Source organism: Tateyamaria sp. GN1-10 (genome assembly GCF_055693845.1).
This window is the reverse complement of record NZ_JBVFUR010000004.1, coordinates 3810725-3918675: the sequence shown is the minus strand read 5'-3', so window position 1 is coordinate 3918675 and position 107951 is coordinate 3810725. Positions and strand designations below refer to the sequence as shown.

Here is a 107951-nt window from a genome sequence, read left to right as displayed (position 1 = left end):
CCGTCATGGAGGCGGCCACGCCGGACACAAGGCCAAGGTGGTTGATGATCTGGGCCGAGGCGGCGTTCATCACGGCGATCTCTCCGCCCCCGCCTGCGAACGCGCCTGTGCGCAGGTCGATGACCAGAGGCCAGTTCGAGAACACCATGGGGTGGCCCGGTTTGATGGCGTGGACCATGACAAGGCTGGCCAGCGTTTCGGCGAGCGATTGGGCGAGGAAACCGGCAAGGGTCGCTGGCGCCGTGGCCCCGGCCTGCGCCGCAGTGATGCAGCTGAGCGGGATGTTGTGGTCAATGCAGGCATAGACCGTTTCGACCGCATCTGCCCCAAAGCGCATGGGCGATATGACGGGGCTGATATGCGCCTTGACGAAGGGCCGTTTTGCAAAGGCACCGTCGCCCCCGGCCAGCGTGTCGAACATGTGGACGATGGGGGCGACGTGCTCCGCCAGCGTAAAGGCCGTTGCAACGGGTTTGGTCGTGTTGCGCATCAGCGCGTAGGCGGTGTTGATATCCAGCAGCCATTCATCCGGCATGTCACCCGCGATGCAGCAGCGGGTGAACCAGCTGACATTGGTGAGCGTGTCTTGGAGCCGGGTGAAATCATGCAGGTCCTTGAGCGTCGAAGGTCGGTAGAGCCGGGTTTGCCGGTCGAGTGTTTGCACCGCAGCACCGCCGGTTCCGAAATGGACGGCGGTGCCGCCAACCTCGATGGTCCGGACGGGATCGCGGCCATGCAGGGGGAAGGTTTTGGGCGTCTGGTCAATCGCCTCTTCCACCAGTGTACGGGGCAGGGCGACACGCCCATTGTGCAGGGTCTGTGCCCCGGCCCGTTCCAGCGTATCGCGCAGGCGGTCCGGGACCTCTCCCATACCCAGATCGGTCAAAAGACGCAGGGCCGCGTCGTAGATGCGTTGTACATCTGTGTTCGACAGGGGGCGGTACTGGCCTCCGGCTTGCCCCGGCGGGGCCGGGTTTGTCGGTGGGCCTGCAGCCCGGGCTTTTTTCCGGGCCGAGCGTCCTTTGCGCATGGGTTTGGGATCGGACATGCGATCAGGGGTTGCGATGTTTGGCGCGCATGCAAGTCCTCCGCTTTGAATTTGATGACGGCAAATACATGTTTTCAGAACAATGAAGGTGAGGCGCTATGATTGACCGCGTGGGTATTGTTCCCATTGTTCCGGCACGTATACAGAACCGGAGCGTTGCCATGAAGACCCAGACCCGTGCCGTTGTGATTGGCGGCGGTATTGCCGGATGTTCGACCCTGTATCACCTCACGCAAGAGGGCTGGACCGATGTGGTGCTGGTGGAGCGGGACGAGCTGACCAGCGGCACCACGTGGCATTCCGCGGCGCAGGTGACGAACTTTGGCATGAACCAGACGATGGTGGGCCTCAAGACGCACTCCATCAACCTTTATCAGGAACTGCGCGACGACCCGGACTATCCGGTGCAGTACAATCACGGGGATGGCGGCATCCGGTTGGCCAACACCGAGGCGCAGATGGATGGGTATCGCCATTTCGCGTCCATGGCGCGGGGCATGGGGGTGGAGTTCGAGGTGATTGATGCGGAAGAATGCGCGCGCAGGCACCCGCTGATCTCGACCGACAATTTGCTGGGCGGGCTTTGGGACGGCAATGATGGCGATATTGACCCGGCTTCGCTTTGTCAGGCGCTGGCGCGACGGGCACGCAAGGCCGGGGCCGAGGTGTACCGCCAGACGAATGTGATTGGCCTGACCCAGCTCAAGGATGACAGTTGGATCGTCCATACAGATAAGGGCGATATCTCGTGCGAAGTGCTCGTGAACGCCTGCGGGTACCGGGTGAACGAGGTTGGCGCGATGATGGGTGTCCATCATCCCGTTGCGTCGATGGAGCATCAGTATTTCGTCACGGACGAGATCCCAGGCATTGTTGCCGCCGATCATCGCATGCCGCTGCTGCGCTGCCCGATTAGCGATTACTATTGCCGTCAGGAAAAGAACGGTTTGCTGCTGGGTTTCTACGAACAGGATTGCAAGACTTGGGGGATGGACGGGATTTCGCCCGACTTTTCCAATGACCTGTGCCCGGACGATCTGGACCGGATCACGGATGTGCTTGAGGGTGCTTTTGCCCGCATGCCCGCGCTGACTGAGGTGGGAATCAAGAACGTGGTCAACGGACCGATCACCTATACCATCGACGGCGCGCCCTTGGTTGGGCCGATCCCGGGCAAGCGGAATGCGTTTTGTATCATAGGCTTGCGCGCTGGGCTGGGTGAGGGGGGCGGTCATGGCTGGTTGCTGGCGCAGCAGATCGTGCATGGCGAAGCGTGCTATGACACGTGGTGCCTCGACCCTCGCCGGTTCACTGGGCATGGCAATGTGGAACTGACCGCACTGAAGGCGATAGAGGATTATCAGAACGAGTTTCGGTTCCATTTCCCGAATGAACATCGCCCCGCTGGGAGGCCCATGAAGACGACACCACTGACCCCTGTGCTGGCGGCCGCGGGGGCAGAGTTTACCGTTGTGAATGGGTGGGAGCGGGCGGAATACTTCAAGCCTGCGCCGGATTTTGAAGTGACGCATGGGTTTCAGTTTGACGAAGCCTTTGACGTCGTCGCGGAGGAAGTGAAGGCGGTGCAGGCCGGAGTTGGCCTGGCCGAAGTGAACGGGTTCAACCGGATCGAGATCACTGGGCCGGATGCGCATGACTTCCTTGATCATGTGATCTGTGGGCGGGTGACGCGGAAAGCGGGCAAGGTTGGCCTTGGCTATCTGCTGAATGAACATGGTTGCGTGAAGGGAGAGGCGACGATTGCCAACATCCCTGAGGGGCCTGTCTGGTATGGGTCGGCTGCTGCGGCCGAGTGGCATGACATGGACTGGCTGCGTGCACATGCGGATGGGTTTGACGTGTCGTTTCAGTCGCTTACGAATGAGTGGACGATCCTTGTTCTGGGGGGACCAAAGGCGCGGGACGTGCTGTCAGCCGCCTCTCGTGGCGACTGGTCTGCGGCCGTGTTTCCTTGGCTGTCCGTGCGCCGCGCCTTTGTCGGGACCGCGCCCGCTGTGGTGATGTCGGTTAGCTTCTCCGGGGAACTGGCCTATGAAATCCATGTACCGAACAACCAGCTTTATGCAGCCTATCTGGCACTCCGCGCGGCGGGCGAGGCGCATGGGCTGCGCCTGTTCGGGGCGCGGGCGGTCGAGTCCATGCGGATGGAGAAGGGGTATCTGCATTGGAAGGCCGACCTGATCACTGAGTTCGATCCGTTTGAGACCGGGCTGGACCGGTTCGTTAAGATGGACAAGGATTTCTTGGGCAAGGCGGCGCTTGAAGTCAGGCAAGCCAAGGGACCGGTGGCCAAGCTGGTGAGTTTGCAGATCGACAGCACCACCTCACATGCTCAACCAGGGGCATCTGTGATGCAGGATAACAGTGTCGTGGGGACTGTGACCTCGGGAGATTGGGGGCACCGGGTGGGGATGAACCTTGCCTACGCCTTTGTGCGCCCCGATCTGGCAGCGCAAGGCACTGAAATCACGGTGGATATGCTGGGTGAGACCGTGCGTTGCAGGGTCATTGCACCCGGTCCTTATGATCCCGAGACGACCCGTCCGCGTGCCTGACAGGCATCGGCCAAAAGCGGCGATATAGTTACAAAGGCGGGTGACAGATTTAGTTGCGTTGCATAACAATCTCTCTGGAAGAGCGAGTCAGGCCGCACGTGCCCGACCGGATAAGGGAGGAAATTCATGTCACTCACACGCAAATTGTTTCTGAACATGGTGGGCGCCGCGGCGTTCGCCATCGGGTCCGGCACTGCCGCGCTGGCGCAAGAGGTTACACTGAACCTGCACCAGTTCCTGCCCGCACAAGCCAACGTGCCCAAGCTGGTGCTAGATGTCTGGGCCGACAATGTTGAGGCCGCCTCGGACGGCCGCATCAAAGTGGATCGCTATCCGTCGATGCAGCTTGGAGGTCGTCCGCCAGAGCTGATGGACCAGGCCATTGATGGTGTGGCCGATATCGTCTGGACCGTGGTTGGTTACACCCCCGGACGCTACCCAAGCACCGAAGTGTTCGAGCTGCCCTTCATGATGACAGACGCCCGCGCGATGTCATCCGCCTACTGGCAAATGTTTGAAAAACATATGAAAGATACTGAGTTCAAGGACGTGCATATCCTGGGAACATGGGTGCACGGGCCGGGTATGATCCATGTGAACAAGGAAGTGAAAACGCCCGCAGACATGGCGGGTCTGAAGATCCGCGGCGGGTCGCGCACGGTAAACAGCCTGCTTGAAAAGATGGGCTCGACCCCAGTTGGCATGCCGGTGCCTGCGGTGCCTGAAGGGCTGAGCAAGGGTGTGATCGACGGCACGACCATTCCGTGGGAGGTGACTGCCGCGTTGAAGGTGCCGGAGCTGGTGGGAAATCACACCGAGTTCGAAGGTAACGCCCTGTATACGCTGACTTTTGTGCTGGCGATGAATAAGGATCGCTACGAGTCGCTGCCTGCCGATCTGCAGAAGGTCATTGATGACAACTCCGGTCTGGAGTTCAGCATCTTTGCTGGTGGGACGCAGGCGGATTCAGATGGTCCTGCCCGTCAGGCAGCGGTGGACAATGGCAATAGCATCGTGACCGTGTCTGGCGATGATCTGGAGGCATGGCGTGCCGCGGCCCAACCCATCTATGACGAGTGGGTGGCTGATATGGAAAGCAAAGGCATCGACGGTCAGGCCCTGATCGATGAAGCGCGCGCGCTGATGGATGCCTACGAAGGCTGATCCTTTTTAACCTTTGAAATCGGGCCGTGGCAGAGATGCTGCGGCCCGATTTTCCAATAAAATGAGGCGGATATGCACGAGGTGGTGAAATGGCTGTCGCGGATGTCGGCGGTGATCGGGGGGATCGTTCTGCTGGTTCTGATCCTGCTGACCACCCTGTCCATAATCGGGCGGGAGCTGTCCAAGCTGGGGCATTCCATGGCCGATGGTTGGATGGTGTCCCTTGGTGAGTGGCTGGTGGCGACCGGCGTGGACGAGATCAACGGCACCTACGAGCTGACCGAGGCTGGGGTCGCCTTTGCCATTTTTGCCTTCTTTCCCGTTTGCCAGTTCTATAGCAATCACGCGACGGTGGATGTGTTTACCTCTGCCATGCCCCGCCGCCCCTTGGGCTGGTTGCGCGCCTTTTGGGAGGTGGTGCTGGCCGCCGTCATCGTCTTTATCGCCTTGCGTTTGTACGAAGGCATGCTGCGCTATTTGGGCAATGGTGAGACGACGCTGTTCCTGCAATTCCCGGTCTGGTGGGCCTATGCCGCGAGCGTGGGCGCTGCGGCCATTGCGAGCCTGACGGCTGTTTACTGCGCCTGGGCGCGGCTGGTGGAAGCCGCGACGGGGCGCCACATCTTGCCAGAGGGTTAACGGGCCATGGACTGGATTCGCGAGATTGTCCAATTTCTGGGCCTAACCCGGCTGGAACTGGGGTTCTGGTCGTTCCCCATTCTGCTGGGCCTGATTTTTGTGCGGGCGCCGATTGGGCTGGCTATGTTCCTGATGGGCCTTTTGGGCTGGATATTCGCGATGAACGGCAACCCGACGCCGATCCTCGCCAAACTGAAATCCGAAACATACACCACATTCTCTAACTACTCGTTAACCATCATTCCGATGTTCCTGCTGATGGGGCAATTCGCGACCCTTTCCGGCATGTCGACCGCGCTGTTCAAGGCGGCAGAGAGCTTCCTGGGCCACCGCCGCGGTGGGGTTGCGATGGCATCCGTGGGGGCTTGCGCCGGCTTTGGTGCGATCTGCGGATCGTCACTGGCGACTGCGGCCACAATGAGCCGCGTGGCGTTGCCGGAGCTGAAAAGATACGGGTATTCAGGGGGTTTTTCGACCGCGACGCTGGCGGCTGGGGGTACGTTGGGTATCCTGATCCCGCCGTCCGTGATCCTGGTGATCTATGCGATCATCACGGAGCAGAACATTGCCAAGCTGTTCCTTGCCGCCTTTGTCCCCGGCATTCTGGCCGCCATTGGCTATGTCATCACCATCTCGATCTACGTGCGCCTCTATCCTGACAGTGCTGGCACGCGCGCGGCGGTGCCGATGGCGGAACGCTGGAAGGCGCTGGCCGAGACATGGCCGGTTCTGGCGATTTTCGCACTGGTTGTGGGCGGTATCTATGCCGGGTGGTTCACCCCGACGGAAGGCGCTGCGGTGGGTGCTGCGGGCACGGGGCTGGTTGCACTGATGAGCGGCAACCTGACCTGGCGCGTGTTGGGAGAGGCGCTGATCGGAACGGCGAAGACCACTGCCATGATCTTTTTCATCGTATTGGGCGCGTCGCTCTACAACAACTTCCTCGCCCTGTCCGGCGCACCGCAATGGCTGGCCGATTTCGTTTTGTCCCAAGGATTTACGCCCATTCTGGTGTTGAGCGTCATCCTTCTGTTCTACCTGATCTTTGGTTGCGTGATGGACAGCTTGTCGATGATCCTGCTGACGGTGCCGATCTTTTTCCCCGTCATCTCTGGCCTCGATTTCGGAATGACGCCCGAGCATGTGGCGATCTGGTTTGGCATTCTGGTGCTGATCGTTGTGGAGGTCGGATTGATCACGCCGCCGGTGGGGATGAACCTGTTCATCATCAACGCGATGGACCGTGAGACGCCGATGACCGAGACCTACAAGGCGGTCATGTTCTTTGTGGGCTCCGACATTTTCCGGGTGATTCTGCTGGTTGCTTTCCCGGCGATCACGCTGTTCCTGATCCCCTGATGCGCAACGTTCGGTGGTCTGTGTGGCGAATTCTGCGCGCCACCCGCGTTAACGCCATGAAAACAAGGGCGATGGGCCTGTCACCCCGTGTGCACCCCCTGTGCACCCCCCGTACACCGGTTTGGGCGGTTTCAGTGTGTCGCGCGGGGTTAAGGGCGCGTGCGGTACGTTAACGTTAATGGACCGTTAACGGCGAGCTTGCTTGAATCGGGTGAGCTGTGCTTGGATAGTTATGCAGCATAACTAAAGGGGCGCGCATGCCGGATTTACTGGTGGATGTTCAGGAGGCGATTGCTGTCCTGACGCTGAATCGCCCGGACAAGCGCAACGCCATGTCGGACGGGCTTCTGGCCGAGATTGATGCGTTCTTTTCCGCACCGCCTGATGGCGTTCGGGTGGCGGTCATCATCGGGGCAGGGAGCCACTACTGCTCCGGTCTGGACCTGTCGGAGCATGTGGCGCGCGATGCCGAGGGCACATTGCACCATTCGCGCGGGTGGCATGCGGTGATGGACAAAGTGCAGGGCAGCGGGCTGCCGGTTGTGTCGGCCATGACAGGCGCGGTGATCGGCGGGGGGCTTGAACTGGCCACGTCAACCCATGTGCGCATTGCCGAGCCTGATTGCATTTTCCAACTGCCTGAGGGGCGGCGCGGGATCTTTGTCGGGGGTGGGGCAACAGTGCGCGTTGGTCGCATCCTTGGGCCGGACCGGATGACCGAAATGATGCTGACAGGGCGCAAATACGGGACCGATGACGCTGTGGCCTTGGGGCTGGCGCATTATGCGGTTGGTCCGGGCGAGGCGCTGCCCCGGGCGATGGAGATTGCCGCGCAGATTGCCGGGAACGCGCGTCTATCGAATTACATGATGATCCAAGGGATTGCGCGGATCGCAGACATGTCGCGGCAGGACGGGTTGTTTGTCGAAAGCCTTGCCACGGCGTTGTCGCAGACCTCGCCCGATGCGGCGGAAGGTTTGGCGGCCTTTCTTGAAAAACGCAGCCCGAGGTTTCGGTGATGGAAAGGCCGAAGGAGAAGCCCGAGGTTGGCGTGTCGGACGCGGCGCTGCGTGATTTTGTCGGTTACAACATGAAGCGGGCGTTCAACGTTTTGCAGGCGGATCTGGCGCGGACGTTGGAGCCGTTTGGCCTGCGCATGCTGACCTTTTCCGCGCTGTCGATGATTGTTGAGAACCCGGGCCTGCGCCCCAGCCAGTTGGCCGAGGCGCTGTCGGTCGAGCGGGCAAACGTGGTGGTCTATGTGGATCAGCTGGAGGAAGCCGGGTGGGTTACGCGCGCGCCGAGCGAGACGGACCGCCGTGCTTATGCGTTGCAGTGTACGTTGGCAGGGCGGCAGGTCTATGACAAGGCGCGGGCGGCGGTGCGTGCGCATGATCGGCGTATGCTGGACGGGCTGCGCGAGGTCGAGATTGCGGGGGTGAAGAAAGCGCTGATGCGGATCGAGGGGCGGGGATGACGGATCATCTGGACCTGCGTCCGCACAAGGTCGTGCGGGAGGATCCGGCGGACGGAACGATCCTGTTGCGATCCGGATATGAGATGTCTGCCGTCGATCGCTCCACAGGGGTGTGGCTGGATCGGTGGGCGGCGCGGACACCGGGTGCGGTGTTTTTGGCCGAGCGGTCCGGAGAGGGTTGGCATACGGTATCGTATGCAGATGCGCATGCCCGCGTGCGTGATCTGTCTGCCGGACTGTTGGCGCGCGGTGTCGATGGGCCAATCCTGATCCTGTCCGGCAATTCGGTTGACCACGCGCTGCTGACATTGGCCGCGCAATATGTTGGGCTGGTGACTGTTCCCGTGGCGGCACAGTACAGTCTGATCCCGGCAGCCCGAGCGCGGTTGGAGTATGTGCGCGACCTTGTGAAGCCCGCGTTGGTCTATGCGGCCGATGATGACGCGCTTGGCCCAGCACTGGATGTGTTTGAGTGCCCCAAGCTTGTGTCGCGTGTGGTGTCCGGACGTGCGACTGCATTGGACGGTTTGACCGGGTCGGTGGATGTGGATGCGGCCCATGCCGGTGTTGGGCCCGAGACCGTGGCGAAGCTGCTTTTGACCTCCGGCTCGACGTCCGATCCAAAGGCCGTGGTGACGACCCACGGGATGATGACCACCAATCAGGCGCAGATCCGGGATGGGTTGCCCTTTGTCTCTGCCCGCCCGCCGGTGTTGGTGGATTGGCTGCCGTGGAACCATGTGTTTGGTGGCTCGCACAACTTCAATCTGGTGCTGGCGAATGGTGGCACGCTGTACATTGATGATGGCGCGCCGATCCCTGCGAAGTTTGCGCGTACGGTCGAGAATCTGGGGCTGGTGTCGGGCACGATCTCGTTCAATGTGCCGATTGGGTTTGCACAATTGGTGGCGGCGATGGAGCGGGATGCAGCGCTGTGTGAGACGTACTTTCGCAACCTCGAAATGATCTTTTATGCCGGTGCGTCGTTGCCTCAGGAGACCTGGAGCATACTTGAGCGTATGGCAATGGGCTCGGTGGGACGGATGCCGCTGATCACGTCGAGCTGGGGGCTGACAGAGACAGCGCCTGCCGCGCTGTTGCAGCATGTGCCTGCCAAGGGCGCTGGCATTGTCGGCGTGCCGATGACGGGCGTGACTGTGAAGTTGGTCGACGATGGGGCAGGGCGCATGGACGTGCGGGTGAAAGGGGGCAACGTGTTCTCGGGTTACCACGATGCCCCTGCGAAAACTGATGAAGCCTTTGATAATGAGGGTTTTTTCATCACCGGAGATGCGATGCGTTTTGTCGATCCGGACAATATGGGCAAGGGTTTGCGTTTTGATGGGCGGTTGTCCGAAGACTTCAAGCTGAGCACAGGAACATGGGTGCAGGCGGCGCAAATCCGGTTGGAGATGCTGGCGCTGCTTGGCCCTTTGGCGCAGGATGTGGTGATCTGTGGGGCTGGACGAGATGAGGTCGGGATGTTGGTGGTTCCAGGGCCCGATGCGATGGACGGAGTGGCTGTCAACGGTGCGCTATGCTGCGCAGTATCAGGTGACATACGCAAGCGTATGTTGGATCGATCTGAAACTGTCTCCGGCTCCGCCTGGCTGGTGGCGCGCGCCTTGGTTTTGTCGGAGCCGCCTGACATCGGCGCGGGTGAGGTAACGGCCAAGGGCAACCTCAATTTTGCCAAGCTGCTGGAGCGCCGGGCCCATCTGGTGGACCGGCTTTATGACGACAACGACCCTGCGAGTATTGTTCTATGATTGATCTGAAAAAGGTCCGCGCCATCGACATTCACACCCATGCGGAAGAGCCGTGCGGGTGCCATGCGGATGACGGTTACGACGACTTGCAGTCGACCATGGCGGAGTATTTCCGTGCCCCTTGGAAACATCCGCCGACCGTGCCCGAAACGGCGGCACATTACCGGGCGCAGAATATCGCCGCTGTGATCTTTCCCGTCGATGCAGAGCGGGAGACGGGCTATCGCCGATACGCCAATGAAGAGGTCGCCGAGATTGCAGCGGAGAACAGCGACATCCTGATCCCCTTTGCCAGTATCGACCCGTGGAAGGGCAAGATGGGAGTGCGCGAAGCCAAGCGGCTGATACGCGACTTTGGCATCAAGGGGTTTAAGTTTCACCCGACCATGCAGGGTTTTTTTGCCAATGATCGCATGGCCTATGACCTTTATCGGGTGATCGAGGATGAGGGTGGCATCGCGCTGTTTCATACCGGTCAGACTGGGGTTGGATCGGGCATGCGCGGTGGCAACGGGATGCGCCTGAAATATTCGAACCCGATGTATATGGATGATGTGGCTGTGGATTTCCCGGACCTTAAGATCATCCTGGCCCATCCGTCATTCCCTTGGCAGGAAGAGGCGTTGGCCGTCGCGCAGCACAAGCCGAATGTCTATATCGACCTGTCCGGCTGGTCGCCCAAGTATTTTCCGCCGATCCTTGTAAGGTACTGCAACTCGATCCTGCGCAAGAAGGTTTTGTTTGGGTCGGACTGGCCGATGATCGCGCCCGAGCGGTGGCTGAACGATTTTGATGGCATCGACATCAAAGACGACGTGCGGCCCGGCATCTTGAAGGATAATGCTGCGCGCCTGCTTGGGTTGCAGTAAATTGCGCACTGCCCGGCGGGCGGTTGCGGCAATTGGGCGCGGGATGCAGGATAAAGCATCTTCATGAGTCTTTGGGAGGGGACACATGGCAAACGCGGCATCGTATTTCGTGGATCGACATGTGGCCGAGGGACGGGGTGACAAGCTTGCCTTTCGTGAGGTCGGCACGGGACGCAGCCTGACCTATGGTGCGCTGGCTGATGCGTCGGCGCGCGCGGGGGCGGCGTTTCTAGCGGCAGATATCCGGCCCGAGGAGCGGGTGGCGATGCTGGTGTTGGATCAGATTGAGTTTCCGATCCTGTTCTGGGGTGCGCTCAAGGCCGGGGTTATTCCGGTGCCGCTGAACACGTTACTGGCGACCCCCGTTTATGACGCCATCCTGCGCGACAGTCGTGCCACGATGTTGGTCGTGTCGGAGGGGCTGTTGGAGGTCGTGGAGCCTGTACTGGCGGACAATCCCTTCCTGCGTCGGATTGTTGTGATCGGCGGTGCCCAGAATGGGGCCGAGACATATGACGACTTCATGGCAAGGGCTGACGCCCCGATTGAGCCGTTCGAGGCCAAGGATGACGAGACGGCTTTCTGGCTCTATTCCTCGGGCTCGACCGGGCAGCCCAAGGGTGTGTATCATATCCATTCGGCGTTGCAGGCCACTGCGGACACCTATGGTGCGCAGGTTTTGCAGGTGCGCGAAGACGATGTGGTGTTTTCGGCTGCCAAATTCTTTTTCGCCTATGGCTTGGGCAATGCGATGACCTTTCCCATGTCGGTTGGGGCGACGGTCGTGATCTTTGGCGGGCGGCCCACGCCGGATGTCATGGTGCAGGTGATTGCTGACGAACAGCCGACTGTGTTTTGCGGGGTGCCGACGCTTTATGCGGCCATGGTTGCGCATATGGAGGCGGAAGGGACGCCCGATGCGCCGTTGCGCAGGTGCATTTCTGCCGGAGAGGCGCTGCCGGAGGATATTGGCACCCGATGGGAAAAGCTGGCGGGTGTGCCGATCCTGGATGGGGTTGGATCGACGGAGATGCTGCATATCTTTCTGTCGAATGCACCGGGCGATGTTGTTTACGGCACTTCGGGCGTGCCCGTGCCGGGCTATGAGGTGCGGTTGGTGGATGAACATGGCGCAGATGTTGGCACGGGCGAAGTGGGCGAGTTGCTGGTCAACGGGGCCTCTGCCGCAGGTGGCTATTGGAATCAGCGCGACAAGACACGCGAAACGTTCGAGGGCGTATGGACGCGAACCGGTGACAAGTATGAGCGCCGCGCGGACGGGCGATATGTCTACTGCGGGCGGACGGATGACATGTTCAAGGTGTCCGGCATCTGGGTCAGCCCGTTCGAGGTGGAGCAGGCGATTACGTCTCATGCGTCCGTTTTGGAGTGCGCGGTGGTTGCGATGAAGGATGCAGACGGGTTGGACAAACCCAAGGCCTTTGTCGTGCCGCATGGGCAGCGCCCCGAGGGCTTGGAAGAGGTGCTGAGGGATCATGTGAAGGACCGCGTGGGCAAGTGGAAATACCCGCGTTGGGTCGAGTGTGTGGACAGCCTGCCCAAGACGGCGACGGGCAAGATCCAACGGTTCAAGCTGCGTGAGGATGTGTGATGGAGTGGTCGGCAGGTACGGTTTCGGTTGCGGGACAGGCGCTGGATTATGCGTGTTGGGGGCCTGCGCCCGGTGACGCGCCAACACTGGTAATGCTGCACGAGGGGCTTGGATCTGTCGGGCTGTGGCGGGACTGGCCTGCCGAGCTGGCCGCTGCGACAGGCATGGGCGTGCTGGCCTATTCCCGCGCGGGATATGGTCGGTCTTCGACCGTCTCTTTGCCGCGACCGCTGGACTATATGAGCCGCGAGGCAGTGGATGTTCTGGGCCCGCTCATGGATGCGGCCGAAGTTGAACATGCCGTGTTGCTGGGCCATTCGGACGGCGCGACAATTGCGGGCATCTATGCCGGGACGGTGTCGGATATGCGTGTGCGGGGACTGATCCTGATCGCGCCGCACTTCTTTACGGAGCCTGAGGGGTTGGAGGCCATTCGCGCTGCGAAGGTGGCCTATGAAACGGGCGACCTGAAAGACCGGTTGGCGCGCCATCACGATGATCCTGCGGTGGCCTTTTACGGCTGGCACGATGCCTGGACCGATCCGGGGTTCGCCGATTGGAATGTGGGTGATGCCATCGATCACTGGCGCATTCCGGCGCTGGTCGTGCAGGGGGCAGAGGATGCCTATGGCACGTTGGCACAGGTGCGCGAGGTCGAGGAACGGGCCTATTCCCCCGTTGAAGCACTGATCGTGGATGGTGCAGGGCACGCGCCGCATCAGGATGCGCCCGAGATCGTGACGCCCGCGGTGACTGGGTTCTGCGAGACATTGATCGCGTTAGAAGATGCCCTCTCGGAGGCGCATTAAAATGCACTAAAATACCTCATGAAGTGGCATATTGTGCATTCTCGCAGTTCTTTGATGTAGCATAGTGCCACTTTCGATCTTGCAAGGCGCATGTGATTCATGACCCAGACCATCGACTTTCGCACTGACCCGTCCCGCTATCGCCATTGGAGTGTGGAGTATGAGGGCCCGGTGGCGACCCTGTGGATGGATGTGGATGAAGATGGCGGATTGTTCGATGGGTATCAGTTGAAGCTGAATTCCTACGATCTGGGCGTCGACATCGAGTTGAATGATGTGGTGCAGCGGATGCGGTTTGAGCATCCGGAGGTGAAGGTGGTTGTGATGAAATCCGCCAAGGACCGGGTGTTTTGCGCAGGTGCGAACATCCGGATGCTGGGCGGTGCGGCGCATTCCCACAAGGTGAACTTCTGCAAGTTCACGAACGAGACGCGCAATGCCTATGAAGCGGCTGAGGCCGAGAGTGGGCAGAAATATGTGGCAGCGGTCAAAGGGGCTTGTGCCGGTGGGGGGTATGAGCTGGCGCTGGCGTGCAATCACATCATGCTGACAGATGATTCTGACCTCTTCGGTTGCGCTGCCCGAGGTGCCGCTGTTGGCGGTTTTGCCCGGTACTGGCGGGCTGACCCGCGTGACGGACAAGCGCATGGTGCGGCGGGATCGGGCGGATGTGTTCTGTTCGACCGAGGAAGGTGTGAAGGGCAAGCGGGCCGTGCAATGGAAGCTGGTGGATGAGGCTGTGCCCAATGCCCGCTTTGACGAAGTCGTGGCGGCGCGGGCGGCTGAGTTCGCCTCCGCCTCGGACAAGCCGGATGTGGCGCAGGGGATTACGCTTGGGCCATTGGAGCGGACGATTTCTGACGATGGGTCGGTGACTTATGGGCTGGTTGAGGTGACCGTGGATCGGGCTGCGCGCCGGGCAGAGATTTTGCTCAAAGGGCCGGAGGGTGATGCCCCTGCGGATGTGGATGCGTTGGTGGCGGAGGGTGATCAGTCCTACATCCTGAGACTGGCGCGGGAGTTGGAGGACGCGATCCTCCACCTGCGTCTGAACGAGATGGAGGCAGGGGTGTGGGTGTTCCGCTCTCAGGGTGATCCAGAGGCTGTTCTGACCCATGAAGCGTTGATTTTGGACAACCCGGACCACTGGCTGGCCAATGAAATCCGGCACTATTGGAAGCGGGTGTTGAAGCGCGTTGATGTGACGTCGCGCTCGCTCGTGGCATTGGTCGAACACGGCAGTTGTTTTGCGGGTGTGTTGGCCGAGCTGCTGTGGGCGGTTGATCGGTCTTACATGATGGAAGACGAGTTCGAGCGGGACAATCGGCCCCTTGCCACCATCACGCTAAGTGACGGGAATTTCGGCGCTTACCCGATGGGCAATGATCTGACCCGGTTGCAGACACGGTTTTATGGCTCGGACGATGCAGAGGGGTTGCGCGATCACATCGGTGCGCCGTCGGAGGCTGAAGAGGCTGATGAAGCGGGGCTTGTGACGGAAATCCTTGATGACATTGATTGGGAGGATGAGATCCGCATCTTCCTTGAGGAACGGGCGAGTTTTTCACCCGATGCCATGACGGGGATGGAGGCGAACCTGCGCTTTGCGGGCCCCGAGACGATGGAGACGCGCATCTTTGGCCGCCTCACCGCCTGGCAGAACTGGATTTTTAACCGCCCCAATGCGGTTGGTGAAGATGGTGCGTTGCAGCGGTACGGGACCGGTGTGCGCGGTGATTTCAACATGGAGCGGGTGTAACCCGCGCGGTTGGTGGGCAGATGGCCAACCACGGATGGAGGAGATGAAGACATGACTGTGATGAATGTCAGCTATGACACCCAAATCCCCAACAATGTGGGGTTGAGCCAGGATCGGAAGGTGCTGAAAGCCCTTGAGAAATGGCATCCCGGTTACATCAACTGGTGGAATGACCTGATCCCGCAGAATTTTCAGGAAAGCATGGTCTATCTGCGTACAGCCGTCAGCGTGGACCCCAAGGGGTGGGCCAAGTTCGACTATGTGAAGATGCCCGAATATCGCTGGGGTGTTCTGCTGGCCCCGGCGGTTGAGGACCGTCGCATTCCCATGGGGGAACATTATGGCGAACCTGCGTGGCAGGAAGTGCCGGGCGAGTATCGCAACATGCTCAAGCGTTTGATCGTCATTCAGGGCGATACCGAGCCGGGGTCGGTTGAACAGCAGCGTTTCCTGGGCCTGACGGCACCCAGCCTGTATGACATGCGGAACCTGTTTCAGGTGAATGTCGAGGAAGGCCGACACCTTTGGGCAATGGTCTATTTGCTCCAAAAATATTTTGGCAAGGATGGGCGTGAGGAAGCGGATGACATGCTGGTCCGGTCATCGGGCAACGAGGATGCACCGCGGATGCTGGGCGCCTTCAACGAAGAGACACCGGACTGGCTGTCCTTCTTCATGTTCACCTATTTCACCGACCGCGATGGCAAGATGCAGTTGGAAAGCCTTGCGCAGTCGGGGTTTGACCCGCTGTCACGTACCTGCCGCTTCATGTTGACCGAGGAAGCGCACCACATGTTCGTGGGCGAGACGGGCGTGACCCGGACTGTTCAGGCGACGCTTGAAGCGATGAAAGCCAACGGCATCGATGATCCCTATGACATCGACAAGATCCGCGATCTGGGTGTGATTGACCTGCCCACGATCCAGAAGAAGCTGAACCTGCACTATACCCTGTCTCTTGATCTGTTCGGGCAAGAGGTCAGTACGAACGCCGCCAATGCCTTTAATGCCGGTATCAAGGGCCGGTACATGGAGCAGCGGATCGAGGATGATCACAAGCTGACAGGTGACACCTACAAGGTGGCGAGCATCGTCGATGGTAAGATCGTAACGGAGGATGTGCCGGCACTGACGGCCATCAACATGCGACTGCGGGACGATTATGTGCGCGATGCTTCCGGTGGCTTGCGCCGTTGGAACAAGCAGATTTCGCGCACGGGCATCGAGTTTGAACTGAAGCTGCCCCATGAGGGGTTCCACCGGAAAATCGGTATCTTTGCGAACCAGCCGATCACGCCGGACGGCACCTTTGTCAGCCAGGAAGAATGGGACGCACGTGCGTCCGAGTGGCTGCCGACCAAGGAGGACGGAGCCTTCATCCAGTCCTTGATGAAGCCGTGCTATGAGCCCGGAAAATATGCCAGCTGGATTTCGCCACCCCGTGTGGGAATCGACAACAAACCAGGGGATTTCGAATATGTTAAGCTGCATATGGCCTGATGGAGGATGTTATGCAGATCGACAGAACCGCCCTGACAGACAATGCACCGGTCCGGCGCCCATTTTGCGCGCTGGAATGCGACGGATGCACCGGAATGTGCCTTGCGCTTTACATGATGCTGACGCGGGACGAGCAAGACGAAATGTGCCGCCGATACAAAGCCGCGGAACCCCAACGCGTGCATTAGGGAGCGTTGAATGAAAGTTGGAATTTACTATGGGTCCGAGACGGGCAATTCCGAAATGTTGTGCGAAGACATCGAGACGGAACTGGGCGAGGGGTTCGACTGCGATATCCAGAGCCTTGCTGACGTGGACCCGGCGGTGATGGAGAAGGACACGTTCTATATCATCGTGACCTCGACCTATGGCAATGGCGACCTGCCTTCGACCGCGCTGCCGTTTGAAGACGCGTTGACCGAAGGCAAGCCGGACCTGAAGGGTGTGCGTTTTGCCATTTTCGGCTTGGGCGACATGGTCTTTGCCGAAACGTTCAATCATGGGTCCATGAAATTGAGCGAGATGCTGAAATCGCAAGGTGCTGTTCAGGTTGGCGAACGCGGCCTGCACGATGCATCGGGCTTTGACATGCCCGAGGACGTGGCGCTGCCCTGGGTGCAGGGGATCATGGGCCTGATGGCAGCGGACAAGGCTGCTTGAGCGAAGCTTTCAAACATGAAATCCGGGTCACATGGGGCGATTGTGACCCAGCCAAGATTGCCTATACCGGCCGCCTGCCGTGGTTTGCATTGGATGCGATCAACGCGTGGTGGGAGGCGCATCTGGGCGGGGATGGGTGGTATCAGCTTGAACTGGACCGCAATATTGGCACGCCATTCGTCCATATGAGCATGGACTTTCGATCGCCCGTCACACCCCGTCACCGTCTGATTTGTTCTGTCTGGCCCAGCCGCCTGGGGGAGAAATCCGTGACTTTTCGGGTGGATGGGCATCAAAACGGGGTGCTTTGCTTTGAAGGCACGTTCACCTGTGTTTTTGTTATCGCAGACCAGTTCAAGAGCTGTTCGGCGCCGCCGGAGCTGCGCGCAGTGATTGCCCCCCACATATGCGACGTTTGAATAGTTGATCAGTTGGCAATGCGCCCTACAACATCCTGATAAGACCAAAAAAACGTGCGCATGACTTCACCAAGACCCATACCCGACGGAGCTGTTCCGATGATTGCACGCCTCGCCACCCGCGTTCGCGCGGCGCGCGAGGCGCTGGGACTGCCGCGACGTGCACTGTCCGAGCGGTCGGGCGTATCCCCCCGCTACCTCGCCCAGCTTGAGGCGGGGGAAGGCAATATTTCCGTTATTCTGTTGGAGCGCGTCGCGACTGCGCTGAATGTTCGGATCGAGGATCTGCTGTCCGAAACCGCCCCGATGGATGGAGACGTGGCGCGGGTGGCGCGTTTGTATCAGGCCGCCCCGGCGCAGGTGCAAGGGCGTGTGCGCGCCTTGCTGGCCCCACAGAACCCTATGGCCTTGCGCGCCCAGCGTATTTGCCTGGTTGGTTTGCGCGGGGCGGGGAAGTCGACTTTGGGCCGCTTGGCTGCGGACAAGTTGAAGATACCTTTCGTCGAGCTGAATCAAGAGATCGAGGCCAAGGCAGGTATGCCTTTGTCCGAAGTCATGAGCCTGTATGGGCAAGACGGATACCGCGCATTGGAGACCGAGGCGGTATCCCAGGTCGTGGCCCGTCATGACAAGCTGATCCTTGCCGTGGCTGGCGGCATTGTTGGCGACAAGGCGACCTATGACATGGTGCTGGAACGCTTCCACACCATTTGGGTGCGCACCAGCGCGGGCGAACATATGGCACGTGTGCGCGCGCAGGGCGATCTGCGGCCCATGGAAGGGAACCCGGCGGCCATGGAGCAACTGAAGGCGCTCTTGACCACACGGACCCCGGCATATGAACGGGCCTTGGCGCAGGTCGATACATCGTCCAAGCCCGTATCCATGTCGGTGAACGAGTTGCTGGCCATCATCGCCAAGCACCGTTTCCTGGAAGGCTTGGGGGCGTGAGCGCAGCAATTGCTCCGCTACAGGATGCCTTCTGGTGCGCTTGCGAGCGGCTGATGTACCGGCACACAACCCCTTGGGAACTTGACGAGGCGCTGGTGGCCTGGGGCTACGGACTTGGCCCGTGCGAAGCGCAGGATCTGATTGGTCTGGATGTGGTCCTACGTGTCCGCGATGGGGTTGATGTGACGCCGGTGTTGCCGCGCATGGTCGCCGAGGGGCGCATCGGTAAACGGTTCGGTTGGGGATACTATCGGTATCCCGGCGGCGGTGGTGCCGTTATCGACCCGTTGATCGAGGATTTGATCTGTGAAGAGGCGTGGTTTGCAAAGGTGTCGCGCACAGAACTGGCCGGGGACGTTTTGGTGACCCGCCTACACGAAGAGATGCGGGAGGAATTGCGCGCGGATATGGATTCAGCCGTGCGCCTTTTGCATTTCCCAGCGGATCGGTTGGCGGTGATCTGAGAGCGCTGGGCTGACGCTGTTTGGCTGCGCCAAATACGCCCCGCCCACCATCCCTTTTGTTCGGCTTTTTAGTAACAAAAAGGGCCGCGCAATGGCGGCCCCTTCCAATTCCGTGATCCCATGGATCAGGTCCAGGCGACCTGCGCCGGACGGAATTCATAGGTGATGTGGTGTTCGCCACCCACCAGACCTTCCTTGGTATGGTTGGTCAGCGACCGCCAGTAGGGCTGGATCGTAACGCCCGCGTCCTGGATCATCTTCTGGCCGATGGCCATCAGCTTGCGGCGTTCTTCCACATCCGCTGTTGCCAGCGCCTTTTTCAGGTTCTCGTCGAACTCGGGGTTGGACCAGCCAAACTCGTTCCACGCTTCGCCGGAGCGGTAGGCCAGCGCCCAGATCTGGACACCGAGCGGACGGTGGTTCCAGTTGGTCGAGCTGAACGGGTACTTTGCCCAGTCGTTCCAGAAGGTCGAGCCAGGCAGCACCGTCCGTTTGACGTTGATACCTGCGTCGCGCAGCTGGGCTGCGACCGCATCGGTGGTGTCCTTGCGATAGCCATCGTCGATCGAGATCAGCTCGTGCTCGAAATCGCCCATGCCGGCCTCGTCCATCAGGGCCTTGGCACCTGCGGGGTCCACCTCCATCGCGGGCAGTTCGGCATATTCCGGGTGGAACGGTGCGACGTGGTGGTTTTCGGCCACTTCGCCACGGCCACCAATGCCCAGTTCGAGCAGGATGTTGTTGTCGACGGCCATGGTGATGGCGCGGCGCACGCGTTCGTCTTCGTAGATGCGCTTGCCATCGACTTCGGCCAGCTGGTTCGGCCGGATCACCAGGGTGGCGGCGGTCACGATGTCGTTCTGCACCATGCCGTCGATGGACGCGATCAGGTCAACGAAATCGCCATCAACCGAGTAGTTCATGTCAACTTCATCGGCTTCCGATGCCGCCATCCAGGCTGCCGGGTCGGTGCCGTAGTCGATGTACTCGATGCGGTCCATGTAGGGGCCGCCGTTGACCTCAGTGCCCCACCAGGTGTGGTCGACGTTTTTTACCAGCACGCCTTTGACGCCCACTTCGAGCGATTCAGGCAGGTAGGGGCCGGTGCCGATGGGATTGCTGAGCGCGGTGTCGGCTGTGTACGAGCTGTGCACGATGGCCGCCGGGTAGTCCGCCATGCCCGCGATGAGCGAGATGTCGGAGGCGGGCAAGTTCAGCTTGACGGTGTGGCTATCAACCACTTCGATGGCGCCTTCAATGGCCTTGTTCGTGTCAGGGTCGATCAGTGTGTTGAAGCGACCGGCCATCGAGTTGCCTTCGAGGCCCTTCTCGCACCAGCCTGCGATGTTGCGGGCAACGTCTTCGGCCGTGAAATCTTCACCGTTGTTCCACTTGACGCCTTTACGGACGTTCAGGGTGTAGAGGGTGGCATCATCGTTGATTTCCCAGCTTTCCAGCAGCGAGGGCTGGAAGGTGCCGTCGTTTTCGTAAGTGACCAGGTATTCCAGCCAGCCACGCGAGAAGTTGGCAATCTGTGACCAGTCATAGGTGCGCGGGTCCTTGAGCGCGCGAACCTCGGTCTGGTAGCGGAGCGTGCCGCCTTCCTTGTGGCCTGCGGCCTGCGCGGCAGGGGCGCTCATGCCGAGCATGCCATAGGCAACGGTGGCTGTGGCGCCAAAGCTGCTGGCCGTGGCCAGAAACTCGCGGCGGTTGATCGGATCGGTGCCGACTTTGCCAGCCGAGATCCAAGATGGATTGCGGCAGCGGCTTGCCGGTACGTGTTACAAAGGTCATGTTCTTCCTCTCTGTTGGCGTCACGAACAGATGTTCGCGTCCTTATGTGGTCAGGGTGAGTGCCCGACCTTTTGGTGTTGCAGTTATCCTGCGTTTTTTCGCCACCCCTTCCCGGGAGACGCCCGGAGTTCAAACGATCGGGCGCATGGCGTCAACCCCATCGTCGGGGGCCGTGCACATAGAAATAGTCGACAAGATTCCGATGTTTTTGTGATTCTACGCCGTTCTCGGGCCCAAAACCGCCTTTTGACTGGATATGGGCACGTCATTGGTCATTTCGCCGGTTGAGTGCGGGGGATGGCTGTCAGGATCTGTTTTTGTTGTTACGAGCAGGTTTGCGCTTGTCCAATGAAGCCGGTCTGGCCCGCAATTGCGATCATATGAGCGTGTCAAGCGCTGGCCGCAGCGGCACACGACCAGATAGCAGATCGGCGGTGTGCGTGACGTCGCATGTCAGCATGTCGGTCAAGTGGGCACCATCAACTGTAACGGCCGCCCCTCCAAGGGCATGCGCCGCATCTGTCGTGATTGCGGGCAGCCAATCCCCCATCGGAGGGTCCAAATGTGCCGCGACGCAGGCAAGCGCCAATGCGGCACAGGGATCATGCGCACCAACGGGGCAGAAGGCATCTGCAACATTGTCGGAACCCACGACGATGGGCACGCCCGCGTCCCGCAGTTCTCTCAGCCGGGTGATCCCGCGCCGGTCTGGTGTGCCATCGGTCCGGCCCTGCAGGTAAAGATTGGTGATGGGCAGCGTGCACACCGTGATGCCTGCGCGCGCGAGTTTGTCCGCGATGCGATGTACGTCGTGTGAAGGTCTGTCCATCAGGCTTACGCAATGGCCGCACAGGATGGGGCGGTCAAAGTCGGTCTCCAGCGCCACATCGGCGATCTGCTCCAGACCGTTGAGGCCGCCTAATCCCTCGTCCACGTGGAAGTCCAGCATCAGGCCATATTGGGATGCCGTTGCAAACAGGACCTCCAACCCGGCGCGTGTCTTTTCGTGCCCGTGGACAAATGCCCCCAACACACCGTCCGTGAAGGACAATACCTTGCCGACCGTGTTGGAAAATTCCGGATACGTCCATTGTTCGATACTGGTCAGGGCCGAGAGTTGCAGACCTGGGTGATCCTCGGCCAATTCGACCAGAACGGACCACGAGAGTGGAGGTGCGGGTTCATCACCCCAATCCACGTGGCTTCTGATCAACCGGCAGCCGTTTTGATGCGCTTCCTTCACCCCCTTGGTCGCGCGCGCGCGAATGTCGTCTTCGTCCCAATGCACTTTGTCCGCACGCTGGCTGGCGAGGGCATGATGCAGGTTGCCGCCCACCTGGCCCAGCCGGCTGATGGTGTAACACTTATCGAGATGACAATGCGGTTCGACCAGTTTGGGCAGCACCGTGCGGGTTGCTGTGCCCGTTGGTGCATCAAGTGCCATCAACCGCCCGTCTTTCACAACTGGCGCGCCGTGCACGCAATCACCATGTGCCATCCCGCCAAAACGATGTGGATCCGCAATCATGGACCTGGGAACCAGAATGTCAGTCATGTAAACTCATCAAGGTCAAAAAAATATGCTGCCCCTGAACAAAAGGTGGAACCCGCCTGCAGCGCACCGTCTGATGGACGCCTGTTGATGCGTTGATCTGTTTGGTCTTGAGGATGTTGCCGTGGCGCGGGCGAGGAACCGCGTCTTCATGTCCTTCCCTTTCGTGGAAGTGGATTTCAGCGGCGTTTGAGCATTGAACCCGTGCCAGAGATACACCGTGACGGTTTCAAATTTCGATGTGCAGCGCAAGTATGCGTGTTTGAAATCCCGCGCTGCGTGCCTGATCGCCTGTATGGTTTGGCAATTCTTTTTGCTGGGCTGTGGGAGTGTTCGGATGGCGCCGGTCAGACGTCAACGCCATTTAGCGCCAGCGCTGCTGGATTTGTCCCCGCGGGGACAAATGCGCAAGACGTTCGGTCCGTTGCCAGTTTTGAAGCTGAAAACCCTTGTTTCTACTCCGACCACTCGCTGTGATCGTGCCGGATCAGCTTCCACAAGGTCCAGACCAAGGTACCGCCAAAAAACAGCGTGGCCAGACCAATGGCTTCCCACCCCGCTAGGCCTTGCGGGATGCCACGAAAGACCAAGGCACCGATCAGGAGGAAAAGCCCGCAAGCGAGAACCAGAATCGGGACAACAAATCACCCCGGGTCGGACAGTGTTTGTTCGTCATGGTCTTGTGCCTCCGCTGATATGGACAGTGACGCCGCCACGAACGCGACGTTTTGCCAGCCAAAAGACACACATCAGCGTTTGTACGGATCGTCCAGCGCTGTAAGGATCGTTCCAGCACATGTGCCGAAGCCGATACGGTATCCGTCGCCCCGCGCATGTCCTGCAAGTGTCAGCGTATCGCCGTCTTCCAGAAAGGTGCGTGTCTCTCCGGTATCGAGCGTCAGTGGCTCCTTCCCACCCCAGCTCAATTCCAGCAGGCTGCCGCGCTCTGGTTTCGTCGGGCCAGAGATGGTGCCAGAACCCAAAAGGTCGCCCACATTCATCGGGCAGCCCGATGTGCTGTGATGCGCCAGTTGCTGGGCCGAGGAATAATACATCTCGCGGTAGTTGGTTTGGGCGATGGTTGTGGCCTCTTTGCCCTCCGGGGCAAGCGTGACGCTCAGATCGATGTCATAAAGCATCGGGCCGGTGTCCTTGAGGTGGTCGAGCAACTCAAATTCGCGGTTGGGCGTGGACGTGCGGAAGGGCTCCAAGGCCGCCTTGGTTACAATCCATGGGCTGATTGAGGTGGCGGTTGCCTTGGCCTGAAACGGGCCGAGCGGCTGGTATTCCCACGCTTGGATGTCGCGCGCGGACCAGTCGTTCAGCAGCACATAGCCAAAGATGGCGGCATCGGCCTCGTCAACCGAGATGGGACCGTCCGAGGCCATGCCGACAATGGCACCCATTTCCAGCTCCAAGTCGAAGCGGCGCGACGGCAGGAAGGCAGGGGTGTCGTGATCTGGCGATTTCAACTGACCCCAAGGGCGGCGGATGTCGGTGCCCGAGACAACCACGGAAGAGGCGCGCCCATTGTACCCGATCGGGATATGCAGCCAGTTGGGCGGCAGTGCGTTTTCGGCACCGCGAAACATGGTTCCCACATTCGTGGCGTGATGTCGGCCCGCATAAAAGTCACTGAACTCCGACACGACAAGTGGCATATGCAGAACCGCATCGGCCATCGGCACCAAAATGGGTTCAACCAATGCCCGATCCTTCGACCCTTCCGCCAGCAAGTTCGTCAGCCGATTGCGCAGAGCGGTCCAGACGGCGGGACCTTGTTCCATCAGTTCGTTCCAGAACGGGACATCGAACAGCGGCTCGTCCGCGAGGTCGACAATCCCTTGTTCTTCGGCGGCATACATATCGATGATCATGTCACCGATCGCCACGCCACAGCGCGCATCAAGTGTATCGGTCGAAAAGACACCATAGGGCAGGTTGTTCAGGGGAAAATCGATGCCTGCATCATTGGCGCTGGTCACCCAGCTGGTCTTTAAGGTCATGTTTGCTGCCCGTTTGGTTCTGAGATTTGTGTGATCAAAGCGGCCTAGTCCGAGTGATCTGTCAGGCTGCCGCCTTCTTGTCGTCTTCCGGGCATGCTGCCGATGCTTCCTTCACGACGCCGAAATATCGCTGTGATCCAGCTCCAGATTGCGAAGCAGAACACGAAGGCAACGACAGCAATAACGATCAGCCCAGGATCAATCATTTCTTACCCGGTGTCCCGTCGAATTTCTTTTCAATGTCTGTCCAGCAGTCGATGTAATCGTCCTGAAGCGGAGCCTCTTGCGCCGCGAACTGGGTCAGGTGCTGGGGGAAACGGGTTTCGAACATGAAGGACATTGTATTGTCCAGTTTCTGCGGTTCAAGGTCGGCGTTGCTGGCCCCCTCGAACGCGTTTTTGTCCGGTCCGTGGGGTAGCATCATGTTGTGCAGGGACATGCCCCCTGGCACGAACCCTTTCGGCTTGGCGTCGTACTGGCCATAGATGTTGCCCATCAATTCCGACATGATGTTCTTGTGATACCATGGCGGACGGAATGTGTCTTCGGCCACCATCCAGCGTTCGCGGAACAGAACAAAGTCGATATTGGCGACGCCCGGTTGGCCGGAGGGCGCGGTCAGCACAGTAAAGATCGACGGGTCGGGGTGGTCGAACAGGATGGCACCAACCGGACAATAGGTTTTCAGGTCATATTTCAGTGGCGCATAGTTGCCGTGCCATGCCACCACATCCAGCGGGGAGTGTCCGATGTCCGTCTCGTGGAACTGGCCGCACCATTTGATGGTCAGGGTCGAGGGGACCTCGCGGTCCTCGAACGCAGCGACCGGGGCCTTGAAGTCACGCGGGTTCGCCATGCAGTTGGCACCAATGGGGCCGCGCCCGGGCAGCTCAAACTTCGCGCCATAGTTTTCGCAGACGAAGCCACGTGCGGGGCCTTCCAGCACCTCGACCCGGTACACAAGGCCACGCGGCAGGATTGCGATGTCCTGCGATGCAACGTCGATGATCCCCAATTCGGTGCAAAAGCGCAGCCGCCCTTCTTGTGGAACCACCAGCAGCTCGCTGTCGGCGGAGTAGAAGTAAGCGTCTTTCATCGACGCAGTGACCAGATAGATATGGCTCGCCATGCCCACCTGCGTGTTCACGTCACCCGCTGTCGTCATGGTGTGCATACCGGTCAGCCATGTCAGGTCCTGATCGGTGTGCGGCACGGGATCCCAGCGATACTGCCCCAAGCTGGTCACGTCTTCCGGGATGTGTGGTGCGGATTTCCAATAGGGCAGGTCAATGCGGTTGTACCGACCGGAGTGTTTTACGGAGGGGCGGATGCGGTAACACCACGTGCGCTCGGGCCGCACATCAGTAAAGGCGGTGCCGCTCAATTGCTCACCATAAAGCCCGTAATTGCATTTCTGGGGCGAGTTCATCCCTTCGGGCAGGGCACCCGGCAGTGCTTCGGTTTCGAAATCATTGCCGAAGCCCGGCATGTACCTTTCGGTGATACCTGCCCCGGATGGGGCCTGGATCATGGAATGCGGCGCGGATTGGCGGTTCATGGTGATCCCTCTTGCGGAATTGGTTGCCGATGTAATAGTTGTTTTTGTAACTAACAAGCGATGCCCCAATGAAATCAGCCAAAGACTTCGATGTCCGCCAGTTCCTGCCCTATTTGCTAAACCAGGCGGCCGAGGCGTCGAGCCTTGAGTTCCAGAAGGTCTATAAGGACAAGTATGGGATGCTGCGGAACGAGTGGCGGGTGCTGTTTCACCTGGGCATCTACGGTCGCATGACGGCCAGCGACATTGGTGCGCGTGCGCAGATGCACAAGACCAAGATCAGCCGCGCAGTGCAAAGGCTGGCGGAGCGCCGATACCTGACCCGCACGCGCGCAGATAAGGATCGACGCGTCGAATACTTGACCCTGACACCGGCCGGGCAGCAGGTCTATCGCGACTTGAAGGGCATCGCGCAGGACTACGATGCAGCCCTGACAGACAGTATTTCAACTGAAGAAGCGAACATGTTGCGTGGCTTGTTGTTGCGTCTGGCGCAGCGAGACTAGGATCAGAAGTCGACCTCGATCTCGGGCAGGTTCAGTGCCTTGATCAGGTCCCGTAACTCTTGTCGCGCCGCCACATTCGAGATGTTCAGTTGCTTCACCCCGATGTCCTTGAGATCGAGTAGGGTTAGCCCACGCGGGAACAGTTCACGGAAGATGACCCGTTCGGAAAAGCCGGGTGCGATGCGGAAGCCGATACGCTTGGCCAGCATCTTGATGGCGCGTTCCATCTTTTCCTTGTTGACCATGCGCTGGGCGCCCATGCGGTTGCGCAGAACGATCCAGTCGATGGGCTTCAGGCCCGCTTGCGCGCGCAACTGACGGGCGTTCCACACCATCTCGGAATAGACCGAGGGACCAAGAATCTTCTCACCCGTCGAGTCGATGCGCGCCAGCAGGTCGAAATCGACAAAGCTGTCATTCAGGGGTGTGATCAGCGTGTCGGCCAGCGAATGCGCGACCTGACTGAGCCGCGTGTGAGAGCCGGGGCAGTCGATCAGGATAAAGTCATTGTCGGGTTCGAGCGTCGCCACCGCCGCGCTGAGCCTATGATCATAGATATTCTCGCCGGGCTTGAGTTGCGACGCGTCGATCTCGGGCAGGTCGTGCACATCGGGTGACGGCAGGTCGAGGTCAGCCGACGCCAGAAACGTGCGGCGGTTTTCGACATAGCGTCCGAATGTCCGTTGCCTCAGGTCAAGATCGAGTGCGCTGACTTTCTTGCCAGCGCGCGCCAGTGCTGTGGCCACATGCATCGACACGGTGGACTTGCCAGCCCCGCCCTTTTCGTTGCCGACAACAATGATATGCGCCATAATTGTCCCCTTACCGCACATCCGCTTTGCGAATTTTGGGCCACTATATGTTGTGTTCACACCCTTTGAAAGCGGGCATGGAAACTTTCCTGCGGCACCGTGGCGCGGTGATTGCACAACGAAGCTGTTAGCGCTATCAGGCGCTCTGTGATAAGATGTGGCCAAACCGAGATGAGGAGATAGGAGAGCACGATGCCCCTGCACCCTACACTTGAGCGCGTGACTGAACGTGTGATCGAACGCAGCGCACCGACACGACGTCGGTATCTGGATCGAATGGCTACCGCCAAGTCCCAAGGTCCGGCCCGCGCGCACCTGTCCTGTAGCGGCCAGGCCCATGCGTTTGCCGCGGCTGGTCCTGACCAGTCCCGGCTGGCCGAAGCAAGCGTTGGCAATCTTGGGATTGTCACCGCCTACAACGATATGTTGTCGGCACATCAGCCGTTCGAGACCTACCCGACCTTAATCCGCGACGCGATCCGGGCGGAGGGCGGAACTGCGCAAGTGGCGGGCGGTGTGCCCGCCATGTGCGATGGTGTGACCCAAGGCGAGGCAGGCATGGAACTAAGCCTGTTTTCCCGTGATGTGATCGCGATGGCCACAGGCGTCGCCCTGTCACACAATGTCTTTGATGCCGCCGTCTTTCTGGGGGTCTGCGACAAGATCGTGCCGGGCCTGATCATTGCCGCCCAATCCTTTGGTCACATGCCGGCAGTGTTTCTGCCTGCGGGTCCGATGACCAGCGGCTTGTCCAATGATGAAAAGGCCAAGGTGCGCCAGAGGTTCGCAGCGGGCGAGGCCACACGCGAGGAACTGCTCGCGTCAGAGATGGCGGCCTATCACGGTCCGGGCACTTGTACCTTTTACGGCACGGCCAACACCAACCAGATGCTGATGGAGTTCATGGGGCTTCACCTGCCGGGTTCGTCTTTCGTCAACCCGAACACGCCGTTGCGTGACGCGCTTACGGTTGAAGGGGCCAAACGGGCGCTGTCTCTGTCGGCCTTGGGCAACAACTACACACCGGTTTGCAATATCTTGGACGAAAAGGCGTTTGTGAACGGGATTGTCGGCCTGAATGCAACCGGCGGATCCACCAACCTGCTGATCCACTTGATCGCCATGGCGCGGGCCGGGGGCATTGTGTTGGATTGGGAAGACTTCTGCGACTTGTCGGAAGTGACACCGCTGATCGCGCGCGTCTATCCCAATGGCTTGGCGGACGTGAACCACTTCCACGCGGCGGGTGGTCTTGGCTTCATGATTGGCGAGCTTTTGGGCGCAGGCTTGCTGCACGATGACACTCAGACAGTCGCGGGTGAGGGGTTGGAGAATTACACGCAGGAACCCAAGCTGATCGACGGTGCGCTGACTTGGCAAGCGGGCGCGGGTAAAAGCCTGAATGAAAAGATCGTGCGCCCTGCGGCTGATCCGTTTCAGGCAACCGGCGGGCTAAGCCGCCTTGCCGGTAACTTGGGAACAGGGGTCATGAAAATCTCGGCCGTGGCGCCGGAGCACCGGATCGTCGAAGCCCCGGCGCGCGTGTTCCATGAACAGGACGACGTGAAGGCCGCGTTCAAGGCCGGCGAATTCGGCGAGGGTGATTTTATTATCGTGGTGCGTTTCCAAGGCCCCAAAGCCAATGGGATGCCCGAACTGCACAGCCTGACGCCGATACTGGGTATTATGCAGGGCCGCGGACAGAAGGTGGCGTTGGTCACCGATGGCCGCATGTCTGGCGCATCGGGCAAGGTGCCGTCGGCCATCCATGTCTGCCCCGAGGCGCTGGATGGGGGCGTAATCGCGCAAGTGCGGGATGGCGACCTGATCCGTGTTGATGCCGAGGCCGGGCAGCTTGAAGTTCTGACTGAAGGTGTGCTTGACCGCTCTCATGCCACGGCTGATCTTTCGTGCAATCACTGGGGGGCGGGGCGCGACATGTTCCACGCCTTCCGTAATACCGTCGGGTCCGCCAATACTGGCGCAACCGTATTTGGAGACTTTTGAATGCTGACTGCCAAAGCCGCTGCCGTGCGTGCCCGTGAAATCTGTGACCTTGCGCCCATTGTGCCGGTGCTTGTGGTGGATGATGTCGCCCATGCCCAACCTCTGGCCGAAGCATTGGTGGCAGGTGGACTGCCCGCGCTTGAGGTGACCCTGCGGACGCCAGCCGCATTGGATGTCATCGCTGCGATGTCCAAGGTGTCAGGTGGGGTTGTTGGTGCCGGAACTTTGGTGACACCGGATGACGTGAAGGCGGCCAAGGAGGCTGGTGCGCAATTCGGGGTGTCGCCGGGTGCCACCGAGGCATTGATTGCCGCGTGTGAGGCGGAGGAGTTGCCCTTGCTGCCGGGTGCCGCCACTGCGTCTGAAGCGATGTGCTTGTTCGAGCGTGGATATGACATGCTCAAGTTTTTTCCGGCTGAGGCCTCGGGTGGCGCCCCTGCCTTGAAGGCCATTGGTGCGCCCTTGCCGCAGATATCGTTCTGCCCGACGGGTGGGGTGAGCATGGGCAATGCGAATAGCTATCTGAGCCTGCCAAATGTAGTCTGTGCCGGGGGGTCCTGGGTGGCTCCCAAGGATCTGGTCGCGGCCGGGGATTGGGCAGGGATCGAGGCCTTGGCGAAGGAGGCTGCGGCCCTGTCGCGGTAGGGGTGTCCCGGCGTGGGACATGTTCCAGCCTTTGAAATTTCAATGGGTTACAGCGGCGGATTAAGGACCTGTTAGGGTTTTCACCGCAGCAGCTGGCATTGGATGTGGGCTCGTCTGTTCCGGAGACAGGCGGGATCAGCGACGTGTCTTTGGTGCAAAATCTCCGCCTCTCCCAGCAGTCTGCAGACCATCCGATCGCGTTCCCGACGCGGACGGGCATTGGACGAATTGCGCTGGACCTTCTACTACTGAGGGATTGTGCAAGGAGAGGAGACCCGTGCCGATGCTAATACGCTGCCTTTTGACCGTTGCGATCAGCGTTTGGGCGTGCGCCACCTGGGCGGACACCACGACCGAAAACAGCGCCAGCGCCGCCGCGATATCCGAAGACCAAGTGATCGACGTGGACGCGGCGCAGGACATCTTTCGAAAATCGTGTCGTGCTTGCCATGGCAACAAGGCACAAGGCGCGTCAAGCTATCCTGCACTTGCTGACCTGGACCCTGCCTATATCGCCACGCAGCTTGAACGGTATCGCGCCGGTGAAAAGATCGGGCCCAATTCGATCCTGATGATCTCTCATGCTAAGCGGCTGTCGGACGAGGATATTGTCAATATTTCGGTCTACGTGGCGACGGCATTCGATTGACCGTTCGTATCCGTATGGATGCACCGGCGTAAAGTTGCCCTAGGGTAAACTAAACATTGACCAGCGTATGGCACCACCATACCGTGAAAGTCTGGCTTGTCCGGACATAAAAACAAAGAGCACCCTCCGGATGGCGAATGACACCATTTAAGGGAGGAAACTATGTCCGGTTATACCACGCATTCCAAACTATCGGTCATTGCATCACTGCTTGCGGCGACGGCTATTTCATCATCGCCGCTGCTGGCCCAGAGCGGCATGAACACCACCAGTCTGACGCACGAGGTTGTGCTTGATGGCCTCGAAAACCCTTGGGACATGGCGTTCCTCGACGATGGCACGATGCTGTTTACGGAAAAGTGCAAGGGGCTGTCCGTGCGGATGCCGGATGGAACTGTGACCGCGCTTTACGGCGTTGCCGACACGGCCGGATATGCGGCCAATGGCGCTGACCTGTTCTGTGAAGGGCAGGCGGGCATGATGGGCGTCGCCTTTGACCCCGACTTTGGCAACAACCGGCGCATCTATGTCTATTCCACATCGAACATGTCGGACCCGCACACCAACCGGCTGATGCGCTTCACGGTCAGCGATGATTTCACCAGCGTATCGGACCGGACGGACATCATCGACGATGTGCCTTACAAGATGGCGGCGTCCGATCACCCGTTTGGTGGCCCCGGTGCCCATAATGGCGGTCGCGTGCGGTTCAGCGCGGATGGCGCGTTGTGGCTGACAACGGGTGACACCCATAATGGCGAGGTGCCGCAGAGCCCGACGATGATGGGATCGAAAGTGATCCGGATCGATACTGACGGCAATGCCCATGCCGACAACAGCCCGCCCGAAGGCTTTGACGCGCGGACGTACACTTATGGGCACCGCAACGTGCAGGGGATCGCGTTCCACCCCGAGACGGGGCAGGCCATCACGGCAGAACACGGGCCATGGCATTCGGATGAAATCACCATTCTGGAAAACGGTGGCAATGCCGGGTGGGACCCGCGCCCGAACGTGGCTGGGCGTGGCGATTGCCCGGACAATTACTGTGGCTACAGCCCCAACCAGGAAGAGGGCATGAACCGGTACGAGCGTGCGGCGTTCATGCCGATGACCGATTTCGACACCTATCCTGATGCCATGCCACCGGTCTGGAACAACAACGGCTGGTCGCAGGGGATGTCCTCGGCCGCGTTCCTGGAGGGGGACGCCTGGGGCGAGTGGAACGGCGCGATGGTTGTCGGCATCATGGGGATCGGATTTGGCGGCACGCCCATTGGGCAACGCCTCGACGTGATCCAATTCAACGAAGATGTTGCGGATGTGGAGGACGTGACCGAGATGACCCTGCCGATGGAGTCGGGTCGGTTCCGGTCTGTGGTCATAGGGCCGGATGGCAGCCTGTACACGTCGATCGACGAAGGTACGATCTATAAGCTGACGCCCGGCGGCTAATCTGCAGTGACCAGCGTTTCGGGGATGTCGAAGCGCTGGTCATCCACCCGGATATGGTAGGTGCCATTGGTCAGCTGCCAGTCGGTATCCGTTCCGACCCCTGACATTGTCGCATTGCCGCGCAGGAATGCGCCGTCCGAGAATGTCAGCATGCGCGCAAAGCCGTTGGGGAAGGTCACAACCACCGCTGCCGATCCTGTCGTGCGGGCGACCGAGGCGTCACAGGCGCCAAGGGCCTGTCCGACCTCTTGTGCGCAGCGCACTTGGCCTTGTGCATCGAATTGACCGGACTTGGCGCGTTTGGTGGCAGTTTGGATGTCTGCCTGGGCCGCGGCTGGTGTGGCCGCGATCAAGAGTGCCAAGATGAGTGGTGCGGTGCGCATCGCCGTCCCCCAGATGGATCGGGATACTATCGCGACGGCGGGGCCGCGCGGCAAGATGCTTTGGCCCGGAACGAAAAAAGCCGCCCCCGTTGGAGCGGCTTTGTCTTTTACGTGGCGTGGATGCTTTAGAAGCCCAGACCGGCGTATTTGTTCTTGAACTTGGACACGCGGCCGCCGGTGTCCATCAGGCGGGACGAACCGCCGGTCCATGCGGGGTGCACGGAGGGGTCGATGTCGAGCGACAGCTGGTCGCCTTCCTTGCCCCATGTCGATTTCATTTGAACCACTGTGCCGTCCGTCATCTTGACGTCGATGATGTGGTAGTCGGGATGCGTATCGGCCTTCATGCCTCGGCTCCTTCGGACTTCTTGGGTTTGTAGTTGGAGACTTCCGCGATCCGGGCCGATTTGCCGCGGCGGGTGCGGAGGTAGTACAGTTTGGCGCGACGCACGCGACCGCGGCGGACCACGGTGATGCTGTCGATGTTGGTCGAAAACAGCGGGAACACACGTTCCACGCCTTCGCCAAACGAAATCTTGCGAACGGTGAACGAACCGGCGATGCCCGAGCCGTTGTTGCGGGCGATGCAGACGCCTTCGTAGTTCTGCACACGCGTGCGCGTGCCTTCGGTCACCTTGTAGCCGACGCGGATGGTGTCACCGGCTTTGAAGTCGGGGATGTCTTTCCCCAGGGCGGCAATCTGTTCCGCCTCTAGCTGTGCGATCAGGTCCATTGACCATCACTCCTATGATGCTCGTGGTTTTTCCACGAAGGTTTGTCGCGCCTCAGAGCTCTGTGTCTTCACCGGGTCCGCCATTGCGCCCGCCAGAGGTCAGGTCATCATTCCTTGTCTCACTTTGTTTGGCCTGCGTACGGGCACTGAAGAAAGTGCCACAAGCCAAACACCCGATCGGGAAGTCCCGAGTCGGAATGGGCGGTGTATAGGAGGGCAAAGCGCAGCAATCAAGGCTTTTGCACAGGTCCAACGGGCCATGTTTCAACAAGCACTGTTTCGCGCCGGGTTCTGTCCCACCATTGCGCCAGCGCTGGCTTGGCGCTCAGGGCATCGTACCCGGCCGGGGCAGCGTTGAAATAAGCCATCATCGGGGCGAGGTGACAGTCCGCGAGGCTGAGCGTTTCACCCGTCAGAACCAGCCCTTCTGCCGCAATATCCTCCAGAGCTGCGAGGGCGGTCGTGGCGGCGTCCAAGCCTGCCTTGATTACGTCCGAGTCGCTTGGTTCATTTGCCCAGGGGCGAAACACGCTGTGCGAAAACACCTGCCGGACCAGTGGGATGTAGGCATAGCTGTCGATGATGCCGATCACCTGGTTCATGCGCGCCCTGGCCCGCAGATCATGTGGTGTCAGGCGGCCCTGTCCAAACTGCGCGTCGATATAGCCGGTGATCGCTTGGGTTTCGTAGAGGCGGAAGCCATCGTGATCCAGCACGGGGACGCGTCCGAACGGGTGCGGCAGCTTTTGGTCTTCGGGTGCGGCAGCAAACGGGTTTACTTCGACATCGCGCCAGCCAACGCCGGTGGTTTGCAGCGTCATCCGTGCCGCCCACGTGTAGACGCTGTGGTAGTAGCCATACAGCGTCAATGCCTCAGTCATCGTCGCGATCCTTGTAACGTGTCCAGAGGTCGGGCCGCCGTTCGCGTGTCAGCTTCTCTGACATCTCCCGTCGCCATTCTGCCACCTTGCCGTGATGACCGGACATTAGGATATCGGGAATGTCGCGCCCTTCCCATGTGGCGGGGCGGGTGTATTGCGGGTGTTCCAGAAGGCCGTTTGAATGGCTTTCCTCGACTGCGCTTTCGGCGTTGCCCAGAACGCCGGGCAAGAGCCGCACGGTGGCGTCGAGCATGGCTTGCGCGGCGATCTCGCCTCCGGTCATGACGAAATCGCCGAGAGACACCTCGGTGATCCCCCAGTGTTCGAGCACCCGTTCGTCCACGCCTTCGAAGCGGCCGCACAGCATGGTGACACCGTCGCAGCGGGCCAGATCGCGGGCCATGGCCTGATCAAAGCGCTGTCCACGCGGGGAGAGATAAAGGATGGGCCAGCGTCCACGGGCATGCGCTTGCGCCTCCGTCAGCGCGGCGCTGACCACGTCGGCGCGCAGCACCATGCCGGCTCCGCCACCCGCCGGGGTGTCATCGACATTGCGGTGCTTGCCGATGCCATGGGCGCGCAGGTCGTGGGTGTGCAGTTGCCACTTGCCGTCCTGAAGCGCCTTGCCCGTCAGGGATGCGCCAAGCACGCCGGGGAAGGTCTCGGGGAACAGGGTGACAATCCGGGCCTGCCAGACACCGACAAGATCGGGGGCTTCGTCCATCAGGGACGACGGTTTTAGCGTTGGGCGGATGGCCTTGCGGCCATGGGATTTGGAAGGCGTGGACATAGACGTCTGTTAAGCGATCCGGGGGCCGAGGGAAATGCCCGGTATCAGAACAGCCCTTCGGGTGGGTCGACCACGATGCGGCCCGCAGCCAGATCCACGGTGGGGACGGCGGCCTTGGTAAAGGGCAGGAGAACCGTCGCCGTGGCCCCGGGCATGTGCACCTCAAGCAGGTCGCTGGCGCCGTGGTTCTGTACGGATTTCACGTGGCCAAGCGATGTGCCGCCGGTGTCGAACACCTCGAGCCCCACGAGATCCGTGTAGTAGAATTCATCATCGGGCAGGTGAGGCAGCTGATCGCGGCGGGCAAAAAGTTGCGTTCCCTTGAGCGCGTCGGCTTCTTCCTTGGTCGCAACCTCGGCGATGCGGGCGACGAAGCCGTTTTTCATGGGACGTATGAGCGCAAGGGAAAACGAACGCTTGCCGTCTTCGGTCGTGAGCGGGCTATAGGTTTCGATGTCCTCGGGCAGGGCGCAGAACGACTTTAACCGCACCTCGCCATGCACACCGTAGGCGCCGCTGATCACACCGACACAGATCACATCATCACTCATTCCAGCACACTCCGTCACGCATCACACCGCCTTGGTCCGTGCATGCCTCTGCCGCCTTGCTGCGCTCGAACATCAGGCCCGCCAGGAAGGCGATCAGGATCAGGATAGGCGTGCGGATCAATCCGAACATAGGGCTCACTCTCTGCAGGGCGCTGGGCCATCCGGGGCATTTGCGACACGTTACCGTGTTTTGTCCAGTCCGTGCTTGCTTTGGCGACGCTGGGGCGGCTAGGTGCAGGACATCCGCGCCCGGTGGTGCGGAAATGGAGATTTTATGTCGGTATAGACGGGCACATGCCCATGGCGTCGTGCAAACGATGCAAGCAGAAACAAATCCGTCGCTGTCGCGGCGCTGTTGGTGCGTGCCCAGCTTTTTGCGTTCACGTGATGTGAACCCTCTCAAATCGTTCAATTCTTGACGAAAGGATGGCTATGCCAGACCTCTTTCAGACGCGCGCTGCGCGTGACACCGACATCCCGTTTCTTGCCCCTATTGCCGAGGCCACGCTGTTTCCAGGTGACATGTTGCCCGACATGATGGCCCCCGGCTTGAGCGGCGACAGCGATGATCTTTGGCTTGTGGTCGAACAGGACGGCGTGCCGGTCGGCTTTGCCTTTGTGCAAAGCGAGGCACTGACGGACCGTACGTGGAACCTGCGCGCGATTGCGACATCCCCCGATCTGCATGGCGCGGGTGCGGGAACGGTGTTGATCCACGCCGTTGAAGCGGCCCTGGCCGATGCGCGTTTGCTGGTGATCGACACCACCCAGAAGCCAGATCAGGACCGTGCGCGCCGCTTCTACGGTGCGCGTGGATACGATCATGTGGCAACCATTCCGGCCTTCTTTGGGCCGGATGAGGACAAGGTCACATTTACCAAGATGCTGGCCTGACGGTTGGCATGGCGTGGGCGGCGCTGTCTGCCCATGCCAATTCACTTTTTCCCTTGCATCCCGAATGTGACGGTTTAGATTTTGGGACCAATCGGTTCCAAAATCAGGATTTTCAGAATGGCGTGGTTCTACCTTGGTCTGGCGGCCATTTTCGAAGTGACCTTTGCGATGAGCATGAAATACGCGGATGGGTTCACAAATGCCCGGGCCACTGTGGTGACTGTGGTGGCCGTGATCGCGGGGATCGGATTTCTGACGCTTGCCCTGCGCGATCTGCCCGTCAGCGTGGCCTATCCGATCTGGACCGCTGTTGGGACGCTTGGAACCGTCGCCTTGGGGTATACGTTTCTGGGAGAGGCGCTGACGCCGCTCAAAGTGATCTCTGCCCTTGCCATTGTGGCCGGGGTTGCGGGGCTGAAGATTTCGGCGGGTTAACGTGTTTCGATGATCAGGTCGTGCCGGTGTTCCCATCCGACGCGTTCGAGTTCGGGCGTGTCGGATTGGTCCTCGGGCCAGCCGACGCACATGTAGGCGACCAAAGACCAGTCCGTGGGTACGTTGAGGTCGTGGCACAATTGGACGGGATCAAGGATCGACACCCAGCCCATTCCCAAGCCTTCTGATCGGGCCGCGAGCCACATGAGTGTGACGGCCCCCACCACGGAATAGCGTCGCATTTCGGGCATGGTGCCTGCGCCAAGGCCGTGGCCTTGTTCCGTGCTGTCGTCGCAGAAAATAGCAAGATGTTCAGGCGCTTCGGCCATGCCGGACAGTTTGAGTTGGCTGTAGCTGGCGGCCTGTTCGCCATCGTACCCGGCAAGCGCTTGCGCGTTGGAGGCTTTGTAGTTCTCAAGCGCTGCGGCGCGGGCCGTTTCGCTTTGCACGCGGATGATGCGCCAGGGTTCGGACAGGCCCACGGAAGGGGCCAGCCGAAATGTGTCGAGGCAGCGCATCAGCACTGCCTCGTCCACGGGATCGGTGCGGAAGCGGCGCACATCGCGCCGCCACGCCATCAGGTTCAGAAGCTGGCTGCGAAACTCATCTGGAAATGTGTCCACAGCGCCAACCCCTGATTACTCTGCTGTTTCTTCGGCCGGTGCTTCTTCGGCAGGCGCTTCTTCAGCAGGTGCTGCGGCAGCTTCAGCAGCCTTGGCGGCTTTCTCTTCCGCGCGCTCTTTGGCCTTGGCGCCGGGCTCACCCTTGTTGGGGTTGTTGCGTTCTTTTTTCTCAAGCACGCCTGCGGCTTCCAGCATACGGCTGATGCGGTCGGTGGGCTGTGCGCCCTCACCCAGCCAGTACTGAATGCGTTCCATGTTCATTTTCACGCGCTCTTCGCTGTCTTTGGGCAGCAGGGGGTTATATGTGCCCAGCTTTTCGATGTAGCGGCCGTCGCGTGGCATGCGGCTGTCGGCTGCCACGATGCGGTAGAAGGGACGCTTTTTCGAGCCACCACGGGCAAGACGGATTTTCATGGCCATTGTTGTTTCTCCTTTGAATGGCGTTTCAGGCTACCAGCCTGTTATTCTTTAGCTTTCTTGTGGTGCTGAATGACTTCAGCGATGATGAAGTTCAGGAACTTCTTGGCGAATTCGGGGTCCAGATCGGCCCGGTTTGCCAAATCTTCGAGCCGAGCGATCTGCGCGGCTTCGCGCGTGGGATCGGAGGGCGGAAGGTCGTGTGTGGCCTTGAGTTTCCCCACGGCCTGCGTGTGTTTGAACCGCTCGCCCAGCGTATAGACGAGGATCGCATCGAGCCTGTCGATGCTGGCGCGGTGGTCGGCCAGCACTTCGGCGGCCTTGGAAATGGCATCAGTCAAGCGCCCATCCTTTCGGTTTGAACATCGGGTCGGCATAGTGGCCGATTTCCATTTCGATCCCGTGCGCCAGTTGGCTGCCATCGAGCGCCGCGGGCGATGGGTGGCGGTAGACGGCGTCGGAGCCGTCGATAGTTTGTGCGGTTTTGTCTTTGACGGCGCCCAACCGTTCGGCCAGCCGGATGCTGTCGAGGTTCATCGGGTCGATATAGCTGACCGCGCCGTCCCAGCCGCCCGCATAGTAATGCGCGCGCACCGCGTGGGTCGCTTCAAGCGCATAGCCTTTGCCCGACTTGTCGGGCCAGATGATCCAGGCGATTTCCCGTTCGGGCCAGCCTGCGGGCTGCCAACCTCCGGCCATGCCATAGGTGTCATCCGTATCCTTGTCGTGGATCATCCACATGCCGAAGCCGCGGATGTCCCAGTGTCCGATTTCGGCGGCATAGAGCATCCATGCCTCGTAGGGGTTCAGCGGCCCGCCCATGAAACGGGAGCGGTAGGAGGCGAAGGTCGCCTTGAAGTTCGGGTAGTCCTCGGGCTGCGGGCCGCGCAGGACAAGGCGCCCGGTTTCGATAGTTGGGATGGCGGTGTGGGGCATCACATCACCTCTCGCACGTAACGGTAGATCAGGCTTGTTTCGCCATCTTCCGTGATCTCGCCATCGGGCAGGCCGCCGAGGCGTTGCGCCAGCTTGATCGAGCGTGCGTTGGCGGGGTCGATGTAGCTGACCAGTGTGGACCAACCGAGTGTATCGAAGGCGTGGGTGAGGGCAGCTTGGGCAGCTTCAAAACCGATGCCCATGCCTTCGGCTTTTTCGGTGAGCATAAAGCCCAGTTCCGGTTCCTGATCGCCCGCTTCAAACCCCAGCAAGACAAAGCCGGAAATATCGCCGGCATGGCCGATGGTCCAGAGACCGTGTCCGTGCAAGAGCCACGTGGAGGTCATCTGGGAGAAGTCGGTCCATGCGTCTTCGCGGCTCATCGGGCCGCCGATGTGCTCGCCACGGCCCGAGCAGGCGATCTGCGCATATGTGTCGAAATCGGTCACGCGGGGCGCGCGCAGCAGCAGCCGGTCGGTCGACAGCGTGGGCAGATGGCCTTGCAGCGCGATGGCAAACAGGGCTGCTGGCCCGTTGCGCGGTGTTTCGCAGGGAAGGGTCATGCCCGCCCCTCCAGTCCCGGGTGGCGCCACAGCTGCATATGGCCGTAACGTTCGTGGGTGAAATCGCTGTCATACGTGGCGCCCAGGCGTTCAGCCACGCGGCGCGACCCTTCGTTGTCAATTGCGATCAGGCTTGTGAGTGTCGTCCATCCCAGCGTGTCGTAGGCGTAGTCGCGCGCTGCGATTGCGGCTTCGGTCGCATAACCTTTGCCCGTTGCGCCATCGAACAGGTCCCAACCCAGTTCGCGTTCGGGGAAGCCTTCGGGGTGCCAGAGACCAACGATGCCTACCGGGGCGTTGGTTGTTTTTTCGATCAGGGTCCAGCGGCCAAAGCCGCGCAGCACCCAATGCCCTGCTTCCAGCGCCAGTGCGCGCCAGCTAAGCTCGCGGCTTTGCGGTCCGCCGACGAAACTGGAACGAGGCGAGGCATAGAATGCGGCCAGCGCATCAAAGTCCGACAGCTCGGGCGCACGCAGGATCAGGCGCTCGGTTTCGAGCGTGGGGGCGGAGAACGTGACGGTCATGCCGCGGGCCTCGGGTGGCGGTAGACATAGGCCTCTTTGCCCGGCTCTTCGGCGGTGTCATCGCGTACAGCACCCAAACGTTCGGCAAGGGCGACGGAGGCGTCGTTGCCGTGGGCGATGTAGCTGACGATCGTGTCCCAGTTCAGGGTGTTCCATGCATGGTCGATACAGGCTGTGGCCGCTTCGAATGCAATGCCTTTGCCTTCGTGCTTGGCGTCGAACAGGACCCAGCCGACTTCTTTTTCGGGCCACGTGTTCGGATACCAATGGCCGACGATGCCAAGGGGCGTGTCGTCATTTTTGTAGGTGACGACGAACATGCCAAAGCCGTTCATGACCCAATGCCCGATTTCGGTGCAGAAGAAATCCCATCCCCGGCGGTCATCTTTGGGGCCACCCACGTATTTGGCGCGGTCGGTTTTGTAGAAGTCGATGAAGGTTTGCGCGTCCTGTGGCTGCGGGGCGCGCAGGGTTAGCCGTTCAGTTGTGAGGACGGGGGTGCCGGTGAGGGTGATCATGCGGCCCTCCGGTGACGGAAGACCGCCGTTTCTGCGGGCGTTTCGCCGTCGGGTAGGGGGCGTCTGGGTCATAGGTCGCGCCGAGTTTGGTGGCGAGCGCTTCGGAGCGGGTGTTGCCCGGTGTGATGTAGCTGACGACGCTTTGCGCGTCGGTGTTGGCCCAGTACCAGTTCAGGGCGGCGCGGGCGGCTTCGGTGGCGAACCCTTTGCCTTCTGCTGCGGCTGTCAGGGTCCAGCCCAGTTCCGGCTCGGGGAAGCGGTCGGGATGCGAGATGCCGACATCACCCATGAAAGCGCCGGTTGTGCGGTCGGTGATCATCCACACGCCAAAGCCGTCCAGCGGCCAGCCGGCAAGATTCATGGCAAAGAGCCGCCACGCGGCGGCGCGGTCAAAGGGGCCACCCATGAACACGGCGCGGTCCGAGGCGAGCATGTCTGCGAACGCGCCGAAATCGTCGCGCCGCGCGCCGCGCAGGATCAGCCGGTCTGTGGTGACGGTCGGGATCATAGGCCCAGTTCCTCGACCGTTGCGCCTTTGAGCAGGGGCTTGGTGAAGGAGCGGTCGTAGCGGCGGATGCACTTGGCTTCTGTCGCGAACTTGTAGGCTTTGAGACAATCGGGATCGTCCCACATGGCCGCGCGGTAGGCTTCGTAGTCGGCAAGCGAGGCAAAGGAAAAGTGGCAATAGGCGATGTCGTTCGGGCCCTCATAGGGCATGTGATAGCCGTGATGGGTGCCGCCCATTTCCGGGATCTTCTTCAGCCAGAACCGCGCATAGATCTCGAAGGCGTCGAGCTTGTCGGGGTCAATTTCGTATCGGACGGTGCAGGAGATCATTTCTTCTTCCCGAACCCGCTGAGACCCGGGGGCAGGGGCATACCGCCGCCAAGGCCCGGCAGACCGCCGGGCATCTTGCCGCCAAGCTGTTTGGCTGCTGCTTCAAGCTGGGCTTGATCCATGTTGCCCATGTCGGGCATGCCGCCGCCTTTGCCCATCATGGCCTGCATGGCTTTCTTCATCATGCCGCCTTTGCCCTTGCCGAGCTTTTTCATCATGTCCGACATCTGGCGGTGCATCTTGAGCAGCTTGTTGAGGTCGCTGACCTGCATGCCTGAGCCTGCAGCGATGCGTTTCTTGCGGGACGCTTGCAGGATCTGCGGCGCGGCGCGCTCTTTCTTGGTCATGGACTGGATCATGGCGATCTGCTGCTTGAGGATCTTGTCGTCAAAGCCCGCGTCCTGCACCTGTTTGGCCATTTTACCCATGCCGGGCATCATGCCCATCATGCCTTCCATGCCGCCCATCTTGATCATCTGTTCAAGCTGCATCTTCAGGTCGTTCATGTTGAACTGACCCTTGGCCATGCGCTTCATCATCTTTTCGGCTTGTTCAGCCTCGATGGTTTCCTGCGCTTTTTCGACAAGGCTGACGATGTCGCCCATGCCGAGGATGCGACCCGCGATGCGTTCCGGCTCGAAGGTTTCGAGCGCGTCCATCTTTTCGCCGAGGCCCACGAACTTGATTGGTTTGCCGGTGACGGCACGCATCGACAGGGCAGCACCGCCGCGGCCATCGCCGTCCATCCGGGTCAGGACCACGCCCGAGATGCCGATGCGGTCATCGAAGTTCTGGGCGGTGTTCACGGCGTCCTGACCGGTCAGGCCGTCCACCACGAGGATGGTTTCGCGGGGTGTTGCGACGTCGCGGACTTGTTCAACCTGCGTCATCAACTCTTCGTCGATGGAGAGGCGACCGGCGGTGTCGAGCATGTAGACGTCGTAGCCGCCCATGCTGGCCTGGGTCTTGGCCCGTTTGGCGATCTGGACGGGGTCTTCGCCCTTCACAATCGGCAGGGTGTCGACGCCAATTTGCGCGCCGAGGATTGCCAGCTGTTCCATGGCCGCGGGGCGGTTCACGTCGAGCGACGCCATGAGCACGCGCTTGCCATCGCGTTCGGTGAGCCGTTTGGCCAGCTTGGCGGTCGTCGTGGTTTTACCGCCGCCCTGCAGGCCGACCATCAGGATCGGGGCCGGGGGGCTGTCGATCTTGAGCGCGCCGGGGTCACCTTCGCCCTTGAGGGTGTCGATCAGCGCGTCATGCACGATCTTGACGACCTGTTGGCCGGGGGTGACGGATTTGGTAACGGCCTGGCCTGTTGCCTGTTCCTGCACGGCCTTGACGAAGTCACGGGCGACGGGCAGCGACACGTCGGCTTCCAGCAGGGCCACGCGCACCTCGCGCAGGGCGGTTTTGACGTCTTCTTCGGACAGTGCACCCTGTTTGGTCAGCCGGTCGAAGACACCGGAGAGGCGTTCGGAGAGATTTTCAAACATGGGCCTTCATCCTTTCGACCGTTGACATTTGCCTGACAGGTAAGTGCCGGCGGTGCAGACCCCAAGGAAATGATCCAAACGAAAAGCACCCCCGTGGGCGCAACGCGCTGACGGAGGGCGATCCCGGGACATCCCAAGGGACCGGAAGTTCTACGCTTCCGGGTTGCTGGCGGGCCTATGTCACTGTCGAACGTGAGTCAAGAGTTGTGGCCGGATATGGCTAGAAGGCCTGCTTCGCGGTACACAGCCGCCATGGGAGTTGCCCATCAGGACGACCGCTTCTGTTGTTGCGTCGATTTGAGGGATGGCTGTTCACCTATTGCGAACTTTGCTCCAGCGCGTCGCTCTCAATCTCCAAGACATATCCGAACCCGCGGACGTTCCGCAGAACCACATCTTTTGTTGCACGCAACAACTTGCGTCGCAGATACAGAATGTAGACCTCGACAACGTTGGTTTGGGGATCAAAATCATACCCCCACACCGCGTTGAGAAGTTCCATCCGGTCGACAGGACGATCCGTGTGCTGCATCAGGTGCGCCAGCAAGGAAAACTCTGTCGCTGTAAGCTCGATGGGCGCATCGTCGACCGTCACTTTTTTGCGCGCACGGTCAAGACACAGCGGCCCAATGCGGAGTTCTTCGTCTTGAGCGCCAGCAGTGCGGTCCGCCCGCCGCAACAGGGTTTCGACACGCATGGCCATTTCCGCGAACGCAAAGGGCTTGGTCAGATAATCATCAGCACCCGCTTCAAGGCCTTCGAGCTTGTCCTCCAGCGCGTCCTGCGCCGTGATCATGAATACCAGGACATCATCGCCCGCCTGGCGCAATGAACGACACAATTCAGCCCCCTCGGCGTCGGGCAATAGCCGGTCGAGTATGACAAGAGAGTAATCCCCGTCTTTTAGTCGCTGCACAAATTCCGCGCCGGAATGTGTTACATCAACAACGTGCCCGCGCCGACGCAGAGTGTCGGCAATCATCTCGCTGATCTCGGGATCGTCCTCGACGACCAGAATGCGCGCGTTGCTCACGGCGTTGTCCCTGCTGCAGTCATACCTTCCGCATCAAATGGCATGTCCAGTCGCACCGTCGCGCCACCCTCGCTATGGTTTTCGATGCTGATGGTACCGTCATGCTGCTCCATGATCCAACGGGCAATGGCCAGACCCAGCCCGCTGCCGCGTGCTGACTTGCCGCTGCGCACGGGTCCACGCCAGAAACGGCTGAACGCGTGTTCGGTTTCTTCGACGACAAACCCAGGTCCACGATCAGATACCCTGACCACGGCCCGATCTTTTTCGCAGGTCAGATCCACGTGCACCACACTTCCTGGAGGTGCGATACGAACAGCGTTGTCCAACGGAATAAGGATGGCTTGCCGCAACCTCTCGGCATCGCCCTGAACAACGACTGGCTCGGTTGGTTGGTGTGGTCGTATGGCGATGTCCTTACGACGGGACAGTTCCTGGCTGTCCAGCAGAGTGTCGGCCAGAACGTCCTGCATATTGATGCGCAGCCTTTCTATGGGGATGGCTCCGGCTTCGCTGCGGGCCACGAACAACATATCTTCGACCAAGCGGCTCATCTGCTCGGCCTTGACCCGGACGCGTTCCAATGCCGCACGCATGTCTGCGGCTGTCGCGTCCGGGTCGCTCAGCGCTATCTCGGCCTTGCCACGCACGACCGTCAGAGGCGTGCGTAGTTCGTGGCTCAAATCTGCAAGGACACGCGCGCGCCCTTCCGCAAGGTCTTTTTGCCGCGCCGCGGCGTCTTCCAGTTCGATTGTACGGGCCGCCACCTCTGCCTCCAGACCGGATTTTGCGGACAGTAGGGCATTCCGCTGCTGTGCGATCTTGTTTGTCATGGCGTTGAATTGATCGGCCAAGCGACCAAGCTCGTCCCTTTGCGTGATTTCAACGCGGTAGCTGAGGTCACCATTTGCCACCGCGTCCGTGCCCTTTGACAGGGCATCCACCGGGCGCAAAACGCTTCGAAAGAAGAAAACGCCGAGAATAATGACAAGTAGGGCCATCACTGCAACGAGGCCATAGGCGGCGGCGCGCATGCGTTCGATCAGGACGTCCATGGAGGCTATCGCGCCGCCGACCTCCCGGATTTCTCGCGTGACGATTGTCGCCAAAAGGTGATCGAGCGCGTCATCCAGGCGTTTCTCGACATCTTCACGATAGATCCTTCGGGCCGTTTCCTCGTCCCGATTGACCAGAGCGGTACCGATCTGAATGCGCTTTTCTTCGATTTTTTCGACAATTGTGCGCAGCTCGGCCATGACCTTCAGTTCGGCCTCCTCGTCGACCAACTCTTCAAAGTCCCGAATGCGCACAAGCGCTTCGATCTCTGCATGGATGGAGGCTTCCATGGTCTGGATCGCTCCAAGCAGGACATCGTGCGCGGCTTCAACCTCCGACGGTTCGGGGCCAAGGGTCAGAAGTTCGGCAATCTGCTCCGAATAATCGTTTGCCGCGCTCTCCATTGTTTTGACCGCCAAGGTCTGATCGTACGACGCGCGCATCTCTCGCAAGGCTGCGTCGTTGATGCGTAAAAATGCGAGAAGGCTGAGCGCCACGATTCCGGTCAACAGAACGACCAATGCGAGGCTCAGAACGATCTTTGTCCCGAATCTCATGTTCAATGGGCGTTCACGGTTGGTCAGAAATTCACCGGATGCGGCGTGCGATGTGCTGGTTTTGGTCAACATACCCCTAAATACGGCCAAAAGCCGCCAAAACCACCGCCTTCCGGGTTCTCTTAGTGAATTCTAATTTTACGAGGCGGCGGAGCGCGCCTAGCTATCTCTATGAAAGTTTTGTGACAGGAGATGCAGCGAGGATCGCGCTTTGAAGGGTATTTGCGCACCTTTATCTTTGGCTGCAAACGGGGCGTAACCCCATGGTTTTTGGAAGGATTTTGGCATGCCGCGAACAATCACATCTTCGGCCAAGCGTGCGCCGCGGATCATGCTGTATTCGCATGATACGTTGGGCTACGGACATCTCCGCCGCAACTTGTTGATTGCAAGTGCTCTGTCGGAACTGGATCTGGAACCCGAAATCTTGTTGATTGGTGGCATGCGAGAGGCGGGTGCCTTTGCCCTTCCGCCGCGCACCGATTGCGTGACGCTTCCCGCCTACGCCAAACAGAGCGATGGCAGCTACAGGCCACGAGAGCTTGGAGATGATGTTGGGCGGCTGGCCCGGATGCGCAGTCGTATCATCAAGAGCGTTGCCGCGGGTTTTGACCCCGATCTGATGATTGTCGACAATGTGCCGCGCGGTGCGCAGTTTGAACTGGACAGCACCCTTGCGGCCTTGTCGCGCGAGGGGCGCTGCCGCATTGTGCTGGGCCTGCGCGATGTGATTGACGATAGTCGGGTGGTGCGGCGCCAGTGGTTGCGGCAGCGCAATTTCGAGACTGTGCGCAAGTTCTATGACCAGGTCTGGATCTATGGCGATCCACAACTCTACGACATTCTGAACGATTGTGGCATGGGCGAGAGGTTCGCGGGGCGCGCGCGCTATCTGGGCCTTCTTGATCCTTCTGGGCGCCGCGAAACCAAGCAGGCGGCAATTGATCGAGACACCATCGCCGGCAGCGACCCGCGTCCTTACGTGTTCTGCGCGGTGGGTGGTGGGCGCGATGGTGCGGATCTGTGCGAAGCGTTTGTCCGAGCGCCGATGCCGCCCGGGCATCGCGGTGTCCTCGTGACCGGGACACAGATGCCAGAGACACTTCGGAATGGCGTTTTGCAACATGCGGCGGCGCGCGATGACATGACCGTGCTGCCCTTCGTGCGCGAGCCCATTGCAGCGATGGCAGGAGCGGCCCGCCTGGTCGGCATGGGTGGTTACAACACCACAATGGAATTTCTGACACTCGATGCGCCATCCCTGATCGTCCCGCGTTGCACCCCACGGCGAGAGCAGGTGATGCGCACCACACGGCTGGCAGCGCGCGGTCTGATTTCGATGCTTTTGCCCGAGGACCTGTCCCCAACATCCCTTGGAGATTGGCTCGTTCATCCTGCGCCACAGCGCGGAGCAGCGCCAGACATGAACGGACTGATCAGGGCCCAGGAAATGGTCCGAGCGATATTGACCGATGAACCAACGGATGCAGCCATCCAGCGCAACCACAGACCCGGACCAGAGCGGTTTGTCTCGGCTGCCTGAAGCCACAACCTCGGAGAAAGGATCAATGCCATGTCATCGACATCGAACTATCCGCCCACATCACGCGTCGGATATGTGCTGAAACGCTATCCGCGGTACTCTGAAACATTCATCGTGAATGAAATTCTGGCGCATGAAGCTGTGGGGCAAGAAATCGAAATCTTCGCTTTACGCCCTGTTGAGGAAACACATTTTCAGGATCAACTCGGTCAGGTGCGCGCGCCTGTGACCCGCTTGCGTGACAAGTTTTCGGGGCCCGAGCCGTTCTGGCAGCGTCTGTCTGCGGCATGTGAGGAGCGGCCAGCCGCGTTGAATGTATTGTCCGAGATCGACGGGATTGTATCGGGTCAGGATGTTGCGCAGGCGCTTGATCTGGCGGTTGAGGTTCAACAGCGTGGTGTCACCCATCTGCACGCCCATTTCGGAACCGTGGCCACCTCGGTTGCGCGGCTGGCCGCTGCGATGGCCGGGATCGGGTATTCCTTCACGGCCCATGCAAAGGACATATACCACGACTACAACGCTCCTCAGCATCTCGACCTCAAGTTCAGGGATGCGGACATGGCTGTCACCGTATCCGACTACAACCTTAGATATCTGAGGGACACCTTTGCCGCGCCCCGTGCCGTGCGGGTCTATAACGGCTTGGATCTTGATCGGTTTTCCTGGACAGCGCCTGAACCGCAGGCGCAAGAAATCCTTGCCGTTGGCCGATTGGTTGAGAAAAAGGGGTTCCATGTTCTGGTCGAGGCACTGCGCATGATGTGCAGTGAGGGTCGGAACGTGACCTGCCGCATCGTTGGCGCGGGTGATGAAGAAGAGCACCTGCGTGCCCAGATCGCAGAGTCCGATTTGGCCCATTGCGTGCAACTCGAGGGGCCGCGTCCGCAAGCCGGGGTGATTGAACTGATGCGAAACGCAGCCGTTCTGGCCTGCCCCTGCGTCGTTGGCTCGGATGGCAATCGCGATGGCTTGCCGACAGTTCTGCTAGAGGCGATGGCCGTCGGTCTGCCCGTTGTCTCGACCGACGTCGTTGGCATCCCTGAACTCGTCCGCGATGGGGAAACCGGATTGCTGGTTGCCGAGGGTGATCCCGAAGCACTTGCCGCAGCTTTGGCGCGGATGCTCGACGATGTCAGCTTGCGCCAGAGCGTGTCGCAGCAAGCCCGCGTTTTGATTGAACGCGATTTCGACATCGCCAACAGCGCCGGTGCCCTGCGCGCGATCTTTGCCAAGTCGATCGCACGGCGGAACCGCAAGAAGGTGGCCTGATGCACATTGCCTATGTCTGCACCGATCCCGGCATTCCGGTCTGGGGGGCTAAGGGCGCGTCGATCCACGTTCAGGAAATGCTGCGCGCATTCTTGAAACGGGACGCCAAGGTCACACTTTTGACGCCGCGCACCGAGGGCGCGCCGCCGTCCGATCTGGCTGGCGTTGAGCTGCATCCTCTGCCACCCGCGCCAAAAGGCGATGCCGAAAGCCGGGCGCGTGCTCTTCTGGCTACAAACGACACGTTGGCCAACGCGCTGGACATGCTGCAGCCCGACCTCGTGTACGAACGGCATGCGTTGATGTCCTGCGCGGCCATGGAGTGGGCCGCGCGAAATGACCGGCCCGGGGTGCTTGAGGTCAATGCACCCCTCATCGCCGAACAAGCGGCGCATCGGCAATTGGCCCTGCCAGAGCAAGCGGAAACTGTTGCCCAGCGGTCCACACAGGCGGCCCGACTGTCGTGTGCGGTCACGGAACCTGTCGCGCAATATGTGCGGGACATGGGCGGTACAGACGTAATCGTGGTGCCGAACGCAGTGAACCCTGCACGCTTTCCCGCACCAAAGCCCCGGCCAGAACGACCGTTTACGGTGGGTTTCCTCGGGTCGATGAAACCTTGGCACGGCTTGAACACTCTGGTTCAGGCCTTTGCCCAGCTTCGGCACGTCGTGCCGGATGCAAGGCTGCTGATTGTCGGGGATGGTCCGGAGAGGGCGCAGATCGAGGTGCAAGTCAGGGAGTATGGTCTGTCAGGTGCCACAGAGATCACGGGGCTGTTGCCTGCCGCGGATGTGCCCTCGGCGCTGGCGCGGATGGACGTCGGGACTGCACCCTATCACGCGATGGAGGATTTCTATTTCTCGCCTCTCAAAATCTACGAATACATGGCTGCCGCGTTGCCGGTTGTCACCACTCACACGGGCGATCTGGCACTGCTTGTGACCGACAATGAAACCGGTCTGATAACGCCACCCGGGGATGCCTATGGGTTGACCCAAGCTCTGGCCCAGCTGGCGGCTGATTTGCCCTGGGCGCAAGCCATGGGCAAGGCTGCGCGTGCCCATGTTCTGGCGCATCACACATGGGATGCCACCGCGGATCATGTCCTGACCCGCGCGCTGGATGGCAAAGCGCGGGCGGCATGAGCAAAGCATCTGAAACCTCGGAAGCGGGCCTCGGGCTTGGCGCCGTATTGCGGCGGTTTCGCCCGTATATGCGCGGTCATGTGTTGGCTTTGTGCGGCGCGGTTTGTGCGCTTGTCCTGTCGACCTTGATGCGGTTGGCCGAACCTTGGCCGCTCAAATTTGTCATTGATGCAGTCGTCCCCGTGCCGGATGCGAACGCACCGGCCGCAACATTGATCGACCCGATGCTGCTGCTTGCGCTGTGTGCCGGGGGACTGTTGCTTGCTGTCCTTCTGCGTGCGGGCTTTCACTATCTTGCAACGATTGTTTTCGCCGTAGTGGGCAACCGAATGCTGACGCGCGTGCGTGCGGACCTGTTCCGGCATCTTCAGTCTTTGTCCATCGGATTTCACACCAAGTCGCGGACCGGCGATCTGACCATAAGGCTGGTGAGCGATGTTGGCATGTTGAAGGATGCCATGGTCACAGCGGCCATGCCGCTTCTGGCCAATATCCTGATCTTTGGCGGTATGGTCGGCGTCATGCTCTGGCTCGATTGGCGGCTGGCCCTTGTTGCGCTGGCCCCGTTGCCCCTGTTGTGGGTTTTGTCGCGAGTGCTGACAGTCCGCATCCGCAAGGTCAGCCGGACGCAACGCAAGCGGCAGGGGGCTCTGGCTGCCACGTCGTCCGAGGCGCTGGCCGGAATCGCTTCTGTGCAGACGCTTGGATTGGAAGAGCACATGAACAAGGCGTTTTCGGGCGCGAACGAAAAGGAAATGCGCGAGGGCGTCAAGGGCGCGCGTCTGACCGCTCGGTTGGAGCGGTCGGTCGATGTACTGGCGGGGTTGGGCCTTGTCGCAGTGCTTTACTACGGAACTTTGCAGGTTCTTGATGCGCGGATCACGCCCGGGGATCTGTTGATCTTTGTCAGTTACCTCAAGCACACATTTCGGCCCGTCCGCGGCTACGCAAAATACGCCGCGCGCCTGGCGAAAGCTCTGGCCGCCGCCGAGCGGGTTGTCGATCTGCTGGATCGCGAAGACGCTGTGCGCGACAGGCCCGATGCGCGCCCCGCCCCGTCCGATCTGGGCGGCAAACTCGGTTTCGAAAACGTGCACTTTGCTCACCAAGACGGCGCAAAAGTTTTTGATGGGCTTAACCTGACCGTCAACGAAGGGGAGCGCGTTGCGGTGATCGGGCCGTCGGGGGCGGGCAAGTCGACGCTTGCAGCGCTCGCCTTGCGTCTTCACGACGTGCAGGACGGGCGTATCACGCTTGATGACACAGACATTCGTGATCTCACGCTGCAATCATTGCGTTCCAAGGTTGCATTTGTGCCGCAGGACCCTTTGATCATGTCAGGGACAGTCCGGGACAACCTTGCCCTTGGCCTTGATCGCGACCCAAGTGACCAAGAGCTTGAAGATGCCGCACGCCGCGCTGTGCTGCATGACTTCATCATGTCGTTGCCCGATGGTTACGACACGATGCTGGCCGAACGCGGGGCGACCTTTTCGGGGGGCAGCGCCAGCGTCTGTCACTCGCGCGGGCCTTCTTGCGCCGAACACCGGTTCTGATCCTTGATGAACCGACCACAGGGCTGGACCGTGAAAGCGCAGCGTCGGTGATCGCAGCGATTGATGCCGTATCTGAAGAGCGGACGACGCTGTTGATCACCCATGACCTCATACTCGCAGCGCGGTGCGACCGCATCGCGACGATCTCGGGCGGCGGAGTGGCCGAAACCGGCGATGCCTCCGCGTTGCGCGCGGCGGGCGGTTGGCTGGCCGCTGCCGAGGCTTGCTAGTCCGGAGTGACAACGTATGCCGTGGACAGTTGACTTGTCGCCCGCCGATGCGGCCCTGTGTGCCCAGGATCCAGATTTGCCCGGCCTTGGTGCAGTTCTGAACGCCGCGCCCCTCGCCAAAACACTCGGACTGGGTGAGCTACGCCATAGCTACCTCAAGTACAAACCGGGGACGAATTGCGTCGCAGGGCTTGTCCCTAGGGACGGCAGTCTTGGGGCTTGGGCGGCGATGACGTACCCGCCTGCCCGCTGGCCAGATATCCGAAGTCGTCCAAAGTGGAACAAGAAAGCCCAGAAGGTGATCTATTTCGATGACGCATTTACTGTGTTTGTTCCGCTGGTATTGGAAAGGCGTCTGCCCAACGCACGCAAATTGTCCGCCGAAAAGTCCCGTGCAGAACTACTGCACAGTCTTGGGCTTTCCCACCACACGCTCAAGATCCTCAGGTACAAGCCCGGACGCCGGATCGTGTTGCGCGCCGATGGACCAAAGGGGTCACGCGCAGTGTTGAAGCTGCACGCAAGGCAGGCAGACTTCGACCGCGCTGTTGCCGGCGCTGTTTATGCCGAGACCATGGGCGGACCAGCGGTGATCGCAACCTCGCCGACCGACCTGGCAATCGCGACTGCATGGACACAAGGTCATGTGCTTTCGCCACTGTCCGAACCCCGTGATTTCGTCCTGTCGGGGGCAATGCTGGCGAGACATCACGCGGCGGGTGATCCAAAAAATCTGCCTGGGTTGAGCGCCCACAAGCCGCACCGAACGGTCCGGGCCATAAGCAATCTTCAACCGAATCTAAAGGCGCGGGCGCAGCACCTTGCCGAACGGCTGCCTGCGTTGGTGGCAGACGACATGGTGGCGATTCACGGCGATTTTTCCGCGGATCAGGTGGTGCGGGAGACGTTTGGCACCGTGATCCTTGATTGGGACCGCGCCGCGTATGGTCCCGCGGCGCGCGATCTGGGAAGTGCGCTGGCAAGGCTTGACTTCGACGAGATCGGGGGCCCGCTGACTGAGGACGCGCGTAGGGCTTTGATTGAAGGCTATGCCGCTGTCCGGCCACTTCCCAAGGGCGAGAGTATAATTGCACATCGCGCGCATGCTCTGTTCGCACTTGCTGTCGAAGCGTTCCGCGACCGGAGGCCCGATTGGGACCGCCACCTTGGCGGTGTCCTCGACCGCGTTGAGCAGCTCTGTCAGACGGCTCAGATGCCGAAAGCACCAAGCGCACTGCCCAGTTTGTCCAGCGCGCTTGACCCTGAGCATGTGCACGCTGCTCTGGGCGCAAGGCCCGTGGAGGTTGCACTGGCAAGGCTCAAACCCGGGCGCCGCGCCTTGGTCCGATATGACATGCCGGACGGTAATGTCTTGTTGGGCAAGGTGCGCGCCAAGGGCATCGATCTTTACGCGCCCCGCATTCAGGCAAAACTGCGCTCGGCAGGGCTGGACGGAAGCGACGGGGTCGGTGTCCCGCCGGTGGCAGGCACAGCGGACAGCCTGGCGCTGTGGCTGCAGCAGGTCGTTCCCGGCCGCTCGCTTGGCGATATGTTGGATGACCCAAACTGCGATTGTTTGGACGCGATGCGAGGGACCGGGCGTGCGCTCGCCCGGCTGCATCTCACACCGGCTCAAACGGAACGGCGATGGACGCACGCAGATGAATTGGCTGTTTTGGAGAAGGCGCTGTCAGAAACAGGTTACAAAGATATTCTGTCTCTTGCCAAAGCGCGACTTGCCCGACTTCCACCGGCGCCGGACGTCGGATTGCACCGTGATTTCTACTTCGACCAGGTCCTTGTCGGACCGGACACGGTCTGGTTGGTGGATCTGGATCTTTATGCACAGGGCGATGCCGCAATCGACCTTGGGAATTTCCTGGCTCACCTCGATGAGCTTGCCCTGCGGCGCGGCAACGATGCGGGACATTTTGATGCGCTCGAGGATGCCTTTCTGAGCGGGTATCGCCTCTCTGCGCCATTGCCGGATCCACGCCGCATTGGTTCGTTTCGCTGGATTTCTCTGGCGCGCCATATCGCGATTGCCACACGGTTCCCGGAGCGCCGGCACACAATTTCGGCGATTGGGGCGTTGTGTCGGAAAAAGCTGTTGGACGGCACTTAGGCATCACCCGAGGAGTCTCGGGCGCGCGCGGCGTTTGCAAGGCAATGACTTTGATCACTGAGGTTTCAAGCCGACCACACACGCTTTGCTGTTGGTCCGACAAAAGCGCAAATCGGACATTGGGACTCGAAGTCGCATTAATAAGGGTTGGGCCCTCACCGGACCCAGACCGCACGCCCATTGATACGAGCCACCTGCCTTACTCCTGGATGCTTTCCAAATAGGCCATCAGGTCAACGATCGGTTGACTGGTCAGGATCGGTTGGCCGGTCTCGGCCTTGATGGCTGTATCCTCGCCTTCGAAGTACCAGCCATAGACCGGCATGGGTGAGCCGTGGCTGACCAGCGGGTCGCGCCCGTCGATCCGCGACACCACGCGTATGATGGGGAAGGTGCCATCGTTGCGGGCCGCAAGGTCAAGCAGGCTCGGCGGTTGGAGCAAGAGGGCCGGACGCATAGGCCCTTTGCCATCTGCTTCGACTCCGTGGCAGGTTGCACAATGGCGCTGGTAGAGCGTGGCACCCGTGCTTATGTCCTGAGCCAGTGCGGTCAGCGGTGCGGTGCATATCAGGGCGAAGGTGGCGATGAGCTGCTTCATGGTCCGTCTCCTGTCTGGTACGCATCACAAGATAAGGGCTGACGGACAGCGCGCTGTGATCTTGATCAATTTTTGACGGATTCTGCTTAGGCGAAACTGGAAAGGGTATTTCACGATGACACCCCTCTTTGCACCGCAAGCCTACAACAATGCGTGGTCGAACTATCGTCTGCATCGCGCATGCGCGGCACTGGATCCGGATGAGCTGACGGCGCCCCTTCCTTCTTTCTTCGGGTCAATCATTGCCACGCTCAATCACATCCTGATTGTCGACCTGTTCTATGTGTCGGCGCTGGAAGGTGCCTGTGTTGGTCCGGCTGCCTTTGTCGAGGAGGTGCCGCATCCCGATATGTCCGTCTTGCGCGCGGCGCAGCGTGATGTGGATCGCCGCCTGATTGCGGTCACCGAGGACGCGACCTTGTCGGACCCTGCGCGCCTTGTTCAGATGGCACGCGACCGCGGGGTTCAGGAGGAGCGGTTCGATCGCACTTTTCTACACTTGATCCAGCATCAGATTCATCACCGTGGTCAGGTCCATGCGCTTTTGAGTATGACCCCGGTTCCACCGCCGCAGCTGGACGAGTTTTACATGGCTTGGGACAACGACGCGCAGCGCCGCGCGCCGGATTTGACCGATATGGGCCTCAGCGACGCTGACATTTGGGGCGGACGTTAAGCAGCGCGCCGATAAGCTTTCAGCCAGTCGTTGATTGCAGTGGCCGACCGGCGCGGGCCATTGCCGGACATGTAGGCCTCGACCAGCGGATAGGGCGCGCTGGCATCGTGGAAGGTCAGGATCGGGCGGGCTGTGTCCGAGAAATCGTCAACCTCGGCGCGGCGCACGGCTTCGAGTCTGTAGACGGCGTTTTTGTATTTGAAGAGTGTGCGGCGCTGGACGGTCACGGTTCCCGCATGCGCGTCAAAGATGACCTGATCGCGCTTGATGGCCATTGCGAAGATCCCCAGCGGCACACCTGCGCCCAGCAGCACAGTCAGCAAGCCGCTGGTTTCCCCGGCGGCCATCAGAACAAGGCCTGCCGCTGCGCAGGCGACGATGCAAATGATCAACGCACCGCCAAGCAGCCACGGCGCATGTGCCAGGATCAATTGCGTCGGCATGTTGCGTAGAACAGTCATGTCTTGACGCTATCCGCACTGTAGCGCGGCCCGCAATGGCAAGCCCGCCCCGCAAGTGATGCTTGGAGGCGGGGCGATGGCAAACAGATGCCTGTTTGTCAGGCTGCGAGTTTCTCGATCTCGGCCTTGGCGTCTTTGACTGCCGCGTCGCCGTTGGCCATGACGCGGTCTGCGGCAATCACTTCGACATCATGGATGCCGATAAAGCCCAAGACGTGTTTCAGGTAGCCGGTGGCAAAGTCGATGTTACTGCCGACGGGTGTGCCGCCAGTGGCCACGGCAATGATCGCCCGTTTGCCTTCCAGCAGGCCAACGGGCCCGGTCTCACTGTACTTGAAGGTCAATCCGGCACGGGCAACCAGGTCGATCCAAGCCTTCAGCGCTGCGGGAACGCCGAAATTGTAGACGGGTGCGCCGATGACGATGGTGTCCGCGGCTTTCAGTTCTTCCACCAGGCTGTCGGACAGCGCCAGTGTATCGCGCTGTGTTGCGTCGCGGTCATCCGAGGGTGTGAAGTTGGCGTTCACCCATGTTTCGTTGATGTGCGGCAGGGCTTCGGTCAGGTCGCGGCGGATCACGTCGCCGCCCAGTTTCGCGACGATGTCGGCCGTCAGGTCACGGGTCACGGAGCCTTGGGTGCGGGCGGAGCTGTCAATGTGCAGGATGGTCATAGTCGGGTCCTTGGTAAGGGATGTATGTGTTCTGTGCCGGTAGAATTGGCTCTTGCAAATTCGAACGCAATTCCTGAAACTCAACAGCATCTGTTAGGATTTGCACAAAGAGTTTTTGGCCGATGGACAATTGGGACGAGATCAAGACCGCCTACCAAGTGGCCCGGATGGGCACGGTCAGCGGGGCGGCCGAGGTTCTGGGCGTCCACCACGCCACCGTCATCCGCCACATCGACGCCCTTGAGGGGCGGTTGGGCGTCAAACTGTTTCAGCGCCATGCCCGCGGCTACACCCCGACCGAGGCGGGCGATGATCTCTTCCGCGTGGCGCAGGCCACCGATGACCAGTTCAGTCAGCTTGTCGGGCGTATCAAGGGGCGCGGGACCGAAGTGTCCGGTGAGCTGGTTGTCACGTCGCTGGTGAACATGGCGCCCCGCATGGCGCCCGTATTGACTGAATTCCAGCACAAGCATCCCGACGTTGTTGTGCGTTACCTGACGGGAGAGCGCCTGTTCCGCCTTGAATATGGTGAGGCGCATGTGGCGATCCGTGCAGGCAATGCGCCGGATCAGCCGGACAATGTCGTTCAGCCCTTTGTGCGTCAATCGATGGGGATATATGCAACCAAGGCCTATGTCGCGGAACACGGGCATCCCGAAGATATTGGGAAGGCCAAGGGGCACCGTTTTGTCAGTCACGACTCTGCCGACAACCGCGCGCCGTTCCACAAGTGGTTGCGCAGCCAGGTGTCAGAGGACGATATCACCTTTCGCTCAACCGATGTGCGCGCGCTTGAACAGGCGGTGCTGGCCGGGGCAGGCATCGGGTTCCTGTCCGTGCTTGAGGCGCGGGCCAATCCCAATCTGGTCGAGATCATTCCCCCGCGCGAGGATTGGTCGTCACCGCTGTGGCTGGTGACCCATGTCGATCTGCACCGCACCAACAAGGTTCAGGCGTTCCTGACCTTCCTCAAGGAAAAGTCCAAGGATTGGCACGTCCTGTGAACGCGGGTTTGCGCGGCCATGCGGCCATGTTGCTGTTTTCGGCGCTGGTTGCCGGATCCTTTTCGTTGGGCGCCATGGCAGCCAATGAAATCGCGCCCGCCGCCCTGAATGCGGCGCGCTTCTGGATCGCGGCCCTGGTGATTGGCGTGGCCGTGGTGATGCGGGGTGGCGTTCCACGGTCCGCCTTGCAGGCACCGTGGCGCTACGCGCTGCTGGGCGGGCTTTTCGCCATATACTTCGTGCTGATGTTCGAGGGGCTGAAAACGGCGGCACCTGTCAGTGCAGCGGCTGTCTTTACGCTTACCCCGGTTATGTCGGGCGTCTTTGGCTATGTCTTGCTGCGCCAGATCACGACGCCCCGCATGGCGTTTGCCCTTGCTGTAGGGGCGGCGGGTGCGCTTTGGGTGATTTTTCGGGCAGACCTGTTGGCGTTGTTGGCGTTCGAGGTTGGGCGCGGCGAGATCATCTATTTCTTCGGTTGCGTCAGCCACGCGATCTATACCCCGATGGTGCGCAAAATGAACCGGGGAGAGCCCGCGGTCGTTTTCACCTTTGGCATGCTGATTGCAGGGGCCGTGTTGCTGACGCTGTGGGGGTGGCGTGATCTGGTGGCGACGCCATGGGCAGACTTGCCCGGCATTGTGTGGGTGACCCTTGTCTATGTGTCGATCTTTGCGTCAGCGGCGACCTTCGTGCTGCTGCAATTTGCGACGCTGCGTCTGCCGTCGGCCAAGGTCATGGCTTATACGTACCTCACGCCCAGTTGGGTGATCCTGTGGGAGGTTGCGCTGGGCAATGGCGTGCCGCCGGGCGTCGTTTGGGTTGGCGTGGGGCTGACCATCGTCGCCTTGTCCCTGTTGTTGAGGGATGAAGAGCCCGCCTAGAGAAACCCGTTCTCGGACAAGGCGGTCCGCAGCGTATCCACGCAGAGTGGTGCAGGTGTTTCACCGGTCAGGGGGCGTTGACGCGGGTCGATGACAACCGGTTTCGGGCCTGCAAAGCTTTGCATTTGGGTTGAGAGATAAGACAGCATCTCGCGCCGGTTGCGGCGCATGAAGATCGCTGCACGTGCGTCTGATCGCATTGCAAATGGGGCGAGGTGGAATGCCGATCCGTCCGATCCGACGATGCTGCGTGCGGCGCGGATAACACCAAGCTGTGTTTCGAGCGGGTGCTTCTGCGGATGGAAGACATAATACCCGGCCTCTTCCATCATCGCCTCGATCTCGTCCTCGCGATCAACGCGCTGGTGGTCGCGCTTCAAACCTGTGCGTGACACATAGAGTTTCTCGGGGCCGTCCACTTTGATCTGCGCAAATCGCTTCTGAGTGTATGCGCGGAATTCCGGTGTGCCGGTCAGCCAGGGGCCATGGCCGAACCCCGGTGTCGGCAAGACCAGCCTGTCGACCCGGGTCGGTGTTCTTATGACGCGCAACGGGATGCCATCGCAGAACCGGTCAACAACGGGGGCCAGAATACCGCTCAGAACGGGTTCCATATGCATGTGGGCACGCGTCGGAACGACCAAACCATCCGGTGGGGTCTCAAGGTGGTCGAGCGCCCATAGGCGCACGAGGCTTTCCAGCATGAAGTGGCCAAAATGCGTGTGTCCAAACCCGGCATAGAGATGTGTGCCCGGCAGATGGTCTACCGCAGGTTCCAGAGGTGGGGCGCTGCTCACCCGTCCGCGGGACAGGCGGGCCTGTGACAGGGGCAAGAATGACCCGCGCCTGTCGAACACACCGTGCGGGGTATCGTCACCCTCGACCATGTTGGGCATGACAAGCGCGGCCCGCACCATGCGAACGCGCGCAGGTGGCAGAGTATCCGGCAGCTGGGTCGTGACATCGGTCAGAGCGGGTCACCCTCTGACAATTCTGCGGCGAGAAACCGTTCGAACGCATCCATGTTCACAGGTTCGAACTGGCCAAATCCCTGCATCCAGACCGAGGCCCCGCGCATCGCGTCGGGGTCCAGTTTGCACCATTTCACGCGCCCGCGCTTTTCCTGTTGGATCAGCCCGGCGCGTGTCAGGATCGTCAGGTGCTTGGAGATCGCAGCAAGCGATATCTCGAACGGTTCGGCCACGTCGGTGACGGCCATGTCGTCTTCGAGCAACATCGTCAGGATCGCCCGCCGCGTGGGGTCGGCGAGTGCGGAAAAGACGGTGTCGAGCGGATCGGCCATGGCTTGTCATACCGGGCGCGGCGACCAAGGGGAAGCGATCAGAGGTAGGGATGCCTGCTTTCGCGCGACGGCCAGCGGTGTGACATGAGCGCGCGTTGATGCGGTGTGAGCCCGATGTCACGCGCGATTTGGTCGGTCATCGGGGGCAACGCGGTGCCCTTGGTTGGTTTGATCTTGCGCTTGGAATGCATGAAATTCGCACAAGTGGAGAGGGCGCGCAAAAGCGCGTTTTGACGGATGGTGAGCATGAGAAGCCTCGTGTGTTGAGGAATGCTTGCAGTTTGCCCGAACTTCGGCATTGCCACAAACAGAGTTCCCTGACATCACTTGTGCAGTTTTTGCACAGGTGAGCGATATGGCCCGCACATTGCCTCCGCTAAACGCGCTGCGCGCCTTTGAAGCGGCCGCCCGCCACGAAAGTTTCAGCCGTGCGGCAGAAGAATTGGGCGTGAGCCATTCGGCCATCAGCCGCCATGTGCGGGGTCTGGAGGCGCGGCTGGGGGTCCAGTTGTTCCGGGATGTGTCCCGCGGTGTCGCGCTGACCGCCGAGGGCGGCCATTACATGCAGCGGATCCGCCCGGCCTTTGATGTGATCGCGGAAGCGACCGAGGGCTTGGCAGACACACCGGCGGGGCGCGTCGTGGTCAACAGTGAACCGCTGTTCGCCACCAAGGTGATCGCGCCGCTGCTGCGAAAGCTTCAAAACGATCTGCCGGAGATCGAGTTGCGTCTGATCGCTTCGGATCAATTGGCGGATTTGGATAGGTTCGAGGCGGATATGGCCATCCGCTTTGCCCACAAGGGTGTCCTGGATGTGCCATCGGACTTGATCAGCGATGCAAAGCTGTTTCCCTACGCCGCCCCGGGGCTAGTTCCCGACAATCGTATCCGCGCTGAACATTTGGGTCAGTATCAACTGTTCAGAGATCGGCACGAACTTGTCTGGACGAAATGGTGCGCGATTGCCGGGTTTGATCCCGCCCTTGTCAACGAGGGGGAGTGGCGTGCGCGCATGCCGCTTGCGTTCGAAGCGGCGATACACGGTGCCGGTCTTTATATGGGATCGGCGGATTGTGCGGCTGTGGAAGTTGTATCCGGGCGTTTGGTGCGCCTGTCGGATGTCGGGTTTCGGCTGGGGGCGTTCCATCTGCTGACCAGTGGACAAGCGGGGCGGCGCAAGGCCGTCCGATCCGTGCGCACATGGCTGCTGGATCATACACGGGCGCTGCGCTCGGATGAAAATCAACCAGATGGTTGAATGACGGAATTGGCTCAATTTGCCGGTTTCGGAAGGTGCGGCGGGTTGTCCTGCGTCGAAGAGCTTCGCAGAATATACAATTAAAACAAAGGGTAATGTAGTATTTTCGGCGCGTTCGCCCTGCGTTGACTCGCGTCGCCCCGCGCCATATCCAAACCTCGAACCAAATGACGGGATGAAAGGCGCGTGACCGACCCCGAAGACGCAGACCGACTGAAGGCCCTGAGCGCCAAAATCGACGCTGTTAAGGAAGAGCACGCCCCGAAACCTCGCACACCGGATCATCACTCTCAGGCTCAGCTGGCCTGGCGCATGGTGATTGAGCTAGTGGCCGGTCTGGGGATCGGGTTTGGCATGGGATACGGGTTGGACGCACTGTTTGGCACCTCTCCGTTTCTCATGATCATATTTATTTTTCTGGGCTTCGCGGCCGGTGTCAAAACAATGATGCGCAGCGCGAAAGAGGTTCAGAGCATGCGAGAGGCCGAAGAGGCCGACAAGGATGACGCCCCGCGGGGCTAGGACGGAGAAAGCCGGATGGCAGATGAAGCGCACGGTGAAGGTGGTGGCCTTTCATTCCACCCGATGGATCAGTTCGAAGTCAAACCGTTGTTCGGTGGTGGCTATGACGTGCATTGGTACACCATCACCAACGTGACGCTGTGGCTGGCCCTTGCGATCCTTGCAATCATCGGCCTGATGGTTCTGACCACGTCCAAGCGCTCCACCGTACCGGGCCGTGGCCAATCCATTGCCGAGCTGATGTACGGCTTTGTCTACAAGATGGTTGAGGATGTGACCGGCAAAGACGGTATCAAGTATTTCCCCTACATCATGACGCTGTTCATGTTCATCCTATGCGCCAACTTCCTCGGGTTGATCCCGATGTCGTTCACCACCACGTCGCATATCGCCGTAACGGCCATTCTGGGCTTTGGCGTCTTCTTTGCGGTGACCATTCTGGGCTTCGTCAAGAACGGCGCGTCATTCCTGGGCTTGTTCTGGGTGTCGAGCGCTCCGTTGCCGCTGCGCCCGGTCCTCGCAGTTATCGAGATCATTTCGTACTTCGTACGCCCCGTCAGCCACTCCATTCGTCTGGCTGGCAACATGATGGCGGGTCACGCGGTTCTGAAAGTATTCGCTGGCTTTGCCCAAGTCGCAGCTATCGCCCCTGTCGCCATCATTGGCGTTATGGCGATCTACGGGCTCGAAGTGCTGGTGTCGGCCATCCAGGCCTACGTCTTCACAATCCTCACATGCGTGTATCTCAAGGACGCATTGCACCCGCATCACTAATGAATGGCGGGGCTGATCCCGCCGGACACATCTACTAACTTCCAATCGTAAGGAGAATTCTCATGGAAGGTGAACTCGCACACATCGGCGCAGGCCTGGCAGCAATCGGTTCCGGCGCAGCCGCTATCGGTGTGGGCCACGTCGCTGGCAACTTCCTCGCTGGCGCCCTGCGCAACCCATCGGCAGCCGCCGGTCAGACCGCGACCCTGTTCATCGGCATCGCCTTTGCAGAAGCCCTGGGGATCTTCTCGTTCCTCGTCGCTCTGCTGCTGATGTTCGCCGTCTAAGCTTCTCTGGCGACATTCCTTACGGTCGGGCGGCGTGATACAGTCACGCTGCCCGATGTATGGCTCGCAATTCGGCCCTGATCGCAGGGCTACCTCAGGGGAACGACTGTTATGGCAGACAATACAAATGCTGCAGGTGAGGTTGCTCTTGGCGCACCTCCAGGTATGCCGCAGCTGAACGTGGGAACCTTCGACAACCAGGTGTTCTGGTTGCTTGTGACCCTCGTCGTTATCTATTTCGTGCTGTCGCGCGTGGCCCTGCCGCGGATCGCGGCCATCCTTGCCGAACGGCAGGGGACCATTACGAATGACATCGCCGCGGCCGAAGATCTGAAGGCCAAGGCGGAGGCTGCCGAGGCGGCCTATGACAAGGCACTGGCCGATGCACGTGCCGAAGCGCAACGCATCGCGGGCGAGACCAAGGCGGCCATCCAGGCCGATCTGGACGTCGCCATCGAAAAGGCGGACGCAGAGATTGCTGCCAAGGCGGCCGAGAGCGAAAAGGCGATTGCCGACATTCGCGCCGGAGCTCAGGAAGCCGTCAAAGTGGTGGCCAAGGACGCCGCCAAGGACATCGTGGCCCTCATGGGTGGCAAGGCCGATGCCAAGTCCATCACGGCAGCCGTCACAGCCCGGATGAAAGGTTAAGATCATGCGTTATCTCACCCTGACATCGCTGTCTGTTCTGGCCGCTGGTCCGGCCATGGCCGCATCGAAAAACCCGTTCTCGGCGGATTTCTGGAAGCTGAGCAACACGGACTTCATCGTTCTGGTTGCCTTCATCCTGTTCATCGCTGTCCTGTTCTATTTCAAGGTGCCCGGCATGATCTCGAAAATGCTGGACGACCGCGCAAGCGGCATCCAGTCCGAGATCAATGAAGCCCGCGCCCTGCGTGAAGAAGCACAGACTTTGCTGGCGTCATACGAGCGCAAGCAAAAGGAAGTGCAGGGGCAGGCGGACAAGATTGTCGAGCAGGCAAAGAAGGACGCGGAAGCCGCTGCCGAACAAGCGCGCGCGGACCTGAAAGTGTCGATTGAACGCCGTTTGATTGCCGCCACGGATCAGATTGCTTCTGCCGAAGCCAGTGCCGTCAAAGAGGTGCGTGACACCGCTGCTGTGGTCGCTGTGCAAGCCGCACGTGACGTGATCGCCAAGCAGATGACGGCAACGGACGGCAACAAGCTGATCGACGACGCCATTGCCGAGGTAGACGCACGTCTTCACTGACCAGCATACACCGCAACCAATTGAAAACCCCGGGGCAAATGCACCGGGGTTTTTTGTTTCTTCTGACTGAAAATACGGCGGGGAGGCGCGTGAGCGGCGGGGCAGAGCCCCTAAAAAATATCGTCGCGCGCAGCGCGTCCTTTGGATTACATTCCGGTTTCGTGATCCAGCCTTTGTCTGGCGATCTCTTCGTTGTGTTCGGCCTTTTGCTGATCGCGGAGCGCCCGCTCAACATAGTCCAGATGCGCATGCACAGCCGTCCGCGCCGTGTCGGGGTCGCGGCCCTGTAGCGCTTCGTTGATCTGGCGGTGCTGGTCCAGTAGGGCCTGCCGTGTCGTGCGTTGCTTGAACATGATCTGCCGGTTGTAGAACACACCATCCCTAAGCAGCTGGTACATCGACCGCATCATGTGGAGCATGATCACGTTGTGGCTCGCTTCGATGATCGCCATGTGGAACTGCGCATCAAGCTGCGCCTCTTCCTCACCATTGCGCTTGGGATGGGCGGCTTCCATCTTTTCAAAGACCTTCTGCACAACGGCCAGATCCGTGTCTGATGCAAGCCGCGCCGCGCGCTCTGCGGCCAATCCTTCCATGTCACGGCGGAAGCTGAGGTAGTCGAAGACCGCCTCGTCATGGCGGGCGAAAAGCTCGGTCAAAGCAGGGGCAAAGGCCGATCCAAGGACATCGGCGACATAGACCCCGGCACCGGGTTTCGCCACCAACAGGCCTGTTTCCTGCAGGGTTCCGATGGCGTCGCGCAGGGATGGGCGGGAGACGCCCATGCGCTCGGCCAGGTCCCGCTCGGGGGGCAGCCGTTCGCCGGGCCGCAGGATGCCGCGCAGGATCAATTGCTCGATCTGCCGGATTACGGCGGCGGAGAGTTTGTCGGGTTGGACAGGGCGAAAGGGCATGAGGACTCCGGTCGAATTGGTAAAATCATATGACCAATGGCCCGGGGGTGCAATTGTGTGAATGTGCCCTGAGTCGGTGCTCGCATTTACCCTGTTTTCATGGAGATTGACGCCCCAAACAGGGTGTCACCCCCCGTGCAGCATCCGTACACCCCCAACGGACGGAGGAACGAAGGTTAACGCAACGCACGCTGCATGCGTTAATCCATTCTTAACCGTAGGCCTGCTCATGTACGCAAATGCGTTGGATACTGCCCTTCCTGATGGCGTTGGCCGCCTGCAACACGCCCGGTCCCCATTTTCGCGGCCTGCCCGCCACGACGGTCACTGTTGATGGATCAACCTTTGATGTGCGTGTCCGGGGGCGTCTGGCCGAGGCGTTGCGCACAAATATGGAGTACGCCCCCCGCTTTGGCCCGATCCGTCACCGCGCGGCCAAGGCCATGGAGTTGGTGAGCGGCTGTAAGGTCAAGGAAGTGCGGGGCGATCAGGCCCTCGCCACCGGCATCCTGGATTGTGGCAAGGGTGGCCCTCCGATTGATCGGCTGAAACCACAAGGCGAATACAGCTGTTACACGCTGGACAGCTATGTCAGCCCAGCGACGCATGAACTCGTTTTGGACGTGGATTGCACCGTGATCTGAGGTCGTAAACCGCAATATCTTGTGGATAACCTGCGGCTTCCCGCACATTCTGGGGTGTTGGCGTTGACAGGGCTGCGGAACACCGTCCACGATGCCAGTCCAGTAAGACTCAGGCCAGAGGTGCGCGCTTGCGCTTTTCGAAACTCAGACTGACGGGCTTTAAGTCCTTTGTGGATCCCACCGATCTGATCATCGCGGATGGGCTGACCGGTGTTGTGGGTCCGAATGGGTGCGGCAAGTCGAACCTGCTGGAGGCGTTGCGCTGGGTGATGGGTGAAAACCGTCCCACCGCGATGCGCGGTGGCGGCATGGAAGACGTGATCTTTGCCGGTGCGGCCACGAGGCCTGCCCGCAACTTTGCCGAGGTCAGCCTTCATATCGACAACTCCGAGCGTCTGGCCCCGGCGGGATTCAACGATCAGGATGTGCTTGAGATCGTGCGCCGGATCACGCGGGACGTGGGCAGCGCCTACAAGACCAACGGCAAGGATGTGCGGGCGCGCGATGTGCAGATGCTTTTTGCTGATGCTTCGACCGGGGCGCATTCGCCTGCGCTGGTACGGCAGGGGCAGATCGCGGAACTGATCAATGCCAAGCCGAAGAACCGACGTCGGATTCTGGAAGAGGCAGCGGGTATTTCGGGCCTCTATCAGCGTCGGCACGAGGCCGAGTTGAAGCTGAAGGGCGCTGAACAGAACCTGGCCCGCGTGGATGATGTGATTGAACAGTTGGCGGCGCAGTTGTCCCAACTGGCGCGGCAGGCACGTCAGGCGGCGCGTTATCGCGAGCTTGGCGACAGTCTGCGCAAGGCCGAGGGGCAGTTGCTGTATCGTCGCTGGCGCGAAGCGGATGATGCGCGCGCGGCTGCGGATGAGGAGTTGAAGGGCCGGACAACTGCGGCGGCGCAAGCCCAGGGGGCTGTGCAGGTGTCGACCAAGTCGCGGCAGGTGGCCGAGGATGCCTTGCCCCCTTGCGCGAGGAAGACGCGATTGCGGCTGCCGTGTTGCAGCGTCTGGCGGTTCAGCGTGACACGCTGTCCGATCAGGAGCAGCAGGCAGAGCAGGCGATTGAGACACTTGAGGGGCGCATTGCCCAGCTGGCGCGCGACATCGAACGCGAAGGTGGGTTGAACAAGGACGCGGGCGAGACCATCGAACGCCTTGAGTGGGAAGCAGCCGAGATTGCCAAGGCGAGCGAGGGTCACGACGGCTTGCTGGCGGCGGCTGCCGAGGCGGCGCGCGAGGCCGGGCAGGTGCTGCAAGCCCGCGAGGGCGATCAGTCTGACAAGACTGAGGATGTGGCGCGTTTGGCGGCCCGCCACGGGTCTGCCCAGCGTTTGCTGGAGGACAGCCGTAAGGTTGAGGCCAAGTCAGAAGCCGAGGCCGAGAAGGCGCGTGCCGCCGTGGCGACCAGCCGGGCGGCGCTGGACAAGGCGGGTGTAGATTTCGAGGCTGCACAGGCTGCCGCGACCGAGGCGGAGGCCACGGCTAAACGTGCTGATGCAGCGTTGATTTCTGCCGAGGAAGCGCGGGCCGAAACACAGTCGCGCGAGGCGGATGCGCGGGCCGAACGGTCCGAGGCCGAGGGCGAGATGAACGCTCTGCGCGCCGAGGCGGGTGCGCTAGCCAAGCTGGTAGAACGGGACACGGCCGAGGGTGGTCAGATCCTGGACCGCTTGCAAGTGCAACAAGGGTTCGAAAAGGCGCTTGGCGCGGCTTTGGCGGATGATCTGCGTGCGCCAGAGGTCGATGCAGATGGTCCGTCGGGGTGGGCGGTGTTGCCCCCGTACGATACTGATCAGCCCTTGCCGGACGGTGTCACGGCCCTGACCCAGCACGTGTCGGTGCCGGATGTTCTGGTCCGTCGGATGTCGCAGATCGGGTTGGTTGAGGCGGACGATGCGGCCCGTTTGCAGCCCTTATTGAAGCCCGGTCAGCGGCTCGTGTCGCAGGAAGGCGATGTGTGGCGCTGGGATGGGTTCCGTGCCTGGGCCGAGGATGCGCCGAGTGCGGCGGCCTTGCGCTTGCAGCAGTTGAACCGGCTGGAAGAGTTGAAGCAGTCGCTGGAGCGTGCCACGTCCCGCGCGGATGGGGCGCGGCAGGCGCATGAGGCGCTGACGGCCCGCATGGCCGAGTTGACCGAGGCCGACAAGCAGGCCCGCCATGCCCGCCGTGAGGCGGACCGGATGGTGGCGGATGCTGCCCGTGCACTGAGCCGGGCCGAGGCCGATCGCAATCTGGCGGAGGGGCGGTTGGAGTCTCTTGGCCTTGCCGTGACCCGCCATGAAGAGGATGCAATGGCCGCCCGTGCCCGCGTGTCCGAGGCCGAGACGGCGTTGGCCGACTTGCCTGATCTGGAGGTGGCGCGGGCCGAGGTCGAGGACCTGCGTATGACCGTAGAGGCGGCCCGCATCACCATGATGTCGCGCCGGTCGGCCCATGATGATCTGCGCCGCACGGGTGAGGCGCGTGTGAAGCGCGCGCAAGAGATCACCAAGGAAGTGAGCGGCTGGAAGCATCGCTTGGAGACGGCGGAGCGGCGCACGGCGGAGCTGGTGGACCGCAAGGTCACGTCGGAGGCCGATCTGAAGACGGCGCAGGCGGCGCCTGCCGAGTTGGCCGCCAAGCGTGAGGCGCTGAGCGAAGAGATTGCGCGGGCCGAGGCCCGCAAGGCAGAGGCCGCCAACGTGTTGTCCGAGGGTGAGGGCGTGTTGCGCGATGCGACGCTTGCCGAGCGTGAAGCCGAGCGGTTGGCCTCCGAGGCGCGAGAGGCGCGGGCGCGGTCCGAGGCGCGGGCAGAGGCGGCGCGCGAAACCGTGTCCTATGCCGCCGAACGGATTGCCGAAGAGCAGCAGATGACGCCGAACCAGTTGCTGACCGCGCTGGATGTGACTCCTGATCAGATGCCGGGTGCGGAGGCGTTGGAGACCGAGGTGGGGCGCCTGAAGCGTCAGCGCGATGCGCTGGGTGCGGTGAACCTGCGGGCCGAGGAAGACGCCAAGGAGGTGCAGGAAGAGCATGATACGCTTGTCAGTGAAAAGGCCGATTTGGAAGAGGCCATCAAGACCCTGCGCAGCGGCATTGCCAGCCTGAACCGCGAGGGGCGTGAGCGGCTGCTGACCGCCTTTGAGCAAGTGAATTCGAACTTTTCGTTGCTGTTCACGCACCTGTTCGGCGGGGGTGAGGCAAATTTGGTCATGGTCGAAAGCGAGGACCCGCTGGAGGCGGGGCTTGAGATCATGTGTCAGCCGCCCGGCAAGAAGCTGTCGACGCTGAGCCTGCTGTCGGGTGGGGAACAGACGCTGACGGCCATGGCGTTGATCTTTGCCGTGTTCTTGGCGAACCCGGCGCCGATCTGTGTGCTGGACGAGGTGGACGCGCCGCTGGACGACGCGAACGTGACGCGCTTCTGCGACCTGCTGGACGAGATGTGCCGCCGGACCGATACGCGGTTCTTGATCATCACGCACCATGCCGTGACGATGGCGCGGATGGATCGGTTGTTTGGGGTAACGATGGCCGAGCAGGGTGTGAGCCAGTTGGTGTCGGTGGACCTGAAGAAGGCGGAGACGCTTGTTGCGTAAGACCGTTGCGTGGCGTGCGCGAAACGTTCAACTTTGATTTAATCTTTCACTTTATACCTCGTGAATGCGATCCCAAACGGGTCGCGCAAGAAGGTGAGAAAGCTGAACGAAACCACATTCCGAAGATGGATGGTCATCATTGCGTTGGGAACCCTTACGGTGGCGATCATCCGGCTCTTGATCGGGCTATGACCTGAAAAAGAGTGACCCGGCAGAGTAGCAGCTCTGCCGGGTCGTTTATTCAGATAAGAAAACTGAAGAAACATTCCGATGTTCTGAATATAAGCCGAAACTTACCAAAATACAAACGTCCGTAGTCACAGGCGATCAAGCAACGCCTGCGTTGGCCAAGCGTCGGCGGGTAAGCCCAGGCGCGTCTGTTCGGCTTGAACAGCCGCCCGCGTTCCAGCGCCAAGGATGCCGTCGATCTTGCCCACGTTGTATCCACGCCCCTGCAGTTTTGTTTGTAGACGCTTCATCTGATCAGCCCCAAGCCCAGGCTCGGGGTTGCCTGCGTCATAGACCTGCGCGCCGCCCAGCCGGGTCGCAAAATAGGCGGCAGTCAGCACATATGTGAACGACTGGTTCCACTCGAAATACACATCGAAGTTGGGATAAGCGAGGAAGGCCGGCCCCTTGCGTCCCTGAGGGAGGATGAGAGAGCCAGGCAGGTCTACCAGTGTTCCGCTGCGCACCTCCACGCCCATGGCTTGCCATTGTGCCACGGATTGCGGTTTGCCCGCCCCGCTCAGGCTCCAATCCATATCGGCGGGCACGGTGACTTCCTGTAGCCATGGTTCACCCGCGCGCCAGCCGAAATGCTTAAGCATCTTGCCGCCGGAAAGCAGGGCATCCGGTGCCGAAGATTTGAGCCGCACCGCCCCGTCGCCATCGCCATCGACACCGTTTTCGATGATGTCGGCAGGCAGCATTTGCACCATGCCAATCTCACCTGCCCATGCACCGGTCGTGCGCTGCGGGTCAAAATCCCCCTGCGCAAACAACTCCATCCCTGCGAATACCTGCGGGCGGAACAGCTCTGGCCTGCGACAGTCATGTGCCAGTGTGACGAGTGCGTTGGCGGTGTTGAAGTCACCCTGAAACGCACCGTAATCTGTTTCGAACGCCCAGAAGGCCAGCAGGACGTTTCGGTCCACGCCATAGTCCCGCTCGACCCGTTCAAACACAGAATCCCATTGCCGCGCCTTAGCCTTGCCCGCGTTGATGCGGTTTTGCGAAATCAGGCGGCGGGAAAAGTCGATGAATGGGCGTTGGAATACGCCTTGGGCACGGTCGGCGCGCAGGACCGCCGGATCCTGACGCACAGAGGCGAGAAAACGATCCGCTGTTTCGGCTGATATGCCACGCGACACTGCTTCGGATTTCAGGTCGTCCTTGAAGGCCGAGAAGTTGCCGCCGCAACTCGCCAATGCCAGCCCTGGTAAGGCGGCCACCGTGGCCACAGCCAAGACCTGTTTCAAAATACGCATATGAAAAACCCTAAAAGACCAAGAATACCGACAACCAGACCCCAAGTTTTCCACACCATAGATACGGCGGTGTCAATGTCGGTCGGGTTCAGGTCGCGTCTGCCGCGGCCATTGACCCATGCCAGGTCTTCGACCTGTCCGTGGTAGCTGCGCGGTCCGGCCAGCGCGATGTTCAGGGCGCGGGCCATGGCGGCCTCGGGCCAGCCCGCATTCGGTGACCGGTGCAGGCGCGCGTCCGATTTGATCATGTGCCATTGTGATGCGGCGCCTCCGACAAGAGCAATCAGCGCGCCCGTCAGGCGCGCGGGTATCCAGTTCAGCACATCGTCCAGGCGTGCGGCGGCCCAGCCGAATTCTGCATGGCGGGGGGTGAGGTAGCCCACCATGCTGTCCGCCGTGTTGACAACCTTGTAGATCAGGATGCCGGGCACACCCGCAATCAGAAACCAGAAGGCCGGGGCGATCACGCCATCGCTGAAGTTTTCAGACAGGCTTTCGATCCCGGCGCGTGTGACTTGCGAGGATGAAGACGTGCTGACATCGCGGCTGACGATCATGCGGATGGCGCGGCGGCCTTCGGCAACGGATTGTCGAAGCCCGTGCGCAACGGCGGCCACATGCGACACGAGGGATCGGTGCGCAAGCAGGATGGCGGTGACGACAACTTCGGCCATCCAGCCAAGTTGGTTGACCGCCCACCCGACAGCGGCGGCGGCAATCACAAGCAGGGCGATGGCCAACACGCCCTTGGCGCGTGCGCTGGGTTCGCGGTTCCATCTTACGTCCAAAGCGCCGATCGCTCGCCCCATCAGAACCGCCGGGTGTGGCACACGCGACCAAAGCCAGCGCGGCTCACCCGCGACGGCGTCAAGGCACATTGCTAGAGCGAGGACGAGGAGGCCGTTCAAAGCGCGGCCTCGACCCTCGACCAGTCCTTGGCCGCAGGCAGTCCAAGGCGCAGCCAGTGGGTGCTGTAAGGAAAGATGCGGCTCCAGATATGGGCCTGCGCCAAGCGCTGTTGGAAGGCTGCCGCGTCACCCACATCGTAGAGCCGGAACAGGGATGTACCGCCCACAAGGTCAGCGCCACGCGCAGCCATCAACGTGTCGAGCCGCTGCGCGTCGGCGGACAGTCTGGCGCGGGTTGCGGTGGCCCAGTCCGCATCTTCGAGTGCAGTCGCCCCGATGTCGAGCGCGATGCCAGACACGGGCCAGGGCCCCAGCATTTCCGTGAGCCGTTTGATGAGCGCAGGATCCCCGATTGCGAAGCCCAATCGCAAGCCAGCGAGCCCCCAGAACTTGCCAAAGCTTTTGAGGACAAGCGTGCCGGGTTGTGTTGCCTGGTTGATCAGGCTGGCCTGCGGGGTCACGTCACAGAAGCTTTCGTCGATCACCGTCAACTTGGCGTTGGCGTCCTTTGCGGTCCAAAGGTGCCCGTCGGGATTGTTTGGGTGCACCAGGACGCATGCACTGGCCTGTGCATCGTTGCAGACCGTCCAACCATGACCGGCAAAGCTGGCCGCATGTTCGTTATAGGTAGGCGTCTTGATGCGGACCTTGCCCGCGGAAGCAAGACGAGGGATTTGTGCGATGAGAGAGGATGCTCCTGGTGTCGCCAGCACGCCTGCGTCATCCGGGATCGACCAAAAACGGCGCGCCGCGTCAGTCAATCGGATGGCTGCCCCGGTGTCGGGCAACGCTGTCCATGCATCCGATGCGATAGAAGGAACGGGATAGGCTTGCGGATTGATACCGGTCGACAGATCAATCCAATTCGCGCGGTTCCCACCGTGGCGAGCAACCGCGCCGTCAAGCCCACCTCCGTGGTCTCTCTTCTGCTGCAAGATGCAAGCCTCCTGTGTCTTTCACGCCAGCCTCGGCGGCATCCGGCTTGCAAAAAGCGGAATGTCGCGCAATTTTCAAGCGAATGTGATGGTGTTAACGAATTTTAGGAAACGTTAACTGATTGTTAAGACAATCTTGAACAGAACTTTGTAGGCAGGGTCACGTTGGGGTGGCTCGGAGTTAATATGAATGTATTGATTGTAGAGAGTCGACCTGAGTTAGGGGTGTTGTGGCAGCGACATCTAGAGCGTCAGGGTGCGGTTGTGTCCCTTGTTCACGGACAAAATGAAGCTGTCGAATACTTGTCGGAACATACCGCAGACATCATCGTCATGGACCTTGTTCTTGGCGAGGGGAGCGCGTTGGCCGTTGCGGATTTCGCCAGCTACCGGCATCCCAACGCGCGGGTCATTTTTGTGACCGACACGTCCTTTTTCTCGGACGGGTCGATCTTCAACCATTCCAGCAATGCCTGCGCCTTTGTCCCAGCCGGGACACCGCCAGAGGATCTGGCGGCGATGGTGGAGCACTACGGGGTCAGCTGACCGCGTCGCGCCCGTGGGGGGCTGCAAAATCAACCACAGCGTTGATCGGCACGATCCGGTGCGGATTGATGCTTTCGTGGCTGTAGTGATAGTGGCGCACGATGTGATCCATGTTCACCGTCTCGGCCACGCCCGGCACCTGATAGAGTTCGCGCGTGTAGGCCCAAAGGTTGGGGTAGTCCATCAGCCGCCTGCGGTTGCACTTGAAGTGCAGGTGGTAGACCGGGTCGAACCGCACCAGCGTGGTAAAGAGCCGCCAGTCGGCCTCGGTGATCTCGTCGCCCATCAGATAGCGTGACCCGGCCAACCGCTCCTCCAGCCAGTCGAGCGTGTCAAAGAGCGGGTGGACTGCGTCGTCATAAGCCTCTTGCGTCGTGGCGAAGCCGGATTTGTAGACGCCGTTGTTCAGCGTATCGTAGATGCGGTCGTTCACGGGGGCGATGGCGTCCCGCAGCTCCTGTGGCCAGAAATCCCGGGTGTTGCCCGTGATCCCGTCAAAAGCCGAGTTGAACATGCGGATAATCTCGGAGCTTTCGTTGCTCACGATGGTTTCGCGCTGTTTGTCCCACAGGATCGGCACCGTGACCCGGCCCGAGAACTTCGGATCGGCCTTGGTATAGATGTCGCGGGCAAAGGGAGCGCCATAGAGTGTGTCCCCCGTGGCGCCCTTATCATCTGTTTGGAACGTCCAGCCATCCGACAGCATGTCCGGATGCACGGCCGAGATGCTGATGTGGTCGGTCAGGTCCTTGAGCTGGCGGAAGATCAAGGCCCGGTGCGCCCATGGGCAGGCATAGGAGACATAGAGATGATAGCGCCCGCTTTCGGCCGAAAACCCATCCGCCCCCGATGGGCCTGCGCTGCCGTCAGCGGTGATCCAGTTGCGGAACTTGGCCTGGCTACGCTGAAATTTTCCACCGCTTGATTTCGTATCGTACCACTGGTCGTGCCAGACACCGTCCACCAAAAGACCCATGTCGCTTCTCCTGCTTATGCAGGGACAGATGTAGCGACGGTGGTTTTGCCCGCAAAGCGGTGGGTGCGCGCATTGCGCCTGCGTCTGCGCACACACATATGAGAAATGCCAGAGTCACAGGAAAGCCACATTCTGAAAAGACTCGGAGTATGTCATTGGAATTTAACTGAAACGACTCACTTAGCTGGTCATCTTTTGATGTGGGGACTGAAAGGAAAGACTGCCATGTCCACATTCGTACCGAAGGAAGTGCAAGCCGGTCTTGATAGTGCGCGGCTGCAATCGTTGAAAAAGGCATCGCGCTTGCGCCTTGCCGTTGATGGTGTGACGTACCCCGTTCTACGCATGTGGAAAACCGGGTTTTCCATGCAGGCAGAGGCGCCGCCTTATCTGCGTGGGTATGTTGATTTGTATGACGGTGCGATCCATCTGTTCCAATGCCTGATCGTGGCCTCCGACGAAGAGGCGGGCGAGATGCGGTACGAGTTCAAGCGGCTGACGGCAGTGGCCGAAAAACCTGCGCTTGATTTCGTTCGGGCCGAAGATGCGCCGGTGGCGTTGCTGGCCAACAAGGTCGACTGATCCACGCTGCTGGATCGTCGGTGTCAGGGCGCTGTTGCAAACAGACCAATACAGATATTGCGAGGGGCAATCTGCTAGGGGGTGTCCCTCAATGCAGAGCCATTCTCTAACCATGCGCGGTCTTCTGGCTTCAAATGGGCATTCATCATAGCGTTATAGGCAGAGAGCTCGTCATCCGTCAGATGACCCCGCCATTTTCCGCTGGTGCCGCTGTGAAAGAACGCGGTATCCGACTTGAAAAATCCCTTCCCTCCCGACGGAGCATAGCGCTCTGCGTTCTGTCTCATGTTGTCGAATGTTGCCGCCGCAAGAAGCTGTTGCATGACGACCTCTGAATGCGGTGTGTCCAGCAACGCCGACAGTTTGGCGAAGACGCCGGCCAGGTCCCGCTTCATATCCGCGTAGTGGAAGAGCGATACGTTCGGTCGGTCGGCAAGCGCCTTGGCGGCTTGGTAGTGTCGAAGGATATGCGCGAGGGGCATGGCATCAGCATCGAACCCCTCGGCCCCACCATCCAGAAAACGGCGAAATGCAATACCTTCCTCGTCTTCCTCTGGATACCAATGATTGAACCAGGGCATTGGGATGTTGCGCATGTGTTGTCGCATCGAGAAATGCGCATCAAGAGGATGGCGGAACACGCAAATATACTGCGCCTGATCGTCCAAAGGCAGCCCATCCAATGGTGTATGGCTTTTCATGCTGCGGGGTTGGGTCATGGCGTCGAGCCGTTCCGCCACTTCCGCCATTTCGCGGATGCGGATGTCGACCCATGGCATCTTTATGGACAATTCCGTCTCGACCTCGGGGTCGCCGGACAGCAGTAGCGCCACTATTGTCTGCATCCACGTCGTCCCGCATTTGGGAGGCGTGACAACGAACACGTCGTCGGGCCGGATGTTGACCATGTCCCAACGCCTGTTGTCGGTCAGGGGGCCAAGGTAAAGCTTTCGGTTGGTCATGTCTTGCCTCCTCCTGACTGCGGACGTGATCAGGAAGAGTTGCGCGGCGGCAGAACGCAACAAAAAAGACTGAAGCGTTTCCAAAGGTGCGTATGACAGACGGTTTCTAGTGCGGTCTGATTGGCATTCGGTATCAGCAAGGTCTCAAGGACCTATTGTCTGCATCCGACCTTGTCGCAGGCATCCTGATAAACGCACGTTCGCGTTTGGTTGATCAACAATCTGACCGTGTCACACTAGAGGGCGCGTGTGTCGCGTCCTATTGCAAGTCACCAAATGCCCGCGCCAACCGTTCGGCCGCTTCCTGCACCCGTGCGCGGGGCGTGGCGATGTTGAACCGCAGCCAGCTGTCGCCGCCCTTGCCGAAGGTGGGGCCGTGGTTGACCGCGATGCAGGCGTCCTTCTCGACCCGTTTGGTGAATTCCTCGCGCGTCATGCCGGTGCCATCGAAATCGACCCAGGACAAGTAAGTCGATTCAAGCGGCATAGAGTAAAGCCCCGGAATTGCATTCACGGCGTCGTCAAAGAGCTTCCGGTTGCCATCGAGATACGTGACCAGTTCGTCTGTCCACGCAGCCCCTTCCGGCGAGTAGGCAGCCGTCGCCATGAACAGTCCGAACGAATTTGGCGACAGGCCCAACCCCGCCATGCGCTGGGCAAACTTGGCGCGCAGGTCCGGCTCCGCGATGATCACGTTGCCAGAGTGGCTCCCTGCGATGTTGAACGTCTTGGTTGTGGCCGTCATCATGATCAGCTGATCCTCGACCCCGGGGATATGGGACATCGGGATGTGCTTGTGCCCGGGCATGACGAGGTCGTGGTGAATTTCGTCCGACACGAGGATCAGGTTGTGGCGCTTGGCAAAGGCTGCGATGCCTTCCAGTTCTTCGCGTGTCCAGACGCGTCCGCCGGGGTTATGGGGCGAGCAGAGGATCAGCATGGTTTCGGACCCGTCCATTTGCGCGTCCCACGCGTCGAAATCCATAGTGTAGCGCCCGTCGGTCATGGGCATCTCGCACTCAACCACGCGCCGATTGTTGGCCGTGATGACCCGGGCAAAGGCGTGGTACACAGGTGTCATGAGCACGACCCCATCGCCGGGCTGAGTGAAGGTGTCCACGCACATGGCTGTGCCGTTGACGAGGCCGTGCGTGGTAAAGATCTGATCGGCGTGTACCGTCCAGTTGTGCCGTTCCTTCATCCACCACTGAATGGCCGCCCGGTACTGGCTGTCGTCCCCGAAATACCCCATGATCCCGTGATCGACTTGCGCCTGCACAGCGTCCAGAACGCATTGCGGCGGACGGAAGTCCATGTCGGCCACCCACATGGCGAGCCCCTTGTCCCCGTCCACGCCATAGATCGCTTCCATCATGTCCCATTTCACGCAATGGCTGCCGCGGCGGTCGATGATGGTGTCAAAGCTCATGGGGGGTCTCCGGTTCTGATTTGCGCGCAGGCTAGCGTGCGTGCTGGCAGGTGCAAGGGGACATTGCGATGCCCGGGGTGTTGGCTTACATGCAAGGGCATGAAACGACCCATAATCTTGCACCCCGATCCACGCCTGAAGAAGACGGCGGATGCTGTGTCCGATCTGTCGGATGAACTGCGTCGTCTGGCCGATGACATGTTGGAAACCATGTATGACGCGCCGGGGATTGGGCTGGCCGCCCCGCAAGTGGGTGTACTGACCCGGCTGATCGTACTGGATTGCGTCAAGGAAGAGGGAGAGGCGCACCGTCCCTTGATCATGTTCAACCCCGAGGTCCTTGCATCTTCGGATGAGCTGAACACATACGAGGAAGGGTGCCTGTCCATCCCCGAGCAGTTTGCTGATGTGACCCGCCCCGCCGAGGTTGAAGTGCGTTGGATCGACCGTGACGGCAAGGAGCGGATCGAGGGCATGGATGGCCTATGGGCCACATGCGTTCAGCACGAGATCGACCACCTCGATGGCAAGCTGTTCATTGACTACCTCAAACCGCTCAAGCGCCAGTTGATCACGCGCAAGATGCAGAAGCTGAAACGGGAACGCGCCCGCGCATGAGCCTGCGCGAGATCCTGACCTGGCCGCATTCGTGTTTGCAGGCGATCTGTGAACCGGTTGAGGTCATCACCCCGGCCATCCGGAGTTTGGCCGCGGATATGCTCGACACCATGTATGCAGCCCCGGGCCGTGGTTTGGCAGCCCCGCAGGTGGGGGAGTTGCTGCGCCTCTTTGTGATGGATGCGACGTGGAAAGAGGGCGACCCCAGCCCCGTTATCTGCATCAACCCGGATATTCTGGACCGCGGCACGGAAATTGTCGGCTCTGACGAGGGCTGTCTGTCGATCCCCGGCGTCATGGCCCATGTCGAACGCCCAACCTCGGTTCGGATGGTGTGGACCGATCTTGAAGGCATGGTACATGATCAATGGCTGAGCGGGTTTCACGCGCTTTGCGCCCAGCACGAACTCGATCATCTGGATGGTATCGTCACGCTCGATCAGGTTGATGAGGCGCAACGTGCGGCAATTCTGAGCGCTTACGAGGCGCAAGTATGACGGTTCGCCCTTTTGTCCCATGGCCTGACGTGCGGCTGCGCACGGCGGCTGCGGATGTGCCCGAGGTCACCGATGACGTGCGCGGGATTTGGGCAGACATGGTCGAGACGATGGACGCGATGCCCGGCGTTGGTCTTGCCGCGCCGCAGATCGGGGTGATGCTGCGCCTTGCCGTGGTTGACGCCACCCCGGACCGCAGCCGCCGCATCCTGTTGGCCAATCCCGAGGTGCTGGAGGCTGATGCGGAGATCGAGAAAGGTACGGAAGCAAGCCCGAACCTGCCCGGTGTTTCGGCCGAGATTCCGCGACCAAAGACTGTCACCGTGCGTTTTCTGAATGCTGATGGCGTCATTGACCGCCGCACGTTCGAAGGCTTGGAAGCGCGCAGTGTGCAGCACCAGATCGACCATCTGGCCGGGCGGATGTATTTCGACAATCTGGGGCGGGTGAAGCGGGACATGCTGATCCGCAAGGCAAGAAAGGCCCGGTGACATGCGCGTGATCTTTATGGGAACGCCAGACTTCTCTGTCTCTGCCCTTGATGCTCTCCACGCAGCGGGGCACGAGATTGCGTGCGTCTACACTCAGCCTCCACGACCGGCGGGGCGGGGGAAGAAAGACCGACTCAGCCCGGTGCAGGCGCGTGCCGAGGCCTTGGAGCTAGAGGTGCGTCATCCCGTTTCGCTGCGCGACGCCGAGGCGCAGGCAGACTTCGCCGCGCTGAATGCAGATATAGCTGTTGTCGTGGCTTATGGCCTGATCCTGCCGCAACCCGTCCTTGATGCGCCGACCCATGGCTGTCTGAATATTCATGCAAGCCTGCTACCACGCTGGCGGGGGGCCGCGCCCATTCACCGGGCGATCATGGCGGGGGATGCAGAGACGGGTGTGTGCATCATGCAGATGGAGGCGGGGTTGGACACCGGGCCTGTCCTGATGCGCGAGGCGACGACCATTGGCGCAACTGAAACCACGGCTGAGCTGCATGACAGGCTTGCCGATCTGGGGGCCGCATTGATCGTGAAAACGCTGGAGCAGTTGCCAGCGCTGACGGCTGAACCGCAGCCGGAGCATGGCGTAACCTATGCTGCGAAGATCGAAAAGGCTGAGGCGGCCATCGACTGGACACAGGATGCGGTTGAGGTGGACCGGAAAATTCGCGGGCTATCCCCCTTTCCCGGCGCTTGGTTTGAGCATGATGGCATGCGGATCAAAGTGCTGGGTTCGGAACTGGCTGAAGGCTCTGGCCTTGCGGGCACGATCCTTGATGACGGCCTAACGATCGCCTGCGGTCAGGGCGCCGTACGTCTGACCCGCTTGCAACGGGCAGGCAAAGGCGCGCAGGATGCGAAAACGTTCCTGCGCGGCATGCCCCTGCCCAAGGGAACCCAATTGTAGGAGCGCCGCCCATGTTTCCCACCCTGATCGGCACCGTCGTGATTGCGGGCATTGTCGGCTACGTTTCGGAAAAATCGCGGTTTACCCACAACGGGATTGTACAGTCGATCATCATCTGCATCGGCGGCGCGTTCCTGTTTTACTTCGTCCGACTGATGTTCGGCTTTGGCTTTTCCAGCCCCGGGCTGAACGCGATTGTATCCTCGATTGGCGCGCTGATCATCGTTCCAACGCATTGGCGGAAGTGAAGCGACCTTGGGCTTTGGCCTGAAAGATCAGCGCTTGCGACTGTCGGCGCCGTGTCCGGTTGTCCTGAAATTCGGACCAAGGTGACTGGACGGTTCGGCCAAGCGGAAGTTTGGGCCCAAGTGACTGGACGGTTTTGCGGGGCGGACGCCACTGGTGAACTGGTTCCGGGTGCTGTTCGGGGTCGGCTTCTGGATCAGTTTTGGGTGCGTCACGATACGGTTTGCGCCCGTCGTTGCGTCGTCGGCATTGGCTGGAAGTGTCGAACACAAAAACGCCAAACCGATCATGCTGCAAACATGCTGTTTGAAGTCTGACATGTCATACCTTCCGACGGGGTTTGGCAGCAGTGCCATGGCATAACATAGTGATGCAGGGCGGGCGACCCAAGCCGGTCCGGCCTTGAGAACGCGTGTGTATTGGTGAGAAAAGGGCGAGCGGCCCACCATTAGGGAAAGGGCGGGCCGTCCAAGATGCATGTGCACTGAAGGGCGGGGCGATCAGAAGAATTTCTTGATCAGGACCTTCTTCTTGAACTTGGTTTTTGGGCTCACGTATTTCTTTTTCTTCACACCGTGATGAAACTTGTGACCATGGTGATGTTTGTGCCCATGGTGGTATTTGTAGCCATGGTGAAATTTGTGCTTCTTCACCTTCACTTTGAAATTGGCATCAATCACCTGCGCGACGTCAGCGTTGGCGGGGGCACTGGCCCAGACGGCTTGCGCATTTGCCGGTGCAAGGCTGGTTACGGTGACGGCGGTCGCGATTGCGGCGATCAGAAGCGGGGTCTTGGTGGCTTTCAGTTTCATTCTCTCTTCTCCTTTGCGTTTCGGCGTCTGGGCCGTTCGTCTTGAGAAAGAGATAGAGAAGTACGGCTGTAACAATAAGGGACCGTTCGGTCACAAACTGTCATGGATATGGCAGGGTGGTGTGAGGATTTGCTTGGATGAGCGCAGGATAATGTAATTTTTACAGCAAGTTGGGTGATCAACTACCTGTAACATTCGATGTGACAATCACGCGGTCGACACCGGTTTGAGGCTGGTTTGGCGGAAATGCCCCTGCGTCACTTGCCCTTGAAGGGGGCCATGCCCGCCCGTGCCAATTCGTCAGCCCGTTCGTTTTCAGGGTGACCGGCATGTCCCTTGACCCACTCCCAGGTCACGTCGTGCCGGGCTTGCGCAGCGTCCAGCCGTTGCCACAGGTCGGCATTGGCGACGGGTTTCTTGGCAGCGTTCTTCCACCCGTTCCGCTTCCAGCCGTGGATCCAGCTGGTGATCCCGTTCTTGACGTAGTTGCTGTCGGTGACGACGGTGATGGTCGAGGGTTTGTCCAACGCCTCAAGAGCCGAGATTGCAGCCATCAGCTCCATCTTGTTGTTGGTGGTCTGGGCCTCTCCGCCCTTGAGTTCACGTTCCTTGACGATCCGGTCGCCGTCCATGGCCCGCAACAAAGCACCCCAGCCACCCGGGCCGGGATTTCCGGAGCAGGCACCGTCTGTATAGGCAAACAGCTCAGGCACAGGCGGCCTGCAGCACGATGAATGGGGCAACCTCGCCCGACAGGCCGGCTTCCTCGCCCGTGCGGCTGTACTGGATGTCGAACCCAGTGGATGTCAGCAGGTCGGTCAATGCGTCTTCTGGCATGTAGGAATAGAGCCGTCCGATGCTGTCGCGGCTTTCGCCGGTGCCCACCTTGGTGCCGAAATGGAACAGGCCACCCGGTTTCAGGGCGGCGCGGATCGCCGTGAACTGGTCGGGCCATTTTCCCAGCGGCGTGTGCAGCATCGAGAAGTTGGCCCAGATACCGTCATAGGCTGCGGTTTCGGCCAGATCGCCATAGCCTGCCAGCCGTGCTGTGACACCGGTATGCGCTCGGGCGAGGTCCAGCATCTCGGGCACCGGATCCCAGGCGTGTGCGGTCAGACCGGCCTGTGCCATCGCGGCGGCGGCAAATCCGGGGCCGCAGCCGATGTCGAGTACCGTTCCGGCCTCGGGCATCGCTGCGATGAACCGTTGCAGGCTGGGATCGGCGTTGGCCTTGCTCACCAGTTTGGCATAGTCGGCGGCCTTGTCTGCATAGACCTGCAGGGTTTTCCGGTCGCTCATCACACCACCGTAACTGCAAGGCAGGTCACGACGATGGCCGTCAATAGCAGTCGCAATCTCATCCACCATGAGGGTGTCAGACCCCAGCGGAAAAAGGCGAAGTCCAGCATGAGCAGGCCAACAAATCCGAAGATGAGGTTCATTCCAGCGCTGGTTGGACCACCCCCCGTCATGAAGAACGCCCATAGGGCAGGCACGACGGATAGGGTGTAGCCCATGGCCGCCTGTGTACCTTTGGTCTTGGTCGCAAACCCCCACAAAACGCCAGACATGAACGACAGAATGACCGAACCGTAGAACAGCTGAACATATGGTCCGACGAAACGTGGCCCGAATGCCTGCGCCCCCCACGCTCCAAGCCCATCGTTCAAGAGTGTCGCTGCCCCCCAGACAAACGGGATCAGACCGGCCAGGCCAAGGGCAAGGGGGACGATGGGTATTCTGGTCATAGTTCGCTGATCAGTTTCTGAATGCGCTTGGTGCGGGTGTCGACCCTTTTGGCCGTGTTGACAAGATGCAATCTGGAGCGCTGCTGACCAGGTGTCAAAGCGTTCCAGGCGTTGATCTGCCCGGAGTTGCGGATGGCTAGCAAAACGTCGTCCGGCACCTCAACGAGCCTTGGGTCAACGGGTCGCACGCGCGCATCAAAGGGTTCTCCAACTTCAAGCCCGCTGTCGCGGAGAAATGTCTTGCCGGTGTAAACAAACAGGCCGTCGATCACTGGGGCTTTCGTCAACGCGAGATTGATCGGGAAATCGCCAAACTCGCCCTCGATCCGTTTGGTATGGGGCGGCAGAGCTGCCGCAACCGTGTCCGGTAGACACAGAACGGTGTAGGTGTTTTTTCCCCAAACCATGGGTTCGATAATGCCATCGAAGTGAATCCAGTTGCTGCTCACGCGCGTTCGAGCGCAAGGCGGCCTGCCAACGCAGCAAAGATCGCGGCAAAGCTGCGCGAGAGCCAGCGCATGACGATTTCTGATCCGAGGATCCACTGGCGCGCCGCTGCGGCGAATGTGCCGTACAGAACGAACACGGCGAAGGTCATTGCCATGAAAACCAGCCCAAGGGTCGTCATCTCGAACGTTGCGGTTGTCGTGTTGCCCGACAGGAACGGAGGCAGAAGCGCGAGGAAGAAAATGGACAGCTTCGGGTTCAGGATGTTGATCAACGCACCCCGCCTTGCAATGCGCCACCCGGCATCGGCACTGCGTTGGGACGAAATGTTCAGTGCGCCACCGCTGCGCAGACTGCCCCATGCGAGCCAAAGCAGATACGCGACGCCGGCAAATTTCACGATATTGAACAGGAGAGCAGAGGTGTGAAGGATTGCCGCCAGTCCGAGCGTCGCGGCCAGAAGGTGCGGGACGATCCCGACTGTGCAGCCAAATGCGGCCCAGAGCGCGGCGCGGCGGCCTTGGCCGAGGCCCAGGGCGAGGGTGTAGATCACACCCGTGCCTGGGGCGATGACGACGACGAGGGCGGTCAGGAAAAACTGGAGGGAGAGCATGGAAACCTTCGGGTTGGGACAGGCGAAGGCTAGGGCGAAGGGGCGGATTTGGCAATCTGTCCCCGCGGGGACAGGCCCTTCGGTGGGGTTACGGGATGTTTAGCGGTTTGTGATTTTTGATTGGTCACAAAGGGTTGGTTATCGCGCTGTGGGGATACGCGATGTTAACCATGCGAAAGCGATGCTGCTTGCCGAAGGCGGCCGGGTCTTTGGCTCTGGACCAGTTTAGTGTAAATGCGTGCGGCAGATTTTGCGGGACTTTGCGGTCATTCCCCTGCTGGTCGCGAACGTCAGCTTTCGGCGAAATCAAGTCCCTATGCGCAACACGAACTCGCGTCCTCGCGCGGCTTCGTTGTAGAGCAACAGGAGGATGTTTTGGCTGAGGTCCCCTTGCTGTCGCAACACTGATCTGCGCCACCTTCTTGACGTCCGAATTTTTCAGCCGGCTTGCACACGGCGCGCGTATTGCCCAGCCTTATCAAGACACGGCTGCCACGACACTCGGGGCTACTCAGCGACATAAGCCGCAGGTCTGTGTTGTCGTGTCCAAACTCGACTTTCAGTGAAGCGTGCGCCAACTCTGGCATGACTGAGAGACTTTTGGAGACAATTCCGTTGAACTTGCCAACGCTCATGTGTGTCTCACCTCGCCCGTCAAGAAGCTGCAATTTCGCTTCCTGCCAAGCTTCCTTGTTTCCACTGCAGTCGATCCCTTTCGAGGTGGAATGTCTGAGTTCGGTGACATGGTAACCGGGCGAAATTTCACCCTCTTGGGTTTCGAAAATCAGAGGATGCGAGGGGTCTTGAAGTTGAAGATCGTGCAAGAGACCTGACAGTGTTTTCATCCCAGCACCTTTTATTTCAATTATTATTGAAATAATATACAGACTAACAATGATACTTCAAGAGGTATTGAAATATGATCGCAGAAGATGCGGCGACGCTGTTTGGAGTTCTCTCAAATTCGGACCGTCTGGATGTTATCCGGGCTTTGGTTGAGGCGGGACCAGACGGCATGAGCGCCGGTAACATCGCTCTCAAAATTGGGGCAAGCCCGTCGAGGACATCTTTCCACCTCAATGCATTGTCGGAGTCGGGCATTTTGCAGAAAGAGCGGCGGTCCCGGAACCTGAACTACCGCATCAACTTCAAGACAATTGGTGCCCTTATTAACTTCTTGATGGAGGACTGCTGTAAAGGAAGCGCCGAGCTACGGGACTGCTGCACAATGAGATGATGGGCTGCCCAATAGCCCACGAAGTTCTCAACTCAGCCATTCGAGCAGCCCGCAGCACTTGGTGCTTTGGGCTCGTAGCGGCCATTCGCGTGTTATGCAGGCTCTCGCAGAACCCGTGGCACTTTGAATTCCACATTCTCGACCGCTGTTTCGACCATCTCGACCGTCACGTCATATCTGTTTCGGAAGGCGTCGATGACTTCGGTGATCAGCACTTCCGGCGCGGATGCGCCGGCCGTGATGCCCACGCTTTTGATCCCGTCCAGCGCCCGCCAGTCGATATCTGTCGCCCGTTGCACCAGTTGGGCATAGGTGCAGCCCGCGCGTGCGCCCACCTCGACGAGCCGTTTGGAATTCGACGAGTTGGGAGCACCAACCACGAGCATCGCGTCGCATTTGGGGGCCATCGCCTTGACCGCTTCCTGCCGGTTGGTCGTGGCGTAGCAGATGTCTTCCTTGTGCGGGCCGACGATGCTGGGAAAGCGGGTTTGTAATGCTGCCACTATGTCAGCCGTGTCATCCACCGACAGCGTGGTTTGGGTAACGAAGGCAAGCCTGTTCGGGTCGCGTACCTGCACCGCTGCTACGTCTTCGACCGTTTCGACCAGCAGCACTTCGCCCTCGGGCAGTTGGCCCATAGTGCCTATCGTTTCGGGGTGGCCCTCATGGCCGATCATGATCATCTGCAAACCGTTGTCGGCATGACGCTGCGCCTCGATATGGACTTTACTGACGAGCGGGCAGGTGGCGTCGACATAGATCATCTCGCGCGCTTGCGCCGCTTGCGGGACGGATTTTGGCACGCCGTGGGCCGAGAAGATGACGGGCCGGTCATCCGGGCATTCCGTCAGTTCCTCGACAAAGACGGCGCCCTTGTCACGCAGGCTATCGACGACGAACTTGTTGTGCACGATTTCGTGCCGGACAAAAACGGGGGCACCCCATTTGTTCAGGGCCATTTCAACGATCTTGATGGCGCGGTCCACGCCTGCGCAGAACCCGCGCGGGGCGGCAAGATAAAGGGTCAATGCTGGCTTGGTCATGGCCGCTCCTGTCGTTGTCTCAGACGTAAGCTCTAGTGTCGTTGTGGTAAAGAGTTTCGGCTAGACTGCGTGGTCTGTGTTCCCAAAAACCAAGCGGGCGGCTTCTGCCCTATTGTGGATTCCAAGCTTGCGATAGGCTGTCTTGGCGTATTCCGCGACGGTATTCATACTGATCCCACATAGGCGCGCGGCTTCCTTGCGACTGAGACCGCGTGCCAGCATGTATATGATTTCGGCCTCGCGCGGGCTGAGTGCTTTGAGAGCGGCTGGCATGTTGGGTGCGATCAAAGCTGGTTCGTGATCTGTCTTCGCCCCGGACAGCTCTTCAATCCTGCGGTGCACAAGCAGACAGAATAGGCGGAACTGTTCAGCTTGCGGCCACATACGTTCCAGGAAGGTTGCGCGATCGAGTTTTGTTCCGAGGTTGAAGCCACCGTAGCGGTCTGCTCCGCGCAGGCGGGCCGGAATCCCAAAGCCTGTCAGGAATCCTTCGGCTCGCGCTGTCTTGATGAACGCCTTCGCCTCATCAGGTAGATAGGAATGTTGTGACAGAAACTCGGGGCCGGTTGGGGTGATCTCGTAACTGTCGCAACAATGGCTCAAGAAAGGATCCGTATCCGGTGAAGCGTTCGTATACAGATTCGGGCAAGTGGTTAGAAGCCTGCTGGCTTCCGGCGGAGAACCATGAGCTGTGATGTAGATGACGTGGTGAATGCCGCGCGCGCGCAGCCTTTGCACAGCGCCATCCCACAACTCTTCGATGTTTGTCAGTTGTTCAAGTGCTTCGGCGTCACGATACACGTGCGTATCCCCCCAATCAGGGGGATACTGGCACAGTGATTTTCGTTTTAAAACACTGTGGTGCGTTCTATCCAACGGCGCGCCAAATTATTTCTATGACCAAACACTTTGTGAACGGACAGCCAGCGGCAGTGCAATGTCGCTGGCAGTTTCACTATTGGCTTAGCCCTGAGCCTGAACCCGCTCTTCGCGTTCTGGCATTGGCTCGCGCGGCGGCCGCCCTATGACGTCCTTCAGTTCGTCCAGCTCAATGAAGTTATCTGCCTGACGCCGCAGATCGTCCGAAATCATCGGGGGTTGGCTGCGGATCGTCGATACAACAGAAACCCGAACGCCTTGACGTTGCAGGCTTTCCACAAGCGGACGAAAATCCCCGTCGCCGGAAAATAGGACAATGTGGTCGACACGCGGCGCAAGTTCCATGGCATCCACCGCTAATTCGATGTCCATGTTTCCTTTTACCTTACGACGACCCATCGAGTCGGTGTATTCCTTGGCTGGCTTGGTCACCATGGTAAAGCCGTTGTAGTTCAACCAATCGACCAAAGGTCGGATCGGCGAATACTCGTCATTTTCCAACAGTGCGGTGTAGTAAAAAGCGCGGAGTAACTTGCCTCGGCGCATGAACTCCTGTCGCAGTAACTTGTAGTCGATATCGAACCCAAGCGCTTTGGCTGCGGCGTATAAGTTCGAACCGTCGATGAACAGCGCCAGCCGTTCGTCTTTGTAAAACATAAAATGTCCTTCCGAAAATTCGGGTACCGCCTGTGATTTCCGTGAGTGAGTGCGTAAAAACGCGAAAGACGGTGATTGAAAAATAGGTGATTTTTAATATGTCGCAAGTCACTGATGATACCCAAATAGGCAAAACTACGCCATGTAACAGTTCAAAATTGCTGGTTGCCCTTGGGTCAAACATGCATTCGAGCGTCGGAACACCCATCGAAACGCTCCACAACGCCATTGATTCGATTGAAGAGATGGGAGCAGTGATTCTGGGGTCGTAGTCGCTTTTTTCGAACTCCAGCAGTCCCCGCTGACAGTGGTCCCGACTTTGTGAACGCGGCGCTTTTAGTTGAGGCACATTGGTCATCTTCCGAAGCAATTGCCCGTTTGCATGAGGTCGAAGCGCGTCTTGGACGCCGCCGAAAGGCCCGATGGGAGCAGCGCATTATAGATTTGGATTTGCTAGCACATGACGACATGATCCGACCGAGTGTTCGGGTCTTGCGCACCTGGATGGAACTACCATTGGAAAAACAGAAGGAAATGGCCCCAGGTCAATTGCTGTTGCCGCACCCCCGCATGCACGAACGCGCATTCGTTCTTGTTCCCTTGTCGGATGTCGCGCCTGATTGGGTGCACCCAATTACACGGAAGTCAGTTACGGAGATGCGGGATGCGCTTCCGAGCGCAGATATTGAAGCGATCGTGCCCATCGAATAGGCGCTTGTCATTCTGTGCAATCGGCCCTAAATAACAGCCTTCTATCTAAACTCGCCTGATCTGGAGCACACCCATGGCCCGCGTGACCGTTGAAGACTGCGTTGACAAGGTTCCGAACCGTTTCGAGCTGGTGATGCTGGCCGCGCATCGCGCCCGCGAGATTTCGTCCGGTGCGCCCATTACAGTGGACCGCGACAATGACAAGAACCCGGTCGTGTCCCTGCGCGAGATCGCTGAAGAGACTCAAAGTTCGGAAGAGCTGCGTGAGCGTCTGATCGAATCGAACCAAAGCCAGATCGAAGTGGACGAGGCAGAAGAAGACGCAATGGCGCTTCTTATGGGTGCCGAGCAGGACAAGCCGGAAGAAGACAGCATGTCCGAAGAGATGCTTCTGCGTCAGCTGATGGCCGCGCAAGGCCAGGGCTGATCCCAGTCGGGTGCGGACCGGATGATCTCTGACGACGATCTGATCGCGCTGGTCCGCAACTATAATCCAAAGACAAACGAAGACCTGATCCGCCGGGCTTATGCCTTTGGCGGACAGATGCACGATGGGCAGTTTCGCCATTCGGGCGAGCCGTACTTCACGCACCCCGTTGCCGTTGCTGCTATCCTGACCGAGCAGCAGCTGGACGATGCCACCATCGTTACCGCCCTTTTGCACGACACGATCGAGGACACCAAGGCAAGCTATGCCATGGTGTCTGAACAGTTCGGAGACGAGGTTGCCAAGCTGGTGGACGGCGTCACCAAGCTGACCAACCTGCAGCTGTCGAGTGTCGAGACCAAGCAGGCCGAAAACTTCCGCAAGCTGTTCATGGCCATGTCAAAGGACATGCGCGTGATCCTGGTCAAACTGAGTGACCGCTTGCACAACATGCGCACCATCAAGTCCATGCGCCCGGACAAGCAGGTTCAAAAGGCCCGCGAAACCATGGATATCTTCGCCCCTTTGTCGGGCCGCATGGGGATGCAATGGATGCGGGAAGAGCTGGAAGATCTTGCGTTCAAAGTTCTAAATCCGGACGCCAGATCATCTATCATTCGCCGCTTTATCACCATGCAGCGCGAAACTGGCGACGTCATTCAGCGCATTACCGGCGATATGCGGTTTGAATTGGAAAAGGTGCACATTGAGGCCGAAGTATTTGGCCGCGCCAAGAAACCTTATTCCATCTGGCGCAAGATGCAGGAAAAGGATCAGTCCTTTTCCCGTCTGTCCGACATCTATGGCTTCCGTGTCATCACCGGATCCGAAGAAGATTGCTATCGCGCGCTCGGGGCCATTCATCAGCGGTGGCGCGCAGTGCCAGGCCGGTTCAAGGACTACATCAGCCAGCCCAAGACCAACGGGTATCGGTCTATCCACACCACTGTGTCGGGCCGCGACGGCAAGCGGGTCGAAGTGCAGATCCGCACCCGGCAGATGCACGATGTGGCGGAAACCGGCGTGGCTGCGCACTGGTCCTATCGCGATGGCGTGCGGTCACAGAACCCGTTTGCCGTGGATCCGGCCAAGTGGATTTCTCAACTGACCGAGCAGTTCGACAGCGAAGAAGACCACGAAGATTTCCTCGAGGCTGTGAAGCTCGAGATGTATTCGGACCAGGTGTTCTGCTTTACCCCCAAGGGCGAGGTGGTGAAATTGCCGAAAGGCGCCACACCCATCGATTTTGCCTATGCGATCCACACAAGGATCGGGAACGCCTGTGTCGGGGCCAAGGTGGACGGGATGCGTGTGCCCTTGTGGACACGGGTCAAAAATGGCCAGTCCGTCGATATCATCACCGCCGAGGGCCAGACACCGCAGGCCACATGGCTTGAGATTGCTACGACCGGCAAGGCCAAGACAGCCATCCGTCGTTCTCTGCGCGAGGCGGATCGCGACCGTTTCATTACATTGGGGCGCGAATTGGCTCGGTCCGCCTTCGCCCATGTGCGCAAGAAGGCCACGGACAAGGCATTGGATGCCGCCGCCAAACGATTGCGCTTGAAGGATGCGGACGAAGTACTGGCGCGTCTGGGGTCAGCGGAGTTGACCGGCCGCGAAGTGGTGCAGGCCATCTATCCTGATTTGACACCTAAGTCTGGCAAACAGGTCGACGCGCGCCGCGCGGTCATTGGGCTTTTGCCGGGACAGTCATTCCAGCGCGCAACGTGCTGCGAACCGTTGCCAGGCGAGCGCATTGTCGGGATCACCTTTCGGGGTGAAGGCGTGGTTGTACACGCCATAGATTGCGCGCGCCTTGTCGAATACGAAAATCAACCTGATCGCTGGCTGGACCTGCATTGGCATGACGGCAGCCATCCGGCTGTGTACGGCGTGACGCTTGATCTGACCATTGGCAATGACGCCGGTGTCCTGGGACGCATTTGCACATTGATCGGCGAGAGCAGGGCCAATATTTCAAATCTCGAATTCGTGGATCGTAAACCTGACTTCTTTAGATTGATGGTCTACGTAGAGCTTCGGGACGCCCAGCATCTGCATACGTTGATGGGGGCGCTTCAAGCAGAGAGTGATGTGGCTGCCATTGACCGCTTCCGTCGCCCCGAGCCATCAGCCGGGCAAACGATGATCGCGGGATAAGGCGCAACGAAGGGCGACAAGACATTGGTGTTCAAGCGCCGCGACCCCAAGCCGTTTCTGCGCGCCGTGCTGGAATTCCTCTGGCCGCGCGGCGGGTGGAGCCGCGCGTTTCAGTATGTCAAACACCGTGTCCGTCGATTGCCTGATCGGCCAGAGAAAATCGCACGTGGTATTTGGGCCGGCGTATTCACGACATTTACTCCGTTCTACGGCTTACACTTCTTTATCGCTGCAATCATAGCCACCGCCATGCGTGGCAATATCGTCGCTTCGCTGATGGCGACTTTCTTCGGCAACCCGCTTACCTACGTTCCGATTGGAGTGGTGTCATTGCAGACGGGTCACTGGCTGCTTGGAGCGGAGATGAAGGAAGAGACGGAGCGGTCCTTTGGCGGCAAGTTCGCAGATGCGGGGTCCGACCTGTGGCTGAACCTGAAGCATGTGCTGATGGGAGAGCCACGCGATTGGACCAAGCTGAGCATCTTTTATGACGAGATATTCTTTCCCTACCTTATTGGTGGAATCATCCCCGGCATCATCGCGGCGACTGTCTGCTATTACCTCTCGGTGCCCGTCATTCGCGCCTACCAGAAGCGGCGCAAGGGTGCGATCAAGGCCAAGTTCGAAGCATTGAAGGCCAAAGCCGCGAACAAGGCAGCCGCTGCCAAGCCAAAAACTGACTAGGCGCTTGGTACAATTTTGCGGCTTTGTCCGTATTTCCAGACATTTGCATCCGCACTAGGTTGGACGTGAAGACATTGGAAGGACGATGCCGATGACAGCCCCTTTGGGAAAACTCCGCCTTGGTGTGAATATCGATCACGTCGCCACGGTGCGAAATGCACGTGGCGGCGATACGCCGGACCCCCTGCGCGCGGCCCGGTTGGCAGAGGTTGCCGGGGCCGATGGCATTACGGCTCATCTGCGTGAAGATCGCAGACATATTTCCGATGCTGACATCGAAGGGCTGATGGACGTGTTGTCAGTGCCGTTGAACTTCGAGATGGCCGCGACAACAGAAATGCAATCCATCGCTTTGCGCCACAAACCCCATGCGGTGTGCATCGTTCCTGAGAAACGCGAGGAACGGACAACCGAAGGAGGGCTGGAGGTCGCGCGGGAAGAAAACCGGCTGGCCCATTTCATTGCGCCGCTGCGCGAGGCGGGGTGCCGTGTGTCCATCTTCATCGCAGCCGACAAGCGCCAGATCGAGGCGGCCCACCGCATTGGAGCGCAGGTGATCGAGCTGCACTCGGGTGCCTATTGTGACGCACATCACGAGGGGCGCATGGAAGATCGCGACCGTGAATTGGAGGCGATGCGCGAGATGTCGAGTTTTGCGCATTCGCTGGGCCTAGAGGTGCATGTGGGCCATGGTTTGACCTATGAAACTGTGTCTCCGGTTGCTGCCTTTCCGGAAGTGATGGAGCTGAATATCGGGCATTTCCTGATTGGTGAGGCCATTTTCCTGGGGTTGGACCCGGCTATCCGAGAAATGCGCCGCCTCATGGATAAGGCGCGGGAGGCTGTCGCATGATGCGTTTGGTGGCATCGATTCTTGCGTTAACCTTGGCCGTCTACGCCGGGCCGACAACGGCACAACAGAGTGCTTGGCCCGATCTGGACCGGCTGTTATTTTCGACATTGACGGCGTCGGGCACGGCTGAGGCCTCTTTCTGGCTGCCGGATCAGGCGAACCCGGCCACGGCCACACGGGCCTTGGGCATTGTGTATGAATACATCCCCGGTTCAGCCGGGAGCACGTCGATTGCGGTCGGTGTGTATCAGCGAACCACCGCTGGTTGGGGGTTTGTCGGTTCCGTTGAGGGCCTGTTTGGCCAATCGCCGCGTGACGCTGAGTTTGGTCCAACCCACGTTGATCTCACGACAATCATGTTGGGGCCGAATGAACCGCGCTGTTGCCCGACACTGCCGGTACGCTGGCGGATCAGTCTTGCATCTCGGACGGCACAGCGGTTGAATTGACCGAAATCCGGTCGAAAGAGAGGGGACCCGTTGATGATCCGCCACTGTGTGTTTCTGCGTTTGTCACCCAAGGCTGATACGGCCGAACTGGACAAGATTATGTTGGATCTTGAGGACCTCGTGCGGCGATTGGATGGCTGCTCCGATTTCCGGGCGGGTCCGAATCGCGACTACGAAGGCAAGACACCCGATTACCCTTATGGCTTCACACTTGATGCAGAGAATGCAAAGGCGTTGGCAGCATATGCCGTTGACCCCGAGCATCAGGATTTGGGTGCGCGGCTTGTCGCGCTTTGTGAGGGCGGTGCAGCTGGCATCATTGTCTATGACATCGAGGCACCTGCATGATCTTGTCCGGCCTGTGTCGTAGAAGCGTGCAACAGGTCGCCAATCTGGGAGTGTTCGATGGGACCTGAATTCGCCGCTATCTGGATTGCATGGCTGCTTGCGGGCGGATCGCCGGGCCCAGCCACCATGGGGATTGCAGGCACCGCCATGTCTGCCGGGCGCGCCTCTGCACTTGCCTTTGCTCTGGGAATCCTTGCCGGGTCGGCGAGTTGGGGTATTGCGGCAGCAGTGGGTCTGTCGGCCATCATGCTGGCCCATGTCTGGGTTTTTGAAATCGTCCGCTATGCGGGCGTGGCATACTTGGCGTGGCTGGCGTTCAAAGCTTTGAAAAGTGCCTGGCACGGCGGGGACACCCCTGTAGGCACGCCGTTTTCCGGCTCGGCGCGCAATCTGTTTCTGAAGGGGGCGGCCATTCACATCACCAATCCCAAGGCGATCCTGAGCTGGGGTTCAATCTATGCCATTGCCTTGCCTGCTGACGCACAGCCAGCTGCCATTTTCCAATGCTTTGCTTACCTTTACGCGGGCTCGATCCTGATTTTCATTGGTTATGCGTTGCTGTTTTCCAGCGCGCGGGTTGTGACCGCGTATCGTAGGGCGCGGCGCTGGTTTGAGTTGGCCTTTGCCGGCTTTTTCGGGTTTGCGAGTTACAAGATTTTGACGGCACGTTTGCAATGATCCTTGGTGTTGGCACCGATCTCGCGAATATTGACCGGATCGCGGGTACGTTGGAGCGGTTCGGGGACCGGTTTCGCAACCGGGTGTTTACCGATATTGAACAGGCCAAGGCCGAACGAAGGGCCGATACGCCTGGTACCTATGCCAAACGTTGGGCCGCCAAGGAGGCGTGTTCAAAAGCGTTGGGCACCGGCCTGCGGATGGGTATTTCGTGGAAAGACATGGCGGTGACTAACCTTAGAACCGGTCAACCTGTCATGCATGTCACGGGCTGGGCTGCCGAACGACTGGCCGAGATGACCCCGTCCGGGCACGAGGCGATCATCCATGTCACCCTGACCGACGATCATCCGTGGGCGCAGGCATTTGTGGTGATCGAAGCCCGCCCGATACAATCTGATCCTGCGCCTTGACACCTTCGGGCCGCGCCCGCATGTAGCCCTGAACCTACCCCCGAAGGAGCGCGCAATGGCCGCCAAGGAAAAGTCCCAGAACGGCGTGATCGAAACGATCAAGACCATTGTTTATGCGCTGTTGATTGCCGGGGTGTTCCGCACGCTTTTCTTCCAGCCGTTCTGGATTCCGTCCGGTTCGATGAAAGAGACGTTGCTGATTGGTGATTTCCTGTTCGTGAACAAGATGGCCTATGGCTATTCATATGCGTCCTGCCCGTCGATCCCGGCTATTGGTCTGGACGCGCAGAAGCTGTGCGGGTTCATGGGTGATGATCGCGTCTGGGCCGGTGAGCCCGAGCGCGGTGATGTTGTCGTTTTTCGCCATCCCGTTTCAGGGGCTGACTTTATCAAACGTGTTGTGGGTCTGCCCGGCGACACTTTGCAAGTCCGGAATGGTCAGATCATTCTGAACGGGGAGCCTGTGCCGCAGGAACCGGCTGGCACGTTCACTGAGGTGTTTGATCGTCAGGGGCCGCAGGGTTTGTTGCCGCGTTGTGAAAGCGGGGCCGTGGGGCAGGGCGCCGATTGCACGAAGTCCCGGTTCCTCGAAACCTTCCCCAACGGTGAGCAGCACGTCGTGCTGAACGTTGGCGTGCAGCAGTCGGACAACACGCCAGTCTACCGCGTCCCGGAAGGCAACTACTTCTTTATGGGGGATAACCGCGACAACTCCTCGGACAGCCGGTTGGCGCAGGTCGCGGGTGGCGTCGGTTATGTTCCGTTCGAAAATCTGATTGGTCGCGCGGATCGCGTTATGTTCTCGTCCGCTGGTCGGTCGATGTTGTTTTTCTGGACGTGGCGTAGTGATCGCTACTTCAAGGGGATCGAGTGAAGCTGGGGGTAGATCTGACGGCCTTTGAGGGTCGGATCGGGCACCGCTTTGCCGCGCCTGATTTACTGGTGGAGGCGGTGACACATGCGTCTATGTCTTCGCCCACCCGGTCGGACAATCAGCGTTTGGAGTTTCTGGGGGACCGAGGTCTTGGGCCTGGTGATGGCGCAGGCGTTGCTTGAGGCCGACCCAGGGGCCGCGGAAGGGACGCTGGCCCCGCGTTTCAATGCTTTGGTGCGGAAGGAAACCTGTGCCGACGTGGCGCGTGATGTCGATCTGGGGGCCGTGCTGCGATTGGGCCGGTCCGAGATGTTGTCCGGCGGCAGACGCAAGCAGGCGCTGTTGGGAGATGCCATCGAGGCGGTGATTGCGGCTGTTTATCTGGATGCGGGATTTGATGCCGCCAAGGCGCTGATCCTGCGGTTGTGGGGTGATCGGGTGGCTCGCGTCGATGCGGATGCCCGTGATGCCAAGACTGCCTTGCAGGAATGGGCGCAGGCGCGTGGTCTGACGCCGCCGCAATATGTTGAGACCGGTCGTTCCGGACCGGACCATCAACCAATTTTCACCATCGTCGCCCGTCTGTCGACGGGAGCTGAGGCGACCGCTACCGCCGGGTCGAAGCGCGAAGCGCAGCAGGCAGCGGCGCAGGCGTTGCTGCAACAACTGGAGGGGCAGGCATGACCACCCGCGCGGGCTTTGTCGCCCTGATCGGAGAACCCAATGCGGGCAAGTCCACCCTGCTAAACACAATGGTGGGCGCGAAGGTCAGCATTGTCACTCACAAGGTTCAAACCACCCGTGCCCGCATTCGCGGCGTTGCAATGGAAGGCGATAGTCAGATCGTCTTTGTCGATACGCCGGGCCTGTTTCAGCCGCGCCGCCGTTTGGATCGTGCGATGGTGGCGGCCGCCTGGGGTGGGGCTGCGGATGCTGATGTAGTGGTGCTGATGGTCGAGGCGCACCGCGGTGTCACCGCTGGGGTCGAGCGCATTCTGGAAGGAATGGCCGAGATCGGACAGGGCCGGACTGTGGCACTTGCCATCAACAAGATTGATCGTGTCGAGGCACCTGTGCTGCTGGGTCTGACCAAGGATCTGAATGAGCGGTTTGATTTTGCGGAAACCTTCATGATCTCGGCAGAGAAGGGCCATGGCGTGGATGCGCTGCGTCAGTGGTTGGCCAAACAAGTGCCAGAGGGGCCGTGGCTGTACCCGGAGGATCAGATTGCCGATCTGCCCATGCGCATGATCGCGGCCGAGATGACCCGTGAGAAGCTGACCCTGCGCCTGCATCAGGAGCTGCCGTATCAACTGACGGTCGAGACCGAAGCCTGGGAGGAGCGCAAGGATGGCTCGGCCAAGGTGGACCAGATCATCTATGTCAGCCGGGACGGTCACAAGGGCATCGTGCTGGGCCATCGCGGCGAGACGATCAAGGCGGTGAGCAAGGCTGCGCGGGAGGAACTGACCGAGTTCCTGGGCCGTAAGGTGCATTTGTTCCTGCAGGTCAAAGTGCGCGAGAAATGGTTGGATGAAGCGGAACGCTACGACCAGATGGGCTTGGATTTCAAAGATGGCAATGCCTGAGACATATGCCACCCGACCCTTCGGGGAGGATTTTTTTGAAACAGGGAAGGGGCGGACGTGGCGCCCAAGCTGACATCGCGGTTCTGGGTGGATGCCTATCTGGCGCGGTTGCGCTTTGCTGACATTCCCGGGTTTGTTGTCGCCCATGGGGATGACACGGGTGGGGCGGTGCTGGTGAAGCTGAACACGTTGGATGGTCAGGCAGTGCTGTACCAGCGATCCTTTGACCTGATGTCTGACACGCGCGTCTGGGCGGAGCTGTCCTCTGGTGCCGAGGGTGATGTGGATGCGGCGGTTGCCCGGCAGCGCGGGTTTGATCCGGACCTTTGGGTGATCGAGGTGGAAGACCGCGCGGGGCGGCATATGCTGGATCAGGAGGGGCTGGCCTGAGATGGAGTGGCGCGGCACGGGCATATTGCTAAGCGTGCGCCGCCACGGGGAAACCAGTTCGATCATTGACGTTTTCACCGAAGATCGTGGTCGCCATGCCGGTGTGGTCCGCGGCGGAACGAGCCGTAAGATTGCCCCAATCTTGCAACCCGGCGCGCAGTTGGATGTGGCGTGGCGCGCGCGTCTGGAAGAGCATATCGGGACATTCGCAGTCGAGCCGGTGCGCAGCCGTGCGGCCCTGGTCATGGGCAATCGGTTGGCCTTGGCCGGGTTGAACGCGGTTACAGGCCTATTGGCCTTTTGCTTGCCAGAGCGCGAGGCACACGGCCCGTTGTATCGCCGAACCGAGGCGCTGCTTGATCTGTTGGGGCAGGATGATGTTTGGCCGCTTGGATACTTGCAATGGGAGTTGGCTCTTTTGCAGGAGATGGGCTTTGGCCTTGATCTCAGCGCCTGTGCGGTGACCGGGGCTACCGGAGGTCTCGCTTATGTCTCGCCCAAGTCTGGACGGGCAGTGTCGAAGGAGGGTGCGGGCGAGTGGGCAGATCGGTTGTTGCCGCTTCCTGCTGTGCTGCGTCGTGAAGGTGACGCGCCGAATGCAGAGATTGCGCAAGGGCTGGAGACCACGGGATACTTCCTGGCTAATCATCTGGCTCCTGATCTAGGGTCAAAACCTTTGCCAGAGGCGCGCGCGCGTTTTGTCGATGCGTTTAATCGCGCGTTGTGAACACCAGCTCTTCACCATTGTCATTGCGTAGAAACAGGCCTCCTTCACGCACCTCGGATTGGGTCATCCTTGAGAGCGCCTCGAGGTAAGCTGTTTCAGCTTCCAGCTCGGGGCAGGCACTGCGCGTAGCCGCAATGGGCTTGAGTTCGAACCATGGATACGGAACCGTGTTGGTTGTTGTGAACTGGTTGCACGGCGCATGACCAGAGACCGGGCCACCCGTCTCAAACTCAAGAGTTGCGCGTGCCGGAAATGCGGCACCGTTCAGGGTTTGCAGTTCCCAAAGTCGATCCGCCGCGCCGTAACGCGCAACGGTTTCATCAGCTTGGCATGCCGGGATAGACGCAATGAGCGTCAGCGCGGCGGCTCGAATCATTTCAGTGCCATCACCAGGTCAACAAGGGCTGCGAAGGCCACCAAGGCGTCGCCATCATCCGAATGCATTTGCTTCAGACCAACGAGAGACCCGTAGGCCGCCTTGGAAAACTCTTCATTGGTGACACCGATGTCGGACATCAGATCGGTCAGGCGCGCCAGTCGTGTCTTGTCGACGTCGGCCAGTGCCTTTGCGACCGCTTTGTCCTGCTGTGCCCATGCACGCAGCGCGGGGCCAGCGGTGTCTTCCTGCACGCTTTGACCGAAGCGGATCATCTTGTCGGTTGCAGTGCCGTTCTGTGCGCTGTCTTCCTTCAAGATGTTCAGAGCGCGGGATTTCCATTCGGCAAGCAATGCCTTCTGAAAAGCCGGCACATCCTTGAAATGCCAATAAAATGAACCCTTTGACGTCTTCAGATGGCGTGAAAGGGGTTCTGCCCGCAGGGCCAATGGCCCTTGGGCTGTGAGCTGATCCAGCCCGGCGTCAATCCAGGCAGCGGGGGAGAGGGGAGCTTTAGCCATGGCCTTGCGATACGTCCGGGTATGCGGGGGTGCAAGCGAAAGCCGCTTCAACTTGCGGTATGAGCGTTTTGCCGCACACGCCGCGAAAGAATTTGCCTATCTTGCGAGCAAGGAGATGCGAACTGTGTGCGTCAAATCTCGGCCAATAAAGCTAGTGCGACCACCAGCAGCATCGAGGCGGCCATTATATAGTTGATCCATCGTTGCTGATGTGCAGCCAGATCAAGTTGCTTGAGCCGGACCCCGAAACCAACCCAAATGATGTGAATTGGCACCCAGATCGCGTTGACGATCAACAGTTTCCAAACAGCTTCGGCCAGAATGGCATCGGGTATTAGGGAAAAACCCGAGAAGAGGGCCGTGTTGACGGCATATGCCTTGGGATTGATCGGTTGCAGCAAGACCCCATTGAGAACACCTGGCTCCGTGGTGGCAGGCGCAAAGGCAAGCTTAGATCCGGCGAAGGCGATCCGCATTGCAAGGTAGAGCAGGTAGAGTGTTGAAACCCCAAAGAGCAGGGTCCGTACAAGAGGATTTGCCAGTATCAGGGCAGCAAGGCCGGTAACGACTGCAAGGATGACCAGATTATTGCCGATAAAAAGGCCCAGCACATATCGCATGCCAGATTTGAGGCCATAGGCGGCTCCGACTCCTGCTGCCGACAAGACGCCGGGGCCGGGTGTTATGATCAGAAAAAGACAGCAGCGGCAAATGTGAGCATGCCGCCACCTTGAAGGTTCCGTGTGGATCGTCAATCAACGAGCGGCAGCCGACAAAGCTTGCGGCTCGTTTTCCGGGTCAGAAAATGGCTTACCCCAGAAGCCTACGCGCGATGACCTGAGCCTGAATTTCCGCGGCACCCTCAAAGATGTTCAGGATGCGTGCGTCGCAGAGAACGCGGGAAATCTTGTATTCCAGTGCAAAGCCGTTGCCGCCATGGATTTGCAGACCATTGTCGGCCGCCGCCCATGCCACACGCGCGCCTAGCAGTTTTGCCATGCCTGCTTCGACATCACAGCGTCGCCCCTCGTCTTTTTCGAACGCAGAGAAGTAGGTCAGTTGTCGAGCGACCATGATTTCGACGGCCATCATCGCGAGTTTGTTGGCGACGCGCGGGAAGTTGATGAGGGCCTTGCCGAACTGTTTGCGGTCTTGGGCGTACTGCATCGAGATATCCAGCGCTGATTGCGCTACGCCGATGGCGCGGGCTGCTGTCTGGATGCGGGCAGATTCGAAGGTTTCCATTAGCTGCTTGAAGCCTTTGCCTTCTTCCCCGCCCAGCAGGTTCTCGCCCTTCACATGGAAGTTGTCGAAGCCCAGTTCGTATTCTTTCATGCCCCGGTAGCCGAGCACTTCGATCTCGCCGCCGGTCATGCCGTCGGTTGGGAAGGGGTTTTCATCTGTGCCGGGCGTCTTTTCAGCCAAGAACATCGACAGCCCCTTGTAATCCGTGGTGTTCGGATCCGTGCGGGCCAGAAGCGTCATCACTTGCGTGCGTGTAGCATGGGTGATCCAGGTCTTGTTGCCCGTGATCTTGTAGTCGCCGTTGTCATCCTTGACCGCGCGGGTGCGCAAGCTGCCAAGGTCGGACCCGGTGTTGGGTTCCGTGAACACAGCCGTGGGCAGCGTTTCGGCACTGGCAAGTTGTGGCAGCCACTTCTGTTTCTGTTCCTCCGTGCCGCCCGCGATGATCAATTCGGCCGCGATTTCGGAGCGGGTGCCGAGCGAGCCGACACCGATATAGCCGCGGCTCAGTTCTTCTGAGACGACGCACATGGATGCTTTCGACAAACCGAAACCACCATACTCTTCGGGGATGGTCAGGCCGAAGACGCCCATTTCGGCCAGCTCTTCGATAACCTCCATTGGGATCAATTCGTCCTTGAGGTGCCAGTCGTGGGCAAAGGGTTCGACCTTTTCCACGGCATAACGCCGAAATTGCTCTCGAATCATCTCAAGTTCTTCATCGAGGCCAGAGGCACCAACCGTGATCTCAGCGCTGCGTTCCTGCATCAATTCAACAAGACGAACGCGCGCCGCTTGAGTATTGCCGCGTTGGGTGAGCGTTTGAATGGCGGGTTCCATCATCCCGCGCATGTCGTCTTGGGACAAACCAACGTCTTGCAAGCGCAGAACCTCGCCCTGGTTCATTTGAATGCCGCCGTAAATCTGCCACAGGTATTCGCCAAAGGCGATTTGGTGGATCAGTGCCTCGACTTCGCCGAATTTGGACTGGACGCTGATTGCTTCCGCCCATTTCTGCATCTGTCGGAGCGCTTCGCAGTATGTTGCGAGCCATGCGAGACCATGGGCGGCAGTCTGATGCTTTTCGACAAGGGCGCCAGACACCCGCCCATCAACACTGAGTTGGTCGCGCAGGCGTGTCCGCGCGAGCTCCGTTATCTCTTCAACCGGTTTTAGCGCAGCGCTGGTCAGCGCGAGCAAATCATCGAGCAAAACTGACGTCATCGCTCCCATATCCTGTCCGTCATGTGCCATCGCATAGCTCCTCATTTTCCGCGTCGTCACCGCTTAACTAGTTTGCAGGTGCAGCGCAACAAATATTCATTTTAGTGTGGCTATTTGTTCAAATATTGCGTGGCACTATACTGCAGTGCAGCAACGAGCCTGGAGAAATACAACCGAGACCAACGCGATGGTTGGTAAGAATCACTACCATTGATGGTGATACCGCCAAAGTACCATCTCCTTGATCAATGTCGGTAAGTCGAATCACATGGATTTTCGCTTTGTGACTCTGGGGCCGGTTTAGAGTTTTGCGCATCCCAAAAAATTCGGACCGACTGCCGATGGGCAAGCCGGTCCGAATCGAGTGCTGAAAATGTATTATTAAATGGCTTGATGAAATGCCGTCGTACTATGCGTTTATGAAGCGCGGCGTGCGACAGTCAGCCCGGACACATCTTCGATGAAGGTGACGATGCGTGATTTGATCTTGTCGTCTTCAATCGCAGCGAGCGCATTCACGATATCAAGCCCGCGATCGCTGCGTGGTGCAGCCATGTTGCCTGCGTCCGCCAAACCTTCAAAGAAGTACGATGTGGGTACGTCGAGGATGCGCGACAGTTCAAACAGACGGCTCGCGGCGATTCGGTTCGAACCGATCTCGTATTTCTGGATTTGTTGAAAAGACAGCTCCAAGCGCTTTGCAACATCTGTTTGGGACATCCGACGCAAGGTGCGGATCTGTTTCAAGCGTTTACCAACGTGTACGTCGACGGGATGCGACATGACTGATTACCTCCGGTTGTTCTGGGAGAGTGATCGCCCAGTACACGCATCGGTTCAATTGAGTAGATTTACACCCAAGACCACACGTAAATGTTGCATTAATGTATGATTTGTTTAACGTGGATGTATTGTTGATCATACATCGAGTAAGCATGTGAACGCGCCAACGCCAAACTTGAGTGAGTTGAACCAGCCCCTGCTGTTCGAGATGATCCGCTCGTTCACAACATTGGCGGAAACGCTGAACTTGTCCCATGCTGTGACAAGACTAAACAGCACGCGTCAAACGGTTCGTCGCCATATTTCGCAGCTTGAGGAGATGCGTGGTGAGGAGCTTTTTCGGACAAAAGACCGGCGCTACGAGCTGACCGAGGCGGGGGAAGCCGCGCTGCCGGAAGCACGAGAGCTGCTTATGCATGCCAAGGTGTGGTCGCGAGGTCAGACCGGCATGCGCGGTGCACTGCAGTATCTTCAAGCCCATCAAGGTGACTGGGTTTTTTACCAGCAGCAGCGACCGATTGGGGACATATGGACAGACGAGTCGGTCCTTCTGCGTGAAACCTATCGCGCGTGGGTCATGGCCTCGGGAGAGATTGAGAGCCCAAATCTGTCTCATGTGCGTCCATATCTCATGGTTTATCGCAATTCTGATTCGGGCTGGATTTGCGTAGAGTTCGGGAATCTCTCGGCATACGTGAATTGGTTTGGGCTGGATTATGCTCGTTCCAGCATTGGCCGTCCGATCGCCCGGCTTCCAGCTGGCGAAGAATTTGGCCGTATGCTGGATCAGTCTTTTCTGGATATTCAAACGACACAGATGGCTCGGCTGGATCATGTTTTTACCCGGATGCCAAAGGGAAACGATGAAAGCCAAGTGACGATGGCTTACCAACGCCTTATGATGGCTGGATTTTTTCCGGATCGGTCCTCGGCTGTCATGACGCTGGTGGTCCCGACCATCAACGTCAAGATAGCTGCGCTGGACGAGGTGCAGCGCGCTGCCATGACCGATATTACGCAACCTGACTTCGACCCGGCGAACGCGAAGTTCGAAAGGATGGCCGCAATGACCACCTGAATCGAATTACACTTTTTCAGCGAGTTTTTCGGGTATTTTGACATAAATTGTCCTAGCTTTGGCGTAAGTGCGTCAAAGGAGAGACTTTTATGACCATTCAATTCCCTGGAAACGCGGCGCCGTTCATTGCAACAAGCCGCAATATCTTGATCTCACAGGGGATCACTCTGACGATCGGCACAGACTTTGACGAGTACAAGGACATCGTTGCTGAAGAGCGGCCGATGCAGAAACTTGGCGCACCATTCGATCCTGAACTGCATGGCTTGAACCGGTCAAACGCATTCTGGCTGACTGGCCGAAACGAAGATGGGGAACTGATCCATACCCAGGCCGCTAAACGTGTTCGCCTGTCCGGGAAACCGCTCAGCAGCTACCTGCTGCGCCAGTTCCGTGCGTTTCCTCCGCCTTTGAAAGGCGTGGATCTGGCCCGGTCGCGTTTTCGCGCGACGCCAGGCACCCACCGGATTGGCGGTATGGCGGCCTATCACGGAGAGTTTTGGGTCGCGCCAGAACGCGGCAAGTATCGTGGCGTTGGTCTGGCGCCCGTACTCGGACGCACGGGTATGTTGGAGATGATGCAGCGCTGGGATCCAGACTGGATTTATGGCTTCATCCTTAACGTAGTCGCTTACAAGGGATCTGGGGCGCGAATTGGTTACCTGCACCTCGAACCCAGCGTGCTCAAATGGGTCGTTGATGGGCGTGACGCCCCCATCGACACGTTCCTCGCCTATAACAGCAGAGAAGACTTGGAATATCTGCTCGATATTCCATTGTCGGATGTCGTGCCCGAGGCCGCTTAGGCCCCGGGTAACGCACTAGCTGATGGCGGCCGCTTTCACGTCGTCATCGATGTAAGGCAGGTATTGTTCGAAGTTGGTAGAGAACATGTCGACCAGCTTTGTTGCCTGTGCGTCATATGCTTCGGCATCATCCCACGTCCGACGTGGATCAAGCAGAATATCGGCAACACCTGGAACAGAGACCGGAACATCGAATCCGAAGTTAGGATCCTTACGGAATTCGCCGTTGGCCAATGTGCCGTCCAGAGCAGCGGTGAGCAAGGCGCGCGTTGCGCGAATCGGCATACGGCTGCCGGTTCCGTAGGCTCCACCTGTCCAGCCTGTGTTAACCAGCCAGCAGGTTGCGCCGTGCTTGGCGATCTTCTCTTGCAACAGTTTGCCATACGCCTCTGGGCGGCGTGGCATGAAAGGTGCGCCAAAGCAGGTTGAGAATGTAGGCTCGGGCTCAGTCACCCCGCGTTCTGTTCCCGCCACCTTCGACGTAAAGCCAGACAGGAAGTGGTACATGGCCTGTGCCGGTGTCAAACGTGCGATGGGAGGTAGTACACCGAAGGCGTCGCATGTGAGCATGATGATGTTCTTGGGATGGCCGCCAAGGGCGCTGGATGATGCGTTAGAGATGTAGTGCAGCGGATATGCACAGCGCATGTTGGCTGTCAGACTATCGTCTTCGAAATCCAACTCCTTGGTTTCGGGATCGAACACCATGTTCTCGATCACCGTGCCGAACTTTTCGGTTGTCGCGTAAATCTCGGGTTCGGCCTCTGCACTTAAGTTGATGGTCTTGGCATAGCAGCCACCCTCAAAGTTGAACGTACCACGATCTGACCAGCCATGTTCATCGTCGCCGATCAATACCCGGCCGGGGTCAGCGGACAAAGTCGTCTTGCCGGTGCCCGACAGTCCAAAGAAGATTGCGGTATCAACCGGGTTGCCTTGTGCATGGTTCGCCGAACAGTGCATGGGCATCACGCCTCGATCTGGCAGCAGGTAGTTCAGCAGCGTGAAAACTGATTTCTTGTTTTCGCCTGCGTATTCTGTTCCGCCGATAAGGATCATCTTGCGGTCAAAGTTCATCGCGATGACGGTTTCGGACCGGCAATTGTGACGCTCGGGATTTGCCTTGAAAGACGGGCAGTTGATGACCGTGAAATCAGCGATGAAATCCTTCAAGTCCTCTGCGTCAGGACGGCGCAGCATGTGACGGATGAACAGGCCATGCCACGCCAGTTCGGTTACCATCCGTACGTTGATCGAATAGCTTGGATCTGCACCGCCCGTTAGGTCCTGAACAAAATACTCGCGCCCCTTCATGTGCTCGAGCATGTCGTCATGGAGGGTGTCGAAGCCTTCCGGCGACATCGCGGCATTGTTTTCCCACCAGATGCTGTCAGCCACGCTGTCTGTCTTGACCACGTGTTTGTCTTTGGGCGACCGGCCCGTGAACTTGCCGGTAGTGACAAGGAACGCACCCCCCTTGCCCAAAGTACCCTCTTTGCGTTCAAGCGCGTGTTCGATGAGGGCTGGTTCGATCAGGTTGTAATAGACATCGCCCAGCCCTTCGATCCCTTGATCTTCGAGGCGGAACTGCGGGTTTACCCGTCCAAATGTCATATGAACTCTCCTGATGCCGCTGGGCGGCTTTGTTGGGTCAGAGGGTAGCCAAAAGGCCCAGAACCGACGTCTTGCCAGCCTGTTCCGGCGTCTTAACACGTGGATTTACTTGATGAATAGGCCCGCGGCAAAGGTTAGCGCCACCATGACGACCGGTTGCGCAAACAGTGACTGGAGGACATGCACTCGAAACGGGAATGTGCGGCAATTTAGCCATTCCTAACCACTTTCTGACCAGTCTGAGGCCCATTAGGGCGTGATCTCGCACTTATGGATTGATTCGGAGGGGCAAAGTCGAGAGAATGCCCGAAAAATCAATAAGTACGAGCAGTATAAGGAAACAGGCAATGTCCAAGATTGCATTGGTGGATGACGACCGGAATATTCTGACGTCCGTATCCATGACGCTCGAAGCTGAAGGGTTCGAGGTCGAAACGTATAACGATGGTCAGGCTGCGCTTGACGCCTTTAACAAGCGTCTGCCAGACATGGCGGTGCTGGACATCAAGATGCCGCGCATGGACGGCATGGATCTGTTGCAACGGCTGCGGCAGAAAACGACCATGCCCGTCATCTTCCTAACGTCTAAGGATGACGAGATTGACGAAGTGCTGGGTCTGCGTATGGGGGCAGATGACTACGTCAAGAAACCGTTTTCGCAACGCCTGCTGGTCGAACGTATCCGCGCGCTATTGCGTCGGCAGGATGCAGTTGCCGGTGACATCGTCGGCGATACGGAAGAAACGAAGGTGATGGAGCGCGGTGATCTTCGGATGGACCCTCTGCGTCACGCCGTAGCCTGGAAGGGCAAGGATGTATCATTGACCGTGACCGAGTTCCTTCTGCTGCAAGCCTTGGCGCAGCGGCCTGGATTTGTGAAATCGCGCGACCAGCTGATGGATGTGGCATATGACGATCAGGTCTATGTTGACGACCGCACGATCGACAGTCACATCAAACGCTTGCGCAAGAAGATGCGCAGCGCCGACAATGAATTCTCGGCGATTGAGACGTTGTATGGCATCGGGTATCGTTACAACGAAGAATAAGAGGCGCGTTTCGAAAAGCGCAGGCCAAGAGGATAATCGTGCGAGACATGAGCTCCCCTGCTTCCCGGGATGGTGACGTTGTTCTGGGCGAAGACTGGGTTGCACCGGAAACATCCGGCGCGACCGAGTTGCGGGATGGGCGTGCACGACGCGGCTTGATGTCTTTGCGGGCCTCGCCCCTGGCCCGCAAAATCATTACCTTTAACCTGATCGCACTCAACGTTCTTGTTGCGGGCATTCTGTATCTGAACTCAACGCGTGAGAGTTTGGCGGTTCAAAGGCTGTCCGCACTTGTTGCGCAAGCCGAGTTGATCGCCGATGTGCTTGAAGCGCAGCTTCCAGTCGGCGCACCGGTAAACCTTGCAACCGGCGATGGGGCAAATGTTCCAGACACGTTGGCTAAGCTAGATCTGCGCACGGGCCATGAGGTTTACGTATTCGATGCGTCAGAAGCGCTTGTCGGGCAAAGTGAAGGCACCCTGGCGCCGCTTGCTAACCAGGTAACCGAGACTGAAAATGTTGCTGTTCTGACGGATGGGCTGAGTTGGCTTTGGCGTCAGGTGTCCCGTCCGTTTTCTGGACCTGAAGCCGCTGCACCCGCACCCATCGAAGACCAATTGCGTCCATTGGTGGCGCGTAGCATGACGGGCGACACGCAAATCAGTGAAAACCTGACCGTTGCCGGGGGCGCTGTCTTCAGCGTTGTCACCCCAATTCAGCATGACGGGACTGCCGTCGGCGTGATTGCGTTGACCAGCGCATCTGGTGAGATCGACGCGCTGGTGCGTGGGGAACGCGAACGTGTTTTGCAGATGTTTGTAATCGCGACGCTCGTGTCCATTGGCCTTAGCCTTGTATTGGCATCGACGATCGCCAATCCACTGGCTGATCTCGCCACGGCTGCAGAGTTGGGGCGCGACAAGAATGCTCGTAAGGTCAATCCTGGCCGCATTCGTATTCCGGATCTCACGGCACGCCCGGATGAGATCGGCCGCCTGTCGGGCGCGTTGCGTGGTATGATCGCTGCACTCTATAATCGGATCGATGGCAACGAACAGTTTGCAGCGGACGTCGCCCACGAAATCAAAAACCCACTTGCTTCTCTAAGGTCGGCGGTGGGCACGCTCCGCATGATTAAGCGCGACGATCAGCGCGAAAAGCTGCTGGACGTGATTGACCATGACGTTCGGCGCCTTGACCGTCTTGTAAGCGATATATCCAACGCGTCCCGCCTTGACAGCGAGTTGGTCAAGGAGGAGGAGGAACCATTCAACCTCCTGCAAATGCTTGGAAATCTGGGCCAGTATCTGGGTGAAGACGCCCGGAGCAAAGGCATCGAGTTCATTACGGATCTGCCCGCACACCCCATCGAAGTACAAGGTCTGGAGGCGCGGTTGGCGCAAGTTTTCGTCAACCTGATCACGAACGCCATTTCGTTCTGTGAAGACGGTGATGCGATCCGTGTCTGGGCCCGCAAGCGTGAAAACCGCGTTCTCGTTGTCGTCGAAGATACCGGCCCGGGTATCCCAGATCAGGCGCTGACCAAGATTTTCAAGCGCTTCTATTCCCAGCGCCCTGAAGAGCATTTTGGCAACAACTCTGGCCTTGGCCTCGCCATTTCTAAACAGATTGTTGAGGCGCATGGCGGCGTGATCTGGGCGGAGAATATTCGCCCGACAGATGCTGACATCACCTCGGAACCGCTCGGGGCCCGTTTCGTCGTCGGTCTGCCGGTCTAACCTCTGATGCCCCAGTCCATGCGTCTGCACGCGAGCGCCGTAACCGCGCACGGGCGCGGTGTTTTGATCATTGGCGCATCTGGCAGCGGTAAGTCGGGCCTCGCGCTTCAACTCATGGCATTGGGTGCGACGCTTGTGTCGGATGATCAGACTATGCTTTCTGGAGTCGATAACGTTGTACACATGAGTGCACCCGAAAGCATTGCGGGTCTTATTGAAGCACGCGGTATCGGAATAATACGCACAGACAACACGAGTGCCCGATTGCATCTTGTTGTCGATATGGACCGGGCTGAAACTAAGCGCTTACCCGATGCGCATACCAAGACGATCTTAGGCCAAACACTGCCTTGCCTTCACAAAGTGGACAGCCCTGCTTGGCCTTCGGCGATCATGCAATACCTCAAAGGTGGGCTTAGATATCCGGAATGACTGTTGCCATGATCGTGCCTCGCCGCCTTGTACTTGTGACTGGTCCCTCTGGCGCCGGACGATCCAGCGCGATTCGTGTGTTGGAGGATCTGGGGTATGAGGCGATTGACAATATGCCCGTACGTCTGATCCGGGCCTTGCTGAACGATCCCATGCCGGACCAGCCATTGGCGCTCGGCATTGATCCGCGCAACCGGGACTTTTCAAGCACTGCAATTTCCGATGCGCTTGGCCAGGTTGCCGGTGTGCCAGGGTTGGTGCCCGAGCTTCTCTATCTGGATTGCCGCATGGATGTGCTTCTTAATCGGTTTTCCGAAACACGGCGCAGGCACCCCTTGGCAGAGGCAGATAGGGTCGAAGCAGGGATACTGAGGGAGAAAGAGCTGCTTGCACCAGTGCGCGAACGGGCGGACGTGCTGCTCGATACGTCGGACCTGAACGTGCACCAATTGCGTGCCGAGGTAGAGCACTGGTTTTCGCCGGGGGAGCAAACCCAACTGGCTGTTGCGGTACAGAGTTTCAGCTATAAACGCGGCCTGCCACGCTCAGTTGACATGGTCTTTGATTGCCGCTTTCTGAAAAACCCGTATTGGGAGCCAGGATTGCGCAGCAAAACCGGCCTGGATTCGGACGTCAGAAGCCACATTTGGGCCGACCCGCGCGCGGCCGAGTTCGAAGCACGTTTGCGCGATCTCTTGCTGTGGCAACTGCCAAGTGTGCTAGACGAAGGGAAATCTCACCTCTCGGTTGCATTCGGTTGCACGGGCGGCCAACACCGGTCTGTTGCC

The 107951-nt window shown here is 59.6% G+C and carries 121 protein-coding genes and 3 pseudogenes (2 of these 124 running past the window's edge); 69 read left to right on the top strand and 55 right to left on the bottom strand.

Translation table 11 applies throughout. The features are described 5' to 3' along the window. Nucleotides 1-1048, bottom strand: the 5' portion of a protein-coding gene (locus ACZ1HN_RS21640) for a trimethylamine methyltransferase family protein (RefSeq protein WP_472728990.1). It extends 476 nt beyond the left edge of the window; 1048 of the gene's 1524 nt are visible here — the first part of the coding sequence; it begins with the start codon at nt 1046-1048; its stop codon lies off the left edge, out of view. Between the two features lie 161 nt (nt 1049-1209). Between ACZ1HN_RS21640 and ACZ1HN_RS21635 the strand changes: the two genes are divergently transcribed. The 17 genes from ACZ1HN_RS21635 to ACZ1HN_RS21555 all read left to right on the top strand — a co-directional run bounded on the left by ACZ1HN_RS21635 (nt 1210) and on the right by ACZ1HN_RS21555 (nt 19075). Beyond that, on the top strand, nt 1210-3624 hold the full coding sequence (locus tag ACZ1HN_RS21635) for a GcvT family protein (RefSeq protein WP_472728989.1): 2415 nt from the start codon (nt 1210-1212) through the stop codon (nt 3622-3624). A gap of 126 nt (nt 3625-3750) precedes the next feature. Then, entirely contained in the window at nt 3751-4788 is a 1038-nt protein-coding gene (locus ACZ1HN_RS21630; protein ID WP_472728988.1) for a TRAP transporter substrate-binding protein, read from the top strand. Between the two features lie 72 nt (nt 4789-4860). Continuing rightward, nucleotides 4861-5427, top strand: a complete 567-nt coding sequence (locus ACZ1HN_RS21625) for a TRAP transporter small permease (RefSeq protein WP_299599813.1) — start codon at nt 4861-4863, stop codon at nt 5425-5427. 6 nt (nt 5428-5433) lie between these two features. Further along, nucleotides 5434-6786: a TRAP transporter large permease gene (locus ACZ1HN_RS21620; RefSeq protein WP_472728987.1), complete on the top strand. Its 1353-nt coding sequence runs from the start codon at nt 5434-5436 to the stop codon at nt 6784-6786. A gap of 257 nt (nt 6787-7043) precedes the next feature. Then, complete coding sequence (locus ACZ1HN_RS21615) at nt 7044-7805, top strand: crotonase/enoyl-CoA hydratase family protein (protein ID WP_472728986.1); 762 nt, start codon at nt 7044-7046, stop codon at nt 7803-7805. Then, nucleotides 7805-8263 carry a MarR family winged helix-turn-helix transcriptional regulator gene (locus tag ACZ1HN_RS21610; RefSeq protein ID WP_472728985.1) on the top strand — a complete coding sequence of 153 codons (459 nt, stop codon included), beginning with the start codon at nt 7805-7807 and terminating at the stop codon, nt 8261-8263. Before ACZ1HN_RS21615 ends, ACZ1HN_RS21610 begins: the two co-directional genes overlap by 1 nt. After that, complete coding sequence (locus tag ACZ1HN_RS21605) at nt 8260-10032, top strand: AMP-binding protein (protein WP_472728984.1); 1773 nt, start codon at nt 8260-8262, stop codon at nt 10030-10032. Before ACZ1HN_RS21610 ends, ACZ1HN_RS21605 begins: the two co-directional genes overlap by 4 nt. Then, a complete protein-coding gene (locus ACZ1HN_RS21600) occupies nt 10029-10901 on the top strand; it encodes an amidohydrolase family protein (protein WP_472728983.1) in 873 nt (290 codons plus the stop codon). The genes ACZ1HN_RS21605 and ACZ1HN_RS21600 overlap by 4 nt, the downstream gene beginning before the upstream one ends. Before the next feature lie 85 nt (nt 10902-10986). Next, a complete protein-coding gene (locus tag ACZ1HN_RS21595) occupies nt 10987-12513 on the top strand; it encodes a benzoate-CoA ligase family protein (protein WP_472728982.1) in 1527 nt (508 codons plus the stop codon). Beyond that, the gene (locus ACZ1HN_RS21590) at nt 12513-13322 is read left to right on the top strand and encodes an alpha/beta fold hydrolase (RefSeq protein ID WP_472728981.1); all 810 of its coding nucleotides are present in this window, start codon (nt 12513-12515) and stop codon (nt 13320-13322) included. Before ACZ1HN_RS21595 ends, ACZ1HN_RS21590 begins: the two co-directional genes overlap by 1 nt. 99 nt (nt 13323-13421) lie before the next feature. After that, the gene (locus tag ACZ1HN_RS21585) at nt 13422-14057 is read left to right on the top strand and encodes an enoyl-CoA hydratase-related protein (RefSeq protein ID WP_472728980.1); all 636 of its coding nucleotides are present in this window, start codon (nt 13422-13424) and stop codon (nt 14055-14057) included. Then, a complete protein-coding gene (locus ACZ1HN_RS21580) occupies nt 13954-15081 on the top strand; it encodes a hypothetical protein (RefSeq protein ID WP_472728979.1) in 1128 nt (375 codons plus the stop codon). Before ACZ1HN_RS21585 ends, ACZ1HN_RS21580 begins: the two co-directional genes overlap by 104 nt. A 51-nt stretch (nt 15082-15132) precedes the next feature. Further along, the gene (gene boxB / locus ACZ1HN_RS21575) at nt 15133-16581 is read left to right on the top strand and encodes a benzoyl-CoA 2,3-epoxidase subunit BoxB (RefSeq protein WP_472728978.1); all 1449 of its coding nucleotides are present in this window, start codon (nt 15133-15135) and stop codon (nt 16579-16581) included. A 198-nt stretch (nt 16582-16779) separates the two neighbouring features. Next, the gene (locus tag ACZ1HN_RS21570) at nt 16780-17241 is read left to right on the top strand and encodes a flavodoxin domain-containing protein (RefSeq protein ID WP_472728977.1); all 462 of its coding nucleotides are present in this window, start codon (nt 16780-16782) and stop codon (nt 17239-17241) included. Next, the gene (locus ACZ1HN_RS21565) at nt 17238-17660 is read left to right on the top strand and encodes an acyl-CoA thioesterase (RefSeq protein ID WP_472728976.1); all 423 of its coding nucleotides are present in this window, start codon (nt 17238-17240) and stop codon (nt 17658-17660) included. Before ACZ1HN_RS21570 ends, ACZ1HN_RS21565 begins: the two co-directional genes overlap by 4 nt. Before the next feature lie 99 nt (nt 17661-17759). Further along, the gene (locus ACZ1HN_RS21560) at nt 17760-18611 is read left to right on the top strand and encodes a helix-turn-helix transcriptional regulator (protein ID WP_299208065.1); all 852 of its coding nucleotides are present in this window, start codon (nt 17760-17762) and stop codon (nt 18609-18611) included. Next, a complete protein-coding gene (locus ACZ1HN_RS21555) occupies nt 18608-19075 on the top strand; it encodes a 3-hydroxyacyl-CoA dehydrogenase family protein (RefSeq protein WP_472728975.1) in 468 nt (155 codons plus the stop codon). The genes ACZ1HN_RS21560 and ACZ1HN_RS21555 overlap by 4 nt, the downstream gene beginning before the upstream one ends. A 125-nt stretch (nt 19076-19200) precedes the next feature. Here ACZ1HN_RS21555 and ACZ1HN_RS21550 read toward each other — a convergent pair whose 3' ends face one another. From ACZ1HN_RS21550 to hmgA, 4 genes are all read right to left on the bottom strand, one after another. After that, a complete protein-coding gene (locus ACZ1HN_RS21550; protein WP_472728974.1) occupies nt 19201-20715 on the bottom strand; it encodes an ABC transporter substrate-binding protein in 1515 nt (504 codons plus the stop codon). A 530-nt stretch (nt 20716-21245) separates the two neighbouring features. Next, nucleotides 21246-22424: an amidohydrolase family protein gene (locus tag ACZ1HN_RS21545; RefSeq protein ID WP_472728973.1), complete on the bottom strand. Its 1179-nt coding sequence runs from the start codon at nt 22422-22424 to the stop codon at nt 21246-21248. Between the two features lie 746 nt (nt 22425-23170). Beyond that, nucleotides 23171-24427 carry a fumarylacetoacetase gene (fahA, locus tag ACZ1HN_RS21540; protein ID WP_472728972.1) on the bottom strand — a complete coding sequence of 419 codons (1257 nt, stop codon included), beginning with the start codon at nt 24425-24427 and terminating at the stop codon, nt 23171-23173. Between the two features lie 202 nt (nt 24428-24629). Then, entirely contained in the window at nt 24630-25985 is a 1356-nt protein-coding gene (hmgA, locus tag ACZ1HN_RS21535; protein WP_472728971.1) for a homogentisate 1,2-dioxygenase, read from the bottom strand. Between the two features lie 68 nt (nt 25986-26053). Here hmgA and ACZ1HN_RS21530 point away from each other — a divergent pair, with 68 nt between their 5' ends. Continuing rightward, a complete protein-coding gene (locus tag ACZ1HN_RS21530) occupies nt 26054-26491 on the top strand; it encodes a MarR family winged helix-turn-helix transcriptional regulator (RefSeq protein WP_472728970.1) in 438 nt (145 codons plus the stop codon). A 2-nt stretch (nt 26492-26493) separates the two neighbouring features. Here ACZ1HN_RS21530 and ACZ1HN_RS21525 read toward each other — a convergent pair whose 3' ends face one another. After that, entirely contained in the window at nt 26494-27303 is an 810-nt protein-coding gene (locus ACZ1HN_RS21525) for a division plane positioning ATPase MipZ (protein WP_299599794.1), read from the bottom strand. 192 nt (nt 27304-27495) lie between these two features. On the opposite strand from ACZ1HN_RS21525, the gene edd reads away from it, so the two are divergent. The 4 genes from edd (at nt 27496) to ACZ1HN_RS21505 (ending at nt 32059) form a co-directional block, all read left to right on the top strand. After that, entirely contained in the window at nt 27496-29310 is a 1815-nt protein-coding gene (gene edd / locus ACZ1HN_RS21520) for a phosphogluconate dehydratase (protein WP_472728969.1), read from the top strand. Then, nucleotides 29311-29955, top strand: a complete 645-nt coding sequence (gene eda / locus ACZ1HN_RS21515) for a bifunctional 4-hydroxy-2-oxoglutarate aldolase/2-dehydro-3-deoxy-phosphogluconate aldolase (RefSeq protein ID WP_299750212.1) — start codon at nt 29311-29313, stop codon at nt 29953-29955. It abuts the gene before it with no gap. Nucleotides 29956-30238: 283 nt separating this feature from the next. Continuing rightward, nucleotides 30239-30604 (top strand): c-type cytochrome, encoded by a 366-nt coding sequence (locus tag ACZ1HN_RS21510; protein ID WP_472729362.1) that lies wholly within the window; start codon nt 30239-30241, stop codon nt 30602-30604. 162 nt (nt 30605-30766) lie between these two features. Further along, nucleotides 30767-32059 carry a PQQ-dependent sugar dehydrogenase gene (locus ACZ1HN_RS21505; protein ID WP_472728968.1) on the top strand — a complete coding sequence of 431 codons (1293 nt, stop codon included), beginning with the start codon at nt 30767-30769 and terminating at the stop codon, nt 32057-32059. Here ACZ1HN_RS21505 and ACZ1HN_RS21500 read toward each other — a convergent pair. The 7 genes from ACZ1HN_RS21500 to ACZ1HN_RS21470 all read right to left on the bottom strand — a co-directional run bounded on the left by ACZ1HN_RS21500 (nt 32056) and on the right by ACZ1HN_RS21470 (nt 35527). Next, nucleotides 32056-32442 carry a hypothetical protein gene (locus tag ACZ1HN_RS21500; protein ID WP_299773443.1) on the bottom strand — a complete coding sequence of 129 codons (387 nt, stop codon included), beginning with the start codon at nt 32440-32442 and terminating at the stop codon, nt 32056-32058. The genes ACZ1HN_RS21505 and ACZ1HN_RS21500 overlap by 4 nt on opposite strands. Nucleotides 32443-32567: 125 nt before the next feature. Continuing rightward, on the bottom strand, nt 32568-32789 hold the full coding sequence (rpmE, locus tag ACZ1HN_RS21495) for a 50S ribosomal protein L31 (protein ID WP_189368161.1): 222 nt from the start codon (nt 32787-32789) through the stop codon (nt 32568-32570). Next, nucleotides 32786-33175, bottom strand: coding sequence for a 50S ribosomal protein L19 (gene rplS / locus ACZ1HN_RS21490; RefSeq protein ID WP_189368162.1), 390 nt, complete (start codon nt 33173-33175; stop codon nt 32786-32788). Before rplS ends, rpmE begins: the two co-directional genes overlap by 4 nt. A 230-nt stretch (nt 33176-33405) precedes the next feature. After that, nucleotides 33406-34056, bottom strand: a complete 651-nt coding sequence (locus tag ACZ1HN_RS21485; protein WP_472728967.1) for a glutathione S-transferase family protein — start codon at nt 34054-34056, stop codon at nt 33406-33408. Beyond that, nucleotides 34049-34846, bottom strand: a complete 798-nt coding sequence (gene trmD, locus ACZ1HN_RS21480) for a tRNA (guanosine(37)-N1)-methyltransferase TrmD (protein WP_472728966.1) — start codon at nt 34844-34846, stop codon at nt 34049-34051. The genes ACZ1HN_RS21485 and trmD overlap by 8 nt, the downstream gene beginning before the upstream one ends. Nucleotides 34847-34890: 44 nt before the next feature. Continuing rightward, nucleotides 34891-35397, bottom strand: a complete 507-nt coding sequence (rimM, locus tag ACZ1HN_RS21475) for a ribosome maturation factor RimM (protein WP_299208102.1) — start codon at nt 35395-35397, stop codon at nt 34891-34893. Continuing rightward, nucleotides 35390-35527, bottom strand: coding sequence for a hypothetical protein (locus tag ACZ1HN_RS21470; RefSeq protein WP_472728965.1), 138 nt, complete (start codon nt 35525-35527; stop codon nt 35390-35392). Before ACZ1HN_RS21470 ends, rimM begins: the two co-directional genes overlap by 8 nt. A gap of 302 nt (nt 35528-35829) precedes the next feature. On the opposite strand from ACZ1HN_RS21470, the gene ACZ1HN_RS21465 reads away from it, so the two are divergent. Continuing rightward, nucleotides 35830-36291 (top strand): GNAT family N-acetyltransferase, encoded by a 462-nt coding sequence (locus tag ACZ1HN_RS21465; RefSeq protein ID WP_472728964.1) that lies wholly within the window; start codon nt 35830-35832, stop codon nt 36289-36291. A gap of 117 nt (nt 36292-36408) precedes the next feature. Next, nucleotides 36409-36726 carry a DMT family transporter gene (locus ACZ1HN_RS21460; RefSeq protein WP_299208108.1) on the top strand — a complete coding sequence of 106 codons (318 nt, stop codon included), beginning with the start codon at nt 36409-36411 and terminating at the stop codon, nt 36724-36726. On the opposite strand, the gene bluB is transcribed toward ACZ1HN_RS21460, so the two are convergent. The 12 genes from bluB to ACZ1HN_RS21400 form a co-directional block, all read right to left on the bottom strand. Further along, nucleotides 36723-37349: a 5,6-dimethylbenzimidazole synthase gene (gene bluB, locus ACZ1HN_RS21455; RefSeq protein WP_472728963.1), complete on the bottom strand. Its 627-nt coding sequence runs from the start codon at nt 37347-37349 to the stop codon at nt 36723-36725. The genes ACZ1HN_RS21460 and bluB overlap by 4 nt on opposite strands. A 15-nt stretch (nt 37350-37364) precedes the next feature. Beyond that, complete coding sequence (gene rpsP, locus ACZ1HN_RS21450; protein ID WP_299548715.1) at nt 37365-37769, bottom strand: 30S ribosomal protein S16; 405 nt, start codon at nt 37767-37769, stop codon at nt 37365-37367. A 41-nt stretch (nt 37770-37810) separates the two neighbouring features. Continuing rightward, on the bottom strand, nt 37811-38107 hold the full coding sequence (locus tag ACZ1HN_RS21445) for a chorismate mutase (RefSeq protein ID WP_299208114.1): 297 nt from the start codon (nt 38105-38107) through the stop codon (nt 37811-37813). After that, complete coding sequence (locus ACZ1HN_RS21440) at nt 38100-38702, bottom strand: GNAT family N-acetyltransferase (protein ID WP_472728962.1); 603 nt, start codon at nt 38700-38702, stop codon at nt 38100-38102. Before ACZ1HN_RS21440 ends, ACZ1HN_RS21445 begins: the two co-directional genes overlap by 8 nt. Beyond that, entirely contained in the window at nt 38702-39265 is a 564-nt protein-coding gene (locus ACZ1HN_RS21435) for a GNAT family N-acetyltransferase (protein WP_299208118.1), read from the bottom strand. The genes ACZ1HN_RS21440 and ACZ1HN_RS21435 overlap by 1 nt, the downstream gene beginning before the upstream one ends. Next, nucleotides 39262-39789, bottom strand: coding sequence for a GNAT family N-acetyltransferase (locus ACZ1HN_RS21430; RefSeq protein WP_472728961.1), 528 nt, complete (start codon nt 39787-39789; stop codon nt 39262-39264). Before ACZ1HN_RS21430 ends, ACZ1HN_RS21435 begins: the two co-directional genes overlap by 4 nt. Further along, entirely contained in the window at nt 39786-40307 is a 522-nt protein-coding gene (locus tag ACZ1HN_RS21425) for a GNAT family N-acetyltransferase (protein WP_472728960.1), read from the bottom strand. Before ACZ1HN_RS21425 ends, ACZ1HN_RS21430 begins: the two co-directional genes overlap by 4 nt. Next, nucleotides 40270-40815, bottom strand: a complete 546-nt coding sequence (locus ACZ1HN_RS21420; RefSeq protein ID WP_472728959.1) for a GNAT family N-acetyltransferase — start codon at nt 40813-40815, stop codon at nt 40270-40272. Before ACZ1HN_RS21420 ends, ACZ1HN_RS21425 begins: the two co-directional genes overlap by 38 nt. Further along, a complete protein-coding gene (locus ACZ1HN_RS21415; RefSeq protein WP_299208125.1) occupies nt 40812-41144 on the bottom strand; it encodes an NIPSNAP family protein in 333 nt (110 codons plus the stop codon). Before ACZ1HN_RS21415 ends, ACZ1HN_RS21420 begins: the two co-directional genes overlap by 4 nt. Continuing rightward, nucleotides 41141-42640, bottom strand: coding sequence for a signal recognition particle protein (ffh, locus tag ACZ1HN_RS21410; protein WP_472728958.1), 1500 nt, complete (start codon nt 42638-42640; stop codon nt 41141-41143). The genes ACZ1HN_RS21415 and ffh overlap by 4 nt, the downstream gene beginning before the upstream one ends. 316 nt (nt 42641-42956) lie before the next feature. Next, the gene (locus ACZ1HN_RS21405) at nt 42957-43673 is read right to left on the bottom strand and encodes a response regulator transcription factor (protein ID WP_299208130.1); all 717 of its coding nucleotides are present in this window, start codon (nt 43671-43673) and stop codon (nt 42957-42959) included. Then, a complete protein-coding gene (locus ACZ1HN_RS21400; RefSeq protein WP_472728957.1) occupies nt 43670-45286 on the bottom strand; it encodes a sensor histidine kinase in 1617 nt (538 codons plus the stop codon). The genes ACZ1HN_RS21405 and ACZ1HN_RS21400 overlap by 4 nt, the downstream gene beginning before the upstream one ends. 286 nt (nt 45287-45572) lie before the next feature. Between ACZ1HN_RS21400 and ACZ1HN_RS21395 the strand changes: the two genes are divergently transcribed. The 6 genes and pseudogenes from ACZ1HN_RS21395 to ACZ1HN_RS21370 all read left to right on the top strand — a co-directional run bounded on the left by ACZ1HN_RS21395 (nt 45573) and on the right by ACZ1HN_RS21370 (nt 53160). Further along, nucleotides 45573-46829, top strand: a complete 1257-nt coding sequence (locus tag ACZ1HN_RS21395) for a glycosyltransferase family protein (RefSeq protein WP_472728956.1) — start codon at nt 45573-45575, stop codon at nt 46827-46829. Between the two features lie 30 nt (nt 46830-46859). Continuing rightward, on the top strand, nt 46860-48101 hold the full coding sequence (locus ACZ1HN_RS21390) for a glycosyltransferase (RefSeq protein WP_472728955.1): 1242 nt from the start codon (nt 46860-46862) through the stop codon (nt 48099-48101). Continuing rightward, nucleotides 48101-49249: a glycosyltransferase family 4 protein gene (locus tag ACZ1HN_RS21385; RefSeq protein WP_472728954.1), complete on the top strand. Its 1149-nt coding sequence runs from the start codon at nt 48101-48103 to the stop codon at nt 49247-49249. The genes ACZ1HN_RS21390 and ACZ1HN_RS21385 overlap by 1 nt, the downstream gene beginning before the upstream one ends. Next, a pseudogene (locus tag ACZ1HN_RS21380) lies at nt 49186-50765 on the top strand (ABC transporter ATP-binding protein); the annotation flags it as partial. The gene ACZ1HN_RS21385 and the pseudogene ACZ1HN_RS21380, both read left to right, overlap by 64 nt. Nucleotides 50766-50783: 18 nt before the next feature. After that, complete coding sequence (locus tag ACZ1HN_RS21375; RefSeq protein ID WP_472729391.1) at nt 50784-51035, top strand: hypothetical protein; 252 nt, start codon at nt 50784-50786, stop codon at nt 51033-51035. A 16-nt stretch (nt 51036-51051) separates the two neighbouring features. Then, nucleotides 51052-53160 carry a phosphotransferase gene (locus ACZ1HN_RS21370; RefSeq protein WP_472728953.1) on the top strand — a complete coding sequence of 703 codons (2109 nt, stop codon included), beginning with the start codon at nt 51052-51054 and terminating at the stop codon, nt 53158-53160. A gap of 199 nt (nt 53161-53359) precedes the next feature. Here the strand turns inward: ACZ1HN_RS21370 and ACZ1HN_RS21365 are convergent, their stop codons facing one another. Next, a complete protein-coding gene (locus tag ACZ1HN_RS21365) occupies nt 53360-53758 on the bottom strand; it encodes a c-type cytochrome (protein ID WP_299208144.1) in 399 nt (132 codons plus the stop codon). Between the two features lie 115 nt (nt 53759-53873). Between ACZ1HN_RS21365 and ACZ1HN_RS21360 the strand changes: the two genes are divergently transcribed. Continuing rightward, nucleotides 53874-54434 (top strand): DinB family protein, encoded by a 561-nt coding sequence (locus ACZ1HN_RS21360; protein WP_299208146.1) that lies wholly within the window; start codon nt 53874-53876, stop codon nt 54432-54434. Here the strand turns inward: ACZ1HN_RS21360 and ACZ1HN_RS21355 are convergent. Together ACZ1HN_RS21355 and ACZ1HN_RS21350 are read right to left on the bottom strand one after the other, a co-directional pair. Continuing rightward, entirely contained in the window at nt 54431-54895 is a 465-nt protein-coding gene (locus ACZ1HN_RS21355; protein ID WP_472728952.1) for a hypothetical protein, read from the bottom strand. The genes ACZ1HN_RS21360 and ACZ1HN_RS21355 overlap by 4 nt on opposite strands. A 98-nt stretch (nt 54896-54993) precedes the next feature. Further along, nucleotides 54994-55566 (bottom strand): FMN-dependent NADH-azoreductase, encoded by a 573-nt coding sequence (locus tag ACZ1HN_RS21350; protein ID WP_472728951.1) that lies wholly within the window; start codon nt 55564-55566, stop codon nt 54994-54996. A 122-nt stretch (nt 55567-55688) separates the two neighbouring features. Here ACZ1HN_RS21350 and ACZ1HN_RS21345 point away from each other — a divergent pair, with 122 nt between their 5' ends. Together ACZ1HN_RS21345 and ACZ1HN_RS21340 are read left to right on the top strand one after the other, a co-directional pair. Beyond that, nucleotides 55689-56570, top strand: a complete 882-nt coding sequence (locus ACZ1HN_RS21345; RefSeq protein WP_299599769.1) for a LysR family transcriptional regulator — start codon at nt 55689-55691, stop codon at nt 56568-56570. Beyond that, nucleotides 56555-57454 carry a DMT family transporter gene (locus ACZ1HN_RS21340; RefSeq protein ID WP_472728950.1) on the top strand — a complete coding sequence of 300 codons (900 nt, stop codon included), beginning with the start codon at nt 56555-56557 and terminating at the stop codon, nt 57452-57454. The genes ACZ1HN_RS21345 and ACZ1HN_RS21340 overlap by 16 nt, the downstream gene beginning before the upstream one ends. Here the strand turns inward: ACZ1HN_RS21340 and ACZ1HN_RS21335 are convergent. The 3 genes from ACZ1HN_RS21335 to ACZ1HN_RS21325 are packed head-to-tail and all read right to left on the bottom strand — an operon-like array spanning nt 57451 to nt 59005. Further along, entirely contained in the window at nt 57451-58371 is a 921-nt protein-coding gene (locus ACZ1HN_RS21335; protein WP_472728949.1) for a glycosyltransferase family 61 protein, read from the bottom strand. The genes ACZ1HN_RS21340 and ACZ1HN_RS21335 overlap by 4 nt on opposite strands. Before the next feature lie 50 nt (nt 58372-58421). Next, a complete protein-coding gene (locus ACZ1HN_RS21330) occupies nt 58422-58757 on the bottom strand; it encodes an ArsR/SmtB family transcription factor (protein ID WP_472728948.1) in 336 nt (111 codons plus the stop codon). A 38-nt stretch (nt 58758-58795) separates the two neighbouring features. Next, the gene (locus ACZ1HN_RS21325; protein ID WP_472728947.1) at nt 58796-59005 is read right to left on the bottom strand and encodes a hypothetical protein; all 210 of its coding nucleotides are present in this window, start codon (nt 59003-59005) and stop codon (nt 58796-58798) included. 107 nt (nt 59006-59112) lie between these two features. Here ACZ1HN_RS21325 and ACZ1HN_RS21320 point away from each other — a divergent pair, with 107 nt between their 5' ends. The 6 genes from ACZ1HN_RS21320 to ACZ1HN_RS21295 all read left to right on the top strand — a co-directional run bounded on the left by ACZ1HN_RS21320 (nt 59113) and on the right by ACZ1HN_RS21295 (nt 62826). After that, nucleotides 59113-60015, top strand: a complete 903-nt coding sequence (locus ACZ1HN_RS21320) for a LysR family transcriptional regulator (protein WP_472728946.1) — start codon at nt 59113-59115, stop codon at nt 60013-60015. 186 nt (nt 60016-60201) lie between these two features. Next, entirely contained in the window at nt 60202-60537 is a 336-nt protein-coding gene (locus ACZ1HN_RS21315) for an AtpZ/AtpI family protein (protein WP_299208162.1), read from the top strand. Nucleotides 60538-60552: 15 nt separating this feature from the next. After that, a complete protein-coding gene (locus tag ACZ1HN_RS21310) occupies nt 60553-61311 on the top strand; it encodes a F0F1 ATP synthase subunit A (protein ID WP_299208163.1) in 759 nt (252 codons plus the stop codon). Nucleotides 61312-61373: 62 nt separating this feature from the next. Continuing rightward, nucleotides 61374-61598, top strand: coding sequence for a F0F1 ATP synthase subunit C (locus ACZ1HN_RS21305; protein ID WP_015496525.1), 225 nt, complete (start codon nt 61374-61376; stop codon nt 61596-61598). A 111-nt stretch (nt 61599-61709) separates the two neighbouring features. Further along, entirely contained in the window at nt 61710-62246 is a 537-nt protein-coding gene (locus ACZ1HN_RS21300) for a F0F1 ATP synthase subunit B' (protein ID WP_299750130.1), read from the top strand. Between the two features lie 4 nt (nt 62247-62250). Then, complete coding sequence (locus tag ACZ1HN_RS21295; protein WP_472728945.1) at nt 62251-62826, top strand: F0F1 ATP synthase subunit B; 576 nt, start codon at nt 62251-62253, stop codon at nt 62824-62826. A 146-nt stretch (nt 62827-62972) separates the two neighbouring features. Here the strand turns inward: ACZ1HN_RS21295 and ACZ1HN_RS21290 are convergent, their stop codons facing one another. Continuing rightward, nucleotides 62973-63740, bottom strand: coding sequence for a FadR/GntR family transcriptional regulator (locus ACZ1HN_RS21290; RefSeq protein ID WP_472728944.1), 768 nt, complete (start codon nt 63738-63740; stop codon nt 62973-62975). Nucleotides 63741-63979: 239 nt separating this feature from the next. On the opposite strand from ACZ1HN_RS21290, the gene ACZ1HN_RS21285 reads away from it, so the two are divergent. Beyond that, nucleotides 63980-64384, top strand: coding sequence for a hypothetical protein (locus ACZ1HN_RS21285; protein WP_472728943.1), 405 nt, complete (start codon nt 63980-63982; stop codon nt 64382-64384). Between the two features lie 128 nt (nt 64385-64512). After that, a pseudogene (gene smc, locus ACZ1HN_RS21280) lies at nt 64513-67967 on the top strand (chromosome segregation protein SMC). 317 nt (nt 67968-68284) lie between these two features. Here smc and ACZ1HN_RS21275 read toward each other — a convergent pair. The 3 genes from ACZ1HN_RS21275 to ACZ1HN_RS21265 are packed head-to-tail and all read right to left on the bottom strand — an operon-like array spanning nt 68285 to nt 71300. Continuing rightward, nucleotides 68285-69457 (bottom strand): lytic murein transglycosylase, encoded by a 1173-nt coding sequence (locus tag ACZ1HN_RS21275; RefSeq protein WP_472728942.1) that lies wholly within the window; start codon nt 69455-69457, stop codon nt 68285-68287. Beyond that, on the bottom strand, nt 69445-70365 hold the full coding sequence (gene cbiB / locus ACZ1HN_RS21270; RefSeq protein ID WP_472728941.1) for an adenosylcobinamide-phosphate synthase CbiB: 921 nt from the start codon (nt 70363-70365) through the stop codon (nt 69445-69447). The genes ACZ1HN_RS21275 and cbiB overlap by 13 nt, the downstream gene beginning before the upstream one ends. Next, nucleotides 70362-71300 (bottom strand): threonine-phosphate decarboxylase, encoded by a 939-nt coding sequence (locus ACZ1HN_RS21265; protein WP_472728940.1) that lies wholly within the window; start codon nt 71298-71300, stop codon nt 70362-70364. Before ACZ1HN_RS21265 ends, cbiB begins: the two co-directional genes overlap by 4 nt. A 186-nt stretch (nt 71301-71486) precedes the next feature. Between ACZ1HN_RS21265 and ACZ1HN_RS21260 the strand changes: the two genes are divergently transcribed. Continuing rightward, nucleotides 71487-71846, top strand: coding sequence for a response regulator transcription factor (locus tag ACZ1HN_RS21260; RefSeq protein ID WP_299208178.1), 360 nt, complete (start codon nt 71487-71489; stop codon nt 71844-71846). Here ACZ1HN_RS21260 and ACZ1HN_RS21255 read toward each other — a convergent pair. Further along, on the bottom strand, nt 71839-72822 hold the full coding sequence (locus tag ACZ1HN_RS21255; protein ID WP_472728939.1) for a glutathione S-transferase family protein: 984 nt from the start codon (nt 72820-72822) through the stop codon (nt 71839-71841). The two genes, ACZ1HN_RS21260 and ACZ1HN_RS21255, sit on opposite strands and share 8 nt — an antisense overlap. A gap of 225 nt (nt 72823-73047) precedes the next feature. Here ACZ1HN_RS21255 and ACZ1HN_RS21250 point away from each other — a divergent pair, with 225 nt between their 5' ends. Then, nucleotides 73048-73404 carry a hypothetical protein gene (locus ACZ1HN_RS21250; RefSeq protein WP_472728938.1) on the top strand — a complete coding sequence of 119 codons (357 nt, stop codon included), beginning with the start codon at nt 73048-73050 and terminating at the stop codon, nt 73402-73404. A 74-nt stretch (nt 73405-73478) separates the two neighbouring features. Here the strand turns inward: ACZ1HN_RS21250 and ACZ1HN_RS21245 are convergent, their stop codons facing one another. Continuing rightward, a complete protein-coding gene (locus ACZ1HN_RS21245) occupies nt 73479-74366 on the bottom strand; it encodes a sulfotransferase domain-containing protein (RefSeq protein WP_472728937.1) in 888 nt (295 codons plus the stop codon). 259 nt (nt 74367-74625) lie between these two features. After that, a complete protein-coding gene (locus ACZ1HN_RS21240; protein ID WP_472728936.1) occupies nt 74626-75795 on the bottom strand; it encodes a MalY/PatB family protein in 1170 nt (389 codons plus the stop codon). A gap of 99 nt (nt 75796-75894) precedes the next feature. Between ACZ1HN_RS21240 and def (ACZ1HN_RS21235) the strand changes: the two genes are divergently transcribed. The 5 genes from def (ACZ1HN_RS21235) to ACZ1HN_RS21215 are packed head-to-tail and all read left to right on the top strand — an operon-like array spanning nt 75895 to nt 78556. Further along, nucleotides 75895-76413, top strand: coding sequence for a peptide deformylase (gene def / locus ACZ1HN_RS21235; protein WP_472728935.1), 519 nt, complete (start codon nt 75895-75897; stop codon nt 76411-76413). Beyond that, nucleotides 76410-76910 (top strand): peptide deformylase, encoded by a 501-nt coding sequence (def, locus tag ACZ1HN_RS21230; RefSeq protein ID WP_472728934.1) that lies wholly within the window; start codon nt 76410-76412, stop codon nt 76908-76910. The genes def (ACZ1HN_RS21235) and def (ACZ1HN_RS21230) overlap by 4 nt, the downstream gene beginning before the upstream one ends. Next, complete coding sequence (gene def, locus ACZ1HN_RS21225) at nt 76907-77401, top strand: peptide deformylase (RefSeq protein ID WP_472728933.1); 495 nt, start codon at nt 76907-76909, stop codon at nt 77399-77401. Before def (ACZ1HN_RS21230) ends, def (ACZ1HN_RS21225) begins: the two co-directional genes overlap by 4 nt. 1 nt (nt 77402) lies before the next feature. Then, nucleotides 77403-78308 (top strand): methionyl-tRNA formyltransferase, encoded by a 906-nt coding sequence (gene fmt, locus ACZ1HN_RS21220; protein WP_472728932.1) that lies wholly within the window; start codon nt 77403-77405, stop codon nt 78306-78308. Nucleotides 78309-78319: 11 nt separating this feature from the next. Beyond that, nucleotides 78320-78556: a hypothetical protein gene (locus tag ACZ1HN_RS21215; RefSeq protein ID WP_472728931.1), complete on the top strand. Its 237-nt coding sequence runs from the start codon at nt 78320-78322 to the stop codon at nt 78554-78556. A 27-nt stretch (nt 78557-78583) separates the two neighbouring features. Here ACZ1HN_RS21215 and ACZ1HN_RS21210 read toward each other — a convergent pair whose 3' ends face one another. The 8 genes from ACZ1HN_RS21210 to ACZ1HN_RS21175 form a co-directional block, all read right to left on the bottom strand. After that, entirely contained in the window at nt 78584-78874 is a 291-nt protein-coding gene (locus ACZ1HN_RS21210; RefSeq protein WP_472728930.1) for a hypothetical protein, read from the bottom strand. 180 nt (nt 78875-79054) lie between these two features. Beyond that, the gene (locus ACZ1HN_RS21205) at nt 79055-79366 is read right to left on the bottom strand and encodes a hypothetical protein (protein WP_299208199.1); all 312 of its coding nucleotides are present in this window, start codon (nt 79364-79366) and stop codon (nt 79055-79057) included. A 257-nt stretch (nt 79367-79623) separates the two neighbouring features. Continuing rightward, nucleotides 79624-80079, bottom strand: a complete 456-nt coding sequence (gene rnhA, locus ACZ1HN_RS21200) for a ribonuclease HI (RefSeq protein ID WP_299750081.1) — start codon at nt 80077-80079, stop codon at nt 79624-79626. Continuing rightward, nucleotides 80072-80665 (bottom strand): class I SAM-dependent methyltransferase, encoded by a 594-nt coding sequence (locus tag ACZ1HN_RS21195; RefSeq protein ID WP_472728929.1) that lies wholly within the window; start codon nt 80663-80665, stop codon nt 80072-80074. The genes rnhA and ACZ1HN_RS21195 overlap by 8 nt, the downstream gene beginning before the upstream one ends. Next, complete coding sequence (locus tag ACZ1HN_RS21190) at nt 80665-81114, bottom strand: DUF3429 domain-containing protein (protein WP_472728928.1); 450 nt, start codon at nt 81112-81114, stop codon at nt 80665-80667. Before ACZ1HN_RS21190 ends, ACZ1HN_RS21195 begins: the two co-directional genes overlap by 1 nt. Beyond that, a complete protein-coding gene (locus tag ACZ1HN_RS21185; RefSeq protein WP_472728927.1) occupies nt 81111-81563 on the bottom strand; it encodes a YdeI/OmpD-associated family protein in 453 nt (150 codons plus the stop codon). The genes ACZ1HN_RS21190 and ACZ1HN_RS21185 overlap by 4 nt, the downstream gene beginning before the upstream one ends. Then, entirely contained in the window at nt 81560-82174 is a 615-nt protein-coding gene (locus tag ACZ1HN_RS21180) for a LysE family translocator (protein ID WP_472728926.1), read from the bottom strand. Before ACZ1HN_RS21180 ends, ACZ1HN_RS21185 begins: the two co-directional genes overlap by 4 nt. A gap of 314 nt (nt 82175-82488) precedes the next feature. Next, complete coding sequence (locus ACZ1HN_RS21175) at nt 82489-83019, bottom strand: DUF6428 family protein (protein ID WP_472728925.1); 531 nt, start codon at nt 83017-83019, stop codon at nt 82489-82491. A gap of 74 nt (nt 83020-83093) precedes the next feature. Between ACZ1HN_RS21175 and ACZ1HN_RS21170 the strand changes: the two genes are divergently transcribed. Beyond that, a complete protein-coding gene (locus ACZ1HN_RS21170) occupies nt 83094-83411 on the top strand; it encodes an ArsR/SmtB family transcription factor (protein ID WP_299601244.1) in 318 nt (105 codons plus the stop codon). 92 nt (nt 83412-83503) lie between these two features. Here ACZ1HN_RS21170 and ispH read toward each other — a convergent pair whose 3' ends face one another. The 3 genes from ispH to ACZ1HN_RS21155 all read right to left on the bottom strand — a co-directional run bounded on the left by ispH (nt 83504) and on the right by ACZ1HN_RS21155 (nt 85990). Next, the gene (ispH, locus tag ACZ1HN_RS21165) at nt 83504-84454 is read right to left on the bottom strand and encodes a 4-hydroxy-3-methylbut-2-enyl diphosphate reductase (protein WP_299702189.1); all 951 of its coding nucleotides are present in this window, start codon (nt 84452-84454) and stop codon (nt 83504-83506) included. A gap of 60 nt (nt 84455-84514) precedes the next feature. Continuing rightward, nucleotides 84515-85255: a helix-turn-helix transcriptional regulator gene (locus ACZ1HN_RS21160; protein ID WP_472728924.1), complete on the bottom strand. Its 741-nt coding sequence runs from the start codon at nt 85253-85255 to the stop codon at nt 84515-84517. Nucleotides 85256-85417: 162 nt separating this feature from the next. Beyond that, the gene (locus ACZ1HN_RS21155; protein ID WP_189368237.1) at nt 85418-85990 is read right to left on the bottom strand and encodes a LabA-like NYN domain-containing protein; all 573 of its coding nucleotides are present in this window, start codon (nt 85988-85990) and stop codon (nt 85418-85420) included. A gap of 321 nt (nt 85991-86311) precedes the next feature. Here ACZ1HN_RS21155 and folK point away from each other — a divergent pair, with 321 nt between their 5' ends. From folK to recO, 14 genes and pseudogenes are all read left to right on the top strand, one after another. Next, a complete protein-coding gene (folK, locus tag ACZ1HN_RS21150; protein WP_472728923.1) occupies nt 86312-86701 on the top strand; it encodes a 2-amino-4-hydroxy-6-hydroxymethyldihydropteridine diphosphokinase in 390 nt (129 codons plus the stop codon). A 73-nt stretch (nt 86702-86774) separates the two neighbouring features. Next, complete coding sequence (rpoZ, locus tag ACZ1HN_RS21145) at nt 86775-87128, top strand: DNA-directed RNA polymerase subunit omega (RefSeq protein ID WP_039682236.1); 354 nt, start codon at nt 86775-86777, stop codon at nt 87126-87128. 21 nt (nt 87129-87149) lie between these two features. Further along, a complete protein-coding gene (locus ACZ1HN_RS21140; protein WP_299208223.1) occupies nt 87150-89291 on the top strand; it encodes a RelA/SpoT family protein in 2142 nt (713 codons plus the stop codon). Between the two features lie 24 nt (nt 89292-89315). Further along, nucleotides 89316-89975 (top strand): DUF2062 domain-containing protein, encoded by a 660-nt coding sequence (locus ACZ1HN_RS21135; protein ID WP_472728922.1) that lies wholly within the window; start codon nt 89316-89318, stop codon nt 89973-89975. Between the two features lie 91 nt (nt 89976-90066). Continuing rightward, nucleotides 90067-90828, top strand: a complete 762-nt coding sequence (locus tag ACZ1HN_RS21130) for a pyridoxine 5'-phosphate synthase (RefSeq protein WP_472728921.1) — start codon at nt 90067-90069, stop codon at nt 90826-90828. Further along, entirely contained in the window at nt 90825-91277 is a 453-nt protein-coding gene (locus ACZ1HN_RS21125; protein WP_472728920.1) for a hypothetical protein, read from the top strand. The genes ACZ1HN_RS21130 and ACZ1HN_RS21125 overlap by 4 nt, the downstream gene beginning before the upstream one ends. Nucleotides 91278-91310: 33 nt before the next feature. Beyond that, complete coding sequence (locus ACZ1HN_RS21120; protein WP_299208231.1) at nt 91311-91625, top strand: Dabb family protein; 315 nt, start codon at nt 91311-91313, stop codon at nt 91623-91625. Between the two features lie 57 nt (nt 91626-91682). Next, on the top strand, nt 91683-92303 hold the full coding sequence (locus ACZ1HN_RS21115) for a LysE family translocator (RefSeq protein WP_472728919.1): 621 nt from the start codon (nt 91683-91685) through the stop codon (nt 92301-92303). Continuing rightward, nucleotides 92300-92716, top strand: a complete 417-nt coding sequence (acpS, locus tag ACZ1HN_RS21110; protein WP_299208235.1) for a holo-ACP synthase — start codon at nt 92300-92302, stop codon at nt 92714-92716. The genes ACZ1HN_RS21115 and acpS overlap by 4 nt, the downstream gene beginning before the upstream one ends. 55 nt (nt 92717-92771) lie before the next feature. Continuing rightward, entirely contained in the window at nt 92772-93590 is an 819-nt protein-coding gene (gene lepB / locus ACZ1HN_RS21105) for a signal peptidase I (protein WP_299208237.1), read from the top strand. Beyond that, nucleotides 93587-94274 (top strand): annotated as a pseudogene (rnc, locus tag ACZ1HN_RS21100) (ribonuclease III). The gene lepB and the pseudogene rnc overlap by 4 nt, the downstream one beginning before the upstream one ends. After that, nucleotides 94271-95179 (top strand): GTPase Era, encoded by a 909-nt coding sequence (gene era, locus ACZ1HN_RS21095; RefSeq protein ID WP_299599739.1) that lies wholly within the window; start codon nt 94271-94273, stop codon nt 95177-95179. The pseudogene rnc and the gene era overlap by 4 nt, the downstream one beginning before the upstream one ends. A gap of 57 nt (nt 95180-95236) precedes the next feature. After that, nucleotides 95237-95569 carry a DUF1491 family protein gene (locus tag ACZ1HN_RS21090; protein ID WP_299208244.1) on the top strand — a complete coding sequence of 111 codons (333 nt, stop codon included), beginning with the start codon at nt 95237-95239 and terminating at the stop codon, nt 95567-95569. A gap of 1 nt (nt 95570) precedes the next feature. Beyond that, nucleotides 95571-96296 (top strand): DNA repair protein RecO, encoded by a 726-nt coding sequence (gene recO, locus ACZ1HN_RS21085; protein WP_472728918.1) that lies wholly within the window; start codon nt 95571-95573, stop codon nt 96294-96296. Here recO and ACZ1HN_RS21080 read toward each other — a convergent pair. The 5 genes from ACZ1HN_RS21080 to ACZ1HN_RS21060 form a co-directional block, all read right to left on the bottom strand. After that, entirely contained in the window at nt 96280-96672 is a 393-nt protein-coding gene (locus tag ACZ1HN_RS21080) for an META domain-containing protein (RefSeq protein ID WP_472728917.1), read from the bottom strand. The two genes, recO and ACZ1HN_RS21080, sit on opposite strands and share 17 nt — an antisense overlap. Then, on the bottom strand, nt 96669-97193 hold the full coding sequence (locus tag ACZ1HN_RS21075) for a TetR/AcrR family transcriptional regulator (protein WP_299208250.1): 525 nt from the start codon (nt 97191-97193) through the stop codon (nt 96669-96671). The genes ACZ1HN_RS21080 and ACZ1HN_RS21075 overlap by 4 nt, the downstream gene beginning before the upstream one ends. Before the next feature lie 131 nt (nt 97194-97324). After that, nucleotides 97325-97858 (bottom strand): LysE family translocator, encoded by a 534-nt coding sequence (locus tag ACZ1HN_RS21070; protein ID WP_472728916.1) that lies wholly within the window; start codon nt 97856-97858, stop codon nt 97325-97327. 145 nt (nt 97859-98003) lie between these two features. Continuing rightward, nucleotides 98004-99692, bottom strand: a complete 1689-nt coding sequence (locus ACZ1HN_RS21065) for an acyl-CoA dehydrogenase family protein (RefSeq protein ID WP_472728915.1) — start codon at nt 99690-99692, stop codon at nt 98004-98006. A gap of 387 nt (nt 99693-100079) precedes the next feature. Next, a complete protein-coding gene (locus tag ACZ1HN_RS21060; protein ID WP_299208256.1) occupies nt 100080-100445 on the bottom strand; it encodes a helix-turn-helix domain-containing protein in 366 nt (121 codons plus the stop codon). Nucleotides 100446-100620: 175 nt separating this feature from the next. Between ACZ1HN_RS21060 and ACZ1HN_RS21055 the strand changes: the two genes are divergently transcribed. Further along, entirely contained in the window at nt 100621-101523 is a 903-nt protein-coding gene (locus ACZ1HN_RS21055) for a LysR family transcriptional regulator (protein WP_472728914.1), read from the top strand. 89 nt (nt 101524-101612) lie between these two features. Beyond that, nucleotides 101613-102329 carry a hypothetical protein gene (locus tag ACZ1HN_RS21050; RefSeq protein WP_472728913.1) on the top strand — a complete coding sequence of 239 codons (717 nt, stop codon included), beginning with the start codon at nt 101613-101615 and terminating at the stop codon, nt 102327-102329. Nucleotides 102330-102344: 15 nt separating this feature from the next. Here the strand turns inward: ACZ1HN_RS21050 and ACZ1HN_RS21045 are convergent, their stop codons facing one another. Next, nucleotides 102345-103943, bottom strand: a complete 1599-nt coding sequence (locus ACZ1HN_RS21045) for a phosphoenolpyruvate carboxykinase (protein ID WP_472728912.1) — start codon at nt 103941-103943, stop codon at nt 102345-102347. Between the two features lie 347 nt (nt 103944-104290). Here ACZ1HN_RS21045 and ACZ1HN_RS21040 point away from each other — a divergent pair, with 347 nt between their 5' ends. The 4 genes in view from ACZ1HN_RS21040 to rapZ are tightly spaced (at most 47 nt apart) and all read left to right on the top strand, a layout consistent with a single transcriptional unit that may run on beyond the window. Further along, a complete protein-coding gene (locus ACZ1HN_RS21040; RefSeq protein ID WP_299208263.1) occupies nt 104291-104992 on the top strand; it encodes a response regulator transcription factor in 702 nt (233 codons plus the stop codon). A gap of 47 nt (nt 104993-105039) precedes the next feature. Then, nucleotides 105040-106731, top strand: a complete 1692-nt coding sequence (locus ACZ1HN_RS21035) for a sensor N-terminal transmembrane domain-containing protein (RefSeq protein ID WP_472728911.1) — start codon at nt 105040-105042, stop codon at nt 106729-106731. Between the two features lie 18 nt (nt 106732-106749). Beyond that, on the top strand, nt 106750-107163 hold the full coding sequence (locus ACZ1HN_RS21030) for an HPr kinase/phosphorylase (RefSeq protein ID WP_472728910.1): 414 nt from the start codon (nt 106750-106752) through the stop codon (nt 107161-107163). Beyond that, nucleotides 107160-107951, top strand: the 5' portion of a protein-coding gene (gene rapZ, locus ACZ1HN_RS21025; protein ID WP_472728909.1) for an RNase adapter RapZ. 102 nt of this gene lie beyond the right edge of the window; the window shows 792 of its 894 coding nt (coding positions 1-792); it begins with the start codon at nt 107160-107162; its stop codon lies off the right edge, out of view. The genes ACZ1HN_RS21030 and rapZ overlap by 4 nt, the downstream gene beginning before the upstream one ends.

Excerpts from the sequence above, each read along its gene's own strand:
- ACZ1HN_RS21250 (WP_472728938.1), top strand. The coding sequence starts at position 73,048 with ATGTCCACATTCGTACCGAAGGAAGTGCAAGCCGGTCTTGATAGTGCG.
- ACZ1HN_RS21630 (WP_472728988.1), top strand. The coding sequence starts at position 3,751 with ATGTCACTCACACGCAAATTGTTTCTGAACATGGTGGGCGCCGCGGCG.
- rplS (WP_189368162.1), bottom strand. The coding sequence starts at position 33,175 with ATGGACCTGATCGCACAGCTAGAGGCGGAACAGATTGCCGCCCTGGGG.
- ACZ1HN_RS21545 (WP_472728973.1), bottom strand. The coding sequence starts at position 22,424 with ATGACTGACATTCTGGTTCCCAGGTCCATGATTGCGGATCCACATCGT.
- ffh (WP_472728958.1), bottom strand. The coding sequence starts at position 42,640 with ATGTTTGAAAATCTCTCCGAACGCCTCTCCGGTGTCTTCGACCGGCTG.
- ACZ1HN_RS21600 (WP_472728983.1), top strand. The coding sequence starts at position 10,029 with ATGATTGATCTGAAAAAGGTCCGCGCCATCGACATTCACACCCATGCG.
- ACZ1HN_RS21590 (WP_472728981.1), top strand. The coding sequence starts at position 12,513 with ATGGAGTGGTCGGCAGGTACGGTTTCGGTTGCGGGACAGGCGCTGGAT.
- ACZ1HN_RS21075 (WP_299208250.1), bottom strand. The coding sequence starts at position 97,193 with ATGGCTAAAGCTCCCCTCTCCCCCGCTGCCTGGATTGACGCCGGGCTG.
- ACZ1HN_RS21585 (WP_472728980.1), top strand. The coding sequence starts at position 13,422 with ATGACCCAGACCATCGACTTTCGCACTGACCCGTCCCGCTATCGCCAT.
- ACZ1HN_RS21430 (WP_472728961.1), bottom strand. The coding sequence starts at position 39,789 with ATGACCGTCACGTTCTCCGCCCCCACGCTCGAAACCGAGCGCCTGATC.
- ACZ1HN_RS21050 (WP_472728913.1), top strand. The coding sequence starts at position 101,613 with ATGACCATTCAATTCCCTGGAAACGCGGCGCCGTTCATTGCAACAAGC.
- ACZ1HN_RS21285 (WP_472728943.1), top strand. The coding sequence starts at position 63,980 with ATGCGTTGGATACTGCCCTTCCTGATGGCGTTGGCCGCCTGCAACACG.
- ACZ1HN_RS21440 (WP_472728962.1), bottom strand. The coding sequence starts at position 38,702 with ATGCCCCACACCGCCATCCCAACTATCGAAACCGGGCGCCTTGTCCTG.
- ACZ1HN_RS21190 (WP_472728928.1), bottom strand. The coding sequence starts at position 81,114 with ATGACCAGAATACCCATCGTCCCCCTTGCCCTTGGCCTGGCCGGTCTG.
- ACZ1HN_RS21170 (WP_299601244.1), top strand. The coding sequence starts at position 83,094 with ATGATCGCAGAAGATGCGGCGACGCTGTTTGGAGTTCTCTCAAATTCG.
- ACZ1HN_RS21300 (WP_299750130.1), top strand. The coding sequence starts at position 61,710 with ATGGCAGACAATACAAATGCTGCAGGTGAGGTTGCTCTTGGCGCACCT.
- ACZ1HN_RS21195 (WP_472728929.1), bottom strand. The coding sequence starts at position 80,665 with ATGAGCGACCGGAAAACCCTGCAGGTCTATGCAGACAAGGCCGCCGAC.
- ispH (WP_299702189.1), bottom strand. The coding sequence starts at position 84,454 with ATGACCAAGCCAGCATTGACCCTTTATCTTGCCGCCCCGCGCGGGTTC.
- boxB (WP_472728978.1), top strand. The coding sequence starts at position 15,133 with ATGACTGTGATGAATGTCAGCTATGACACCCAAATCCCCAACAATGTG.
- ACZ1HN_RS21460 (WP_299208108.1), top strand. The coding sequence starts at position 36,409 with ATGGCGTGGTTCTACCTTGGTCTGGCGGCCATTTTCGAAGTGACCTTT.
- ACZ1HN_RS21400 (WP_472728957.1), bottom strand. The coding sequence starts at position 45,286 with ATGAGATTCGGGACAAAGATCGTTCTGAGCCTCGCATTGGTCGTTCTG.
- ACZ1HN_RS21175 (WP_472728925.1), bottom strand. The coding sequence starts at position 83,019 with ATGAAAACACTGTCAGGTCTCTTGCACGATCTTCAACTTCAAGACCCC.
- ACZ1HN_RS21465 (WP_472728964.1), top strand. The coding sequence starts at position 35,830 with ATGCCAGACCTCTTTCAGACGCGCGCTGCGCGTGACACCGACATCCCG.
- ACZ1HN_RS21240 (WP_472728936.1), bottom strand. The coding sequence starts at position 75,795 with ATGAGCTTTGACACCATCATCGACCGCCGCGGCAGCCATTGCGTGAAA.
- ACZ1HN_RS21060 (WP_299208256.1), bottom strand. The coding sequence starts at position 100,445 with ATGTCGCATCCCGTCGACGTACACGTTGGTAAACGCTTGAAACAGATC.
- ACZ1HN_RS21260 (WP_299208178.1), top strand. The coding sequence starts at position 71,487 with ATGAATGTATTGATTGTAGAGAGTCGACCTGAGTTAGGGGTGTTGTGG.
- ACZ1HN_RS21610 (WP_472728985.1), top strand. The coding sequence starts at position 7,805 with ATGGAAAGGCCGAAGGAGAAGCCCGAGGTTGGCGTGTCGGACGCGGCG.
- fmt (WP_472728932.1), top strand. The coding sequence starts at position 77,403 with ATGCGCGTGATCTTTATGGGAACGCCAGACTTCTCTGTCTCTGCCCTT.
- rpsP (WP_299548715.1), bottom strand. The coding sequence starts at position 37,769 with ATGGCCATGAAAATCCGTCTTGCCCGTGGTGGCTCGAAAAAGCGTCCC.
- ACZ1HN_RS21425 (WP_472728960.1), bottom strand. The coding sequence starts at position 40,307 with ATGATCACCCTCACCGGCACCCCCGTCCTCACAACTGAACGGCTAACC.
- hmgA (WP_472728971.1), bottom strand. The coding sequence starts at position 25,985 with ATGAACCGCCAATCCGCGCCGCATTCCATGATCCAGGCCCCATCCGGG.
- ACZ1HN_RS21620 (WP_472728987.1), top strand. The coding sequence starts at position 5,434 with ATGGACTGGATTCGCGAGATTGTCCAATTTCTGGGCCTAACCCGGCTG.
- def (WP_472728933.1), top strand. The coding sequence starts at position 76,907 with ATGACGGTTCGCCCTTTTGTCCCATGGCCTGACGTGCGGCTGCGCACG.
- ACZ1HN_RS21290 (WP_472728944.1), bottom strand. The coding sequence starts at position 63,740 with ATGCCCTTTCGCCCTGTCCAACCCGACAAACTCTCCGCCGCCGTAATC.
- rimM (WP_299208102.1), bottom strand. The coding sequence starts at position 35,397 with ATGAGTGATGATGTGATCTGTGTCGGTGTGATCAGCGGCGCCTACGGT.
- ACZ1HN_RS21040 (WP_299208263.1), top strand. The coding sequence starts at position 104,291 with ATGTCCAAGATTGCATTGGTGGATGACGACCGGAATATTCTGACGTCC.
- ACZ1HN_RS21605 (WP_472728984.1), top strand. The coding sequence starts at position 8,260 with ATGACGGATCATCTGGACCTGCGTCCGCACAAGGTCGTGCGGGAGGAT.
- ACZ1HN_RS21470 (WP_472728965.1), bottom strand. The coding sequence starts at position 35,527 with ATGTTCGGATTGATCCGCACGCCTATCCTGATCCTGATCGCCTTCCTG.
- rpmE (WP_189368161.1), bottom strand. The coding sequence starts at position 32,789 with ATGAAGGCCGATACGCATCCCGACTACCACATCATCGACGTCAAGATG.
- ACZ1HN_RS21115 (WP_472728919.1), top strand. The coding sequence starts at position 91,683 with ATGGGACCTGAATTCGCCGCTATCTGGATTGCATGGCTGCTTGCGGGC.
- ACZ1HN_RS21320 (WP_472728946.1), top strand. The coding sequence starts at position 59,113 with ATGGCCCGCACATTGCCTCCGCTAAACGCGCTGCGCGCCTTTGAAGCG.
- ACZ1HN_RS21525 (WP_299599794.1), bottom strand. The coding sequence starts at position 27,303 with ATGGCGCATATCATTGTTGTCGGCAACGAAAAGGGCGGGGCTGGCAAG.
- acpS (WP_299208235.1), top strand. The coding sequence starts at position 92,300 with ATGATCCTTGGTGTTGGCACCGATCTCGCGAATATTGACCGGATCGCG.
- ACZ1HN_RS21215 (WP_472728931.1), top strand. The coding sequence starts at position 78,320 with ATGTTTCCCACCCTGATCGGCACCGTCGTGATTGCGGGCATTGTCGGC.
- ACZ1HN_RS21385 (WP_472728954.1), top strand. The coding sequence starts at position 48,101 with ATGCACATTGCCTATGTCTGCACCGATCCCGGCATTCCGGTCTGGGGG.
- ACZ1HN_RS21130 (WP_472728921.1), top strand. The coding sequence starts at position 90,067 with ATGACAGCCCCTTTGGGAAAACTCCGCCTTGGTGTGAATATCGATCAC.
- ACZ1HN_RS21125 (WP_472728920.1), top strand. The coding sequence starts at position 90,825 with ATGATGCGTTTGGTGGCATCGATTCTTGCGTTAACCTTGGCCGTCTAC.
- lepB (WP_299208237.1), top strand. The coding sequence starts at position 92,772 with ATGGCCGCCAAGGAAAAGTCCCAGAACGGCGTGATCGAAACGATCAAG.
- ACZ1HN_RS21065 (WP_472728915.1), bottom strand. The coding sequence starts at position 99,692 with ATGGCACATGACGGACAGGATATGGGAGCGATGACGTCAGTTTTGCTC.
- ACZ1HN_RS21530 (WP_472728970.1), top strand. The coding sequence starts at position 26,054 with ATGAAATCAGCCAAAGACTTCGATGTCCGCCAGTTCCTGCCCTATTTG.
- ACZ1HN_RS21305 (WP_015496525.1), top strand. The coding sequence starts at position 61,374 with ATGGAAGGTGAACTCGCACACATCGGCGCAGGCCTGGCAGCAATCGGT.
- ACZ1HN_RS21370 (WP_472728953.1), top strand. The coding sequence starts at position 51,052 with ATGCCGTGGACAGTTGACTTGTCGCCCGCCGATGCGGCCCTGTGTGCC.
- ACZ1HN_RS21595 (WP_472728982.1), top strand. The coding sequence starts at position 10,987 with ATGGCAAACGCGGCATCGTATTTCGTGGATCGACATGTGGCCGAGGGA.
- ACZ1HN_RS21275 (WP_472728942.1), bottom strand. The coding sequence starts at position 69,457 with ATGCGTATTTTGAAACAGGTCTTGGCTGTGGCCACGGTGGCCGCCTTA.
- ACZ1HN_RS21625 (WP_299599813.1), top strand. The coding sequence starts at position 4,861 with ATGCACGAGGTGGTGAAATGGCTGTCGCGGATGTCGGCGGTGATCGGG.
- def (WP_472728935.1), top strand. The coding sequence starts at position 75,895 with ATGAAACGACCCATAATCTTGCACCCCGATCCACGCCTGAAGAAGACG.
- rpoZ (WP_039682236.1), top strand. The coding sequence starts at position 86,775 with ATGGCCCGCGTGACCGTTGAAGACTGCGTTGACAAGGTTCCGAACCGT.
- ACZ1HN_RS21335 (WP_472728949.1), bottom strand. The coding sequence starts at position 58,371 with ATGGTGCGGGCCGCGCTTGTCATGCCCAACATGGTCGAGGGTGACGAT.
- ACZ1HN_RS21180 (WP_472728926.1), bottom strand. The coding sequence starts at position 82,174 with ATGCTCTCCCTCCAGTTTTTCCTGACCGCCCTCGTCGTCGTCATCGCC.
- ACZ1HN_RS21035 (WP_472728911.1), top strand. The coding sequence starts at position 105,040 with ATGAGCTCCCCTGCTTCCCGGGATGGTGACGTTGTTCTGGGCGAAGAC.
- ACZ1HN_RS21255 (WP_472728939.1), bottom strand. The coding sequence starts at position 72,822 with ATGGGTCTTTTGGTGGACGGTGTCTGGCACGACCAGTGGTACGATACG.
- ACZ1HN_RS21635 (WP_472728989.1), top strand. The coding sequence starts at position 1,210 with ATGAAGACCCAGACCCGTGCCGTTGTGATTGGCGGCGGTATTGCCGGA.
- ACZ1HN_RS21510 (WP_472729362.1), top strand. The coding sequence starts at position 30,239 with ATGCTAATACGCTGCCTTTTGACCGTTGCGATCAGCGTTTGGGCGTGC.
- ACZ1HN_RS21435 (WP_299208118.1), bottom strand. The coding sequence starts at position 39,265 with ATGACCCTTCCCTGCGAAACACCGCGCAACGGGCCAGCAGCCCTGTTT.
- ACZ1HN_RS21365 (WP_299208144.1), bottom strand. The coding sequence starts at position 53,758 with ATGAAGCAGCTCATCGCCACCTTCGCCCTGATATGCACCGCACCGCTG.
- fahA (WP_472728972.1), bottom strand. The coding sequence starts at position 24,427 with ATGACCTTAAAGACCAGCTGGGTGACCAGCGCCAATGATGCAGGCATC.
- ACZ1HN_RS21140 (WP_299208223.1), top strand. The coding sequence starts at position 87,150 with ATGATCTCTGACGACGATCTGATCGCGCTGGTCCGCAACTATAATCCA.
- ACZ1HN_RS21415 (WP_299208125.1), bottom strand. The coding sequence starts at position 41,144 with ATGATCTCCTGCACCGTCCGATACGAAATTGACCCCGACAAGCTCGAC.
- ACZ1HN_RS21570 (WP_472728977.1), top strand. The coding sequence starts at position 16,780 with ATGAAAGTTGGAATTTACTATGGGTCCGAGACGGGCAATTCCGAAATG.
- ACZ1HN_RS21210 (WP_472728930.1), bottom strand. The coding sequence starts at position 78,874 with ATGTCAGACTTCAAACAGCATGTTTGCAGCATGATCGGTTTGGCGTTT.
- trmD (WP_472728966.1), bottom strand. The coding sequence starts at position 34,846 with ATGTCCACGCCTTCCAAATCCCATGGCCGCAAGGCCATCCGCCCAACG.
- eda (WP_299750212.1), top strand. The coding sequence starts at position 29,311 with ATGCTGACTGCCAAAGCCGCTGCCGTGCGTGCCCGTGAAATCTGTGAC.
- edd (WP_472728969.1), top strand. The coding sequence starts at position 27,496 with ATGCCCCTGCACCCTACACTTGAGCGCGTGACTGAACGTGTGATCGAA.
- recO (WP_472728918.1), top strand. The coding sequence starts at position 95,571 with ATGGAGTGGCGCGGCACGGGCATATTGCTAAGCGTGCGCCGCCACGGG.
- ACZ1HN_RS21205 (WP_299208199.1), bottom strand. The coding sequence starts at position 79,366 with ATGAAACTGAAAGCCACCAAGACCCCGCTTCTGATCGCCGCAATCGCG.
- ACZ1HN_RS21505 (WP_472728968.1), top strand. The coding sequence starts at position 30,767 with ATGTCCGGTTATACCACGCATTCCAAACTATCGGTCATTGCATCACTG.
- ACZ1HN_RS21030 (WP_472728910.1), top strand. The coding sequence starts at position 106,750 with ATGCGTCTGCACGCGAGCGCCGTAACCGCGCACGGGCGCGGTGTTTTG.
- ACZ1HN_RS21155 (WP_189368237.1), bottom strand. The coding sequence starts at position 85,990 with ATGTTTTACAAAGACGAACGGCTGGCGCTGTTCATCGACGGTTCGAAC.
- ACZ1HN_RS21325 (WP_472728947.1), bottom strand. The coding sequence starts at position 59,005 with ATGCTCACCATCCGTCAAAACGCGCTTTTGCGCGCCCTCTCCACTTGT.
- ACZ1HN_RS21245 (WP_472728937.1), bottom strand. The coding sequence starts at position 74,366 with ATGACCAACCGAAAGCTTTACCTTGGCCCCCTGACCGACAACAGGCGT.
- ACZ1HN_RS21360 (WP_299208146.1), top strand. The coding sequence starts at position 53,874 with ATGACACCCCTCTTTGCACCGCAAGCCTACAACAATGCGTGGTCGAAC.
- ACZ1HN_RS21500 (WP_299773443.1), bottom strand. The coding sequence starts at position 32,442 with ATGCGCACCGCACCACTCATCTTGGCACTCTTGATCGCGGCCACACCA.
- ACZ1HN_RS21420 (WP_472728959.1), bottom strand. The coding sequence starts at position 40,815 with ATGATCCCGACCGTCACCACAGACCGGCTGATCCTGCGCGGCGCGCGG.
- ACZ1HN_RS21395 (WP_472728956.1), top strand. The coding sequence starts at position 45,573 with ATGCCGCGAACAATCACATCTTCGGCCAAGCGTGCGCCGCGGATCATG.
- ACZ1HN_RS21295 (WP_472728945.1), top strand. The coding sequence starts at position 62,251 with ATGCGTTATCTCACCCTGACATCGCTGTCTGTTCTGGCCGCTGGTCCG.
- ACZ1HN_RS21560 (WP_299208065.1), top strand. The coding sequence starts at position 17,760 with ATGATTGCACGCCTCGCCACCCGCGTTCGCGCGGCGCGCGAGGCGCTG.
- def (WP_472728934.1), top strand. The coding sequence starts at position 76,410 with ATGAGCCTGCGCGAGATCCTGACCTGGCCGCATTCGTGTTTGCAGGCG.
- ACZ1HN_RS21310 (WP_299208163.1), top strand. The coding sequence starts at position 60,553 with ATGGCAGATGAAGCGCACGGTGAAGGTGGTGGCCTTTCATTCCACCCG.
- ACZ1HN_RS21355 (WP_472728952.1), bottom strand. The coding sequence starts at position 54,895 with ATGACTGTTCTACGCAACATGCCGACGCAATTGATCCTGGCACATGCG.
- ACZ1HN_RS21485 (WP_472728967.1), bottom strand. The coding sequence starts at position 34,056 with ATGACTGAGGCATTGACGCTGTATGGCTACTACCACAGCGTCTACACG.
- ACZ1HN_RS21350 (WP_472728951.1), bottom strand. The coding sequence starts at position 55,566 with ATGACCATCCTGCACATTGACAGCTCCGCCCGCACCCAAGGCTCCGTG.
- ACZ1HN_RS21330 (WP_472728948.1), bottom strand. The coding sequence starts at position 58,757 with ATGGCCGATCCGCTCGACACCGTCTTTTCCGCACTCGCCGACCCCACG.
- ACZ1HN_RS21550 (WP_472728974.1), bottom strand. The coding sequence starts at position 20,715 with ATGAGCGCCCCTGCCGCGCAGGCCGCAGGCCACAAGGAAGGCGGCACG.
- ACZ1HN_RS21390 (WP_472728955.1), top strand. The coding sequence starts at position 46,860 with ATGTCATCGACATCGAACTATCCGCCCACATCACGCGTCGGATATGTG.
- ACZ1HN_RS21045 (WP_472728912.1), bottom strand. The coding sequence starts at position 103,943 with ATGACATTTGGACGGGTAAACCCGCAGTTCCGCCTCGAAGATCAAGGG.
- ACZ1HN_RS21120 (WP_299208231.1), top strand. The coding sequence starts at position 91,311 with ATGATCCGCCACTGTGTGTTTCTGCGTTTGTCACCCAAGGCTGATACG.
- ACZ1HN_RS21080 (WP_472728917.1), bottom strand. The coding sequence starts at position 96,672 with ATGATTCGAGCCGCCGCGCTGACGCTCATTGCGTCTATCCCGGCATGC.
- ACZ1HN_RS21345 (WP_299599769.1), top strand. The coding sequence starts at position 55,689 with ATGGACAATTGGGACGAGATCAAGACCGCCTACCAAGTGGCCCGGATG.
- ACZ1HN_RS21615 (WP_472728986.1), top strand. The coding sequence starts at position 7,044 with ATGCCGGATTTACTGGTGGATGTTCAGGAGGCGATTGCTGTCCTGACG.
- era (WP_299599739.1), top strand. The coding sequence starts at position 94,271 with ATGACCACCCGCGCGGGCTTTGTCGCCCTGATCGGAGAACCCAATGCG.